Here is a 115,343-nt window from a genome sequence, read left to right as displayed (position 1 = left end):
GGCGGACACCCTATCTAGGTGCGTTGTCGCCGTGGTCAACGGAGGATGATGCCGTCGTTGACCAGGCGCTGGTCAATGTCGATATGGCTCATCTGGCAGACCGCTGCTGGCATACGCTTTCCGGCGGTGAACGGCAGCGTCTGCATATAGCCCGTGCCCTGGCGCAGGAACCGCAGATTTTGCTTCTGGACGAGCCAACCAATCATCTCGATATCGGACACCAGATCGGATTGCTCGATCTTGTCAGCCGCCAGAAGTTGACAGTCGTGGCTGCGTTGCATGACCTGAACCATGCCGCAATGTTCTGCGACCGCATTGCGGTGATGGATAAGGGGAACCTCGTTGCGCTCGGTACGCCACGCGATGTCTTGCGCGCAGAGCGTATTAACGAGGTTTTTGGTGTCGACGTTGATGTCGAATATCAGGGCATTGGCGGTTGTCACATCCGTTATCGTGCGCCGAGCCGCCGTTCTCTGGAACTCAGACATTCTGCATGATCGCTTATACGTAAGTCTCTGTCATGTTTGATTCAGTTCTTCTAATAAGCGGGAAATAAATGGGATTATACATTAGATATCTCTAATGTAGTTACTATGAAATCTTGGGTAACATCATGAAAATATGTCGTTCTTTCAAATTTTACTCACAGTAATTTGAGCCATTTTGTTGACAAACTGTTTCCATTGTGTTGACGATTGGGTTATATAGTCTTAGCGCATCAGGGCAATGTACTCATTTGCAAGGCCGTGGCTTTTCTTGTTGAGTGCAGGCTGATGGATAGAAGAGATCATAGTCTGATTTGTTCCGTCATTCACGGTCCTGATATGCGGGTCGTTCCGGTTTTGGGTCGGAAAGATCCGTTTTAAATAAAGAAACATTATTGGCATGTTCGCAAGAATGCGGCATGTGGCGAATGCATTTTTTATCAATGAGTTACTATATTTATAAAGAGCGGCGGCTTTTCGTTTTGGAAAGCCGCCGTTGTTTTATCAAGGGTACTGCGCGCCGGTCACGGCCAGATAGACCGCATAGAGCGACTTCGTCGCCGTGATGAACAGGCGGTTACGGCGTGGACCGCCGAAGGTCACATTGGCGACCGTCTGCGGCGTCTTGATCTTGCCGAGCAGCGTGCCTCCCGGCGAGAAGCAATGCACGCCGTCGCTCGCGCTGGTCCACAGATTGCCATCCGTATCGAAGCGGAAACCATCCGGCAGGCCCTTGTCGATGGTGCAGAACACACTGCCGCCCAACAGGCGCTTGCCGCCGTCCACAACGTCGAAAACGCGGATGTGGCGCGGCGCATTCTCGTCGTGGCTATAGGCGCTGTCGGCCACATAGAGCTTGGTTTCGTCCGGCGAGAAAGCCAAGCCATTCGGCTGGTGGAAATCGGTCACCATGGCATCGATCTCGCCGGTCTTCGGGTCGAGGCGATAGACATTGCGCGATGGCTGTTCAGGATCGGCCTTGTAGCCTTCATAATCCGCCAGAATGCCGTAGGTCGGATCGGTGAACCACACCGTTCCATCCGAGCGCACGACAACATCGTTCGGCGCATTGAGCTTTTTGCCCTGATAGCTGTCGGCCAGCACGGTGATGCTGCCATCCGGTTCCGTGCGGGTGACGCGACGGCCCCCATGTTCGCAGGTGACGAGGCGTCCTTCGCGGTCGCGCGTATTGCCGTTGGAGAAATTGGACGGGTTGCGGAACACCGAAACGCCGCCTTCCGGCACCCAGCGCAAGATGCGCTGGTTCGGGATATCGCTCCACAGAAGGCAGTTCAGGTCGTTGAACCAGACCGGGCCTTCCGCCCAACGGCAGCCGCTGTAAAGTTCGTCCAGATCGGCGCTTGGCACGATCATCTGCTTGAAACGTTCGTCGTGGATTTCGTAGATCGAAACAGTCTGAGACAAGGAATATACTCCGAAGAAATTTTATCGCTCAGCGCGTCGGCTGCTGGCGAGGAAGATCACCGCGATGATGGTGAGGCCAGTCAGCACGAGGCGAACACCGGCGCCGAAGCCGTAGGTGTTGAGCATCGAGACTATGAGGAACATGAAGAGCGCGGCACCCCAAATACCAGGGATATTGGAATCGCCGCCCGCAACCGCCGTGCCGCCGATGATGACGACTGCAATCGACATCAAGAGGTATTCCGCTCCCATGTTCAGCGCCGCACCGCCCGAGAAACAGGCGAGCAGGAAGCCGCAGAGCGATGCCAGCACCGCGCAGAGCAGATAGGTGACGAAGCGTGTGCCATCAACCGGAACGCCTGCCATGCGGGCTGCGAACGGGTTCTGACCGATTGCCGAAATCCAGCGCCCATAGATGCTCTTTTTCAGAAACACCCAGCCAATGACCGACAGGATCAGCGCCACGATGGCGACATTGGGAATGCCGAGCGTGGAGGCGGTGGTGAATTGTGCGAGGCTTTCCGGCGGCTTCACGCGCAGGCCGCGATTGCTCCAGATGGCGGTGGACTGGATCAGGAAGCTCATCGACAGGGTGGCGATGATGGGCGGAATGCGCAGGAGCTTGATCAGTGCATAATTGCAGATGCCGATGGCAAGGCCGATCAGCAGCGCTACGGCGAGGCCTGCCAGAATCATGCCGTCCTGCGTATCCATGAGTTTCAGTGCCAGGGTGGCGGCAAGCGTCATGTTGGCCGGGACCGACAGATCGATATTACCGGGGCCGAGCGTGATGACGAACATCTGGCCGAGCCCGACGATCACCGAAAAGGACGCGAAGGTGAAGGCCGCGTGGGAAAGCCCGTGCGCGCCCGCGCCACCGGTGAAGAGAATGGTGACAATCCAAACCGCTGCTGCCGCGATAAACGACCATATCCACGGGCGGCTGGCGAGGAAGGACATGGGGACGGATGGGGCGTTCATTGCTTTTTCTCCCTCTTTTCGAGGCGGTTGAGGAAGAGGCGCAAGGCCAGCACCACGATGAGAATGCCGCCCTGCGCGCCGATCTGCCAGTCCGGCGAAATGCGCATGAAGGAGAGGAACGAGCCCGCAAGGGTCAGTGTTAACGCGCCGATGACAGCGCCGATGGGCGAAACGCGTCCGCCGACGAATTCGCCGCCGCCCAGAATGACGCCCGCAATGGAAAGAAGCGTATAACGTAACGCGATATTGGCATCTGCCGAGGTGGTGAGGCCGACCAAGGCGATCCCGGCCAGCACGGCGAAAAAGGCGGCCAGCGCATAGGTCGCGGCGCGGATGGCCGTAACCGACCAGCCTGCGCGCTCGATGGAGCGGGTATTGCCGCCTGCACCGCGCATCAGTACGCCGAAGGTCGAGCGCATGACGATGAAATGCGCGGCGACGGCAATCACGATGCTGGCAACGATGGCCATCGGCATGAAAGGGGGCTTGGCCGTCATGATCCAGCGCGCCCAGCCCGGTGCCTGCCCGCCGGGCGAGGGTAGCAGCAGCACGGCGAGGCCGCCCCACACGAAACTCATGCCGAGCGTCACGACGATGGAAGGCAGATTGCGCAGATGGATGATCGCGCCGAGTGCCGCATAAGCGGCAATTGCGGCTGCGAGGATCAGCACACCGATAAGGGGAGCCGTGTTGAGCCAGGTCGCCGCAACGCAGACGACAAAGCTCACAAAGGTTCCCATCGAAAGATCGAGATCGTTGACGGCCATGATCAGCATCTGAGCGATGGTCGCGAGCGCGATGGGCACTGCCAGATTGAAAAGCAGGTTCAGCCCCGTATAGCTCATGGCGCGCGGCTGCATGTAGAAGACGGCAGCAAGGAGCAAAATCAGCGAGAATACCGGCGTCAGCAGGCGGATGGAGGAAGAGGAAAGGCGCATTATTCGTGACCTCCCTCAAAGGATGCTGCAAGCACGTTCTTTTCCGTAATGTCTTCGCCGGTCAGTTCCGCAACGATAGCGCCGTCGCGGAAAACATAGACGCGGTCACAAAGTTCGATTTCGTCCATTTCGGTGGAGTACCAGACGAAGGTGCGTCCGTTTTCGGCCTCGTGGCGCAGGATTTCATAGACTTCCTGCTTGGTGCCGACATCGACGCCGCGCATCGGATCGTCCATCAAAATGGCGTTGGCGCTGGTCGCCAGCGCGCGGGCAAAAAGCACCTTTTGCTGGTTGCCGCCCGATAAGGACAGGATACGATTTCTCATATCCGGCGTGCGGATTTGGATGCGGTCTTTCCACTGGCCGCCAAGCGCGTCTTCACGCTTCCGGTCAACGAGCTTTGCAGACGACAGCCGGTCCAGCGAGCCGATGGTAAGGTTGTGCAGAATGCTCCACAGCGGGAAAGTGCCGTTGAGGCTGCGGTCGCCCGCCACAAAAGCGATTTCGCAATTGCGGGCCGGAACCCAGTTGGGTCGCCGCGCATAGTAAAGATCGAGCAGCATCCTGGTCTGTCCGTGTCCGGCAAGACCAGCGAGGCCGATGACTTCCCCTTTGAACGCCTGAAACGGCTTGATGTCGCTGGCGCGCTTGGCGAATGACAGAATAGGCGTGCAGCTCGCATCGGTTTTTGCAACGCGGCGCGCCGTTTTCTCGCGCTCGACGCTGCCCATGGCTTCAACGAGGCTGCGGTTGGTGAAATCTTTGGCCGCGCGATTGGCGACGACCTTGCCGTCCTTCATCACCACGATGCGGTCGGAGGTGGAGAGAATTTCGCCCAGCATATGCGAAATGAGAATAACGGAGCCGCCCACGCCGACGAAACGGCGCACATAGGCCATCAGCTGCGCGGCAATGCCGGCGTCGAGCGAGGAGGTGGGCTCATCGAGAATGACAAGCTTTGGCGCAGTGCCGGGTGCGGTGAAGTTGATGGCGATTTCCACCATCTGCCGCTCGGCGATGGAAAGCTCGTCAATGGTGGCAGTACTGTCGATCTTGTGACCGGGGAAGATCTCGTCAAGCTTCTTGGCGATGAGTTCGACGGCCTTGCCGCGCCAGTTCGCGCCGGTGAGGTCGCGCTGCATGATGCGGACATTTTCCGCAATGGTGAGGTTTGGAAACAGCGACAATTCCTGAAACACGCAGCGCACGCCGTGCTTGCGCGCCATCGCCACGCCGTTTTCCCGGCCGGGCGCCGGTTCGCCATGATAGGAAATGCTGCCCTCATGCGGGGAAAGCCCGCCATTGATGACATTGACGATGGTGGATTTGCCAGCGCCATTATGGCCGACCAGCCCCACGCATTCGCCTTCGCGGATCACGAGTTCGGCGCCATCCAGTGCTTTTACCGCACCGAACTGCACGCGAATATTGCGCGCGGCGACGACCTCCTGTTTCTCAGCTGTTTCTGTCATACACTCAACTAACGATTGGACGTTTCCGGCGAGGCAAAGAGCCCGACCCCTGGAAAGGCGTCAAAGTAAAGGGACAAAGAAGGGGCGAGGATGAACTCGCCCCTCATGTTTTGGGCTGATCCGCTTAGAGCGCGTTTCGATCTGATAGGATCAGATCGGCGCTCTAAGCGTTTGTTATAACGCGCATCTTTTCCGAAAACCGTTTCACACTTTTCGGGATGCGCTTTATTTCGCGGCGTCGATAACCTTCTGCGCGTCTTCCAGCGAATATTCGACATTGGCGACGCCACCCTTCTGGGTGTTGGCCAGATCCTTGTCGAGCGATTCCTGGCTGACGCTGAGGAATGGAACGACGAGGTCCTTCTTTACGTCCTTGCCGTCGAGAATCTGCTGCGCGACCCAGAAAGCCAGCGTGGACACGCCCGGTGCAATCGAAACCGACATGGTTTCATAGCCGTTGGCGTCCTTCTGCTGCTTCCACCACTGCAGTTCGTCTTCACGGTTGCCCATGATGATGGTCGGCGTTTCGCGCTTGGCGGCAGCAAAGGCCTGTGCCGCGCCGTAGCCGTCGCCGCCCTGCGTCACTACAGCGTCGATCTTCGGCAGGCTTGGCAGGATGCCGGCAACAGCGCGCTGCGCAACGTCGGCGGCCCAGTCACCATTGACGGAACCGACGATCTTGAACTTCGGATGCTTCTTCACGCCTTCTTCGATACCGGCATGAATATTGTCATCGACCGAAACACCGGCGAGGCCGCGGATTTCCAGCAGGTTGCCGCCATCCGGGTAACGCTTTGCGAGATAGTCGATCTGGCCTTCGCCCATCGCCTTGAAATCGACCGCGATGCGCCATGCGCAAGGCTCGGTCACAATGCCGTCGAAGGAAACGACGGTGATGCCCGCATCGCAGGCTTCCTTCACCGCACCATTCAGGGCGGTCGGCGAAGCGGCGTTGATGACGATGGCGTCATAGCCCTGCAGGATCATGTTCTGGATCTGGGCGGCCTGTTCCGTCGCCTGATTTTCGGCGGTCGTGAACGGATCGGCGGCAGCCACCACGCCAGCCTTCACGGCTTCCTTGGTGATCTTGTCCCAGCTTTGCAGCATGGCCTGACGCCAGGAGTTACCGGCGTAATTGTTCGAGAATGCAATCTTCTTCGATGAAGTGTCGGCGAGTGCGCCGCCTGCCATAAGAACGCCTGCCAGCGCCGCAGACGCAAAAAGGATTTTCCCAAGCTTCATTTTTTCCTCCCGGTTGCTAATATTTCGCCCCGCCGCTCCTCAACGGCACCAATCGCAATTGACATGATTTCACTCTTGTCTTGCGGGCAATTTTCTGGTGAAGCGAGGATGAAAGAAGAGGAGCCTTCTGTGAAGGCCGAAAGAAGCAACTGAGCTGCGGGATCGCGCAGCAAAATTGCGGGAACCCGCAAGACGCACTGAGGATATCACGGCGTATTATAGCTTCATGAGCAATTTGCGTTTGGAGGAGAAACGCTTGGCCGAACTCGCGCCCCAACGGTTGCTCGACCACTATCTGAATATTTCCAGATTGCTGGCGGGACAACTCGACTTCGATTCCATTATTCAGGCGGTAGCGACCGAAATTGCCTGCATCCTGCCCTACGATCATCTCGACGTTTGCATCAAGATGCTCGATGGCAAGTTCCACATTGCCTATGAGGCCGGTATAGCAACTGCCTGGAGCCGCAATCCGCCAGCGCTTCTGTCCGGCAGTCCGATCCGCACCCTATTGTCAGGCGAAGCGGGTTATCTCCTGACCGACGATGCGCGCACCGATCCGCGCTTTCATTTCGAAGGCTCGTTTTCCAGCCCGATCATCGAGCATGATCTCAAGGGGCGCGTCCATGTTCCGCTCAAGGCACAGGGCGATATTATCGGAGCGCTGAGCTGTTCCAGCCTGATATCGGCCTGCTACACCATGCGGGACGTGCAAAACGCTCAGTCGATTGCAGATCTGCTTGCGCCTTATTTCTACGCAATTCGTGCTGCGGAGCAGGCCAAACGTTCTGCTATCGTGGAAACGGAAGCGCGTGCCCGCGAAGAAGGCTTGCGTTTCGGCGCTCTTAAACTGACCGAGGCGCTGGAAACGGAGCGCCATCGCATAGGCATGGATTTGCACGATCAGACGCTGGCCGACTTGACTCGCCTTGCGCGCCACGTGGAACGGCTTACGCATGCTCCCGACCTCTCAGGCGAGCAGCTTGAACCGCTGTTTCGCGGGCTCCAGCATTGCATGCACGATCTCAGGCAAATCATTGAAGAAGCTAAGCCTTCGATCCTTCAGTTATTCGGTTTTGTGCAGGCGACGGAAAATCATCTTGATCGTTCGGTGCGTGACAGCGGTTCGTCCATCGAATGGACGCTGGACGATCATAGCGACAGCATGGCTGACGGGCTGGAGGAAACGGTTGCGACCTCGCTGTTCCGCATTGTGCAGGAAGCAATCAATAATACAATCCGTCACGCCCACGCCAGCCGGTTGCGCGTAACGTTTCGCAACAAGGGCGGCCGACTGCATGTGGAGGTCGCAGACAATGGTATCGGCATGGATCGCCAGATGCAGCGTCCTAGCAGTGGGCATGGAATCGACAATATGCGTACGCGCGCGCGGTTGATTTCTGCAAGTTTCGCTATCAGGAAAAACGGGGAAGGTGGCGGCACCAGCGTGACGATCCATCTGCCTGCAGAGATGTGCCGGGAGGCCGGAGGGTAAAATGCATATTCTGATTGTGGAAGATGACCCGCTGCATCGCGCTTATCTTGGCGAGGCGGTGCGTGCAGCATTGCCTGAGTGCAGCGATGTTCTGGAAGCCGACAACGGCTCGGCAGGTGAGAAGCTGGCCCGTCAGCATCGTGCGGCTCATATCGTCATGGATCTGCAGATGAACGGGCGCAACGGCATCGAGGCGGCGCGCACCATCTGGAAGGAGAATCCTGAAACGCGCATTCTATTCTGGTCGAACTATGCCGATGAGGCCTATGTGCGTGGTGTGTCACGCATCGTGCCGGCAGGTGCGGCTTATGGCTATGTGTTGAAATCGGCGTCCGATGACAAGCTGCGGCTGGCATTGCGCAGCATCTTCGTTGAGGCGCAATGCGTCATTGATCGCGAAGTGCGCGGTCTGCAGCAAAAAAGTCTTGGGCATGCCAGTGGGTTCAGCGAAAGTGAATATGAAATTCTGGTCGATATCGCGCTGGGGCTGACGGATCGCGTTATTGCGCGCCGCCGCAATCTGTCGCTGAGAAGCGTTCAGAACAGATTGCAGCAACTCTATGAAAAGCTTGGTGTTTATCAGGAGAAGGGGGAGCCGGAGGAAGGGCGTTTCAACCTCCGGGCTCGTGCCGTGACGGTTGCGCTTTTGCGCAAGCTTTTGAACTACAGCGCGCTCGAACGCGCTGAAATAGAACTCAACGACTGGATCAGCCGACAGCCGCCTTCAGGCGACGCTGTTCCAGATCGAGGCCGAGTTCCGCCGCGCGGGCAATGACCGGCGCGAACCGGCGGCGCTTCTTTTCCTCGTGGTTCGAGGCAATGTCGGCGATGCGATGTTTGAGGAAAGGATTGAGGAACCGCTCCCGCACCGAAGCCACGTAAGCTTCGGCCTGTTCGCCAATGCCGTCCGCAATAAATACCGGCAGGACTTCCTCACGCCAGACCGCTTCCAGTTCGTTCCGGATCGTCTCGTCCTGCATGGCTTCCAGCACGATCTCATCTTTCGGGCGGCTGCCCTTGAGCCATTGTTCCGCGATGAATGTATGGCCGAGATTGAGCAGATAGAGCTTCAGGCGCTCATAGCGCGCAAGATCGTCGGTGACGACGATATCGTCGTGTTCACAAGGGAGCGTCAGACCGTCGGCCTTCTCGATTGCCCAGAGTGCGTAGGGCTCGGCAATGGCGCCGATCGGTTCGATGGGTTCGGAAACGATGCGGTCGACCAGGCTGTTGGCAAAGATGCACCGGGTTTCGAGCCATTGCACGAAACCGTCCGGCATTTTCCAGTCATGGGCCAAGCCGATAAGGATCGAGCGCAGCTTGTCGCCATTGCGCGAGATCAGCTCGCAGGGAAACAGCGACAATGGCGCATCGAAATTGTGCTGCCAGCGATGATGCAAAAGCACCAGAAGCTTGGCCGGAAAACTCTTCGGCAAAGCATCCGGATTGGCAAGAAGGGAGCTGTCATCGCTTCTGTCGAGTTCGTAGCCCTTGTCGCCGGTATTGGAGAGGATCACATCGACGCTGGCGCCAAGGTCGAGAATCGCCGCCCAGTCGTGATGCGCGGAATAGGCAACGGTAACGCCCTTCGCCTGATGTTCTGTCCCGGATGGCTTGCCGTCGACAAGCCCACGGATCATTACGGGATAGCTGCGGCTTTCGTTCAAAGCGGCAATGCGCTGGCTACTCTGCGGATTTGAAGTCGTTTGCACGACGGCAATTGTCCCAATGGCTTTGCCCTTGGAAAGCGCCTCCGAAACAAAGAAATCGGCATGAGCCAACAGAAAACGGCTGGTGCCGAACTGCAGGATCGCTGGCTTTTCGTGCATGACCTTCTCCCATAAATCGTTGGTTTTAACTAAGCGATGCACGGTAAATTGGTCAAGCCAGTAGGATTCTTTATCGAACGATTGGTTTGGTTCCACATGTTGAAATGCGCGATTTGCCGCAATTAACCGGGTTTTTAAGCATATTGCGCTTCTGTCCGGTTGGAAATATGGTAAGGCCAATTCGAGGAGAGGCGGATTTGGGAGTGCTATGAGCGATTTTACGGCAACTGCGGAACCGCGCAGGCTTTATCAGCAGATCGCAGATCGGGTGAGAAGCCTTATCCAGGACGGCCAGTTTCCTGCTGGCAGCAGGCTGCCAGCTGAACGCGAGCTGGCGCAGCAACTTGGCGTGTCGCGGCCTTCGCTACGCGAGGCGCTGATTGCTCTCGAAATCGCCGGCAATGTCGAAATCCGCATGGGTTCCGGCATCTACGTCACGGCAGAGTCGGAAAAGCGTTCGCTTTCGCATGGCGCTTCCATCGGCGAGAGCCCACTCGAAATCATGCAGGCACGCGAAATGGTCGAAGGCAGCGTGGTTGTCACGGCTTGTGCGCGCATGACGCCCGAGACGCTGGCCGAATTGCGCGCAACGATTGATGCAATGAAGGTGAATGTCGATGCTGGGCGCAAGGCGATTGAGCTCGACAGGCAGTTTCATCTGCTCATTGCCGAGCAATCGGGCAATTCCGTGCTGGTGCGCATCGTGCGCGACCTTTTTGACGAGCGGCATAGTCCGCTGACGTCGCATATCAGGACGCGCTTCGAGGATAACGATACATGGGCTCTGGCTCTGGCCGAGCACGAAGCGATCTATGCGGCGCTGGAAGCGAGGGATCCGCTTCAGGCGCAGGCAGCCATGCGAACGCATCTGGACCGATCCAAGCAGCGTTGGATGGATAACGAACCCAGCGAGTGATTAGCCGGGACGATTTGGGAGTGAGGTCAGACAAATGAATGAATCCGTTGATACAGCGGTTGCGCCGGTTATTCTGCTGCATCCGTCGGATGATGTTGCGGTTGCGCGCATTTCGGTTCGCGCCGGTGATCCGATCGGTCTTGACGGGATCAGGGCCAGCGAACTGATCGGACGCGGACACAAGGTTGCCATTCGCGATATTCCGGAAGGCAAGGAAGTCCTGAAATACGGTCAGGTGATCGGCGTAGCGACGAAGGACATTGCGCAAGGCGAGCATGTGCATTTGCAGAACCTCGCCATGCTGCCCTCCGAACACGAGCATCAGTTCTCCATCGATATCGATGAACGCGGTATGCTGCCGGAGGCGGAGCGTCGTCATTTCATGGGCTATGACCGGGGCGCTGGCGGTGTCGGCACACGCAATTTCATTGGCGTGATTTCGTCGGTCAATTGCTCGGCCACGGTGTCGCGTTACATCGCCGATTATTTCAACCGCATGGGCGGTCTCGATGGTTTCGACAATGTCGATGGCGTCGTGGCGCTGACGCATGGCAGCGGCTGTGCGCTCAACACCAAGTCGGAAGGCTATCGTCTTTTGACACGCACTATTCAGGGCTATGCCAAGCATCCGAATTTCGGCGGCATATTGCTGATCGGGCTTGGCTGCGAAACCAACCAGATTGCGCCGATCCTGGAACATTATCGCATGGAAGAAGGCTCACGCCTGCGCACTATGACGATCCAGCAGCATGGTGGCACGCGCAAAACCATCGATCATGCGATAGCCGAGATCAAGGAAATGCTGCCGCTGGTCAATTCGGCGGTGCGAACTAAGCAGCCCTTGTCGAAGTTGAAAGTGGCGCTGGAATGCGGTGGCTCGGATGGTTATTCCGGCATTTCGGCCAATCCGGCATTGGGCTATGCCTCGGACCTTATCGTGCGCAATGGCGGCACGACCGTTCTTTCGGAAACGCCGGAAATCTACGGTGCCGAACATCTTTTGACCCGTCGCGCAGTAACGCCTGCGGTGGCGGAGAAGCTGTTGCAGCGCATCGACTGGTGGCGTGATTACACGGCGCGCAATGGCGACGAGCTCAACAACAACCCATCGCATGGCAACAAGCTCGGCGGGCTGACCACCATTCTGGAAAAGTCGCTCGGTGCAGTTGCCAAGGGCGGCTCCATGCCGCTCAAGGCCGTCTATGAGTTTGCCGAATCCGTCACGGAACAAGGTTTCACTTTCATGGATACGCCGGGTTACGATCCCGTCGCGGTGACTGGACAGGTAGCCGGTGGCTGCAACGTGATCTGCTTCACCACTGGCCGTGGTTCGGTTTCCGGCTTTAAACCTTCGCCTTGCATCAAGATCGCCACGAATTCCGAAATGTACGAGCACATGAAGGAAGACATGGACATCAATTGCGGCGGTATCGTCACCGGCGACGAGACCATCGAACAGTCCGGCACCCGCATCTTCGAACATATCATCGCGGTCGCATCCGGCGAGAAGACGTTGAGCGAAGTCTACGACTATGGCGACAACGAATTCGTGCCTTGGCAGATCGGCGCCGTAACCTGATCCCTTTCTTTAATGACGACTGACAGGAATAATTCGATGGTCAAAGCTCTGCGTATCGAGAGCGAAAACGTCACACGTTTTGCAGAAATCGACGAAGCGCCGTTGCTGGCCGGTCAAGTCCGTGTGCGGGTTCGGCATGTGGGTCTGTGCGGCAGCGATCTGAACACCTTCAAGGGGCTTAATCCGCTGGTGCAACTGCCACGTATTCCGGGGCATGAAATCGGCGGCGAGATCATGGAAGCCGGAGAGGGCGTCAGTGCTGCCTACGCCAAAGGCAAGCGGGTCATCGTGCTACCCTATACGAATTGCGGTGAATGTTCGTCCTGTCGCAAAGGTCGGCTTAATGCGTGCCGATATAACAAGACGCTTGGCGTCCAGCAAAATGGCGGCCTGGCTGACCAGATCGTGCTGCCTGCCGAAAAGCTGATCCTGAACGATACGCTGGCACCTCGTCATCTGGCGCTGGTCGAGCCGCTTTCGGTTGGTTTCCATGCCGTCGAGCGCGGACGCGTTCAGGCAGGCGATACGGTTGCTGTTCTCGGTTGCGGCATGATTGGCATGGGCGTTCTCATCGGCGCGCTTGCGCGCGGTGCGAAGGTTGTCGCCATTGACCCAAGCGCTGAAAAGCGCGAACTGGCGCTGCAATTCGGAGCAACGCACGCACTGCCGGGCGGTGAGGATGTTGTCGCGAAGGTTCAGGAACTGACCAATGACGACGGTGTGGACGTTGCTTTTGAAGCGGTTGGCTTACCGATCACCTTCACGCAGGCTGTCGATCTTGCGGGCTTTGCGGGCCGGGTAGTTTATGTGGGCTATTCCAAGGCGCCCGTCACCTACCAGACGCAGTTCTTCAACCTGAAGGAACTCGACATCATGGGATCGCGCAATGCGACGCTCATCGATTTTGAGGCCGTCATTGCGCATCTGGAAAAGCTTGGGGCGGATGCCGACAAGCTGATCTCGAAGATATTTCCGTTCGACGAAGCTGAAGCGGCACTTCCCTATTGGGACGGTGATCGCAATGTTTTGAAGATCATCATCGAACGCGACTGAAATCGAAGCAAATGCTCCACGTCGGGAAGGAAGACGTGGGGCGCTAGTGGAGGAAACCGGCTCTAAGGCCAATTGTTTAATGACCCCATATGGGAGGACAAGGATGAAGAAACTCGTTACCGGCATGATCGCCGCCAGCATGTTGCTGGCAGGAAGCATGGCTGCCTATGCTGCCAATGTTTCGATCAAGGTTGCCTATGAAAACAACCCCGGCGAGCCTTTCGATGAGGTAATGCATTACTGGAAAGATGATCTCGCCAAGCGCAGCAACGGCGAAATCACGCTCGAACTCTACCCAAGCTCGCAGCTTGGCTCGAAGAAGGATGTGACCGAGCAGGCCATGATGGGCCTCAATGTCGTGACCATTTCCGACGTTGGCTTTCTGGCCGAATATGACCCGGACCTCGGCGTGCTTTATGGTCCGTTCCTGACTGACGATCCGGCGCAGCTGTTCAAGGTTTATGACGGTCCCTGGTTCAAGGAAAAGAGCGAAGAGCTGAAGAAGAAGGGCATTCACATCGTAATGCCGAACTATCTCTATGGCATTCGTCAGATCATTTCCAAGAAGCCGATCCGCACGCCGGAAGACCTGAAGGGCATGAAGATCCGCGTGCCGAACAACGTCATGCAGATCAAGACCTTCGAGGCCATGGGCGCGACGCCGACCCCGATGCCGCTGGGTGAAACCTTCCCGGCGCTGGCGCAGGGCGTGATCGATGGCGTTGAGAACCCGATTTCGGTTCTTTACGGCCAGAAGTTCCAGGAAGAAGCCAAATATCTGAGCAAGGTCGGCTATCTGACCAACGTGGCACTTATCGTCGGCGGTGAAGCCTTCTTCTCCACGCTGCCGGAAGATCAGCTCAAGATGATCCACGAGTCTGCCTATGATGCGGGCCTCTACAGCCAGAAGCTGACGATCGAAAAAGACAATGAAATGATCGAGAAGATGAAGGAAGCCGGTGTCGAGATCATCGACGTCGACCGTGCTCCTTTCAAGGCGCTTGCTGAAAAGGTCTACACCCAGTTCCCGGAATGGTCGCCAGGTCTTTACGACAAGATCAAGGCCGAACTGAACTGATTCATCCTTATTCGGATATTGCCATGTCGCGGCGTTGCTGCGGCATGGTTCGCTCATGGAATTCAATCCGATGAAACTGTTTGAAAAACTGATCGAATGGCTGGCTGCAGTGCCGCTGTTCATCCTGCTTGCGATGTTCAACATCGCCGTCGTCATGCGCTATTGGATGCATCAGCCATTGCAATGGACCGAGGAAATGGCCGGTCTGTTGATGATCTGGATCGTGATGCTCGGCAGTGTCGCCGCAGAACGCAGCAACCAGCATCTTGCCATTCCGATGCTCGTGGATCTGCTGTCGGAAAAGGTGCGCGATGTCGTCAACGCCATCGTCTCCATCCTGTCGGGGCTGTTTCTGCTTTACGTATCCTATGCCGGTTACAAGCTTGCGGTTGCTGCTCAGTTCAAGGTGACTGATGTGCTGCGGGTCTCCTATTACTGGATTGATATCGCTGTACCGGTCGGCTTCATCATTATCGCTCTTTATATGTTTGCAGGCGCATTCAAATCCTTGCGTGCCGCTTTTGCGGGAGGCAAGGCATGAACCTGACGACCATCGTTCTCATCATGCTAGCGCTGATCGCGCTTAATATGCGCCTCTACGTGGCCATTCTAATTGCGGTCTTCACCTATTTCACCTTCTTCAATCCGATGCCTATAGCGATCGCCGTACAGCGCTTTATCAGCCCCGCACAGAACACGTCTCTGCTCGCCATTCCGTTCTTCATCATGCTTGGCACAGTAATGTCGCATACTGGTATTGCAGAGCGTCTGATCAAGGTCGCGGAAATTCTGGTCGGTCGTATGCGCGGCGGCATGGCGCTCACCAACATCATGGTTTCAACCCTGATGGGCGGTGTCAGTGCTTCCAATCTGGCCGATAGCGCCATGCTCACACGCATGATGGTGCCGGAAATGGTCAAGCGTGGCTATGACAAGGCGTTTTCCTGCGCGGTGACGGCTGCAGGCTCGCTGATTACGCCGATCATTCCTCCGGGTATCGCGCTCATCATCTATGGCCTGATTGCAGATGTTTCCATCGGCAAAATGTTCATGGCGGGTGTGCTGCCAGGCATTCTGGGCGCTGTTATCCTGATGGTTGCGGCCTATGCGACATCGGTAAAGCGCGGCTACAAGCCGAGCCGCGAAAAGCGGATGAGCGGAGCCGAAGTTGTCTCGACGCTCGCTTCGGCATGGCCAGCGGTCCTGTTGCTGTTCGCGATCATTGGCGGCATCCGTATGAACATCTTCACGCCGACGGAAGCGGGTGCAGTTGCTGTTACGCTGGTTCTGATTATCGGCTTCGTGATCTATCGCGAAATGTGCATCTCGCATGTGGTGGATTCGCTGATCGAAACGGCGAAATCGACTGCGTCTGTCATGCTGGTCATCATGGCGTCGTCGGCGCTTGCCTGGGTGTTTTCGCTTGAACAGGCCGGCCAGTCGCTGATGCAGCTTATCTCGTCTTTCACCAGCAATCCTTATGCGTTCTTGCTGGCAGTCAACGTGATCCTGCTGATTCTCGGTGCGCTGATCGAGGGCACGGCCCTGATGATCGTTTTGGTGCCGCTTCTGATGCCGACGGTAAAGGCTCTGGGCATTGATCCTGTGCATTTCGGTATCATCGTGATTATCAACCTGTCGATTGGCACGCTGACACCGCCTGTCGGAACGGTCATGCTGATGGTCTGCAATATTGCGAAGGTGAGGGTGGGAGATTTCACCCGCCAGGCATTCAGCATGTATATGGCGCTGTTCATCCTGCTGGCGCTGGTCACTTACGTGCCGATTATCTCAACCTATCTGGCTCATTAATCAAAGGAAAGCGCGGGAAATTCCCGCGCTCAGATTGATTACAAACCCCTCGATTTTTGGAAGCAGTCAAAAACGAGGGGTTTTGATTCCGATTTGTTCACGTTCTGAATCTGGGACGTTCCGTGAATCTGAGGTCATTTTGACCCTGCCGGAGGTTTGTCAGCAGTCTGAGCGCGGGAAATTCCCGCGCTTTTTTTCGTTTGTTCACCACGGGTTTTCGACACGCGGCCAGATGGCACGGTTGAGCTTGCGGTAATCGGTAGTGCGTGGATTGCTCGGATAGGAGCTGGGCGCCGCGACATAGATAATCTCGGCAGCAATCGGCACGAAGCCTGCGTGGAAATGATTGGTGGATTTGACCACCAATATGTCCTTCTTCATCGGGTCGATGCCGATATTTGAGAAGATATCCGGCTCGAATGTCTGCGTCCGGTTGGTGTTGAGAATGATGTCGATCTCGGTGCCTTCAATTCGTACCACCGCCGAGGCTCCAAGCGTCACGCGGCTTGGGCCAAAACTCTGCCAGCCTTCGGCAAGGGTCTTCATGACCGTCACACGCGCATCAATGGGCTCGCCGCCAAGCGGGCCAGATTTGCCGCCGAAACGCAGGTCGATCACCGCACCTTCGCCCGCCGCATGACAGAAGGTCACTGCGATGGGGTCCCAGATCGTAGCAATGCCGATATTGTCGATGCCGCGTTCGATCAGGCGGTGAAGGACATAGGTTCCGTCGCCTGCAACCCCGCCGCCGGGATTGTCCCATACATCGGCGATCACCGCAGGTTTGGCAGGATTGGCTGCATGGGCAGTCAGCGCCCGGTCGATGCCCTGATCGGTGTCGAACATGGTCATCAATGTCTGCTCGCGCATGGCGATCAGTTCACGCCCGAGTTTTTCTGCAAGTGCTGCACCCTTGGCCGGATCGTTGTCGGTGACGACAAGAATGCGGGTTCCCATTTCCGGCACATCGGCAGCCATGAAACCATGAATGACGGAGATCGACAGAATCCCGTCCTTGCCGTGCATCGCCTTGATGCGGTCGATGAAGGAACGCATCGGTTCCCTGCTTGTGGGAAACACACTGATCATATGGCAGTCGAAAGTGGATATGACCGGCTTAATGCGACCTTTCAGGGTTTCCAGCGCAAGATCGACCACATGCTCGCCGCGTTCATAAAAATCCGTGTGAGGAAATTCGAGGAACGACGCGAAAATATTGAGGTTCTCGACCCGCTTCGGCGTCAGGTGGCTATGCGGATCGAACTCGCTGGCAACCAGAATATCCGGCCCGACAATGGCGCGCACGCGTTCCAGAAGATCGCCCTCGCAATCGTCATAGCCTTGGGCGACCATGGCACCGTGCAGGCCGAGAACGACCGCATCGACGGGCATTGCGGCCTTGAGCTGATCGAGGATTTCATCGCGCAATTCCTCGAAAGCCTGCCGCTGCAGCAAGCCGCCCGGCTCCGCCCAAGTGGCGGTGCCTTCAATGACGGTCAATCCTTCCGCCGCCGCACGCTTGCGCAGTGCCACAATGGGAGAAGAGCAAAGTGTCGGCGTTTCCGGATGCTTGCCCGGTGCGGCATAGAAGGCCATTTCGAAGGAGGCCCTGTCGGTTGGAACCGGCGAAAAAGTATTAGTTTCTGTTGCAAGCGATGCGGTGAAAATGCGCATGGAGATACTCTGTGCGGGGAGGTGACGTGCTTATTTCTGTGGTGCGTAGGCGATGGCCTCGACTTCGATCTTGATGTCGATCATCAGGCGGGATTCGACGGTGGTGCGCGCTGGAGGCTCTTTCGGAAAATAGGTGCCGTAAACGGCATTCATCCGCCCGAAATCCCGCGCATCTTCCAGCCAGACAGTGGTTTTGACCACGTCTTCCATTGTCGCGCCTGCAAGTGCGAGCGCAACCTTGATGTTTTCAAGCACCTGTTTCGTCTGCGCTTCAATGCCGCCTTCAACAATCTGGCCGTTTGCTCCGACTGGCACCTGACCGGAAATATAGACTGTGTCGCCTGCGCGAACGGCGGGGGAAAGAGGCACATGCGATGCGCCGAAGACCTGTTTTCTGGACATGTTTTTCTCCGGTTATTTAACGGCTCCAAGGGCCAGTCCCTTGATGAGATAGCGCTGGAGCCAGATGAAAAGGATGGCGACCGGCAGCGTGGCAAGGAAGGTTGCCGCCATGACATAATGCCATTCGACGGTGTAGCGTCCGGCCACCAGCGAGAAGACCTGAATGGGCAGCGTGTAGCTTTCCTGCCTGCGCAGCATGGTCAGTGCTACGACGAATTCGTTCCATGCATTGATGAAGGTGAAGATAGCCGTCACGGCGATGGCGGGCAGGCAGAGCGGCAGGAACACTTTTATCAGCGTCTTGCCACGCCCGGCGCCTTCCATCCACGAGGCTTCCTCCAGATCACGCGGTATCGTGTCGAAATAGCTCTGCAGCATCCATACGGTAAAGGCGATGTTAAAGGCCATATAGACTGCACCGACCGCAGAGACGCTTTCAATCAATCCATAGGCGGCGAGCAGCCGGAAAAGACCCAGCACCAGAACGATGGGCGAGATCATCTGCGAAATGAGCAGGAATTGCCGGAATGCACCATGGCCTGCAAAACGGAAGCGCGACATGGCATAGGCGGCGGGAATAGAGACAATGATGGCGCCGACGGAAGCAATGACGGAAACGTACAGCGAGTTCAAAAGTGCTTGCCCGAACTTGGTCTGAACCCACATTTCCGAAAAATTCTGCCAGCGGAAGCTGCTCGGCCACCACGTTGGCGACAAGACTTCCTGTGGCGGTTTGACGGCGGTGAGAAACATCACCGCAAAGGGAAACAGTGTCAGTACGATGAGCGGGGACAGGATGGTCCAGGCGATGATCGTGCGTTTCAGCTTTGAGCCCGTCATGCGCGTTCTCTCCGCATAGCAAGGCGAATATAGATTGCCGTAAAGACAAGGAGGATTGCCAGCATGATGAGCGATACTGCGGAGGCTTCCCCCAGCTTTCCCAGGCGGAAAGCGAGCTTGTAGAGATGTGTCACCAGAATATCGGTGGAATTCGCCGGTCCACCCTGTGTCATGACCCAGATGATCGGGAAAGAATTGAAGACATAAATTGTATTGAGCACGATGGCGATGTTCACGAAGGGCTTGAGCAGCGGAAAGGTGATTTCGCGGAACTGCTGCCACAGGCTGGCACCTTCCAGAGACGACGCTTCGTAGAGATCCTCCGGGATGGATGACAGTCCGCCGAGAAAGATCGTGGTCGTGAAGGGCACGGTGACCAGAATACCGACCAGTATCTGCATGGGAAAGGCGGTAGCTGCGCTCGCCAGCCATTGAATGTTGCTGTCGATGATACCGAGATTACGCAGTGCGGAATTGAGCATTCCGCTTTCGCCGTTGAGTGCCCAACGCCAGACAATGGCTGTCATGGTGAGCGAAACCGCCCAGGGTAGCATGACGATGACGCGCGCTACCGAGCGTCCATAGAAATCCATGTTGAGGATGATGGCAACTGGAATGGAGACGATCAGCGCGCCGCCAACCACGGCGACGGTCCAAAGTGCGGTGCGCCAGAGTGCATTTAGGAAGTCGGGCGCTGCAAAAAGCGCGGTGAAATTTGCGCCGTCGTTGAAATCGCGTAGCTGTCCGAAGCGGTTCACGTCATGGCTGGCAATTTCAATGAGATGCACCACAGGCCAGAAGATCACCACCGCAGCCAGAAGCAAGCTTGGCAGGATCAGGAGATAGGGCAGAGTGCGGCTTTGCATCGACAATCAAAATCCTGAAAAGGAAAAAGCCCGGCAGAGCGAAGGTACTGCCGGGCAGGTGGGGGAGTGTTACTTCTTCAGGATCGCGTCTGCCTTGGCAGCGGCTTCCTTCAGCACGGCATCAGGTTCGCCCTTACCGAGATAAATGCTCTGCATGGCATTGGACGTGATGTCGGCAATTTCCTCCCAACCCGGAATGATTGGCGCAAAGCGAGCATCCGGCAGCAGCGCGGTGAAGGCGGCGAGATCGGCATTGTTGACGTAATAATCCATCTTCGCTTCTTCCTTGTTGACCGGAAGGAAGCCTTCGCCCTGCGTGAACTTGGCGCGCCATTCGGTCTGGAACAGGAAGTCGAGCACCTTCCAGGCTTCCTCCTTGTTCTTGGAATTCTGGAACATGATGACGGAATCGGTCACGCCATAGGTACCGCGTGCACCGGTGGGCCCAGCTGGAATGGCCGCGACGCCATATTTGAGGTTCGGCGCTTCTTCCTTGATCTGGTTGGACAGGAACGGCGCAGTAATCATCATACCGACCTTGCCCTGTTTGAAGAGGTTCTGCACGTCTTCGCGGGCATAGGAGGTAACGCCCGGTTGCGTCAGCCCATCATCTATCATGGATTTGTAAAGCTTGGCCGCTTCCAGTGCGCCCGGAGTGCTGAGGCCGGACGTGCCATCCTTGTTCAGTATCTCTGTGCCATAGGACCACATGGCGTAGTAGTAATAAACGTCGGTTTCGATTTCCTTGCCTTGTAGGCCGAAACCGTAATTCTCTCCGCCGAGCGCCTTGATTTTGGTTGCATCGGCCTTGAGTTCGTCCCACGTTTTGGGCGGGTTTTCGATGCCCGCCTTGGCGAAAATATCCTTATTATAATACATGGCGCGCGCGGAAGCTGCCATAGGCAGCCCGTAAGTCTTGCCCTCGAGGATCGACGGAGACAGGAAGGTCTCGATGAATCTGCCTTTGAATTCATCGTTCATGTAACTGTCGAGCGGTTCTGCAATGCCCTGCTGCACGAAATCAATCAGCCAGCGTGTGCCGATGATCGAAAGGTCTGCATTGGTGCCTGCGGAAATGTCGGTAGTCAGCTTTTGCAGAAGCACATCCCACGGAACAATTTCGAAATTGAGCGTGATGCCGGGGTTCTCGGCCTCGAAGGCCTTCTTGACCTCCTCGAAATAGGGGCCGGTCTTGGAGCTGTACTCCGCAACCGTCATCCGCACTTCGCCCGCATTCGCAACCGATGACAGTGCCAGAATGCTCAATCCGGCCAGAAGGCCAGCCTTCCATTTATTGATAGACATCTTCCCGTTCCCTTGTTTTGCCCGCATTGGTGCGATGACGATCTATTTTTGTTATTTTCTTACATTATCGGCTTGACCAGCACTTTCAAGCAAAAAGTTTTGTTGCAAACTTACATTTTGACTTTTACGCTGATGGGAATAAACAGGTGCAGAAAGCTGCCGCATAAAAGGGGAATAGCGTGGAGCAAGCAGGCGAATTTGCCGGAAAGTCGGTGCTGGTTACCGGGGCCGGTGGTGGTGTTGGAAGCGCGCTGATCAAACTGTTCTCTGAGCGCGGCGCCCGTGTGATCGGTTGCGATATGTCACTGGAGGCAATGACCGGCGATGGTTTTTATGCGCGTCATGCTTTCGATCTACTGGACCGTGAGGGACTGGAGCCGGCTGCAAAGCGGATCATAGCGGAATCGGGCTTGCCCGATATTGTCATCAACAATGCGGGCTGGACCCGTGCCGAGACCTTCAATGGGCTGGATCAGGGCAATATCTATGCTGAGATCGACCTCAATCTGATTGCGGTTTCCGGATTTTCCAATGTCATGGCACAGGCCATGGCGGCGCGCGGACACGGCGTTTTTGTCTTCATTTCCTCGGTCAACGGTCTCCTGCATTTCGGAAACCCGGCTTATGCGGCTGCCAAAGCCGGAATCAATGCTTTTGCGCGCGGTATTGCGGTTGAGTTCGGAAGGAAGGGCGTCCGCGCCAATGTCGTCTGCCCGGGGTCGATACGAACACCGGCATGGGATCACCGTATCGCGCAGGATGCGAGCGTGCTGGACCGTCTGCAGCGCTTCTATCCGTTGGGACGTATCGTTGACACGCGTGAAGTGGCGGAAACAGTAGCATTTCTGGCGTCGGATCGTGCTTCGGGAATTACCGGCGCGATCCTTCCGGTCGATGCCGGACTGACTGCGGGCTGCCGTCCTTTCATCGAAGATATTCTTGGAGGGAACTGACCGATGAAAGAGGTTTCGCTGCGCGGCATCACCAAAACCTTCGGACAATTGACTGTTCTCGACCGTGTCGACCTCGATATTCAAAGCGGGGAATTCCTTGTGCTGGTCGGTCCTTCCGGTTGCGGAAAATCCACGCTTTTACGGATGGTGGCCGGGCTTGAACCCATCTCCGGCGGTGACCTTCTGATCGGCGGGGAGCGAGCTAACGAGTTGCCGCCGCAAAAGCGCAATATCGCGATGGTCTTTCAATCTTACGCGTTGTTCCCGCATATGACGGCGCGTGAAAACATTGGCTTTGGTCCACGCATTCGTGGGGAGAAGTCGGAAGAAGCAGCCGCGAAGGTGGACAGGGCGGCGTCCATCCTCAATCTCCATTCCTATCTTGATCGCTACCCGCGTCAGCTTTCGGGCGGCCAGCGCCAGCGCGTTGCCATGGGGCGCGCCATTGTGCGCGAACCATCGGTATTTCTATTCGACGAGCCGCTTTCCAATCTCGATGCGCAGTTGCGCGTGCAGATGCGCACTGAGATCAAGGCGCTGCATCAGCGCCTGAAATCGACGGTGATCTATGTCACTCATGACCAGATCGAGGCCATGACCATGGCAGACAGGATCGTGGTTATGAACCAAGGCAAGATCCAGCAGATCGGTACGCCGCTGGACCTTTACGATCGCCCCGCCAACAAGTTTGTCGCGAGCTTTATTGGTTCGCCGTCGATGAGTTTCATCCCGGGAACGGTGTCGAGAGGGATATTCAGCACCGATGAGGGCGAAGAAATCGCCGTTGGCGCAGGAACATCGGATACCCGACAGGTGGAAGCTGGTATTCGGCCTGAAAATTTTACGGTCGCGCCGGATGGCAAGGGGCTGACGCTCACTGTGGAGGTGATTGAGCCGACGGGGCCTGAAACCCATATTTATGGCCGGATTGCGGGACAACCCATAAGAGCTGTGTTTCGTGAGCGCATACATCTTGCGTCCGGTGAGCAAGTTTCGGTAACTGCAAAGAGCGAACACATACATTTTTTCGACAAGGATAGCGGTCTTCCGCTTTGAACCCCATGAGCAAGGTTGCCGACATTATCACGCGGCTGCATGTCGTGGCGCAGGGCGGGTCGAAATCCGACCGGCGGCTGGCGGCGCTTGTGCTGGCTGATCCCGATTACGCCTCCAAGGCGGCGATCTCGGAAATTGCGGCCAGAGCCGGTGTCAGCGAGCCTACGGTAACCCGCTTCTGCCGTGCGCTCGGCTGTGATGGGGTTCGCGATTTCAAGTTCTTTCTGGCGCAGGCGCTGGCCATTGGTGGCCAGTATCTGACGGCGGAAATACCCGCCCGCGATGTGCGTGAAAGCCGTATAGCCACGGCTGTGACCGATGCGGCGGTTGCCGCTATCCAGCGGGCCAGCGACGGGCTCGACATGGGCGTATTGATGAGAGTCGCCGAACGGCTTGCCGCCGGCGGTCCTGTGCTCTGTCTCGGATCCGGTGGCATCTCGTCCATGCTGGCAACAGAAATGCAGAACCGCTTGTTCAGGCTCGGCATTCCGGTCAACGCGCAAGTCGATGGGCAATTGCAGCGCATGTATGCAGCGGTCACCACCCATGAAACGACGGTGATTGCTTTCTCTGTTTCCGGCTTTGCACGGTCGGTGGTGGAAGCTGTACTTGTCGCACGGCAATATGGAGCGCAGACGGTGGCGATCACACCTGCCGGTTCCGATCTTGCCAAGGCGACAGATGTACTCATTCCTCATCAGGCTAATGAAGACGGCAATATTTACAAGCCGACGTCATCGCGCTTCGCGCTGCTCGCCATTCTCGATATGATCGCCACAGCTACGGCGGAAGCGCGTGGCCCGAAGGTGCTGGAAAGCCTGCGTCGCATCAAGCATAGCCTCAATACGCTCACCATAGACGATCCGCGCTTGCCGCTGGGAGACTGATTCATGACCAGACCGAAAACCGTTCACGAGGTGGATACGCCCGCGATCCTCATCGACATTGATCGCGTGAAAGCGAATATTGCCAAGGCGCAGGCCCATGCGGATGCGGTGGATGTGAAACTGCGCCCGCATATCAAGACTCACAAACTGCCCATGTTTGCAAAAATGCAGGTTGAGGCGGGAGCCGTGGGCATCACTTGCCAGAAGCTTGGCGAGGCAGAGGTCATGGCCGACGCTGGACTAACGGATATTTTCCTGCCCTATAATATTCTGGGGCAGGAAAAGCTTGATCGCCTTCACTCCCTGCATCGACGCATCACGCTGTCGGTGACGGTTGATAATTCAATCTCCCTGGCTGGTTTGGTAGTGCGTTTCACCGATAAAAAGTCTCCGTTGAAAGTGCTTGTCGAATGCGACACCGGCATGGGCCGCTGTGGTGTGCAGACGCCAGCCGAAGCGTTGGAACTGGCACGGATCATCGATCAAAGTGCAGGACTGCGTTTCGGCGGCCTGATGACTTATCCTGCAGCGGGAAAACCGGAAGAGGCCGAGCAATGGCTTTATTCGGCCCGCGAACTGCTGGAAGCAAATGGTCTTCCCTGCGAAACCATCTCAAGCGGCGGCACGCCCGATATGTGGCGTAAACCCAGTGATAGTGTGGTCACCGAATATCGCCCCGGCACCTATATCTATTTCGACCGTTATCAGGTTCAGAAGGGAGCGGCGACGGTGGATGACTGCGCCTTTACGGTGCTTTCAACGGTGGTCAGCCATCCAACCTCTGAACGTGTGATCATTGATGCCGGTTCCAAGGCCTTATCCAGCGACACGCTGGGATTGAGCGATTTTGGCGAAGTGATGGGGCGTCCCGATGCCTGTGTCATCGGCTTAAGTGAGGAGCACGGTAAACTGACCGGCGACGTCGCCGACCTGAAAGTTGGCGAGCGAGTCCGAATTATTCCAGATCATGTCTGCGTCGTTTCCAATCTCTTTGACGAGGTTCATCTTGTTTCGGGTGATGATGTCATTGATATCCTGCCGGTCGCTGCACGTGGAAAGTTAAGATAATAGGGAGGGTAACATGAAGGGTGCGGCCAATCCGTTTGCCGGCGACAAGGATCGTGAGCAGATTTGGGAGATGCTTGTACGGCGCGATATCGAGGCTTTCGTATCGCAGGACTGGTCCTTGGTGGCTGATGATTTCGATGAGGCGCGTTTCCTTGGCATTCATGCACATAATGATCGCGATCCCGACAAATGGGATGCGGGATTTCCGACGCTCGCAAGCTATCGCGATGAATGGTTGCGGCAAGCGGGGGAAAGTGCGGCGGTTGAGTATGCTGAACCTCTAGCAGACGGAATCTTCCGTGCCACGAATCTGAGTGTGATCGATATTACTGGCGACGTCGCTGTCGCCCGGAAAAAATTTGATGGAGCGATCGCAAAGAAGGATGGGACCGTCGATATCCTCAACTGGCAGACACTTTATTTTTGCTGTCGTGAAGGCGCGCGCTGGAAGATCACTGGCTTTGTCGGATATATGGCTTATCGCTGAAAAATCGAGGCGCCAAGCCTCATCCAACACGGGGCGGATTGCTCAATTCGCACCGTTTTTATGTATAGACTAGATAATTCTATCTCTACAGTATAATCATACTATTTTTCTGTAATTATAGCCATTTTAATTATGGATTATACTAATCTGGACAATGTCGCAGCTGATTACATATTTGTCGCAGGTCGTTCTGATAATCGACTGGAAGAGGACTACTATCGCCCTCAAGCTGGTCGATTGCCTCCTGCTTTGAGTTGCGGCGAACAGCCCTCGAAATTCGTCGTGTGACCCTTCAAAAAAATCATTCAAGGGGACGGTTGCTGGACGGAGCATTCAGATGAATTCACGGCTGTGGGTGGACATGTCGGAAAATGACCTATATAGAATCAAGCAATCTATCGATAATCATTCCATGCGGGCCGTTCGCGGAACGCAGATCGCGTGTGAGAAATTTGCGTTGGAATGAAGTTATGTCATTGTTGAAAAGGAGATTAAGTCCGCCAGCACAGCGGGGTTAAACTTAATGCATGGTATTTTATACAGGGAAGAAAGTATGAAGTCGCCGGCTGAGACGAAAATAAGCTTGAATGGCGTTTTTAAAGTCTTCGGCGATGATCCGGAGCGTGCAATGAAAGAATTGCGCGCAGGTAAATCAAAAACCCAGATTCACAGTGAACTCGGCGCTACAGTCGGCGTCGATGATGCGACCTTCGACATCTATGAAGGCGAAGTATTCGTTATTATGGGCCTCTCCGGCTCAGGCAAGTCCACGCTTTTGCGTTTGCTCAATCGCCTGATCGAACCGACGACCGGTTCCATCGAGGTTGATGGTCGCGATATCGTCAAGATGAGCAAGCGTGAGCTGATTGATCTCCGACGCCGTGACATGAGCATGGTGTTTCAGTCCTTCGCTCTCCTGCCCAATCGTTCGGTTCTGAACAATGCCTCATTCGGTCTTGAAGTGGCTGGAATGGGTGAGGCGGAACGTCACCAGAAGGCGCTGAAGGCACTCGCCGCCGTCGGTCTTGAACCGTATGCCCATAGTATGCCGGATCAGCTTTCCGGCGGCATGAAACAGCGTGTCGGACTGGCACGCGCTTTGGCAAGCGAACCGACCATTCTTCTGATGGACGAGGCCTTTTCCGCCCTCGATCCGTTGATCCGCACTGAAATGCAGGACGAATTGAAGCGGCTTCAGGCAGAACATAGCCGGACGATCATTTTCGTGAGCCACGATCTGGACGAAGCCATGCGCATCGGTGACCGTATCTGCATAATGCAGCACGGCAAGGTCGTGCAGGTGGGGACGCCGAATGAAATCGTTTCTGCACCGGCCAATGATTATGTCCGTTCCTTCTTCCGCAATGTTGATGTGTCGCGCGTTTTCAAGGCCGCCGATGTGGCGCGTGAGGACGAGTTGATCGTCTTCGAACCCGAACAGCTGGCAACAGCACTCGAACGTTTCGACGCGAGCGGGAAAACATTCGGTGTGTTGATCGACGCCGACCGTACATATCGCGGTATGGTCAGTCGTGACGCACTGGCAAAAGGTGCTGCAGTGCAAGGCGGTGAGAGATTGGATAGCGTCTCTGCTATTGAAGCCGAGGCGCCCCTTTCCGGATTGCTGACACAGGTGGCGGAAAGCCCTTGGCCGGTCCCGGTCACTGATCGCCAGAACCGTTATGTCGGTGCCATCAGCAAATCGGCATTGCTCGAAACGCTTGGCCGCGCGGGTTGACATCTGCGCGCCAACGGCCTTTTGCCTGATGAAGGCAGAATTGGTCCAATCCAGAAGAAATACGGAAATGGACGGTAAAACATGGATTTGAATTTCAGTGTCGGCGGCTGGGCGGATGTTGTGGTCAACTACATTCTCGATCACTTTACGCCTGCGCTCGATATGATTGCAGCCGCCATCGGCTTTGTGACGGACGGTATTCAAAACGCGCTTCTCGCAGTCCCGCCGATTGGCGGGGTTGCAATTCTCACAATACTCGCTTTGTGGCGTGTGGGATGGAAGTTCGCTATATTCACTGCGCTCGCATTGGGTCTCATCATCCACATGGCTTTGTGGACCGGTACGATGGAAAGCCTCTCTCTGGTGCTGGCATCGACGGTTATCGCTGTCGTGATCGGCATTCCGCTCGGCATCGCCATGGCCCGCAGTGATGCGGTCGCTTCGATCGTGCGCCCGGTGCTCGACCTCATGCAGACGATGCCTGCATTTGTCTATCTCATTCCGGCAGCTATGTTTTTTGGTCTTGGCGCCGTGCCCGGAACAATTGCGACGGTGATCTTTGCCATGCCACCGGTTGTACGTCTGACCAATCTCGGTATACGACAGGTGCATGCGGAATTCGTTGAAGCCGGGCTCGCCTTCGGCTGCACATCGCGGCAGCTTTTGTTCAAGGTGCAGCTTCCAAACGCCATGCCCTCGATCATGGCCGGCATCAATCAGACGATTATGCTTTCGCTGTCGATGGTGGTCATCGCATCAATGATCGGTGCGGGTGGCCTCGGCAATACGGTTCTGACTGGCATCCAGCGCCTCAATGTGGGGCTCGGTTTTGAGGGAGGCCTCGCAGTGGTCATTCTCGCGGTCATTCTCGACCGTATCACCCAGAGTTTTGGCAAGGGCGGAGCCGGATTTTTCAAGCGGCTCGCATCTTTAAGAAAGACGGCGGACGTTCAGTCCGCCTCATCCTTTCGCAAACAGGAAGCCTGACGAAAGCAAAAATTATAACCAAGAATAACAATGGGAACTGATACCAATCGAAAAGGAGAAATTATGTTAGGCAAACTAACCAAATTCGGTCTGGCGGCAGTTGTGGCGGGAACGATGACCATGGGCGCAGCATTTGCGCAGGACGGCAAGCCGGTTAAAATCGGCTGGGCACCTTGGTCTGATGCTGAATTTGTCACCAAACTTGCCAAGAAGCTGATTGAAGACAATCTCGGCCAGAAGGTCGAATTGGTTCAAACGGACGTGGCCCCACTCTACCAAGGTGTGAGCCGCGGCGATATCGATGCCATGATGATGGCTTGGTTGCCGGAAACGCACGCCGATTACTATGCGCGCGTGAAGGACAAGGTCGAAGACCTCGGCCCGCTCTATGAAGGCGCGAAGCTTGGCTGGATCGTTCCCGCTTACATTCCGGAAAGCGAGATCAGTTCTATCGAAGATCTGAAGAAGCCGGAAGTGCGCGAGAAGCTGAAGGGCGAAATCCAGGGCATCGATCCGGGCGCAGGCCTTACTCGCCTGTCGCAGGAAGCCATCAAGAAATACGGGCTGGACTACAAGCTCAATATTTCTAGTGAGGCAGCCATGCTGACGACTGTCGACCGTGCCACGCGTTCCGACGGCTGGTTCGTGGCAACTTCGTGGAGCCCGCACTGGATGTTCGGCAAATACAAGCTGCGTTACATTGCCGACCCTGAAGGTGCACTCGGCGGTGCAGAACATATTGATGCCATTGCACGCAAAGGTTTCAAGGAAGACAATCCGAAAGTTGCGAACTTGCTGACCAAGATGAACCTCCCAATCAGCGAACTTGAGGCCGCGATGTTCGATGCGCAGGAAACGTCCTATGAGAAGGCCGTCGATAAATATATCGCGGACCATCCGGACCGCATCAAAGAATGGCTGGCTGATTAATTAACCCCAGCAAAAAAGCCCCGGGAAATCGGGGCTTTTTCATGTCTTATCCCCGCCGTGCAATCAGAATTCCCGATATTACGATGATGCCGCCCAGAGCCTGCAGCATGCCAATGGGTTCCGACAGAATAGACCAGGCAAGAATTGCCGCGACGACCGGTTGCAGAAGCAGGGTGAGTGACGAGAACGACGCCGGAAGATAGGCAAGGGCATAAGCGATCATGCTTTGCCCTGCCGCATGGGTTACCCAGGCGAGGCCTGCGAGAATAAGCCAGCCATAGAGCGTGGCAGGCAGAATCTGACCTTCCATGAAATACGCGACCGGCAGCGAAAAGACGGCAGCAATTGCGCTGCTCCACAGCATGATGCGCATGGTGGAAAAGCGGCTGCGCAAGCGGCCAACCGAAAGAATGTATCCGGCATAGAAAACTGCAGCCAGAAGCGCCATGGCATCGCCGGACGATTGGGACTGGAGAAGCTTACCCGGTCCGCCCTTCAGCACAATGACACCGCTGACTGCGATGGCAAGACCAAGCATGAAGGAAGTACTCACGCGCGACTTGAAAAGCAGCCAAGCGCCGAGTGTCACAAAAATTGGCGCCATATTGGCAAGCAGTGTTGCATTGGCAACGGATGTCATGTGCAGCGACAGGTGCCACGCGCCCAGATCGAAAGCGATGAACAGACCTGGCAGGGCGAGGCGCAGACAATCGGAAAGAGTGAGAGGTGTCGCATCCTTTTCATCGCGACGCTCGTGACCGTCCACGAGCATAAGCGGCAATACTGCCAGTGCAAGACGCCAGAAGCCTGTTGCGAGCGGACCTACCTCGGAAAGCCGGACAAAGATCGGTGAACTGCCAATGGCGATGCCGCCAACGATCAGGGCGGTCATCGCTAGACGTTGCGCACTGGTGGGGGCGGGACTTGTGACGGTAGTATGCGACATTTTCAAACTCAAAGTTGCGCCGAAATCGTTCTTCTGCCCGCGTAATGCACGCAGCTAAAGAGCGATTGTCGGTTTTGGACTGAACTGGATATGGAGAAAGTCGAGCATATTTCTTCCACTATCCACGTTCTGAATGTTGTTCCTCATGTCGCAAAAGGTTGGGAAAGGAGAAAATTTTGCCCGCGACATTGATATGACTCAGGCTTGCTTATTCCTCTTTAAGGAAGGCGTCCAGATGTCCCTTGAAGCAGAAACCTGAAAATCCATCACGTTTCTGTTCAACACATCGCAAATTATATGAAAAAGCGCCCTCAAGGGGCGCTTCAGACTGCTGACAAACCTCCGGCAGGGTCAAAATGACCTCAGATTCACGGAACGTCCCAGATTCAGAACGTGAACAAATCGGAATCAAAACCCCTCGTTTTTGACTGCTTCCAAAAATCGAGGGGTTTGTAATCAATCTGAAGCGCCCTCAAGGGGCGCTTTTCCAATTATCAACGAGAATAGGGTGAATAGCATTGTCTACGAGGCCCATTATAGGGCTGGAATGTATTGTCAGACGAGCGATAGGACCGGTAGCGGTTATAGCACCACTGAACATGCGCATTTGACATTCGCGGCGCGCGATAAACGGGGCGAGGCTGGCTTATAGCACTGCCAATGATCGCGCCTGCGCCAAACGCCGCCAAGGGATACCACCATCCGTCGCTATGGCGACGATAGCCGTGGCGATAATGCCGATAGCCGCGATGACCATTCCAGTGTCCGGGCCGATTAGGTCGATGACCACGATAATGACGCGGTGCGCGGCGATGATCACGCACCTGCTCTACGTTGTGGTTGATGACAGGGCGTTCCAGATTTGTAGGTGCCGCCATGGTTGGCGCAACCGACGTCACACCAAAGATCATGGCCAAAGCCCCGACACAAGTCTGCTTGAAGATATTCACGTGCAACCTCCGTCTCAGATGATGGATGGTAAACGATTGAAATATAGAATTGTTCCGGCTGTTATTAGGGAGAAAGTGTCAGGTTTTCAAAGTTTCTTAAGGTCGGAAAAATGAAGAGGAGCGGGCTCCTCCCCAAGAACCCGCTCCCCTAATGCATCGCCCCCCGCCATAGGTGGTGCGATGCTTACCTCTTATGGCTCTTGCCAAGCCTGAACTCAGCTTGTCAGACCTTACCTTCGAGTGCAGCATTTAGCAACTTCAACGCGCGTTCTTTTGTCAATTCAATCGAGTTGCCGCCAGCGGTTGGATCGACGATGGCCATCTCTGCAATCAGGTCTTTCCGAGCATCGTCCATTTCAAGATCCGTGATGAATTCAGGCAGCGTATTGGGGACGCCGAGGTCGCTGCGCAATTTCATGACGGCCGCCAGAAATCCGTCAAACCCGCCCTTGATGCCTAGATAATCGGCAAGCCTTTCGATGCGCTTTTCGATGGCGGATCGGTTCTGAAGCAGGACATAGGGCATGAAAACCGCGTTCGTCATGCCATGATGGGTATCATAAAGGGCGCCGATCGGATGCGACAGCGAATGGATTGCGCCGAGTCCTTTCTGGAAGGCCGTAGCGCCCATGGCAGCCGCTGCCATCATGTTCGCCCGTGCCTCAATATTTTTTCCATCGACATAGGCTTTGGGGAGATTGTCAAAGACCAGACGAATGCCTTCGACTGCGATACCGTCAGCCATCGGATGGAAGCCGGGCGCGCAATAGGCTTCAAGGCAGTGTGCCAGCGCATCCATGCCTGTACCCGCCGTGATGAAAGGCGGCATTCCGGTCGAAAGTTCCGGGTCGGCAATGACTGTGACCGGCAGCATCTTCGGGTGGAATATGACCTTTTTGGTGTGGGTCGCTTCGTTGGTCAAAACGCCTGCGCGGCCAACTTCCGATCCGGTGCCAGCAGTGGTGGGCACGGCAATGATCGGCGCAATCGCTTTGCTATCGGCACGGGTCCACCAGTCGCCGATATCTTCAAAATCCCATACGGGTCGGGTCTGCCCGGCCTGAAAGGCTATGAGCTTACCAAGGTCCAGCGCCGAACCGCCGCCAAAGGCGATGACGCCGTCATGCTTGCCGCTTTTGAAGACCTCGACGCCTGCATAAAGATTGCTTTCAACCGGGTTCGGCTTCACGTCGGAGAAAACCCCGTATGCCACACCGGCTTCATCCAGGACAGCGAGTGTGGACGCCACCACGGGAAGCTTCGCCAGGCCGGGATCGGTCACGAAAAGCGGACGTTTAATGCCTGCGGCTTGCAGGACGGCTGGAAGCTCCTTGATGCGTCCCGGCCCGAAAAGCACGGTGGTCGGGAAGTTCCATTTCGCGGTCAGAGTGGTCATATCGATTGCTTTCCGAATGATGATAAGCGGTCAGATCTTTTCACGCAGATGGAAGGATTTTGGCCGCGTGAGATTGCCGTAGCCGATGGGTGACAGGGCAGCACCCTTGCCAGTCTCTTTCACTCCGGTCCAGACAAGTGCGGGATCGAGATAATCACAACGGTTCATGAAAACCGTGCCCGTTTCGATACGGTCGCCGAGAGTGGCGGAGTGGTCCGTGTCTGCCGTCCAGAGCGAAGCTGTCAGGCCATAGATACTGTCGTTCATCAATGTGAGGGCTTCCTCGTCGTTGCGCACTTTCATGATGCCAACGATGGGGCCGAAGCTTTCCTCGCGCATGACGCTCATCTGGTGATCGACATTGGTGAGCACTTCCGGGGCGACATAGGGAGAACCTGCACGGTCGTTCCCGACGCTCATATTCACATGCGCCTTTGCGCCCTTGCGCAGGGCTTCCGCTTTCTGCTCGCGGATAAGATCGGCAAAGCGCGCCTGTGCCATCGGGCCGAGCGTCGTTGAACTATCCAGCGGATTGCCGACCACATATTGCTTCGTCAGATTGATGAAGCCATCAACAAAGCGGTCATAGACTGCTTCATGAACATAAATGCGCTCGATCCCGCAGCAGCACTGGCCCGAATTGAAGAACGCGCCGTCCACCAGATTGGCGATGGCGTAATCCAGATCGGCATCGGGCAGAACATAGGCCGGGTCCTTGCCACCAAGCTCCAGCCCCAGCGTCATGAAGGTGCCTGCAGCAGCCTTTTCGATGGCGCGCCCCCCGCCAACCGAGCCGGTGAAATTCACGTGGTCAATTGTGCCGGATGCGAGCAGCTTTTCCGTCGATGCGTGATCGAGAACGATATTCTGGAATACACCCTTGGGCAGCCCGGCCTTCTCAAACGCTTTTGCAAAGCGTTCACCAGCCAGAAGCGTCTGCGTTGCATGTTTGAGGATCACAGTGTTCCCGGCCATAAGTGCGGGAATGATTGTGTTGACGGCGGTGAGATAGGGATAGTTCCATGGTGCAATCACCAGAACCACGCCGAGCGGCACATGCTTCACATACCGACGGAAGCCATCCTTCTGAGCGGGAACATAGGTTTTTAGCGCTTCTTCGGCGATATCGATCATATATTGGCCGCGCTCCTGCACGCCGCCATTCTCCCCGCCGTAACGGGTCGGGCGCCCCATCTGCCATGCGATTTCAGGGATAATCTCTTCCTGCATCCCGGCAAGCGCATCCAGTGCGGCCCGGCAATAGCGCGCGCGCTCAGCAATACTCAACTGAGCCCAGCCGGTTTGCGCATCACGGGCGGCGGCGGCGACCGAGGTGATTGCGGCCTCGTTCAAAAAAGGACGCTCGGCATAGACCGAGCCGTCGATGGGGGAGATGATCTTGGCTGTGCCGCTCATCTGCAATTTCCTTTGAAGTCTGGCATTGCGTTATTCATTTCGGGATCGGTCGCGCGGGTCAATAGCGCTCGAACCCGCGATGCAGTTCCCAGTCGGTTACGCGCCGATCATATTCGATCTGTTCCCAATGGGCAGTGTGGACGTAGTGGTTGACGACCGCTTCCCCGAGAGCCTCCTTGAGGAACTCGGAGTTTTTGAGCGCCTGTGCGGCCTCCCGGAGCGTGTAAGGAATTTCCTTGAGTTTGACCGCGCTGTAGGCATCACCGACGAAGGGCTCGTCGAGTTCCAGTTGTTCGTCGATTCCCTGCAGACCCGATGCGATGAGCGCTGCAAAAGCCAGATAGGGATTGAGGTCGGCGCCGCCGATGCGGCATTCGATACGAATGCTTTTTGTGCCTTCGCCGCACAGGCGGAAGCCAGCGGTGCGATTATCCTGGCTCCACATGATTTTCGTCGGCGCGAAGGTGCCTGCTTGAAAACGCTTGTAGGAATTGATGTAAGGCGCGAGGAAATAGGTGTAGTCGGTGGCATATTTGAGCTGCCCGGCCACCCAGGAACGCATCAGCGGCGTCATGGTATAGGGCGCTTTCGGATCGAAGAAGAGCGGCTCCTTGCCATCGGCGCTCCAGATGGAATTGTGCACGTGGCTCGAGCTTCCAGCTTTGCTGTAATCATACTTGGCCATGAAGGTGATGCACTTGCCATGCGCCTCGGCTATTTCCTTCATCGCGTTCTTCATGATGACATGACGGTCCGCCATTTCGAGCGCTTCGGCGTAACGCACATTCAGCTCTTCCTGCCCCGGCCCCCATTCGCCCTTTGAGTTTTCGACCGGGATACCGGCTGCCGCGAGCTGGTTGCGCATTGCGCGGAGGACTGGCTCCTCCTTGGTGGTCAGGTGGATGACATAATCCTGCACATAAGGTGAAGCCGTTTCCATGTCCTGCCAGTGCTTGGCGCGAGCTGTTTTGTAGGTCTCGTCGAAGAGATAGAATTCAAGCTCGGACGCGAAATAGGCGCGATAGCCGCGCTCATGCAGACGCGCCAGCTGCTTCTTGAGGATAGCACGCGGGGAATGCGCCAGATCCTGATGATCGTGGTGATCGAGCACGTCGCAAAGCACGATGGCAGTCTTTTCCAGCCATGTGGCGACACGCAGGGTCGAAAGATCCGGCTTGATGACAAAATCACCGTACCCCTTATCCCATCCAGCAGCCTCGTAGCCCGGCACCGGCTCCATATCGATATCGTCGGCAAGGAGATAGTTGCAGCCGTGGGTTTCGTCGTAACCAGATTCCACGAAGAACTGTCCGTAGAAGCGCTTGCCGATCAAACGTCCCTGCATGTCTACGAAACATGCGAGAATTGTATCGATTTCATTTTCCGCGACTGCCTTTTTCAATGCATCGAATGTCAATTGTCCGGCCATTTAATTTGCTGTGCTCCCACGGAATGAAATAAAAGGCGCCGCGCGAATGCACGGCGCTCTTGTTCGTCAGGCGTAGCGATAAGGTGCGCCCGCATCGCGCATGGTCTTCTGGTATTTCTTGAGGATTTCGACAACTTTTGCGTTCCTCTCGCTCTTAGCGGCGATTTCGTCCCAGAACTGTTCGGCGGCGTCCTCGATCTGCTTCCATTCCGATTCTGGAATGGTCGTCAGTTCCAGTTTTCCGCCGGTAGTGCGATAGTGAGCTTCGCCCCACCAGTACCAATGCTGGCGATAATAATGCGATGAATCCATTGCCAGCTTGAACAGTGTCTTCAGATGATCTGGCACCGCCTCCCATTTTTCCGTATTGGCGAAATAGGAACCAGCCCAGGCGCCGTTGATGTTGTTGGTCAGATAGTACTTGTTTATGTCGGCCCAGCCGACCGTATAGGCCTCAGTCGCGCCACACCACGCAACGCCATCGAGTTCGCCGGTCTGGATTGCGACTTCAATATCTTCCCATGGCAGCGTGACTGGCACGACGCCGAACTTGGTCAGGAAGCGCCCGCCGGTCGGGAAGGTGAAGACGCGCAGGCCCTGCAAGTCAGCAACGCTGCGGATCGGTTTGGTGGTCACGAAATTGCAGGGGTCCCAGGAACCGGCACTAAGCCAGGTAACACCCGGAATTTCTTTATAGGCTTCGTCCCATATTTCATTGAGCCCGTACCAGTTGAACAGGGCGGGCACATCGAGGCTGTAGCGCGATGCGAAGGGGAAATAAGCCCCGAAGACTGCGACATCGACCGGCGATGCCATGGAGTCGTCGTCGCTTTGTGCGGCATCGATTGTGCCTGATTGAACAGCACGGAACAGTTCACCCTGCGGTACAAGCTGGTCGGCAGTATAAAGTTCGATGACCATGTCGCCATTTGCGGCTTTGTTGAAAGCGTCAATCGACGGCTTGATGACGTGCTCGGCAAGCGCCGGGCCTGCATAGGTCTGAAGCCGCCACTTGATCGGACTTTGTGCCCTAACATAAGGTGTTGCAAGTGCGCTTGCACCCAACGCGCCAACGGTTGTCAGCCCGGCTTTCTTGAGAAAATCGCGTTTGTTAAGCTTGCTATTCTCACTCATGCCCATTCTCCCACTCTTGTTTGAGTTCACCCTTTATCTGTTCCGGTCTGGCCCTTCGGACTCTTGTCACCGGCTTATGCGCATTCTTCTGTCGCTATCGTCATCGTCCTGTGTACCAGTTGGGCAACCACATCGCGATTTGCGGAAAGATCATCAGAAGGATGATGGTCAGCACCATGAGAAAGAAGAACGGCACGATCGAACGATAGATATCTATCAGTGTGACTTCTTTTGGCGCCAAGGCCCGCATCATGAAGAGATTGTACCCGAAAGGCGGCGTGATATATGCGATCTGGCACGTAATCGTGTAGAGCACACCGAACCAGATGGCGTTGAAGCCGAGGCTCTTTACCAGCGGTATGTAGAGCGGTGCCACGATGACCAGCATTGCCGTGTCGTCAAGGAACATGCCCAATATAATGAACGAAAACAGCATCAGTATTAGGATTGTCCATGGTGACAGATCGAAGGTATTCAGCAACACGCTTTCGATGGCTTTCACCGCTCCGAGGCCATCATAGACCGACGAGAAACAAAGCGCCGCCAGAATGATCCAGAGGAACATGCAGGTGACGGTAAGGCTGTTCCGCGTTGTGGTTTCCCATACAGTCTTGTTGAGGCGTCCGGTGAAAAGCGCTGCAAGTGTTGCAAGCAAAGCACCGACGGCAGAGCTTTCGACAAGGCTGGTAACACCGGTGAGGAAAAGTCCCATCATTGCGCCGAAGACGACGAGCGGTAGAATGCCTGCGCGCAGTGCAACAAAACGATCATGCCACGTAATTCTGTCCAATTCATCCTGTGGCAATGTCGGTCCGAGCTCTGGTTGGATACGGCAGCGTATATAGATGTAGATGGCAAAGAGCGTGGCCATGAGAAGCCCGGGGCCTATGCCTGCGAGCCACAACTGCAAAACGGGCTGTCGGGCAATCATTGCATAAAGAACAAGCACTACGCTTGGCGGAATGAGGATGCCGAGCGAGCTGCCAGCCTGAATGACGCCCGTTACCATAACCTTGTTGTAGCCACGCTTGAGAAGCTCCGGCAGAGCTACGGTCGCGCCAATGGCCATGCCCGCAACACTCAGGCCGTTCATGCAGGAAATGATGACCATCAGGCCGATCGTGCCCAGTGCCAGACCGCCGCGAATGCCGCCGAACCACACGTGGAACATGCGGTAGAGATTGCTGGCAATCCCCGATTCCGAGAGCATGTAACCCATGAAGACAAAGAACGGCACTGTGATAAGCGGATACCAGTTCAACACCGCAAAGGTGGCATTGTACGGCATCTCGAACGAGCCTTTGCCCCAAAGCAGGAGCGCGGCGAGCGAGCCGACAAAACCGATCACGCCGAATACGCGCTGCCCGGTCATGAGCAGCACCATCATGGTTGCAAACATGAAGAGCGTTATGAATTCCGAACTCATATGTGATGCCCTTCCTCAATGGCGGGACCCGCAATGGTGCTGATTGGCTTTCCACGCAGGGAGGCCCAGTCCTTGAAGAAATTGGAGACGCATTGCAGCAGTAGCAGCAAAATACCGACGGTCATGATGAGCTTGATAGGCCAGAGAAGCGGCGCCCAGGCGGTGTAGTTCTTCTGATTGTAGACGATGGCGTAATTGGTCGATGAAATACCACCGGCGACCATCACGCCGAGATAGAAGATGATGAACAGGATGGTGATCATGTCGGTGATCATTTTCCTGCGCGGTGAAAGACGGTCGAAGAACAGGTCCATACGTACATGCGCGCCCTGCTGCATGGCGTAGGCGCCGCCGAGCAGATAATAGGCAGAGAGCAAAAACTGGGACATTTCCAAGACCCAGTTGACCGGCACGCCGAGAACCACGCGTGAAAAAGTCGAATATAGAAGGCAGGCACCAAGCACGAAGAAGAGATACATCGCAAAGCGCCCGACATAGTAATTCACTGCATCAACATATTTGACGAACAGTCTGATCGGCTTCGGCATTTCCGGCTCCTTCAGGCTTTCTGTTCCGTGTTGTGGGGGCCAATTGCTTTCGCAATGTCCTTTAATATCGTTGCGAGTTTTTCGCCCCAGTCGGCCTGCGCCGGACCATCGGCAATCTCATTGTTGCGAAGTTCGATCATCACGCAGGGAGCGTTGCGTGGGCGAGCGTGCCGTTCGAGTGTGTAGTAGACGCGGTCGGCAGGCGAATAAGGTTCATTCACGCCGACATCGAGGCTCTTATCCTGCCAGAGCGCGGCGATCAGTGGCCGGGCGATGCGGTCATCCTCGTCATGGATGATGCCGATCTGCCATGGTCGCGAGGCGCCGAGATAAACCGGCGTGAAGGAGTGGATCGTCACGATCCATGAGGGCAGGCCGCGCGCGGCGCGCATTGCGATTAAGCGTTCGATAGCGGCGTGAAACGGACGGTGCGAAAGATCGATACGCGCCAGACGTTCCATGGAATTGAGCGCGTGATTTCCGGGAACTACGGTCGTCTCGCTGATTTCCGGAATGAGGTCGTGGGCATCAAGCGGGCGGTTGCAATCGATCAACAGCCGCGAAAGCTGGCTTTCGACAAGAGGCGCATCAAGTGAAGTTGCGAGATGTCTTGCGACCTGCAACGCGCCAGGATCCCAGGCGATATGGGCCCGCAAAGCATCAACATTCAGTCCGAGCTCGTCGAAAGTCTTGGGAATGAAATTGGATGCGTGCTCGCAGACAAAGAGATAGGGGCTTTCCCCATCCTTGTTGAAGACAGAAACAGGCTCGCACGAAGCCGTGCGATATTCTCGCTCGTCCGTCATTCTGTTCGTTCCCCGCGCTGTAACTTATGTTACGTTTTTTCCAATTATGCGCTATTGCGGATTATTTGATACGTCCTATGATTATTTGTCAAACACAATTTCGCCCAAATTCAAAAAGGGCGTTCGGGAACGGAAAGTGCTGTGCCTGTGCATGCAAGCGTTGCGGAACTGATCAATGAGCGGATCGATACGATGCCGGCGGGCGAGCGAAGTGCAGCCCAAACGCTGATCGCCAATTACCCGATGCTAGGCTTGAAAACCGTTGCGGAATTTTCTGCATTGGCTGGTGTCAGCTCCCCGACTATCCTACGCTTCGTGAACAGGCTCGGGTTTCAGAGTTACCCCGATTTCCAGGCGCGATTGCAGGATGAGCTCGCAGCTCAGTTGCAGTCGCCGCACCATCGCAACGAACAGCCGGGGACCGGACCAGACACGGCCTATCCGGCTGTGGAGCACACGCTGGAAAATATCCGTGAAAGCTTTCGGCATCTCGGCGAAAAGCAGCTGCGGCAGGCCGTGTCAGCTTTGAGTGAGGCGAAAGGAAATGTCTATCTCATTGGTGGACGCTTCACCGATCCCATTGCGCAGTATATGGCGGCGCATATGACTGTCATTCGTCCGCATGTCTTTCATCTGGGTGGACAGGAAAGTGTATGGCGTGACCGTCTTCTCGATATGGGGAAGCGCGATGTTCTGGTGGTTCTCGATATTCGTCGTTATCAAGACAGCCTTTTGAAACTGGCTGAGAAAGCGCGAGCGAGAGGCGTGGAGGTTGTTCTTGTAACCGACCAGTGGCTTTCGCCGATTGCACGTGTGGCCCGACATGTTTTGGCAGGGCGTACAGCCGTGCCGTCAGCCTGGGATTCGTCGGCTGCACTTTTTGTTTTGGCTGAAACGGTCATTCGTGAAATGACGAGAATGCTGGAAAGGGATAGCGCAGCCCGCATTGCGGAACTTGAAGGGCTACGCTGACAAGGATTTCAGTACGTGTTTATTCCAGCCCACAGGCTCGCAGAAAAAGCGTCGAAACTTCTTTTTCGATCCGTTCAAGGTCGAGCGGTTCGTTCTTGCCGAGTTCCATCATGCTGCGGACCTGTGCTTCAAAATCAGCATAATGCTGGGTGACTGCCCATATATGCATCTGGAACAGCAATGGATCGACAGGCTTGATACGACCGTCATCCACCCAAGACTGGATGAGGCGGACGGCATTCTGGGTGGCAGATTGATGCTTGGTCCAGTGGCGTCCGAGATAGGGCGCACCATTGGCAATTTCGGTTGTGAAAAGGCGCGAGGCCTTGGGATTCTTCTGGCTGTATTCGAGCTTCGCGCGGATATACTGGCGGATCACCTTGGCGGGATCGTCCTCAGTATTGGCTCCGAGGAATATTTCTTCCCATTCGTCGAGGATATAGACGATGATGTCTTCGTAAAGCTCTTCCTTGCTCGAAATATAGTAGTGCAGTTGCGGCTTGGTGAGACCGGCGCGGTGCGCAATGCCTTGCGTTGATGCCCCCGCAAGGCCTTTTTCGGCAAATTCATCGATCGCGGCGGCCTGTATTGCGCCGAGAATGCGCCGCCTGCGTCCGAGAACCTTGTCCCGTCCGGTCAGCTCTGTGTCTTCATTCTCGTCGCCGTTGCTCATTCATACCCACCGCGATTGAGGAGGGGTTATTGGCCCAGCTTCTTCTTGATGTCGAGCCCCACGCCCTTGTTTACAAAGGTATCGGTCGCAACCTTGCTCATGTCGAGTTCGTCGCCGCTGACAATTCCTGCCTTGCGGGCGAGTTCGTAGAACGCCTTGACGCGATCCATCGAGATAGCGCCAATTCCCTTTTCAAGCGTATCGCCGCTATCGATAAGCTGAAGGTTTTTGATCCGCTCCAGTTCCGCATCGAGCGTTTCCTTGCTCATGTCCGGATTATCTTTCAAGATCAGTTCATAGGCTTTGCTGCGGTCGCCATAGAGGAAATTGGTCCAACCTTCGATGGAAGCGCTGACGAAGCGCTGTACCAGATCGGGGTTCTTTTCGATCAGATCCTGACGGGTTTCGATCGTGTTGCCGTAAGTGCTGTAGCCGTAGTCGGCGAGGAGATAGGTCGTAACCTTAGCGCCTTCCTTTTCTGCATAGATCGGCTCGGCGGTCGCATAGGCCTGCTGCACGGTCTTGTTGTCGTTGAGGAACTGGGCGAGGCTATAGCCATAAGGGCGCAGCTGTTCGTCTTTGAAGCCAAAGTCCTTGACGAGCCATGGCCAGAACGAGAACTGGCCGTCCTTCGAAATCAGGATCGTTTCGGCATTGGTGAGATCCTTGAAATCCTTGTACGCACCTTCATGCGCCATCAATGCCTGCGGGTCTTTCTGGTAGAACGCGGCAACAACCGTCGTCGGCACACCGTTGGCGACATTGTTGAACGACAGAAGCAGGTTTCCGGTCAGCAGGAAGTCGAGGCGGCCTGCCGCAAGCATCGGGCGATTGTTGACCTGCGGTCCACCCATTTCGATTTGTACGTCGAGGCCGTGTTTCTCATAGGTGCCGTCGGCAAGGGCTTGATAGAATCCGCCGTGACCGGCTTGAGCGAGCCAGTTGGTGCCGAGCGTCACCTTGTCGAGTGCATAGGCCATTTGTGCGGAAAGGCCCATGGAAAGTGCGGCCAGCGCCGCAACCAGTGTTTTTTTCATATTGGTTCCCCTTGTTTTAATCAGTCAAAGCCATGTCGGCGGTCCAGCCGCGCGTTTTACCCGGATTGAGCAGGCCATATGGGTCGGACAGTTTTTTGAATTCGATCTGGACGCTGTCGATTTCTTTCATGCCGCCGTCCTCGATGGTGTAGGCATGCGGATCGTAGATGTCGCAACCGTCAATCTGCTCCAGTTCCTTGATCAGACGGTACATCTCCTCACGGCCTTCAAAGCGGACGAGCGGAAGCGCGAAAATCTGCACTTCGCCTTTGAGGCGTGCCATTTCGTGATGCATATATTGCGTGTCGCCATAACGCTCGATCTGGCGATTGACCAATGCCGGGTCGAAGGGGCGAGGATAGGCAACCTGAAGATAGGTCCAGCCTTCCTCGGCTTTCAACGCCTGCAAGGTTGTGTGGTTCCAGCCGCACTCATAAGCAGGCTGCAAACCATTCTTGTGCAATTCATCCAGCGTCATGGCGAAGGAAATCTTGCCGCGAAATTCAGTGGCGAGCGCTTCGAAACGAACTATTTCTTCCGGGGCAATCATGGCAAAAACCGCATCCTTGTCGGATGGGAACAGATCGCCGAACTTGGTGTAAAAGCGTGCAAAACGGCGATCAACTGTGGTCAGAAGATAGCAGTCAAGATTGTCTTCCAGTGCCTTGAGGCAGAAGTTGAGCGTTGCCTCGTAACTATCGAACAAGGCAGCAGTATGTATCCAGTCGGTCGCCTTGGTAAGACCGATTTCCAACTCCAGAATGATGCCGTTGGTGCCATAGGCATGCTGGACTTTATGAATGTCGCGTCCGCTCAATTCGATAATTTTCGGCTCCGGTTCGACAGTCAGAACCTTGACCGAATAGACATTGCCATCGTCGCGCAACATGCCGTGACGCAGCGAGCCGATGCCGCCTGAACCGCCTGAGAAAAAGCCGCCAATCGTGGCGATGCGGCGGGTCGACGGATACATCAACAGTTCCTGACCGGTTTCGCGCACGGCATCGTCAAGGCGTGAAATGCGAGCACCGCCTTCGACACGAACCTTGCCGGGTTCGATAGAAACGATGCGGTCGATCTTGGTCATGTCCAGAATGATGCCGCCTTCAAGCGGAACGCATTGGCCGTAATTGCCTGTGCCGCCGCCGCGAACAGTGATCGGAATGCGCAGTTTCGCGGCGGCTGCCGCTACGCGACGCACTTCATCCTGATCTTTCGGGATGACGACGAGATCACCGACATAATGGCCGATATCTTCGGTCAGGATCGGGCTGTACCAGAAATAATCGCGGGAGCGCAGCTCGACCTGCTTGGGGTCGTCATAAATGCGGATGCCGTCGATTTCGGCGCGGAATGCGGCCCAGTCGTAGATGCGCTGTGGAGCGGCAGAATTCATGTGGCTCTCCTGGTGATTTGGCCCGTTGAGTTGGGTTCGGCAACGCCATTGCGCCAGACGACGCGGCGGGCCTGCGGGCGGCTGATGAGATCGTTCAGGTCTATTGCATCGTGCCAGACAAAACTGGCCACGCCACCAGCCTGTGGTTGCCGCACGTTTTCGCTGCCAATAAGGCGGGCGGGCAGGGTGGTGATGCTGTCGAGCCAGTCCTGCGGCTCGACGTGGCAGACCGGCGCTGCGAGACGAAGAATGGCGAGTGGGTCATAATCGCCATAAGGGTAGAATGCATCACGGACATTGTCGGAACCGAGCATGACATCCATGCCTGCCGCGCGTGCTTCCTTGAGCGGTGCAACGCCGCGCAGGCGCGGAGATTTCCCGCCGATCCGATTCTGCAGATAGAGATTGGTGGTGGGCAGCGAGACAAGCGCGACGCCAGCTTTTGCGGCGGCTTCGAAAATGCGCGTGAGTTCTTCCGCTGTTCGCAGCGAAAGCGAGCAGGCATGGCCGCACAGTACACGTCCCGCCATGCGATGGCGACGGGTGGCATCGATGATCAGCGAAAAGCCGTCGGCTTCAATATCCAGCCCTTCATCGACATGAAAGTCGAGATCGAGATCGTTTTCGACGGCGAAACGGAACATTGCCTCGATCTTGGCGGCAAGATCGGCATTGCGATAGAAAAACGCGCCGAGCACGCCGCCATCGGCTTTGACCCGGTCCGCGATATCACGGCCGGCTTCCAGCACCAGATCGCCGTGGATGAGGGCCGCGAGTTGAAGGTCGATGCGGTCTTTCCACTCATGACGCAGTTCGTTGAGAACCGGCCATGCGGTCGGAACTTCGGGCTTGGTCCAATCCACATGGCTGCGAATAGCGCCGACGCCCTGCGCTAAAGCCGCCTCAAGGCCGCGTGTGGCGCGGGCGCGAATGTCTTCGGCGCTCCAGTTCTGGCGGTCGGTGTTCATCAGGTCGATGGCGTCGAACAGGCATTCGACTTTCGTGTCGCCATTTTGCGCAATGCGCTGGATGGTGAATGTCTTGTCGAGATGCACATGCACATCAGCCAGCAGCGGCGTGATCAAGCCGCCGCCGGTCGCCTGCGACGGCGTGATCGCGGCAATGCGGCCATGCTCGATCTGCATGTCGTATCGGCCCGGATGGCCCGCGATGGCAACGCCTTTCAACATGTCAGCGCTCTCTACGGATTTCGCTTTCGTGCCAGCGTCCGAGGACAAGGCGCGACAGCCAGCTGGTGATCAGGAAGATCACGATGCCGAGCAGCGAAACAAGGAAGAGCGCTGCGAACATGCGCGGGATTTCATTGCGGAAGCTCGATTCGAGAATACGCGATGCAAGACCGGTGCTCTGGCCTGCGGTGCCCGCGACGAATTCAGCCACCACGGCGCCGATCAGCGACAGGCCACCGGCGATTTTCAGGGCCGCCATGAAATAGGGCAGAGCGCTTGGTGCCAGCAGATAGCGCAGACGCTGCCACGGCGAGGCGCGGTAGAGCTTGAACAGATCGCGCAGATTGTGGTCGGCGCTGCGCAGTCCGATCACCGTATTGGACAGGATCGGGAAGAAAGCGACAATCCATGCGCAGATGAGCAGGGCCGAGAAAGTATCGCGCACATAGATCAGGATCAGCGGTGCGATGGCGATCACCGGCGTCACCTGAAGGATGACAGCGAAGGGGAAGAACGCCATTTCAACCGGACGCGATAGCGCAAACACCATGCCGAGCAGAACGCCCCCAATGATGGCGCAGGCCAGCGAGATCAGCGTCAATTTGACGGTGAACCACATGGAGGCCATCAGCGACGGGCCGTCCTTGAAAAGCGTTTCGGCAATCAGCGATGGGGCCGGGATCAGGTAATGCGGCACTTCATAAATGCGCACCAGACCTTCCCAGATGCCGAGCGCTATGATGATCGCCAGCGTCGGCATGAGAATGCGCAGCGTGCGTTCGCGTCGTGCGAGACGATCCTGTTCGGAATTGAGGACTGGCAGTTCGTTTTGCATCTGGTTCATTTGCATGTCCTCAGTGATCGATGTCTTCAGAGGAAAGCGTCGCGGTCAGCGCGTCGGAAACCTTGGCGCAATATTTCGCATATGCGTCTGTCGTGCGGTAATTTTCGGCACGAGGGTAGGAGCCAATGATTGGTATATCGGCAACCACTCGGCCCGGTCTTGCCGCCATGACGATAACGCGGTTGGACAGGTAGACCGACTCGTAAACGCTGTGGGTGACGAAGATTACCGTCAGGCCATGTTCCTGCCAAAGACGCAGCACGTCATTGTTGAGCTTGAAACGCGTCATTTCATCGAGCGCTGCAAAAGGCTCATCCATCAAAAGCAGGCGCGGGCGCGTGACCAGAGCGCGCGCAATGGAAACGCGCATTTTCATGCCGCCGGAAAGTTCGCGCGGAAAGGCATTGGCAAAGCGCGACAGGCCAACCTGTGTCAGCACTTCTTCAATGCGGGGCTTGGCTTCCTTGCGCGAAATACCGGAAAGCCGCAGCGGCAGATAGACATTGTCATAGACGCTGGCCCAGGGCATCAGCGTCGGCTCCTGAAACACAAAGCCGATATCCTGTGCACCGGAAGAGCCCTTGCCCGGGGCGTGGCCATTGACGCGAATTTCGCCAGCCGAGACCGATTCCAGCCCGGCGATCATGCGCAGCGCCGTGCTTTTGCCGCAGCCCGAAGGTCCGAGGAAGCTCACGAACTGGCCTTGCTCGATCTTGAGCGACATGTCGTTCACGGCCATGACGCCGGTGCCATACTGTTTGTAGACACCGTTGATGTCGATCAGGGGCGACTGGTTCTGCGAGTTGGGGGCCACGCTCATCGTCCTTACCAAGCGGTATTGTTGTCGAGCCAGGAGAGCGGCGCGCGCTCGATCTCGCCCAGCGCTTCAATCAGCCGATCAGCGGCGAAATCAATGGTCTTGCGGCCCTTTTCAGCGGTTGCAATTGATGCATTGCCGGCTGCACCATAGGCATTGATGTCCTGCATCTGCCATGCAGGCTTTGCGCCGCCGCCAAGGCTGATATGCTTGTATTCCTGGGCGAAAACCTCGGTCAGCGTGCGGAAATCCTGCGCCTTTTCCATCACCACCAGATCGGGATGCATTTCCAGCATCACCGATGTTTCCATGTCTCCGGCGTGGATTCCATGCTTGAAGTCATGTTCGCTGTAAACGCCATCGGGCATGCCAAGGCCGAACCAGTTGAGGCAGAAGACCATCATATTGTGCTGCACGCGCAATTCGCGGGCGACAATGTCCATCACGGGAATATTCCCGCCATGGCTGTTGAACAGCACCATCTTGCGCACGCCGCTTGCCGCCACGCAGGCACCGATCTCACACCACATGCGGATGACCGTCTCGACCGAAAAAGTCAGCGTGCCGGGATAGCGCTTGTGTTCATTGCTCTTGGCTATGGCCTGTGTCGGCAGGAACAGAACATTGCTTGTGTCGGGCAGCCGCTTGATCAGTTCCGCCACCATGCCGTCCGCGACGGCGGCATCCACACACATCGGCAGATGGGGTCCGTGCTGCTCGATTGCGCCAACGGGCAGTACCGCCACGAGCTTGTCACGCTCGAGACGCGAAAACGCCTCGCTCGTGTAATCGGACCAATATCGTTTCAAGGCGGCGCTCCAAGTTTGTTCTGGCGTATTGAAGCAGGAACCTTACTAAACAATCTGACCGATTGGTCAAACTAAATGTTTAAAAATTGCAGGCGGCATGCAATTAAGATGTGAATCCGTGGTAGATGCGCCACGCGACAGACCAGCACATGACTATGATGCGCGGAAATTTCCGGAGGTCCTATGGACGAGAGATGCATTATTATAGGTGCGGGCCATGCGGGTTCGCAGGCCGCAATCAGTCTTCGTCAGGAAGGCTATGCCGGAGACATCGTCCTCATCAACGATGAGGCGGATATTCCCTATCATAAGCCGCCGCTTTCCAAATCCTATCTCAAAGCCCCGGAACATGGCGGCTTGGTGCTGCGTCCGGAAAGCGCCTACCGCGATAATAATATCGAGATGCTGTTCGGGCATCGGGTCGAGGGCGTATCGCTGACGGAGCGCATGGTGACCCTCGATGACGGTCGCGTGCTCAACTGGTCTGATCTGGTCTTTGCAACGGGTGCCCGCGCGCGCATTCCCGACATGCCGGGCGTCGATCTTGACGGCGTGGTCACGCTGCGCCGGATGGAAGATGCGCGCCGCATCGCCGATCTGATGCCGACGATTGCAAATGTGGTGATCATCGGTGGCGGATTTATCGGGCTTGAAATAGCGCATAGCGCGCTGGCGCTCGGCAAAAACACAGTATTGATCGAAGTAGCGCCGCGTGTTCTGGGCCGCTCGGTTGCAACGCAAATTTCTGCACATGTTGAAACGCGCAGCCGCGCAGCCGGTATCACGTTGCTGACCGGGCTTGGCGTGATGGCGATTGAGGGCGAAAACGGTCGAGTGAAAGGCGTGAAGACCACCGATGGAGCCGTTTACCCGGCGGATATTGTGGTGATCGGCACCGGTGCGCTGCCGAATGTGGAGCTTGCCACTGGCGCGGGGCTCGTGATCGACAACGGCATTGTCGTGGACGAGCACATGCGCACATCTGTGGATCATGTTTACGCCATCGGCGATTGCGCGAGCTACGATCATTTCCATGCCGGACGTCGCGTTCGGCTGGAGTCGGTACAGAATGCGACCGATCAGGCCAAGCATGTGGCCCGCAGCATTGTCGGTCGCGCCACGCCGTTCCGTGAAGTGGCATGGTTCTGGTCCGATCAGGGCGACATGAAGCTCCAGACGGCGGGTCTGTCGTTTGAAGCCGACCGTCATATTCTGTCGGGCAATCCCGATGATAATGCCTTTTCGGTTTTCCACTTCGCCGGTGACAAGCTGGTAGCGGTCGATTCCATTAATCGCCCGGCGGATCACATGATCGCCCGTCGTCTGCTGGCAGCCGGTATCAACCCCACGGAAGCCGATATTGCAGCGGGTGTGCCGCGTTTGAAGGAACTTCTGGCCAGCGCCCCCAAATCATAAGGATTATTCGATGAGTACATTGCAACATTTGCTGCCCGCCGACATGGCCGCGCCCTTTGCCGCCTATAGTCATGGCGTGAAGGTGAAAGCCGGTGCCGAACTGGTGTTCTGCTCCGGTCAGCTTGGTATCGCGCCGGACGGAAGTGTGCCGGAAGATGCGGGCGCACAGGCCGAGCTTTGCTTCGAGAATATTCGTCGCATTTTGCGCGATGGCGGCATGGATATTTCCAATGTCGTGCGTATCAACGCCTATGTGACGGATCGCGCCTATATGCGCCCCTATATGGACGTGCGCGACAGGCTGTTTTCGCAGCCAGCGCCTGCCTCAACATTGATGATCGTTTCCGGTTTCACACGTGAGGAGTTCAAAGTCGAGATCGAGGTAGTCGCGGCGAAATAGTCACTTGCTTTTGCACCGTCAAAGCGCCGCAACAATGCGTATCGCCTTTGCCCGAAAGGAGTGGTAGGGATGCTCTACATCCTCCATTCCCCCCAGGCCTATCCATGTCCAAAATTCAGCCTTCGGCTTCATCGCCGAAAACTTCGCCACGTTCGTCTGCACGATTGGCGGAACTCGCGCTTGCCATCGGCGGCTTCGGTATCGGCACCGGTGAATTCGCCATTATGGCGTTGCTGCCTGATATCGCCCGCGATCTGAACGTGACTATACCGCAGGGCGGCCATCTCATCAGCTCCTATGCGCTTGGTGTTCTGATTGGCGCGCCGGTCCTGGCGGTGATTGGTGCAAGGCTTGATCGCCGCAAACTCCTCTTCCTGCTTATGGGGCTGTTCGCGTTCGGTAATCTTGCAAGCGCATTCATGCAGGATTATGCGGATCTTTACATGATGCGGTTCGTTGCTGGTTTTCCGCACGGAGCCTATTTCGGCGTGGCTTCGCTTGTCGCTGCATCATTGGCGGAACTGGGCAAGCGTGCTCAGGCCGTAGGCCGTGTCATGATGGGACTGACTATTGCCACGTTGTGCGGGACACCGCTTGCGACCTCTCTCGGTCAGATTTGCCGGATGGCGCGCAATGTTTGCATCAGTTGGCTTGATTGCAATCCTGACTATGGTGCTGGTTGCGATCTATGTGCCTAAACAGCCAGCGGAGGAAGGGGCATCACCCTTGCGCGAATTGGGAGCGTTCCGCCGCAAGCAGGTCTGGCTGACGCTCGGGATTGGTGCAATTGGTACGGGTGGCCTGTTCTCAGTTTTTACCTACGTTGCGGCAACGGTCACCAAGGTTTCGTATGTCGACGTGAAGTGGATGCCTTTCGTTTTCGCCATGTTCGGCTTGGGCATGGTGCTTGGAAATATAGTTGGATCGCGACTGACAGATCGTTCGGTCATGGGAACGGTTGGTCTGGTACTGCTCTATGATATGGCCGTCATGCTGGCATTCCCCGTCCTCATGCAGCATCCGGCGACCGCGTTCTTGAACGTGCTTCTGGTTGGTGGTGGCTTTGCGCTCGTCCCCGCATTGCAAACGCGCCTGATGGACGTAGCGGCGGATGCGCAGACGCTTGCCGCAGCCCTCAACCATTCTGCGCTCAATCTCGCCAACGCGCTCGGTGCATGGCTCGGCGGTTTGGCGGTTGCATGGGGCTATGGCTGGACGTCGACGGGAACAGTCGGAGCATTGCTCGCTTTGTCTGGTCTGGCGGTCTTTGCAATCTCGATTGCGTTCGACAGACGCGGGGCGGCAAGCCCTGTCTCACAGGAGGCTTAATTATTTAAGCCCATAAACAAAAACACCCGTCGCGGGAGGAGGCGACGGGTGTTTTATGGGGAAGACCGGACTTAGGAGGAGGATATCCGGTCTTGAATCACCGAGGGAATGGGAGGAGGAGAAAACACCCCGGTGATATTGGAAAAACTGTAGGACCGCGCGGTTATAGGGATCGCGATCCTTGAAGAAGGCCGATGCCTTCCGATGGCGCTATTAGCGAGCAGCGGCCTTGCGCGCAACGAACGGGATTTCCGAAGGCAGAATGCCAAGGTCGTTCAGTTCACGTGGGCTCAGGCGGCTCAGTTCGTTTACGGTGTTACGGTAACGGCGCCAGTTGTTGTACGAGCGGATCAGGTTCATTTCTCTCACCTAGTAAAATCTTATCTCTTTGTTGCAAACGGCATATAGGCTCGAAGCATTTCGAATTGGAGAGACAGATTTGCATAGCTGCAATGCGTTAAAGCTTGTCAGTTGCACGGCTTTTACGCAGCTTGGTCATCATGCGATCACAATCATCTGTCCAAGTGGGGAAATCGCCAGAATTCAGTTGCTTGGGCGGCTAACTGGTTAAATCTTCCTTAAAAATTTGCCGGTCGGAAAAATGCTCCACAAAATGTGGTGGAGAGCGGTACGGCCAACGGCTTCGGTTGCCGGTAAATGCGACGTCTCGGCTAAGCGGCAATATGCATGTATAATAGAGTATAAATCTGAACCTCCCGTCTGCTTTGAATTTTGTCGCAAAAGTCCGGGAAATCGTCGGTTAGAGACAACAATTCTACATGACTTGCGCGCCGGATTGGGTTAAGGGAGTTTCGTCGGGTGTCGGGATGCCATATCATATGACGTTCTTACACTGTCTGTCTGCGGGAGAGCGCCACTGGCCGCCGAAGGGGAAATCGCCCGAAATCTCTCAGGTACAAGGAACCGCAGACGGGTAAGACAACTCTGGAAAGTCAGGGGAAACCCTGCGCCGAAGGTGTAAGTATGGCTTTCTATATAGCCATGCGAGTCTCTCAGGCCTGAGACAGAGGGGCACGAAGCAGCCGCATTTTGCGGAGGCACACGTGCGACTCTGGAGTTGTTATGGGCGATACCGCACATCTGAATATACTGCCTTTACAGGATTTACATGAACAGGCTGGCGCGCGCTTCGGTGGCTTTGCCGGCTGGAACATGCCGATCACCTATCCGCTGGGCGTCATGAAGGAGCACCTTCATACGCGTGAACATGCGGGCCTTTTCGATATTTCTCATATGAAGCTGATTGAAGTTTCAGGTGAGGATGCTGCTGCGCTTCTCGCCGAAACCTGTCCGCTTGACCCGACTGTGCTGAAGGAAGGCCAGTCGAAATACACTTTCTTCCTCAACGACAATGGCGGTGTTCTGGACGATCTAATCGTCACGCGCCTTGGCGATGACCGTTTCATGGTTGTGGCCAATGCTGGCAATGCTGATGCCGATATCGAGCATCTGAATGAAGCTGCATCGGGCAAGGACGTCAAAGTCAATCCGCTCGACCGCGTGTTCCTCGCACTCCAGGGGCCGGAAGCGGAAGCCGTCATCAATGATGCTGGTCTGGCCGGTGCCGAGCTTGCTTTCATGAGCGGTTTTGAACCCAAAACTGGCTGGTTCATGACCCGTTCGGGCTATACCGGCGAAGACGGTTTCGAGATCGGCCTGCCAGCCGATGAAGCGCGTGTGCTGGCAACGAAACTGCTTGCCGACGAGCGCGTCGAATGGATTGGTCTTGCCGCTCGCGACAGTCTGCGCCTTGAAGCCGGTCTCTGCCTGCATGGTCAGGACATCACGCCGGAAACCGATCCTGTTTCGGCGGGTCTCACTTGGGCAATCGCCAAGCCAGTGCGCGAAAAGGCTGCGTTCAACGGCGCAAAGGCTGTGCTGGACGCGATCGCCAAGGGCGCATCTGCCAAGCGCGTCGGCCTGAAGCCGGAAGGCCGCCAGCCGGTTCGCGGCGGAGCCGACCTTTTTGATGAATCCGGTCGCCAGATCGGTACTGTTACTTCCGGTGGTTTTGGTCCATCGGCAGGCTTTCCAGTCGCCATGGGTTATGTCGAGGCAAGTCTCGCCACCCCCGGCACACGTGTTTTCGCTGACGTTCGCGGCAACAAGGTTCCCGTTGACGTTTCGGCGCTTCCCTTCACTCCGCATCGCTATCGCAAAGGATGATTTCCATGGCCAATATCCTGTTCACCGAAGATCACGAGTGGATCAGCGTCGAAAACGGCGTTGCCACTGTTGGCATTACGATCCACGCACAGGAACAACTGGGTGACCTCGTTTTCGTCGAGCTGCCGGACGTCGGCCGTACGGCAACGAAAGGCGAAGGCATCGTGGTTGTGGAATCGGTCAAGGCCGCTTCCGACGTTTACGCGCCGGTTGATGGCGAAGTGGTCGAAGTCAACGAAGCCGTTGCAAGCGATCCGGCTCTTATCAATCAGGCCGCAGAAGGCGAAGGTTGGCTTTTCAAGCTGAAGCTTTCCGACGAAGGCCAGCTCTCCGGCCTGCTCGACAAGGCCGGTTATGACAAACTGGTAGGGTAAACAAATGACGCAGCAGGTTCTTCCCTTTGTTGCCCGTCATATCGGGCCAAGATTGGAAGACGAGCGCGCCATGCTGGCCGCGCTCGGTCTTCCTTCCATGGAAACCCTTATCACCCAGGCGGTTCCCGCATCTATTCGTTTGAATCGCGCGCTCGATTTGCCAGCCGCTTTGAGCGAACATGCGGCGCTTGCGGAGCTCAATGAAATCATGGGCCGCAATGTGGTGAAGAAGAGCTTCATCGGTGCGGGCTATCACGGTGCCCATACGCCGCCGGTGATCCAGCGCAACCTGTTTGAAAATCCGGCCTGGTACACAGCTTATACGCCGTACCAGTCGGAAATTAGCCAGGGTCGCCTCGAACTTCTTTTCCACTTCCAGACGCTGGTTGCCGAACTGACCGGTCTGCCGGTTGCCTGCGCCTCGCTGCTCGATGAAGCGACCGCAGTTGCCGAAGCAATCGGTGTTGCCTGCCGTCATCACCGCGACAAGCGCAGCCGGGTACTTCTGGCGGGCGAACTGCATCCGCAGACGGTTGATGTGGTCAACACCCGAGCTGAACCGCTTGGCTGGCAGATCGAAACCGGCAGCGATGTCGATGACAATACCGCCGCGATCATCGTGCCATGGCCGGATACGCGTGGTGTTTACGGCGATTTCAGCAAGGTCATCGCGGATGCGAAGGCGAAGGGTGCACTTGTCGTTGCGGTTGCTGATCCGCTGGCGCTGACGATTATGGAAGCGCCCGCGAGTTGGGGTGCCGACATGGCTGTCGGTTCCATGCAACGTTATGGTGTGCCGATGGGCTTTGGCGGTCCGCATGCTGCTTATCTCGCAGTGTCCGAGCCGCTTACCCGCATCATTCCGGGCCGCATCGTCGGCCAGTCGGTCGATGCGCATGGCCGCGCGGCCTATCGACTGGCGCTCCAGACCCGCGAACAGCACATCCGCCGCGACAAGGCGACATCGAACATCTGCACCGCGCAGGCGCTGCTCGCCAATATGGCGGCATCCTATGCCATCTGGCACGGTCCGGCTGGCTTGCAGGCAATCGCAACGCGCGTTGCCGGTCTTGCTGCACGTTTTGCAACGGGCCTCAAGGCTGCTGGTGTTGAGATCGCAGGCGATAGCCTGTTCGATACGGTTTCTGTGAAAGTGGCTGGCAAGGCTGCGAAGATCGCCGACGACGCCGACAAGGGCGGTCGTCTGCTGCGTATCATCGATGCCGACACGGTTGGCGTGACTTTCGACGAAACCTCGACCGAAGATGATCTCGCGGCACTCGCCGTTCTGTTCGGCGCGAAAGTGGTCGAAGGCGACGCGATTCTCGTTCCGGGCAAGGGACGGGGTGAGGGCTTCCTGACACAGGATGTATTCCATTCGCACCGTTCGGAAACGGAGATGATGCGCTTCCTGCGTCGTCTGGCCGACAAGGATCTGGCGCTTGATCGCGCGATGATCCCGCTTGGTTCCTGCACCATGAAGCTCAATGCGGCCGCAGAAATGATGCCGGTGAGCTGGAACACGGTTGCCAATCTGCATCCTTTCGCGCCTGCGGCCCAGACCGAAGGCTACGCGAAGATGACGGCTGACGTTGAAGCATGGCTTTGCGAAGTCACCGGCTTTGCGGGCGTTTCGCTGCAGCCGAATGCGGGCAGCCAGGGCGAATATGCCGGTCTTCTGGCCATCCGCCACTATCACCAGTCGCGTGGCGAAAGTCATCGCAATATCTGCCTGATCCCGTCGTCTGCGCATGGCACCAATCCGGCCAGCGCCTCCATGGCAGGCATGAGCGTTGTCGTGGTCAATTGCCGCCCGGATGGCGATATCGATATCGATGATCTCAAGGCCAAGGCCGAGAAACATCGCGATAATCTCGCCGCCTTCATGATCACCTATCCGTCGACCTATGGCGTGTTCGAAGAAGGCATCAAGGCTTTCTGTGAAATCGTCCATGACAATGGCGGTCAGGTCTATTTCGACGGCGCAAACCTCAATGCGCTCGTCGGCCTTGCGCGCCCATGCGACATCGGAGCCGATGTCTGCCACATGAACCTGCACAAGACCTTCTGCATTCCGCATGGCGGCGGTGGTCCGGGTGTTGGTCCTATCGGTGTTGCCAAGCATCTGGTGCCTTATCTGCCGGGCCATGTTGATCTCGGTTCCAAGCACGCCGTTTCGGCAGCTCCCTTCGGCAGTGCGTCCATTCTGGTCATCACGTGGATGTATATCCGCATGATGGGTGGCGCGGGTCTGAAAAAGGCAACCGAAGCTGCGATCCTCAACGCCAACTATATCGCGCATCGTTTGAAGGACGCCTATCCGATCCTTTACACGGGCGCGCATGATCGCGTGGCGCATGAGTGCATCGTGGACACGCGTGTTCTCAAGGATAGCGCGGGCGTGACCGTGGAAGACGTGGCCAAGCGCCTCATCGACTATGGTTTCCACGCGCCGACCATGTCGTGGCCAGTTGCCGGTACGCTGATGATCGAGCCGACGGAATCCGAGCCGAAGTCGGAAATCGACCGTCTTTGCGACGCGATGATCGCCATTGCGGGTGAAGCAAAGAAGATCGCCGATGGTGTCTGGCCAAAGGATGACAATCCGCTCGCCAATGCGCCGCACACGGCAGGCGATACGCTGGCCAGCGACTGGACGCATCCTTACACCCGTGAGGAAGCGGTTTTCCCGGCCATGGCCCTTGGCAGCGAATTCGACGCGACGGCAAAATACTGGCCGCCGGTCAGCCGTGTAGACAATGTGGGCGGCGACAGAAATCTTATCTGCTCGTGTCCGCCGGTCGCAGCCTACGGCTGAGATAAAATGCAGGTCTATCGATGAAAAGCGCCGCGGAAACGCGGCGTTTTTTGTATTATGATCGAGGTGAAATTTCCAGTTAACTGAAAATAAGTTAACTAGCGAAGAGACTATTACTCTGAAGCTAAAATTCTGAATTAATATTTTTAAAACAGAATGTTGTGCTAATTTTCATTTTAGTTGAAGCAGGGAAAATCAGAAATTTGAACAAAAAAAGAGCCGGACTAAGAAGTCCGGCTTAGTTATGAAGGTGCCACTTGGGCAAACCTCCAGAGGGGAACACTTACCGCGCGCAATGGGAGGAGGCACAGCGGTAAGTGACTGTGATATGTATCAGCTTGTCCCAATCTTCAACCCCTAAACTGCAAAAAATTTTGACCATTTCGGAAAATTTTGAAATTTCGCTTAAATTAGAGGAAAGAGGCGCAAGGGTCGCAGAATATCCGGCCCATTTTGGGAGCCTATATTGGAAAAATTTCCCGAGTTATATCAGGTAGATAAGCTGCAAAATTGAATTATGTGGGTCGGCTGGTTGTGGTTGTGATCGGATGGCTCTGATCTAAATAGCTGAAATCATTAGAACAATTCTAAAACATTCCAATGAATGTCAAGCTCATTTGGCTTGCAGCACTGGCTGCGTGGATATAAAAGATGACTAAATGACGAAGGCTTCATGCTGAATTTGAAGAGAAGCGACCGAGGCGCAGGCCGATTTCTCTGTCTTTTGGATAGTTGGAATGCTCGTACCTTTTCTAATCATGTTTCGCGAGGGCGTGGAAGCAGCGCTGATCGTTGGCATTATTGCCAGTTATCTCCATCAGACTGGCCGCAGTGCCTGGATGCCAGTGGTCTGGATTGGCATATTGCTGGCATTGGCCATGTCGTTGGCGGTCGGCGCTATCCTGCAGCTTCTGAGTGCAGAATTCCCACAGAAAGCGCAGGAACTGTTTGAAGCCATTATTGGTCTGATTGCCGTTTTTGTGTTGACCTCGATGGTGTTCTGGATGCGCAAGGCGGCCCGTTCTATCAAGTCGGAACTGCATCATTCCATCGATGCAGCTTTTCAGACACCGACACATAAAGGTTTCGGCCTCATTCTGATGGTGTTCTTTGCTGTCGCACGCGAGGGGCTTGAATCAGTCTTCTTTCTGCTGGCGGCTTTCCAGCAGAGCGAAGGGGCGGCAGCACCGCTTGGCGCGCTTCTTGGCGTGTTGCTAGCCGCGGCAGTTGGCTACGGCATCTTTAAAGGCGGCTTGAAGCTGAACCTTCGTCGTTTCTTCCGCTGGACCGGTGTTTTCATTCTGATCATCGCGGCAGGCATTCTCGCCAATTCGGTCATGGCGCTGCACGAAGCTGGCATCTGGAACCATTTCCAGACGGTCGTTTTCGATATGAGCGATATTCTCCCGCTCGACAGCACGCTTGGCTCGGTTCTGGCGGGTGTTTTCGGTTACATCGCGACGCCGACAGTCAGTGAAGTGGTCGCCTATGTATCCTTCCTCGTTCCGGCGCTTATTCTGTTCCTGATGCCTGCAAGCGCACCGGGAACGGCAAGCCAGGCCAAAACAAGCGCACAGTAAAAAGAGATTTCAATGACGAATCCGAAATCCCCTGACCCGATGTCGAGTAATCTGGTCCGCATAGGACTGGCTTTCGCCGCGTTGCTGCTGCTCGCCGCTGGTGCTGCGTTTTATTATGCATCCCGCGTGTCGGACAAAGCCCGCCATGCAGAAGTCGGTGACAAAGTACAGGTCGCGATCAACGCGAAAAGTTGCGAGCCGAACGAACTGACTGTTCCGGCCGGGCGCTCGGTATTCGAAATCGTCAATAAGTCGAATCGTACGGTCGAATGGGAGATCCTCGATGGCGTTATGGTTCTGGAAGAACGCGAAAATATCGCGCCTGGCTTCAAACAGACCATAACCGCCAAGCTTACACCTGGCGAATACCAGATTACCTGCGGGCTCCTTTCCAATCCGCGCGGCAAGCTGATCGTAACTGCGACCGCCGCCAGTGAAGCGGAAAAAGGCAAGCTTCCGCTTACCGCTTTCATCGGAGCGCTGGCCGAATATCAGATTTATCTGACCACGCAGGTCACTGAATTCCAGAAAGCTGTTGTGGCGCTTTCCACGGCAATAGCGAGTGGCAATTTTGAGGCTGCACAAGCAGCTTACGGTCCGGCGCGTGAAGCCTATGCGCGCATTGCTCCTGTCTCGGAGGCGTTCTCCGATCTTGATACAGCTATCAATGCTCGCGCGGATTATTTTGAAAAGCGTGAGCAGGATCCTGGATTTGGTGGTTTGCACCGTATCGAATACGGTTTGTTCGAACAGAAATCCGTCGATGGATTGGCACCTGTTACTGGCAAGCTTGAGCAAGATGCCACCGCATTGAAAGAACGCATTCGCGGTCTGCGCATTTCACCAGATCGCATGATGGCGGGCACTGCTTCCGCATTGAACCGTTTTGCTTCGACCGCGTCGGATGCCGGTGAAGATCGTTATGCCCACACCGATCTGCAGGCTTTGTCTGGCCTTCTCGAAGGCTCTGGCAAGGCTGCCGATGTCCTACGCCCTATCGTTGTAAAGACCGATCCTAACGCCTTTGAAGGCATCGACAAGGATGCGGCTTCGATCAAGAAGCTGCTTGGTACGGGTTCTGAAGGCAATGGCTACAAGGCATATGATGCTCTGTCGTCTGATGAAAAGACGAAAATTAAGGAAGGTGCAGCTCAACTCGCCGCACAGTTTACGAAACTCCGCGATCAGCTTGGGGTAGATTGATGACCAGAAAATTTTTCAAAACCAATAAGATTACCACAGAAGAGCCTGTTTCCGCCGGTCGCCGTGCACTGCTCCTCGGGGCTAGTGCAACCGGGGTTGCTGGAGCAGTTGCAGGCGTGCTTGCCCCGCAGGCAGCTCATGCTCTTTCTTCGGAAAGCGTGACCAATGCGCCGGAAAGCGACAAGATTCACGAAAGTCAGCCTCTTTATGGGAAGCACCAGCCCGGTATCGTCACGCCGCGCCCTGCTGCAGGTCTCGTCGCTTCCTTTGATGTGTTGGCACGTGACCGCGCCGAACTGGAACGCATGTTCAAACTGCTCACCGAGCGGGCCGAATTTTTGATGAAGGGCGGAGAACCACCGGAGCTTGATGCGAAGTTTCCGCCATCGGATTCCGGTATTCTTGGACCTGTCGTCACGCCGGATAACCTCACGGTTACTGTGGCGCTCGGCTCATCATTGTTCGATGATCGTTTCGGTTTGAAGCCGTTGAAGCCGAAACTTCTGCAGCGCATGACCGGTTTCCCCAACGACGCCCTGCAGAAGGACATCTGCCACGGAGACCTCGTCATTCAGTTCTGTTCGAATACGCCGGACACGAACATCCATGCGCTGCGCGACATCATGAAGAACATGCCTGATCTTTTGATGGTTCGGTGGAAACAGGAAGGCACGGTTCCGGTGCAGCCGCCACATTCGCCCCGGGCGAAGGAGAGTGCGCGGAACTTCCTCGGTTTCCGCGATGGGTCCGCCAATCCGGATTCCGCCGATGATGCGCTAATGAATCGTATCGTCTGGGTGCAGAAGCAAAATGACGAGCCAGATTGGGCTACTAATGGCAGTTATATGGCTGTACGCATTATTCGCAATTTTGTCGAACGCTGGGACCGCACGCCGCTTCAGGAGCAGGAAGCCATTTTCGGACGCCGCAAGGATAGCGGTGCGCCGTTTGACGGTAAAACCGAAGCCGATGTTCCCGATTATGCGAAGGATGCGGATGGCAAGGTCACACGGCTCGACTCGCATATCCGACTGGCAAATCCGCGGGATGCCAATGCTGAGCAACACCTTATTCTGCGTCGGCCATTCAACTATTCAAACGGCGTCAGCAAGTCGGGCCAGCTTGATATGGGCCTGCTCTTCATCGCCTATCAGGCCGATCTGGAAAAGGGCTTCATCACTGTTCAGAACCGGCTCAACGGCGAGCCGTTGGAAGAATACCTGAAACCAATTGGGGGCGGGTATTTCTTCGCGCTGCCGGGTGTTCAGGATCATAAGGACTACTACGCGCGCGCACTTTTGGAGGCAAGCGGTCCGCAAAATGCCCGTAGGTAAGGATCGCATCTCAAGTTTTTGATTTAACACGCATTTTTCGTAATGTGCTTAATCTGGAGAGGCTAAATATGAAATCTCGTCTGCCATTGCTCGCATCGGCATGTGCCGTTGCCCTCACGCTCAGCTTCGGCGCAGCCAAGGCCGAAGTTTCGCCGCTGGACCTTGTTCAGCCGATTGCTGACTACAAAGTCTATGTGCAGGAAAACCTCGACGTTCTAGTAAAGGACACCAAGGCTTTCACCGACGCGGTCAAGGTAGGCGATTTGGAAAAGGCCAAGGAGCTTTATCCTTCATCGCGCGTTTCCTACGAAAAGATCGAGCCGATTGCCGAGCTTTTCGCCGATCTTGACGCTTCGATCGACAGCCGCGCCGATGACCATGAAAACGGCGAGAAGTCGGAAGACTTTATCGGGTTCCATCGCATCGAGTATGGCCTGTTTGCGCAGAATTCAACCGAAGGACTCGCTCCGGTTGCCGACAAGCTCTACGCAGATGTGCTGGAACTTCAGAAGCGTGTAAAAGACCTCACCGTCCCACCGGAAAAGGTCGTCGGTGGCGCCGCTGCTTTGCTTGAGGAAGTTGCTGCAACCAAGATTTCCGGTGAGGAAGATCGTTACAGTCACACCGATCTTTGGGATTTCAAAGCCAATGTCGATGGCGCGCAGAAGATCGTTGAACTGTTCAAGCCGCTGCTTGAAAAGGAAAATCCAGATCTCGTGAAGAAGGTGGAAGCCAATTTTAAGACGGTCGACGATATTCTTGAAAAATACAAGAAAGGTGACGGTTACGAATCCTACGACAAGCTGTCGGATGATGATCGCAAAGCACTTGCCGGTCCGGTGACCACGCTTGCCGAAGATCTTTCTACTCTGCGCGGGACGCTCGGTCTGAACTAAAAAAGAAAATTAAAATGGCGGGTTAACCCGCCATTTTCATGCGCTCATGCGCAGCTTGATTTCTGCATTGAGCAGAATGCGTTGCGTTTCCGGCAATTCCAGTCGGTCGTCCGTTGTTTCCCCCAATGTTCGAAACAAGAGCTCAATCGCCAGTCGCCCGATTTCATTATAATCCTGCGCCACTGTGGTGAGTGGCGGACAGGTATATTCCGATAGCGGATTGTTGTCGTGTCCGGCGACACGAACGTCGCAATCCTTGAGCCTGCCGATTTTCAAACCAGCCTGCCAGAGTGCACCGGCTACGCCGAAGGCGATGCGGTCGTTGGAGCACAGAACAGTGCTTGTTGGAAGGTGCCCCTTTTCACGCAAAATGCGCGCGGTTTGCTCGAAGGCGTAATGTTCGAAATCCCAGCTGCGACTCTGTTCGAGATCGACGATGCGCGGCTCATAACCCAGCTTTTCCATGGCCTGTCGATAGGCATCTTGTCGTTTGATCGCGTTGTTATTGACCATCGGCATCGAAAAATAACAGGGCTCGCTGCCTGAGCGGCACAGATAATCGACAATCAGATGGAAGGACTTGAGATTGTCGGTGCCGACGAAGGGCGAGGTGTTGTCGAGCGGGGAGTCGACATAGATAATCGGGACGTCTTCGGCGAGACGCGCCAGTGTCGAATGTTGTGACTCTTCGCCGAGCGGTGCAATGATAGCGCCAGCAACATTGAGCGAACGCAGAGTTTCGATGGCCTGTTTTTCCAGCTCAGGCTTGCCATCGGATGACAAAACAATCGCAAGATAACCGCGTTGCTCCGCGAGCGTCTGCAACCGCTTCGTCATAGCCATGTAGAAATGATCAAGCTGGTTGGGGATAATTATACCTAGAATTGTCGTACGACGTCGATTGAGATTTACCGCGAAAAGATTGGGCCGAAAGCCGGATTGCTTGATCGCGGCTTCGATCAGTTCGCGGGTCTTGGGACGGACGGACGACGGATCGCTGAAATATTTCGAAACCGTCGGGCGGGAAAGCCCAACAAACTCCGAAAAATCCTCCATGGTGCGTATTGTCTTTCGCACGTCTTTACGTCCTGTTCGTCAGTTGTCGCGGCCTAGGTGCACACGACGATGCTGTTTTCTGCGAAGCCGCCGCGTAAACTGGAATGTGCTGATTTCTCAGGACAAAGTCTGGCCCCGGTTGCCGCTTCTTCAACGATTTCAGGATGTTCCTCCAGCTCCGCTCGCCTTGGTTCTTCTCTAGGCGAAGTCCAGCCAAACTGTCAAAGGCGGGGCAAAACGTCAAGCAGACAAATGTGTTCGCAGAGAATGATGCGGTGAATACCCATACGTGCTAAAACATCGGTTCGTGAATTTGGCAGGTGGAAATGTCCGCGATTTCGGCCCCCAGCACTGGTCATAAAAGCGGTCGTTTCTCTTCGCAACGCAAAATTGAAAACCGTGCTTGACAAGCTACGGAAGCTCGCGCCATAAATTTTACATATGTAAGAATTTTGCTATGCATTCGTAAAGGAGGAGACGAAATGCGGACCAAGTCTTATGTTGCAGCGCTTATTGCGTCTGCTGCAGGTGTTGCAGTTATGTCGGGGGCTGCGTGGGCGGAAGAGCTCACCATTGCGACGGTCAATAATGGTGACATGATCATCATGCAGAAGCTGTCGCCGGAATGGGAAAAAGCCACCGGCAATAAAATCAACTGGGTTGTACTTGAAGAAAACGTGCTGCGTCAGCGCGTCACGACCGATATTGCCACCAAGAGCGGCCAGTTCGATATCTTGACCATTGGCGGTTACGAAACGCCGATCTGGGGCAAAGCTGGCTGGCTTCTGTCGGTTGATGATCTTGGTGATGATTACGGCTATGACGATCTCATCAAGCCGGTTCGCGCCGGTCTGACGGTCGATGGCAAGCTTTACGCCGTGCCATTCTATGCCGAAAGCTCGTTTACACTTTATCGCAAGGACTTGTTTGACGCGGCGGGCCTTAAAATGCCCGATGCGCCAACCTATGCAGAAATCAAGGATTTTGCGACCAAGCTGACCGACAAGTCCAAAGAACAATATGGTCTCTGCCTGCGCGGAAAGCCGGGCTGGGGCGAAAACATGGCTTACCTCGGTACGCTGATCAATACGTTCGGTGGCAGATGGTTCGATGAAAACTGGAAGCCCCAGATCAATTCAGACCAATGGAAGAAGGCGATCAACTTCTACGTCGATCTGATGAAGGAAGCAGGTCCTCCCGGAATTACCTCGAACGGATTCAACGAAAATCAAGCTCTGTTCTCGACCGGCCATTGCGCCATGTGGATCGATGCTACCTCGGCGGCTGGGCGTATCTATGATCCAAAGCAGAGTCAGGTTGCCGACAAGGTTGCCTTTACCAAAGCACCGGTCGAGGTGACGCCAAACGGTTCCTCATGGGCGTGGTCATGGAACCTCGCAATTCCGGCATCGAGCAAGAAGGCGGAAGCCGCGAAGTCGTTCCTGAAATGGGCGACCTCGAAGGAATATGTCGAGCTCGTCGGCAAGTCTGAGGGTTGGGTTGCCGTTCCTCCGGGCACACGCCAGTCCACCTATGCCAATGAGGAATACAAGAAGGCAGCTCCGTTTGCGGATACGGTGCTGAAAGCCATCGAATCTGCCGACCCGACCAAGCCGACCAAGGACCCGGTCCCTTATACCGGCATCCAGTTTGTCGCCATTCCTGAATTCCAGGCCATAGGCACGCTGGTTGGGCAGGCAATTTCGTCGGCTGTTGCCGGTCAGCAGAGTGTCGATGCGGCGCTTGATGGTGCACAGCGTCAGGTCGAACAGATCATGACTCAGGCCGGTTACATCAAGTAGCCTTGAAAATAAAGTTCTGCCGCCTTTGGTAGGAGGAGGGCGGCAGATCTGATTTTCGTAGAGGTTCGCTAAGGCGAATCCGAAACGGGAATGGGAGGATACGTCCGGATGCCAGCAAACCATGCATTGGCCACAGGCACAAAGTCACGTCGCAGTGTCCGCACCGGGCCGCTGCTCGCTCCAGCAGTCATTCTGCTTCTGCTATGGATGATCGTTCCACTGGCGATGACCTTGTGGTTTTCGTTTCAATATTACAATCTCATCAATCCGTTCGTTACCGGTTTTGCCGGATTCTCGAATTATTCCTTCCTTTTATCCGATCCTACATTATGGTCGGCAATCGCCAAGACACTGATCCTTGTCGTGTCGGTTCTGGTGACATCGGTCGTCCTCGGCGTGCTCTTTGCCGTCGTCTTCGATCAGGATTTCTGGGGCAAGAACATTGCGCGGCTTTTGGTCATTGCGCCGTTCTTCGTCATGCCGACAGTGTCGGCGCTGATCTGGAAAAACCTTTTGATGCACCCGGTCAACGGGCTGTTTGCCTTCATTTCACGCAGTTTTGGATTGCCGGTCATCGACTGGTTCTCACAGTTTCCTATGGCTTCCGTCATCATAATTGTGTCCTGGCAATGGGTGCCGTTTGCGACGTTGATCCTGATGACGGCAATGCAGTCTCTGGATCGGGAACAGATGGAAGCGGCGCGCCTTGACGGGGCCAAAGGCCCGGTAATGTTCTATTATATCGTGCTGCCGCATCTACTGCGCCCGATCTCGGTCGTCATCATGATCGAGACGATCTTTCTTCTGTCGGTGTTTGCCGAAATTCTTGTCACCACTTCGGGTGGACCGGGTATTGCGACGACGACACTTACCTATTTCATCTATCTGAAAGCGCTCCTGCAATGGGATATAGGCGGCGCTTCCGCAGCTGGCGTTATCGCCATTATCCTCGCCAACATCGTTGCGGCGTTCCTAATCCGGACTGTCGCACGAAATCTGGATAATTAGGGGGGCTGACCGATGGCTGCAAAACGCAAGATCAACAAGGCCGCCGTCTCGGCCGGAATCATTGGCTGGGTCGTGGCGCTGCTGATGTTCTTTCCAATCCTATGGATGCTGCTTGCCGCATTCAAGACGGAAATCGACGCAGTGGCGCCGCCAAAACTGTTCTTTGAGCCGACGCTGGAGAATTTTGCCGCGGTCAATCAGCGCGCTGATTATTTCCGCTATGCTATGAATAGCATCATTGAAAGCCTGGGCGCGACTATTCTCTCGCTCATCATCGCGGTGCCAGCGGCTTATGCGGCGGCGTTCTTCCCTGGAAAGCGCACCAAGGATCTGCTGTTGTGGATGCTCTCCACCAAGATGCTGCCAGCGGTAGGTGTTCTGGTGCCGATCTATCTTTTGGCCCGCGACACCGGGCTTCTCGATACGCGCACGGGGCTGATCATCATCTTCACCCTTTCCAATCTGCCGATTGTGGTCTGGATGCTCTACTCCTTCTTCAAGGAAGTGCCGCATGAAATCCTTGAGGCGAGCCGCATGGACGGGGCGAAGGTCGGCCAGCAGATACGCTATCTGCTCCTGCCGTTGAGCCTACCGGGCATCGCGTCGACGGCGCTTCTTTCGATCATCCTGTGCTGGAATGAAGCCTTCTGGAGCCTCAATCTCACGGCCTCGCAGGCCGGGCCTCTCACCGCATTCATCGCGTCCTTCTCGTCACCGGAAGGGCTTTTCTGGGCAAAACTCTCGGCAGCTTCGACGCTCGCCATCGCGCCGATCCTCGTCTTCGGTTGGGTTACGCAGCGCCAGCTGGTGCGCGGTCTCACCTTCGGTGCCGTGAAATAAAGGGAACCCCATGGCTACGCTTTCTTTTCATAACGCCACCAAGTCTTTCGGCAATATCGACGTCATCAAGGGTGTGGACCTTAATATCGAAGACCGCGAATTCGTGGTCTTCGTCGGGCCGTCCGGTTCGGGAAAATCCACGCTTTTGCGGATGATTGCGGGGCTGGAAGAAATCACCAGCGGTGATCTTTTGATCGATGGGCAGAAATGCAACGATACACCGCCGGATGAGCGTGGTCTTGCAATGGTATTCCAGACATATGCGCTCTACCCTCATATGAACGTGCGCGACAATATGGGTTTCGCGCTCAAGCTTGCAGGTGTTGGCAAAGCCGAGCGTGACCGCAAGGTGGAAGAGGTCGCAAAAACTCTGCAACTCGATCAACTGCTTGACCGTAAGCCGAAGCAGCTTTCTGGCGGCCAGCGACAGCGCGTTGCCATTGGACGCGCTATGGTGCGCGAACCGAAGATTTTCCTGTTCGATGAACCGCTGTCCAATCTCGATGCGGCGCTGCGTGTGCAAATGCGTATCGAGTTGGCGCGTCTGCATGACCGACTGAATGCAACGATGATCTATGTCACGCATGATCAGGTGGAAGCGATGACGCTCGCACACAAGATCGTGGTTCTTCGAGACGGGAAGGTAGAGCAGGTGGGGTCGCCGCTGGAGCTTTACCACCATCCGGTCAATCGTTTTGTGGCTGGCTTTATCGGTTCACCGACCATGAACTTCATCGAGGTCAAGGCCAGTGCCGTCGATGCAGACGGGGTGACGGTTGAGCTCACAAATGGACGTTCTGTCAAAGCGCCCGTCAAAAGCGAAGGCGTAAGCACTGGTGCGCCGTTGGTTCTCGGTATTCGTCCGGAACACCTTCATCCGACAGCGGATGGTATCCTCGAAGGCGAGATCATGGTTGTCGAACGCCTTGGCGGTGAGACTTATCTCTATGTGCAAAATGAAAGCGCAACCGGACTGATTGTTGCGGAGGCAGGCGGTGGCAGCACGGCGCGTGCACACGAAACGGCTAAGCTGGGTTTTGACCCGACAGACGCGCATTTGTTTAGTCCCGACGGCAGGGCTTTGGAGCGCTTTGAACAGCATCCATTATTGCTGACGGAAAAGAAAACTCACCTGTGAGTGCAGGCTGCAATATCCCGGAGTATCCCCATGAGACTGAAAGACAAGGTGGCCCTCATCACTGGTGCCGCGCGCGGTATCGGACTTGGCTTTGCTGAAGCCTATGCACGCGAGGGCGCGAAGGTTATTATTGCCGATATTAATATTGAGCGGGCAGAAGAGGCCGCACGCGGTATTGGCCCATCGGTCAAGGCGGTAAAGCTTGACGTGACCGACCTCAATCAGATCGACAAAGTAGTGGCGGAGATCGATGCGGAATATGGCGGCATTGATATTCTGGTCAATAATGCCGCGATCTTCGATATGGCCCCTATCAACGAATTGACCGAGGACAGCTATGAGCGTGTGCTCGGCATCAACCTGAAGGGGCCGCTCTTCATGATGAAGGCGGTTTCGAACGTGATGATCAAGCGCGGACGCGGCGGCAAGATCATTAATATGGCGAGCCAGGCCGGTCGTCGCGGCGAGGCGCTGGTGACCCTCTATTGCGCGTCTAAGGCTGCCATCATCTCTGCTACGCAGTCGGCAGCTCTCGCGCTCGTCAAGCACGGCATCAATGTCAATGCGATTGCGCCGGGTGTGGTCGATGGCGAACATTGGGACGTAGTGGATGCGAATTTCGCCAAATGGGAAGGTTTGAAGCCGGGTGAGAAAAAGGCTGCCGTGGCGAAATCGGTGCCGATCGGTCGCTTCGCGACGCCGGAGGATATTACCGGCATGGCCGTGTTCCTCGCTTCTTCGGACAGCGACTATATCCTTGCCCAGACCTTCGGTGTCGATGGCGGCAATTGGATGGCGTGAAACAAGGTTGGAATTGAAACTTTGGATACCCGGCCGATTGAAAGTTCAGTTCGTACCCGATTGAATAGAGGATACCGTCATGACCAAGCTATCGCGCGCAACGCTTCAAAGTTTCGATAAGGTGCACAAGCCCGGCTACGACCCTGCTGGGCTGAAGCCAGGTATCGTGCATTTTGGCGTCGGCAATTTTCACCGCGCGCATCAGGCGGTCTATCTGGACGATCTGTTCGCGAGCGGCGAGGGGCATGACTGGGCGCTGGTGGGTGCTGGCGTGCGCGCGAGCGATGATGCCATGCGTGATACGCTCAAGGCACAGGACTGGCTGACGACTGTTGTGGAACAGGAGGCCGATCATGCGGGCGCGCGCATCACCGCGTCGATGGTCGATTATGTGACCATTTCGACAGAGGAAGGGCGCAAGGTCCTGATGGCTTATCTCACATCAGCGGATACGCGCATCGTTTCGATGACCATCACCGAGGGCGGCTATTATATCGATCCGGCGAGCCAGACTTTCGATCCTGCCCATCCGGATATTGTAGCGGATGCCGCGCATCCAGACCGTCCCAAGACCGTGTTCGGCCTGATCGTGCAGGCGCTGAAACTGCGTAAGGCGGCAGGCGTTCAGCCTTTCACGGTCATGTCCTGTGATAACATTCCGGGTAACGGGCATGTGACGGAAGACGCCGTGACGGGGCTTGCCAAGCTGAGCGACCCGACCTTTGCCGACTGGATTTCCGCCAATGTCGCTTTCCCGAATTCGATGGTGGATCGCATCACGCCCGCCACCGGCGCGCGCGAGCGTGAAATCGCTGCGAAGGATTTCGGGGTTGAAGACGGGTGGCCGGTTTTCTGTGAAGTGTTCAAGCAATGGGTGATGGAGGACAATTTCCCCACTGGGCGTCCTGCATTGGAAAAAGTCGGTGTCACGTTCACTGATCAGGTTGCTGCTTATGAACTGATGAAAATCCGCATTCTGAATGGCGGTCACGCGGCCATTGCCTATCCCGGCGGATTGCTCGACATACATTTCGTGCATGAAGCGATGGAGCATTCGCTGATCCGGCGCTATCTGGAAAAACTTACCAAAGATGAGATCATTCCAGAAGTGCCACCGGTACCGGATACCAATCTCGAAGACTATCGTATCCTCATTGACGAACGTTTCGCCAATCCAAGCATCGGCGATACGATCCGTCGCCTGTGTCTTGATGGTTCCAACCGTCAGCCGAAATTCATTCTGCCAACTGCTTCTGATCGGGTAGCAAAAGGCAAATCCGTGACAGGGCTGGCGCTCGTTTCCGCGTTCTGGTGCCGCTACTGCTACGGTACGAGCGATAGCGGCTCGATTATTGAACCGAACGATCCGTCATGGGATCGCCTGACCAAGCAGGCGGCTCTTGCAAAAAGCAATCCGGCGGCATGGCTCGCGATGGATGATATCTTTGGTTCGCTTGCTTCAAATCCAGCTTATGTGGCGGCTTTTTCATCCGCGCTTTTGCGCATCTGGCAGGATGGGACTGTCAAAACGCTCGAGCGTTATCTGGCAGGTGAGCCATTATAACTGAAAATTACAGGGCGCCCGGATATACCCTTACCGGACGGTTGTCCTTGACCGACTCCATCACAACAAAAGTGGAGGTGCTTGCCACATTGGGCAGGCTCGAAATCTTTTCGCCCAGCACCTCGCGGTAACGCCGGATGTTGGGCGTTCGTACTTTCAGAAGATAGTCGAAGGAGCTTGCGATCATGTGGCACTCTTCGACTTCACGTATCTTGCGCACGGCCATGTTGAAGGCTTCAAGCGCGGCTTCACGTGTGTCGGATAGCTTGACCGTCGTAAAGGCGATATGATCAAGGCCGAGTTTCTCGGGATCAATGGCGGCGCGAAAACCGACAATATAACCTTCATTGACCAGTCTTTTCAGCCTCGCCTGACATGGAGTCTTGGAAAGGCCGACTTTTTTAGAGAGTTCTGTTACGGAAATGCGTCCGTCTTCGCTCAGTACTTCCAAAATACGCCTGTCGAACTGATCCAAATCGTCCACAGAATCTATCTTGCGCATCCGTTTAGCCTATTTTTTAGCTGATAATAAGATCGATATTCCCTCATATGGCGTGAAACAAGGCAGAACGCAATCTGTACAAATGGTAGTGTGCTCCCACATAAAGCAGAGCTAAACTGAGCACAAACGCTCTAGGTTGTTATTACTTGCGAGCATTAAATCATGACCGATACCCTATCCGCTCCCGTCAATCCGGTTTTCCAGAATTTTGCACCGCCGATCCGCGAGCAGAGCGCGTTGAGGCAGGCGATTACCGTCGCTTATCGCCGCCCGGAGACCGAATGCGTTTCGGCGTTGGCGGCGCAGGCCGCTCTGCCGGAAGAAACGGCGAAGCAAATCCGCTCCACTGCTCGCAAGCTGATTGAAGCGCTGCGTGCCAAGCATAAGGGGACGGGCGTCGAAGGCCTAGTGCATGAATATTCGCTGTCGAGCCAGGAAGGTGTGGCGCTTATGTGCCTTGCCGAGGCGCTGCTGCGCATTCCAGACATGGCGACGCGAGACGCGCTCATCCGGGACAAGATTTCGAATGGTGACTGGAAGTCTCACATCGGCGGCGGGCGCTCGCTCTTCGTCAATGCTGCGACCTGGGGACTTGTCGTCACGGGCAAGCTGACAAATACGGTCAATGATCGCGGTCTGTCGGCTGCCCTGACACGCCTGATCGCCCGTTGCGGTGAACCCGTCATTCGTCGCGGTGTCGACATGGCCATGCGGATGATGGGTGAGCAGTTTGTCACCGGAGAAACCATCGATGAAGCGCTGAAGCGCGCCAAGCTGCTGGAAGAACGTGGCTTCCGCTATTCCTACGATATGCTGGGTGAGGCTGCGACCACCGCTGCCGACGCTGAGCGTTATTACAAGGATTACGAAACTGCCATTCACGCCATTGGTCGCGCCTCCGCCGGTCGCGGCATCTATGACGGTCCCGGCATTTCCATCAAGTTGTCCGCTTTGCATCCGCGCTATGTCCGTTCGCAGAGTGAACGCGTCATGGGAGAGTTGTTGCCGAAGGTGAAGGCCCTCGCTGCTATCGCCAAGTCCTATAATATCGGCCTGAACATCGATGCCGAGGAAGCTGACCGTCTGGAGCTGTCGCTTGATCTGCTGCAAAGCCTGATCGAAGATCCGGATCTGGCAGATTGGGAAGGCATCGGCTTCGTGGTGCAGGCCTATGGCAAGCGTTGCCCGTTCGTACTTGATTTCATCATCGACCTGGCCCGTCAGAACAAGCGCCGCGTCATGGTTCGTCTGGTGAAAGGCGCCTATTGGGACGCCGAAATCAAGCGCGCACAGGTTGACGGTCTGGAAGACTTTCCGGTTTATACCCGCAAGGTACATACTGACGTTTCCTACATTGCATGTGCACGCAAGCTCCTTGCGGCAACAGATGCCGTTTTCCCGCAATTCGCAACGCACAATGCTCAGACGCTGGCCACAATCTATCATCTGGCTGGTCCGGATTTCAAAACCGGAAAGTTCGAGTTCCAGTGCCTGCATGGCATGGGTGAACCGCTTTATGATGAAGTTGTCGGTGCTGAAAAACTTGGCCGTCCAGCTCGTATTTATGCGCCGGTCGGCACACATGAAACGCTTCTCGCCTACCTTGTTCGCCGACTTCTCGAGAATGGCGCGAACTCGTCCTTCGTCAATCGCATCGGCGACGAAAGTGTTTCCGTCGATGAACTGATCGCCGACCCGGTAGAAGTCGTTCGCTCAATGGCTGTCGTCGGTGCGCGCCATGACCAGATTGCCCTGCCGGAAAATCTCTATGGCGCTCGCAAGAACTCTGACGGTTTCGACCTGTCGAATGAAGTCACGCTCGCTGAACTCAGCACGATTTTGAAGGACAGTGCCAGCCGCGTGTGGACATCGGAACCTCAGGTTGTCGGAGCCAAGGTTAAGGGAACCAGCCGCTCGGTTCTCAACCCTGGAGACCGGAACGATGTTGTCGGTACGGTGACGGAGATCGCCGAAGCTGGCTTAGCGAAAGCCATGAAGGCGGCACAGAAGGCCACGGCAAGCTGGTCTGCAGTTGCGCCAGCCGAACGTGCGGCTTGTCTTGAGCGCGCAGCGGATATCATGCAGTGCGATATGCCGGTTCTGCTCGGCCTCATCATGCGTGAAGCTGGTAAATCCATGCCGAACGCGATTGCAGAAGTACGCGAAGCCATAGATTTCCTGCGTTATTATGCAGAGCAGACTCGTCGCACGTTGGGCGTTGGTCACCAGGCGCTGGGACCCGTGGTCTGCATCAGCCCGTGGAACTTTCCGTTGGCGATCTTTACCGGCCAGATTGCCGCAGCACTTGTGGCTGGTAATCCGGTCTTGGCAAAGCCTGCCGAAGAGACCCCGCTTATTGCAGCGCAAGGTGTTCGTATCCTGCATGAGGCTGGCATTCCGGCCGATGCGCTGCAGCTTCTTCCGGGTGATGGTCGGATCGGAGCGGCACTGGTTGCAGCGCCGGAAACCTGTGGTGTGATGTTCACCGGCTCGACCGAAGTTGCCCGTCTCATTCAGGCCCAGCTTGCCTCACGTCTGCTGCCGAATGGCAAGCCGATCCCGCTGATCGCTGAGACGGGCGGTCAGAATGCAATGATAGTGGATTCATCCGCGCTGGCTGAACAGGTCGTGTTTGACGTAATTGCATCCGCATTCGATAGTGCTGGTCAGCGTTGTTCAGCACTGCGGGTTCTCTGCCTGCAGGAAGATGTCGCAGACCGTATCCTGGCGATGCTCAAGGGTGCCCTGAAAGAACTGACCATTGGTCGCACCGACAAGCTGAAGGTCGATATCGGTCCAGTTATCACCGATGAAGCCAAGAATATCATTGAAAAGCACGTTCAGGGAATGCGTGATCTCGGTCGCAAGGTGGAACAGCTTCCGCTCGGTTCTGAAACGGAGAACGGAACTTTCGTTGCACCAACCATCGTTGAAATCAATTCGCTGCGCGATCTGAAGCGGGAAGTCTTTGGCCCGGTTCTGCATGTGGTCCGTTACAAGCGCGACGACATGGAGCGCCTGATCGACGATATCAACGCGACGGGCTATGGCCTGACCTTCGGTCTGCATACGCGTCTTGACGAAACCATCGCCAATGTCGCCGACCGTATTCGCGTCGGTAACGTCTATATCAACCGCAACGTCATCGGTGCGATTGTCGGCGTGCAACCATTTGGCGGTCGTGGCCTGTCCGGTACCGGTCCGAAGGCAGGGGGCCCACTTTATCTCGGACGACTGGTCGATACAGCGCCGATCCCGCCGCGCCATAGCTCGGTTCACACCGATCCAGCGCTCAAGGATTTTGCCAAATGGCTTGGCCAACGCGGGATGAACGATCTGGCGCAAGCTGCACGTGATACCGGCAGTGCTTCGGCCCTCGGCCTTGATCTTGAACTGCCGGGCCCGGTCGGCGAGCGCAATCTTTATGCGTTGCATCCGCGCGGAAACATCCTGCTGGTTCCGCAGACGGAAACAGGCCTTTATCGACAGATGACTGCCGCACTAGCCACGGGCAATACTGCTTACATCGATGAAGCTTCGGGATTGCGGGATGTGCTGAAAGATATTCCCACTTCGGTGGCAGCGCGCACAATCTGGACGAATAACTGGGAATCCGATGCACCGTTTGCTGGTGCGCTGGTCGAAGGAGATGTTGAACGCATCGTTGAGATCAACAAGAAGCTTGCAACGCTTCCCGGACCGTTGGTCCTGACACAGGCTGCTCCCACGGAAGAATTGGCAAGCAACCCGGACGCCTATTGTCTCAACTGGCTGTTGGAAGAAGTTTCGACCTCCATTAATACGACTGCTGCCGGTGGCAATGCTAGCCTGATGGCCATCGGCTGATCGAAAGTGAAATAGAAAACAATGAGAAGGGCGGCTTTGGCCGCCTCAGATTGATTACAAACCCCTCGATTTTTGGAAGCAGTCAAAAACGAGGGGTTTTGATTCCGATTTGTTCACGTTCTGAATCTGGGACGTTCCGTGAATCTGAGGTCATTTTGACCCTGCCGGAGGTTTGTCAGCAGCCTGGGGCGGCTTTGGCCGCCTTTTTCTTTTGTCGATAAAGCTTGCATGGCTGTGCAACTGATAACCAAAAACAGAATGATTGAATTATTTTTTGTAATTTCAGAATAAAATTTACAAAGGCATTGACAGGCTTTCATAAAAGGCAAAGACTGTGCACACGCTTGCAAAAGCGTCGGCGTGGAGGCGTCGTATAAAGGGAGGAAAACAATGCGTTCGGCATTTCTGATTGCGGCGCTGGCCGCGGGCGTATCTTCATTTGCTTTTTCTGCGCAGGCCGCAGGTAATCTCAATCTCATCTGTTCCGCGGACGTAGTCATCTGTGAGCAGATGAAGAACATGTTCGAGAAGGATACCGGCATCAAGGTCAACATGGTGCGACTTTCTTCGGGCGAAACCTATGCCAAGGTACGGGCCGAAGCGCGCAATCCGAAGACAGATATCTGGTGGGCCGGCACAGGTGATCCACATCTTCAGGCCGCGGCTGAGGGGCTGACGCTCGAATACAAATCCCCGATGCTCGACCAGTTGAATGATTGGGCCAAGAAGCAGGCCGAAAGCTCTGGCTTTCGTACGGTTGGTGTTTACGCCGGTGCGCTCGGTTGGGGTTACAACACCGATATTCTTGCCAAGAAGAACCTGAAAGAGCCGAAATGCTGGGCCGATCTGCTCGATGCGTCTTATAAGGGCGAAATCCAGATGGCCAATCCGAACTCTTCCGGTACTGCCTATACAGCGCTGGCGACTCTGGTGCAGATCATGGGCGAGGAAAAAGCCTATGATTATCTGAAGAAGCTCAACGATAATGTATCGCAGTACACCAAATCCGGCTCGGCTCCCGTCAAATCTGCGGCGCGTGGTGAAACGGGTATCGGTATTGTCTTCATGCATGATGCGGTGTCGATGACGGCAGAGGGCTTCCCAATCAAATCGGTCGCTCCATGTGAAGGCACTGGCTACGAGATCGGCTCCATGTCGATCATCAAGGGCGCCAAGAATCTCGAGAACGCCAAGAAGTGGTATGACTGGGCGCTGACGGCAGAAGTGCAGTCGCATATGAAAGATGCGAAATCCTTCCAGTTGCCTTCGAACAAATCAGCTGAGGTTCCAGAGGAATCCCCGCGCTTCGAGGATATCAAGCTTATTGATTACGATTTCAAGACCTATGGCGAGCCAGCGAAGCGCAAGGAATTGCTCGAGCGCTGGGATAAGGAAATCGGCGCGCACGCCAACTGATCTGTCATTGGCTTGAAATTCGGGTGCGTCGCTCACGTTGTTCGACGCAGCTGTCCCGAATGGTGGAACAAGGTCATGGCATTGCTGAAATATGCAGGGCCGAAGCCCCAGTCATTCCTCAGAAATCCTGATCTGGAGGGACGCAGACATCCATGAAACAGCATAATCGCAGACTGGATATCGTTCTGGCGCTGGCGTTCGCGGCATTTGTCTTGTTGCCGTGGTATCGCATAGAAGACGGCTTTCTGAGTTTCGTCTGGCTAGACGGAATGTTCGGCGATGGTGCGACGGCACCCGGCCTGTGGCAGATCATCTTCTTCGGGCGCCCTTGGCTTGGCGCTGTCGCTGTGTTCATGCTGCTTTGTGCTGCCGCCCGCTTCCTATTGCCTGTTGAACGTCGGAGCAGCGTTTTGATATGGGCGAGCCTTCTTGGCGTGATTTTCCTGGCGCTGCAAGGCTTGGCCATCGGCTTTTCCGGCTGGAACTGGACAATCAGTGAAAACCTGTTCGGTGCACTTTCTGATGGCCAGCCGGCCTTCGGTGCCGGAGCAATCCTGACGGGCTTCTGCTTTCTGCTGATTTTCTCGTTTGGTCTCGCAGAACGCGGCGTAATGAAGGGAGACGCATTCGTCGTCTCTTCCATTACCCTGCTTGTCGCATTGGTTGCTGTATTCGTCTTCTATCCTGTTATCAGCATGTTTGCCGGATCGGTGCAGGATTTCGACGGCTCATTCAAGCCTGATGGTTTCATAGGGAACATTCAGAATTCCTCCATCTGGAGTCTGGCCTGCGTTATCGATGAGGGGCGATGTGGTGTCGCGTGGCGCACATTGTGGCTGGCGCTGATGACAGCAACGGGATCCACGGTAATGGGTCTTGCCTTTGCACTTGTTGCGACCCGTACAGGCTTCCCTTTCAAGAAAGGTCTCCGGCTTCTCACCATATTGCCGATCATCACACCGCCTTTCGTTGTCGGCCTTGCATTGACATTGCTTTTTGGTCGCGCAGGTGTAGTGACGGAGCAGATCTCCAATATATTTGGTGTCGAGCCCGGCCGGTGGCTTTATGGCCTCATCGGCATTTGGATCGCACAGGTCCTGTCTTTCACGCCGATTTCCTTCCTCGTGCTTATCGGTGTTGTAGAAGGTGTGTCGCCGTCTATGGAAGAGGCGTCGCAAACCTTGCGCGCCGATCGCTGGCGTACTTTTCGCAGGGTTTCACTACCACTGATGGCTCCGGGGCTTGCCAATGCATTCCTCATCGCATTCATCGAAAGCATGGCAGATTTTGGCAATCCGATGGTACTCGGGGGCAGCAATGGCGTACTTTCGACCGAAATATTCTTCGCCGTGGTGGGCGCGCAGAACGATCCATCCCGCGCGGCGGTTCTCGCCATCGTGCTACTCTGCTTTACATTGACCGCATTTCTTATCCAGCGCGTCTGGCTCTCGGGCAAGAATTTCGCGACGGTGACCGGCAAGGGCGATTCCGGCATGCATGCCGGGTTGCCGCGCGGGCTAAAGATCGGCGTTTATGCTCTTGTCATTCCGTGGATGATTTTCACTGTCGTTGTATATGCTATGATCCTTATCGGCGGCTTCGTACGGCAATGGGGGCTCGACAATACACTGACCATTGAACACTACGCGCGCGCGTTTTCTATCAATTGGACCGAAAACGGTATCGGGTGGACCGGTGTAGCTTGGAATTCGTTCTGGACGACCATGGAAATTTCGCTGCTCTCGGCACCGCTGACTGCGGCAGTCGGTTTGCTAACGGCCTATCTGATCGTTCGCCAGCGTTTCGTGGGGCGAAATATATTCGAATTTGCCTTGATGTTGAGCTTCGCCATTCCGGGTACTGTTATCGGCGTCAGCTACATTATGGCTTTCAATCTGCCACCGCTTGAAATGACCGGTACTGCATTGATCCTGATTGCATGTTTCGTCTTCCGCAACATGCCGGTTGGCGTACGCGGCGGGATCGCCGCCATGAGCCAGCTCGACAAGAGTCTCGATGAAGCTTCCCTGACGCTGCGGGCAAACAGTTTCCGCACGATCCGAAAGATCATTCTGCCACTGCTGCGTCCAGCAATCACAGCTGCACTGGTCTATTCCTTCGTGCGCGCCATTACATCCATTAGCGCGGTCATTTTCCTCGTTTCTGCCCAATACAACATGGCGACATCCTATATCGTTGGCCTCGTTGAAAACGGGGAGTTCGGTGTCGCGATTGCGTATTCCTCAATGCTGATCGTGGTGATGATCGTGGTCATTACAGGCTTTCAGCTTCTCGTGGGTGAACGCAAACTTAGGCGCGAGAACCGCGTTGCCGCAGTCCCTCCCGTTAACACTGTTCGTCAGGAGAAAACCGCATGACTGCGATCCGTCCCGGCTCCGTTACATTCGAAAATGTCACCAAGAAATTTGGTAACTTCACCGCCTTGCCCGATCTATCCCTGACTGTCGAGCCGGGAACTCTGGTGACGCTCCTTGGACCGTCCGGTTGCGGCAAGACGACGACATTGCGGTTGTTGGCGGGGCTTGAACACCCGACGTCGGGCCGCATCCTGATTGGCGGCAAGGACGTGACCAATCTGCCAGCCAATGAGCGCGATGTGTCGATGGTCTTTCAGTCTTATGCGCTCTTTCCGCATATGAGTTCGCTGGACAATGTGGCTTACGGTCTGGAATCTTCGGGCTTGAAAAAAGCGGAAGCGCGCGAACGTGCGGAAGAGGGGTTGAAGCTCGTCGGTCTCGCAGGAATGGGGCATCGCCTTCCGGCAGAACTGTCGGGTGGCCAGCAACAACGCGTGGCGGTGGCCCGTGCTCTGGTGCTGGAGCCCCAGGTTCTGCTTCTGGACGAGCCACTTTCGAATCTCGACGCGCGCCTACGTCGCCGGGTGCGCACTGAAATTCGCGAGCTCCAGCAACGGCTCGGGTTTACCGCCGTATATGTCACGCACGATCAGGACGAGGCGCTCGCTGTATCCGACACAATCATCGTCATGAAGGAGGGCAATATCGCACAGAAGGGAAGCCCGCGTGATCTCTATGAGACACCGGCCTCCGCCTTTATCGCGGATTTCATGGGAGAGGCTAATGTTGTGCCGTGTGAGGTGATGACAGCAGACGAAGGCAAAGCTGTCATTCGTGTGGGTAGCCTGACCCACCGGATTACCGCGCGCAACGCCCGGCCGGGTCCGGCGCAGCTTGCGATCCGTCCAAATGCGGTGACTTTGCAGCCAAAGGCTGGCGGCGGCTTCCCCGGTCGTGTTGCCCATTCGGCCTATCTCGGCGATCATATCGAGTATGAAATTGAGACCGAACACGGCAAGCTTTTCATTGTCGATTCGGAGGTCGAAGAGGCTCTGCCGCCGCAAACCGATGTCTCTATCGAGTTCAAAACGCGCGGGCTTGCCATTATCAATCAATAGGCGCAGAAACGTCGCGCCTTTCTTTATCTCTCATCGGAAAATCATTATGACTTCCCATCCCCGACAGGAATTAGAAGCGCGGCTGGCGCTTGCCGAAAAGATCGCGCGCGAGGCGGGTGCCAAGGCTCTCAACTATTTCATGCGGCGTGAAACGCTGATTATCGAGACCAAGCGTGATCCGCAGGATGTGGTATCGATTGCGGACAGGGACGTCGAACAGCTTATCCGTGCCCGTGTGTCGGAAACCTTTTCTCAGGACGGCTTTCTGGGAGAGGAATACGGGCTGAATGAAGGCACTTCGGGCTACACCTGGGTTGTGGATCCCATCGATGGCACCAGTCCTTTCGTCAATGGCATGCCGAACTGGTGTGTTTCTATTGCCATTCTGAAAGACGGTGAGCCTGTCATCGGCGTTATCCAGGCCCCGTGTTTCGACGAACTTTATGCCTCGGCCAAAGGCCTGGGCGCTACACTTGATGGCAAGAAGCTGGTTCTTGATCCGAGCCGCACGATCCGCAATTCTGTAACGGGCATTGGTGCTAACAACTACGTTACGCCGCAGGTCGTGGCGAAAGTCGTGGAAGACCTGCTTGAGGCGGGCGGAACGTTTATTCGCAATGGTTCCGGCGCGCTGATGATTGCTTATGTCGCGGCTGGCAGGCTGGTCGGATATTATGAGCCTTATATGCATGCCTGGGATTGCATGGCGGGCTTTTGCCTCGTGCGTGAAGCGGGCGGTTATGCGCATCCTTTCCCTGTCGACGGAGAAAAGCTCACCAAGGGCAACAAAGTTTTCGTAGCCGGGCCCGGTGCGATCGATGATCTCAAGAAGGTTGCCCGTCTATAGAAGAGGATATGATCTTTCCGGAATTTCAATTCCAGCCATATTCTGAATAGGGCTCGTTGCCAGCGGCGTAGAGGAGTGCCTGCCGGACGTAGGGAATCGTATTATCCGGCAGATTGTCCAGCCGTCTCCATTGCAGATCGGCATGCTTGTCTGGCTCACATAGGGTAGGCGTGCCGGTCCATTCATCTGCGCGGAAGAAATGACCAAGCCATTGATTGCCAGTCGTCAAGCTGTGCAAGGTGTGGACTGGCTTTAGAGCTTCCGGTGCTATGACTACACCAGTCTCTTCGAAAGCTTCACGTGCCGCTGCTGCCCGGATTGTTTCGCCCGCCTCCAGCCCTCCGGCTGGAATGCTGAACCAGCCGTCCATCCATCCGGTTGCCTTCCGCTGCAACATGCAGATTTCTGGTCCGCGTGCCAGCATGACAAAGACTGCGGACGAAAGCTGGAAGCGTACACGCTCGTTCAATTGACTCTCCCAAAAAGCAAATCGGCAAGTCTTCTACAGACTTGCCGATAGCTTACACGAGTCGGCCTCGCTCTGAAGTCAGATCTGGGCCAGGTCAGGGATTATCGCGCTTGAAAATCCAGTCGTGATCGGGGTGGTTCTTGAACCGCCATTTGCGCAAGGGGCCAGCCATCACGTTGAGATAATACATCTCGTACCCATAAGGTGCGCCACATGGATGATGCCCCTTTGGTACGAGCACGACATCTCCGTCAGAGACCGCCATCGTTTCATCAAGGCTTCCATCTTCGGTGAAAACACGCTGGAAGCCGAAGCCCTGCGCCGGATTGAGGCGGTGATAATATGTCTCTTCCAGATAGGTCATGTCCGGAAAATTGTCTTCGTCGTGCCTATGGGGTGGATAGGACGACCAGTTTCCCTGCGGTGTGAATACCTCGGTAACAAGAAGGCTATCGGCAACATCCCGGCCTTCCATCGCAATATTGTGGATGAAACGGGTGTTGGCGCCTTTTCCGCGCTGCTCCAGTGTCAGACTTTCCGGCCCAAGCTTTTGTGCCTTGCGACCCGGTTTGCCCGGCGCGGTGCAGACAGCCAGAACGCAATCTGTCGTGGCAGTCGCGCGCCAGTCGCTTTCAGCAGGCACGTAGAGGCAGTGCGGCGGCAGTTTCTCGAACACGTTCATGCGTTCGCCTATCTCGCCGAAATCCTCATCGGAGGCGGAAATCTTCGCTTTGCCTTCCACAAGGACGAGAATCACTTCGGTCGATCCAGTCTTTTCGGAAACGCTCTCACCGGGGTTGAGACGATAGAGTCCGAAGCCGACATACTCCCATTCGGCGCTTTCGGGGGTGATGTCGTGGACCTTTCCATGCGTGCCCTTGGGCTTGCGCAACAAATTGGCCATGTCTCAGTCTCCTTTGTCGAGTCCTGCTTCACGTGCGAATGATTTCAGTGATTTCAACCCGAGTGACTGATACTGGTACGGATTGCGAACTTCCGGGTCCTGTTCGGCTTCGATCACCAGCCAGCCCTGATAGGCTTTGTCAGCCGCGACTTTCAGCACAGGCGTGAAGGCGACGCCGCCCTCTGCATCGCCGGGAACAGTGAATACACCGCGACGAACCCCCTCCAGGAAAGACAGGCTCTGGTCTCGTACCTCGGTAGCTATCGCCGGACGAACGTTCTTGGTGTGGATATGACCCACGCGGCCCATATGCTTTTTGGCAACCCGTTCCGGATCACCGCCGCCGAACAGGCAATGGCCGGTATCGAGAAGAAGCTTCGTGTGCGGCCCGGTATGCTGCATCAGAAGATCAATTTCGTCTTCACTTTGCACCACCGTTCCCATGTGATGATGGTAGACAAGCGCGATACCTTGGGCCGCGGCATATTCCGCCAGTGCTTCGACGCCCGCCCCAAATTCTTCCCAGCGCGCTTCTTCCAGCACCGGACGCTCGGATAACGGCTTGTCGTTGTCACCATGAATGGCGTTCGAGGTTTCGCAAACGATGATGACCTTCGAACCCATCGCTTTCAGAAGATCGAGCGCAGGCTGCATCGCCTTCTTTTCTTCTTCAACGGAATTCACCAACAGATTGAGTGAATGCCAGCCCGATACATAGCGAAGCTTGCGGGGCTCGAGTACGGCTTTAAGAGCGGCGGCTTCCTGCGGAAACTTATGACCTTTCTCGATCCCGTCGAATCCGATTTCGGCGGTTTCATCGAGGCATTGATCCAGGGTGATGTGCGCGCCGAGGCTGCGATCATCGTCGTTCGACCAGGCAATAGGATTGGTGCCATAGAGGATCATCGGTCAGTTTCTTTCTTTGAGCTTAGCGTCATAATCTTTACGTGCGGCACGCACCTGTTCGCGCTCCGAGACTTCCGGCACAGCGACATCCCACCACCAACCGCCAGTTTCAGGGGTAGGGTAAGGATCGGTGTCGATAATGACGACAGTGGTGCGTGGGCTGTTGCGGGCTTCCGCCAGTGCTTCTTCCAGCTCACGGATCGATCCTGCTTTCTTCGTATCCGCGCCCATCGCTCCGGCGTGGGCAGCGAAATTGATCTTCGATGGATTCACATGGGTGGCATGGTCGAGCAGGTTGTTGAACTCGGCGCCGCCGGTCGCCATCTGAAGCCGGTTGATGCAGCCGAAACCGCGATTGTCAGTAACAACAACTGTAATTTTCTGCCCCATCATGACAGCAGTGGCGAGTTCGGAATTGGCCATCATGTAGGAACCGTCGCCGACCATCACGATGACATCTCGATCCGGTTCGGCCATCTTGATGCCAAGGCCACCGGCGATTTCATACCCCATGCACGAAAAGCCATATTCCATGTGATAGGACATGGGACGATCGGCCTTCCAGAGTTGGTGTAACTCTCCCGGCATCGTTCCTGCAGCGCACATGACAACGGTGTTCTCTCGTGCCTGACGCTGCACTGCGCCGATTACCTGCATATCAGTCGGCAAGGTATTGCCATCGCCGGGGGCAGCGGTAAATCGGTCTGCTGCCGCAAACCATTTCTCTTTCAACGTCGTGTCCGCGGGTTGGCGTTTATAGCCGCCAATCGCTTTCGAGAGCGCTTCAAGAGCAATCTTTGCATCGGCAACCAATGGAAGCGAACCGTGCTTTGAGCCATCGTAGGGTTGGACGTTTAGCGAGAGAAGCTTGCGTCCAGGGTGTTTGAACAGCGCCCATGATCCGGTCGTGAAATCCTGAAAGCGCGTGCCAACACCGATCACCAGATCGGCTTCCGCCGCGATGGCATTGGCGCTGTCTGCCCCAGTTACGCCAACCGGGCCGAAATTGAGTGGGTGATCCCACGGCAGAGCTGATTTACCGGCCTGTGTTTCGATGATCGGAACGCCATGTGTTTCTGCAAAATTGCGCAAGGCTCCGTGAGCACCGGAGTAATGCACTCCGCCACCAGCAACGATAACGGGCTTAAGTGCTGCCCTGATTGCTGCCACTGCGGTATTCAGTTCATTCTCATCCGGCGGCGGGCGGCGCCAGTGCCAGACTTTTTGTTCAAAGAACTCTTCAGGCCAGTCATAGGCCTCAGTTTGCACGTCCTGGCAAAAGGCCAGCGTTACCGGTCCGCAATCAGCAGGATCGGTCATGGTGCGGAAGGCGCGAGGCAGGGCGGTGAGAAGCTGTTCAGGCCGGCTGATTCTGTCGAAATAGCGGCTGACTGGACGAAAACAGTCATTCACGGTCATAGTGCCGTCATTGAAGTCTTCGATCTGCTGTAAGACGGGATCAGGTCCACGATTGGCAAAGACATCGCCGGGAATGAGAAGGATGGGTAGACGGTTTACATGGGCAAGGGCTGCTGCCGTGACCATATTTGTTGCGCCGGGGCCGATGGAGGAGGTGACGGCGCAAGTGCGCTTGCGACCAAGTTGTTTGGTATAAGCAATGGCTGCATGGGCCATGGTCTGTTCATTATGGCCGCGCCATGTAGGTAGCTCTTCACGAATGCCATGAAGAGCCTCGCCAAGTCCGGCCACATTCCCGTGGCCGAATATAGCCCAAACGCCTGCGATAAAAGTCTCACCATCCGGCGTCATCTGATTGGTGAGGTAGCGCACCAATGCCTGCGCGGCGGTCAATCGAACGGTTTTCATAGCTCCTCCAGCTTCCTCCCGGCAGAACGAATTCAAAATGTACGCACGCCATCCCAGACATTGCAAAGGCCACGATAGCGCGTCACCATGTCGGCGACTGCTTCTTCGTCGCTAATCAGGCCGTTCAGCCATTTGCGTGCCGCGTCACCAAAGATCGTACGTCCCACTGCAAAGCCTTTGACGAGGTCGAATTCGGCAGCAATTGCAAGACTGGCTTTCAGTTCTTCGGCAGGTGCGTCCAGCCCTAGAACAACGATGCCGCGTGTGTGTGCATCATTGCGTATGATCGCATTACAGGCATTGGCCCATGCCGCCCTGGTTTTCATGGGCTCGAGCTTCCACCAGTCGGGATAGACGCCGATCTCATAAAACCGCTCAATCACACGTGCTGTCGTATTGTCATCGACTGGTCCAGCTTTGGACGGGATGATTTCAAATAGGAATTCCAGCCTGTTACGTCGGGCTGCTGCGAAAAGACGTGAAACAGTTTCTTCCTGTTCTGCCTTGAACTCGGCTGTATCATCTGGGTGGTAGAAGCATAGCAACTTCACGACATTCTCTACAGGCCACTCGACCAGTCCACCGCAGTCTGGTCCGAGTTCCGGTTCCAGCTTGAGCGGACGCGAACCGGGCCATTCGGTCGGACGCCCGATCCACAAGCCCGTGCCAGCAGCCCGGTAAAGAGCATCGCGGCCCAGTCGACCATCACACAATATGCCGTAACCTTCAGCGCCGTTCGCCACTTGCAAGGCTGCATTCAGGCAAAGCTGCTTGAATTCACCGATCTTGTCGGTCGAAACGCCCGCCTCAGCGGCCATTTCTTCCAACTGGACGCGGTGGTCAAAGGCGAAAACGCGCATATGTGGCCAGTGACCGTTGCGATTGGTAGACCAATGGATCTGCTCCAGAGCGGTGTCCTTGCGCATAGCCTTGTTGCGAATGCCGGTACGGAAAAAATACTGAAGCTCTTCCCAACTCGGATAGGCTGGCGTGCATCCATGCCGCGAGACTGCAAAAGCTCCACAGGCATTGGCAAATTTGAGGCTGGTAGGCCAGTCTTCACCCTTCAGCCAGCCTCGCAAAAGTCCAGACATGAACCCGTCGCCTGCACCGAGCACGTTGAAAACGTCAATCGGGAACCCTTCGCCGCTCTGCCCTTCGTCGAGACTATCAGGAATTGGGCCTTCGAAAACCACTGCTCCCATGGGGCCACGTTTACAGACCAGCGCAGCACTCGTTACTGCGCGCACGGCTTTCAGAGCCTGAAGCGTATCAGTTGAGCCACCAGCGATATGAAACTCTTCCTCTGTTCCAACAACAAGATCGAACAAGTGGAGTGTCGATTGCAGTTTGGTCGTGACGGCTGCAGATTCGATGAAACGGTTTTCACCATCACCGTGGCCCGAAAGCCCCCAGAGATTGGGGCGATAGTCTATATCGAGCGCTGTCCGGCTTCCTTTTTCACGGGCAAGACGGAGTGCTTTCAAGACAGCGGCTTCCGTCTTTGGATGAGACAGATGTGTGCCTGTAGCCAGAACACAGCCAGCTTCGGCGATGAAAGCCGGATCGATATCGTCTTCGCACAAAGCCATGTCGGCACAGTTTTCGCGATAGAATATCAGTGGAAAATGTTGCTGGTCGCGAATACCGAGAATGACGAGGGCGGTCAGGCGTTCCGGATCTGTGACTATGCCACGTGTATCCACGCCTTCGCGTTCGAGCTCGCGCAGCAGGAAACGCCCCATATGCTCGTCGCCGACACGCGTGATCAACGCCGATTTGAGACCCAACCGTGCAGTCCCGGTTGCGATATTGGTGGGAGAGCCGCCCACATATTTGTTGAAGGAGGCCATATCTTCCAGAAGGCCGCCAACCTGCGCGCCATACAGGTCAACCGAAGATCGGCCAATCGTGATCAAGTCCAGCCGCTTCACTACAATCCTCCCTCGCTACTTTCTTATTGCTGCAAGGCTGTGCATGATTCATGCGCACATAGCAGTTATTCCATTTTTGATTAAAATGGATTTATTATTCTATTTCAACTGAAAAATGGAATATGCACGGAAGGGTTAGTCGCTTTGGCGCACTGTCCCTACAGCGACAGCAAGTGCTATGGCGAGGCAAAGGGTTGCGGAGAGTGAACGGAACGCACCGAAATCTACCTCTGAAACGAGCAATGTCTGTTTGGCGGATTTGCTCATCGGGCTGACAAATGTGTCGGTGATGCCGACGACGTCGATGCCACGCGCGGCGACTGTTTCGGCCATTGCGATCGTTTCTGGCGAATAGGGAGAGAAGGTAATCGCCAGAAGTACATCACCTTCGCGAATAGCATGCAGGTTCTCCAGTTTGCCGACAGCGCTGTGCAGCATAGCGGGCACTTGCATCTTCTCCAGCGCATAAGCCAGATAGCTTGCGACTGGAAAAGCACGACGGATGCCGACAATGTGGATTGTCTGCGCTTCGGCCAAAAGCTGAACAGCCTTTTCGAGTGCTTCCGGATCAATGGTTTTGAGCAAACCTTCAAGGGAAGTGCGCCCTGCTTCGGCAAATTCGGCGAGGAGGGCAGGAGCGCTGCCCGTTGCGGTCTCGCGCAAATGCTGCAATCTGGTTGAATAGTCAGGCCAGCCGCCGGCATAGGAATCCCGGAACAGCTTCTGCATTTCCGAAAAGCCAGAGAAACCCATGATCTGGCAGAAGCGCATGAAGGCGGAACTCTGCACACCTGCACCTTCAGCCATCTCAGCCACGGTCGACACAGCGATACGGTCTTGGTTGGCAGCAACGAAATCGGCGCACTGTTTCAGTCTCTTCGGTAAACGGTCGGAAACCTCTAGCAGTTTTGTTTCGAATTCCTTGATATTCGCCGGGACACTGATCGATGACGGTGTAGGGGAACCCATCCTTGGCCTTTCAATATGATCTCTTGACAATCTTTATGTCACATTCTAGCAAAATAGAATAAATATTCTATAGCATATCTTCGATGTCCGAAGAGGGCTGTTTTCTGGGAGGATGAGGCAATGGTGACACGTCTGGCACTGCTCGGAGCGGGCCGTATCGGCAAGGTTCATGCAGGCGCAATCGCAGCGGACAAGCGTGCCAAACTGGTCGCCGTCGCAGATGCGAATGAGGCGGCGGCGAGAGCAATTGCCGATTCTGTCGGTGCAGACGTTCGAACCGTCGACGAAATCGAGAAATCAGACGATATAGATGCAGTGCTGATATGCACACCGACCAATACGCACGCTGATCTTATTGAACGGTTTTCGCGGGCCGGTAAGGCCGCTTTCTGTGAAAAGCCTATTGATCTCGATATTGCACGTGTTCGAGCTTGTCTCGCTGTCATTCGTGATACCGGCGCGAAGGTGATGTTGGGTTTCAATCGCCGTTTCGATCCGCATTTTGCGGCAGTCCACAAGGCCATCGAAGATGGACGCATCGGCAATGTTGAAATGGTGACGATCACCAGCCGCGATCCGGGTGCGCCGCCCGCTGAATATATCAAAGTATCTGGCGGTATTTTCCGCGACATGACGATCCATGATTTTGATATGGCGCGGTTCCTTCTTGGTGAGGAAATCGAGAGTGTATCGGCCTCGGCTGCAGTGCTTGTCGATCCAAAGATCGAAGAACTCGGCGATTTCGATAGTGCAAGCGTCATCCTGACGACCCCTTCAGGCCGTCAATGCGTTATTTCAAATTCGCGACGCGCTTCCTACGGTTATGATCAGCGTATCGAAGTCCACGGATCTCTTGGTGCTGTTTCGGCGGAAAACCAACGCCCAGTCTCAATAGAAATAGCATCTAAAGACGGCTATAACCGCCCGCCATTGCACGATTTTTTCATGACGCGCTATACGGCTGCTTATGCGGCGGAAATCAACTCGTTTATCGATGCGCTGGATACCGGCAAAGCACCGCATCCTTCAGCAGAAGATGGATTGCAAGCTTTGGCTTTGGCTGAGGCGGCACTTCGTTCGGTCAGGGAAGGTCGCACTGTCAAAGTTGCGGAAGTTCTCGGATAAGGCGGTAATTTTGTTTGCCTTTTTCCGCAATCGATTGCGATATGCGGAGTATGGCTTACAAGATTGATGATTTGCCTTTCGAAGAATTTTTCGTACCCGTGAGCAAGGCTACGGCGGCTCTGGTGCGGCTGGACGAGCGGCTTTCACGCTCGCCCATTCGTGGAGGTATGGTCGAGCGCATGCACATGCATGATGCAATCGCTTCGATGTGGCTTGAAGGCGAACTTGTGCATATGGAAGACTTGGTACTGCACGACGCTTTGATGGACAGCCGGATGCCAAGCCATGCTCTGACCATCGCCCATGCAGTATTACGTATGCGCCGACAGATTGCCGGAAGATCTCCAGATTGGGCGCTTGGTCCGACCGGTATTCAGCGACTGCTCGGACGTGCAGTCGATACAACGTCATTGACAGAGATTGAACCGTCCAGGGCAATAGATGATGATGTTGATCCATTGCTCAACGATATTGATGGCTTGCTTGCGCGGACCGACGCACTTTTGAAAGGTGCAGTTCCTGACAAGGCCAAATTGAACACTACCGCACGCGATGCGCTGCTTTATGATAATGACTGGGATGAGGACGCGCGCTTGCAGGAATGGCGGGATTGTTTTGCGACCACGAGACATTTGCCGCCGCTTATGCGAGCGGCGTTGATCCATGATGCCTGGTTCTTTCTGGAAGTTGTGCAGCGATCATCGTGGATTGGACGGCTGCTGACGGCAGCCTTCCTCCGACAAAGCGGCCTTGCAACGGGCCATTTACCGGTAATCAGCCTCGGTCTTCGCGCAAAACGACCGGATGAACGGCGTTCGCCTAACCGGCTTATCCGTCTCAGGGCGTTTTTTGAAAGCATAGAGGATGCAGCCGATATGGCCGTGAAGGAGCATGACCGGTTGCTTCTGGCGCGCGAGCAGATGCAGCGTAAGCTCAAAGGACGCCGGTCCAATTCGCGATTGCCGCAACTGATGGAGATGGTTCTACGCAGCCCCGTTATTTCCAGCCAGATGGTGGAGAAGGAGCTGCAGGTTACGCAGCAAGGGGCTTTGAAGCTGATTTCCGAACTCAATCTGAGAGAAATCACCGGGCGTGGACGTTTTCGGGCCTGGGGAGTTTTTTAGTCAGTTTTCATACACATGTTGCGAAGGTGGTCAGCGAAGAGCTGAAATTCGTTGCGGCGAGCGGCGTTGGATCGCCAAGCCAGAACCAGCGACCGGTAATTGTTTTTGCCCTCATAGCGAACGATGCTCAGTTCCGTTCCACGTGTGACCCCAGCCTTGACAGCCACTTCGGGCAGCAGTGTAACTCCCATTCCGAAATCGACGAATTGCACCAATGTCATGATGGATGTGGCGTGAACATCACCGCTTGCTTGCGCTGGGGTGGATCCTATAGCAGCCAGGACGTGTTCACGAAGGCAATGCCCAGTTTCCAGCAGAAGAAATGGCTGGCCCTGCAAATCATCTGCATCAACCCGGTCGCGATTGGCCAATGCATGATCGCGTCGCACCGCCAGATAGAAGATATCCCGAGCAATCTCTGCTGCCGCGAATTCATCGAGTTCATAGGGGTGGGCAACGAGTGCGACATCCAGCGACCCGGAACGCAAGCTGTCGAGCAGCGAGCGCGTAAGGCCTTCGCGAATGGTCAATTGCAGCTCGGGAAAGGCTTTAACAGTCGCAGGCAGAACTTTAGGTAGCAAAAAAGGCGCGATTGACGGGATAACGCCTAACCGTAGTCTGGTGGTAAGCGGGCGCTCGGCCTGCCGTGCATGTTCAGGTAGTTCCTCAATGAGGGCGACAATATTGCGAGCACGTACCAGAAAATCTTCGCCTGCAGGCAAAAGCTGCATTCTTCGGCTCGATCGATCGATCAGTGTTACGTCAAGTTCAATCTCAAGCGCCTGAATAGCCGCACTCAATGTCGATTGGGTCACGCCTACGGCTTCAGCAGCTCGCGAAAAAGAGCCAGCTTTGACAAGGGCCATGAAGTAATGGAGCTGGCGGACGCTGATATTGAGCATTGAATCTTCTATGTCTGTGCCATCGTTAAAATCGATGGATTTGATCGTTATAATCGCTTTGACCGATTTAACAAGAAGCCCTATATATGACTCGTAGACAGAAAGTTCTGAAAGTTCAGAAATTTCCGCATAACAATGGGATTTACAGGTAGGTATAAGATGCTCGGTATTGGCGACAAGCTCCCCTCCTTCAAGGTAACCGGCGTAAAGCCCGGTTTTAACCATCATGAAGAAAACGGCGTTTCGGCATTTGAAGACATTACCGAAGCGAGCTTCACGGGCAAGTGGAAGGTTATCTTCTTTTACCCGAAGGATTTCACCTTCGTCTGTCCGACCGAAATCGCAGAATTTGCGCGCCTTGCATCGGATTTCGAAGACCGGGACGCAGTCGTTCTCGGCGGTTCGACCGACAATGAATTCGTGAAGCTTGCATGGCGTCGCGATCACAAAGACCTCGACAAGCTGCCGATCTGGTCGTTTGCCGACACTAACGGTTCGCTGGTCGATGGCCTCGGTGTGCGTTCACCGGATGGCGTGGCATATCGCTACACTTTCGTTGTCGATCCAGACAACACGATCCAGCACGTTTATGCAACCAACCTCAACGTTGGTCGCGCTCCGAAGGATACGCTGCGCGTTCTCGATGCACTGCAGACCGATGAGCTCTGCCCATGCAATCGCGAAGTCGGTGGCGAGACGCTCAAGGCTGCCTGATAGGTCCTGATTTGTTGCAGAAAGGCGGGTCGAGGCCCGCCTTTCTTTTATCTAATATCCAAATGACAGATAAAGAGGGTTCCATGTCCATTGATGATCTGAAGTCAAAAATCCCGGATTTCGCCAAGGACGTTCGTCTCAATCTTTCGTCTATGGCAAGCGACGAAACTCTGACATCGCAACAGAAATACGGTCTGTTTGTCGCCTGCGGCATTGCCTCTCGAAATGCCGATGTGCGCAAGGCGCTTGTTGCCGAAGCAGCTGCCAAGGTCGATGCTTCCGTCATTCAGGCGGCAAAGTCGGCTGCGTCGATCATGGGCATGAACAATGTCTATTACCGCTTCATGCATCTTGCAACCAACAAGGATTACCGCACCATGCCAGCGAAGCTGCGTATGAATGTGATCGGTAATCCGGGTGTCGATAAGGTCGATTTCGAACTCTGGTCGCTGGCTGTATCTGCGATCAACGGCTGTGGCATGTGCATTGATGCGCATGAGGATGTCCTGCGCAAAGCAAATGTACCGTCGGAAACAATCCATACTGCGGTGCGTTTTGCATCAATCATCCAGTCGGTGGCTATCGCGCTGGAAGCTGCTGACACTGAATAAGAGGCTCAGGCTCTCTAAAAGAAAGCCCGCGTGGAATAGTCTACGCGGGCTTTTTTTGATTCAGCGCATTGTTTTTATTCGTCTCGCTTGAACGAAATGAATGCAAAGCCGATCAGCGAGATGATCGCGGCAACAGACATGTAATAGCCGACATAGTCGAAGCTATAATGCGTTGCGAGCCAGGTTGCGATGTAAGGCGCAACCGATGCGCCGAGAATGCCCGCCAGATTGAATGTTAGCGAAGCGCCGGTATAGCGGACCGAGGTTGGGAATGGCTCTGCCAGAGCAGCGCCAATCGGACCGTAGGTCAAGCCCATCAAGCCGAAGCCAATAATGAGGAATGTGAGAACACCAGCCGTACCAGCCATGAACAACGGCGCCATGATGAAGCCGTAGAGGCCGATCAGGACGGTAACGATAATCATGACTGGACGCATGCCAAAGCGGTCGGAAAGCAGCGCTGCCACTGGAATCATGAGCCCGAAGAAGATTACGCCGACCATCTGAAGGATAAGGAATTCCTCTCGGCTGTAACCAAGTGCTCGCGTGCCCCAGCCGAGCGAGAATACCGTCATCAGATAGAACAGGACAAAGGTTGCGATAGCGCCGATGGTGCCGAGGAACAGGCTCATCTTGTGCCGCTTGAACAGGGTTGCGACCGGAACCTCAACGCGCTCAGCCTTATCGATTGCCTTCTGGAATTCTGGCGTTTCAGCAATTTTCAGGCGAATGAAAAGGCCAACACCGACCAGAAGAGCACTGGCAATGAAAGGAATACGCCAGCCAAAAGCAAAAAATTGTTCTTCAGTGAGAACTTCAGCCAGAACGAGGAATATGCCTGTTGCCAGAATGAAGCCGACCGGAGCGCCAAGCTGCGGGAACATTCCATACCAGGTACGCTTGCCTTCTGGTGCATTTTCAGTTGCAAGCAGCACTGCACCGCCCCATTCGCCACCAAGACCGAGCCCTTGCCCCAGACGGCAGAGGGCGAGCAAAAGGGCTGCCCATACGCCGATCGAATCATAGGTTGGCAGGAAACCGATGGCGACTGTGGAAATCCCCATCGTCATGAGTGCTGCAACCAGCGTCGCCTTACGTCCGACCTTATCGCCAAAATGACCGAAAAGAGCGCCGCCGATTGGACGTGCGAAGAAGGCGATCGCAAAGGTCGCGAGAGACTGCAGAAGCGCGGAGTTGCCGTCGCTCGCTGGGAAGAACAGATGGGGGAATACGATCACCGCAGCGGTCGCATAAATATAGAAGTCAAAGAACTCGATCGTGGTGCCGATCATGCTCGCGGCCAGAACACGGCGTGCGGAATTTTTCTGCGGAGCAACCGCTACAGCGACAGTCATTGTTTCAGATCCAATATTTTGCGGGCCGTCAAAATTGGGGGAGGAGCCCAAGATGTGGCACCTTTAAAACCGCTGAATATGGAATCGCAAGCGGAAAAGGGCTTTTGAGTAATTTTGTGATTTCGAATAGGCAGTTTTGGAAAGAAAAGTGAAAATGGGTAAAATTTTCGTCAGCGCTTCGGTTGGTCTTTTATTTGCCATAGCGGATGATTAGATTTCAGGTGTCGTCCGTTTGGAAGCGAAGATGTATCGAGTACAGTACGATGTCGGCTTGAGGAATACAGCGCGAAGCCATGCGGTCTTGCGTTTGCCGTCCCGTGTGCTCATGACGGCGTTATCGCTTTTGTTTCTTGTTTCGGTGCAGCTCTGTTATGCAATGGCACATGATGCGCCCTCTGTGCAGGTGCTTTCTGATTTTGATGCAAATCCGCCACATCACAGGGGCAGTGCTGAGGTGTCGTCGGATATAGGTAAAACTGCGCCGATGGATCACGGCGTCAAAACACCAAATGCTTGTATCATGATGACGTGTGGCTGTTTGTTCCAAATTGACACGGATTTGCATTCCTTTGTTCCCGCACAGGAATTTGGCTTACCCCCACTTGTGGCGGCGCTAAGCGGAAAGTCTCCCGCTGGTGATTTGCGACCTCCAATATCGCTTCAGACCTGATCTAGAAATCGCCGCAAGTTTTGGCGGCTATTATGATTATTGTCTGGAGACTTACCATGTCTGGAATTACACGCCGCCGCCTGCTGGCCCTTGGAGCAGGGGCCGCCTTTGTTACGGCCATTCGCCCTTTTGACAGCCTGGCCCAGGATGCACATCAGCAAATGGGCCATGGTGCAACTGCCTCATCAACCGCTCGAGCCGGTCAGCCTTTGCCTGTGCCGCCATTGGTCGAACCCGATACGTCAGGTATCGTTAAACTGAAAGTACAGACGGGCCGACACAGCTTTGAAGAAGGAAGCGAAGCGGCATCGGCTGGTATCAATGGTGCTTATCTTGGTCCGCTGGTGCGATTGAAGAACGGGGAAACGGTCACTCTTTCCGTCGAAAATGGCATGGATGAAGAGACTACGCTTCATTGGCATGGGCTTTTTGTGCCATCCATACTAGACGGAGGACCCCATAATGTGATTGCGGCGGGTAAGGAGTGGAAGCCGAAAGTCAAAGTTGAGCAGCCTGCTTCGTTTAACTGGTTCCATCCGCATTTGCATGGAAACACCGCCCGCCAGGCACATATGGGTATTGCCGGTCTCATGGTTGTGACTGACGGCAAGGATGCTGAAAGAGGACTGCCTGAAGATTACGGTGTGGACGATATTCCACTGGTACTTCAGGATCGCCGGGTAATTGAGGGCGACCAGGTTTACCAGCCCGATATCATGGATTTGATGCACGGCTTCCGCGGCGGCAAGCTTATTGTGAATGGTGTCGTTTCACCGGAAGCACGTGTCCCGGCCTCCATCATTCGTCTGCGTATCCTGAATGGTGCTAATGCGCGAAATTTTCATGTTCGTTTGAGTGATAATCAGCCTTTGTTCGTTGTGGCATCGGATGGCGGATTTATTGGAAAGCCTGACCTGGTTGAAAGGCTGACGATCAGCCCCGGGGAACGTTATGAAGTTCTTGTTGATTTCTCCAAAGGCGAGGCGGCTGACTTGTTGACCTACGGTGACGACAGTGGCGGCGACGATCTTCACTTGATGCGGTTTGTTGTAGACAGCGCCTTGCAAGGGAAGATCACGAAATTTCCAGATAATCTCGATGGTCCTGATGCACCGGATGAAAAACTTTCTGTAAAGCGCCGTTCATTTTTCTTCGACGAACGTATGGCAGAAAATATGAAGCTGATGATGGCGAAGCCGTCAGCCAGCCCTCATGCCGGTCATAACATGGGCAACGTGGGTATGAGTTCGATGCAATCCGGCGCCATGGATCATGATATGCATGGCGCCAGAAGTTCCGCCGACACAGGACTCGCGGTTGAAGCTTTGACCTCTGGCGTGGAAATGGCGATTGCAGGTAAGCCGTTTGATATGGGTCGCATTGATGTCGAAGTTAAACTTGGTACCTGGGAAATTTGGGAACTCAAAACGAAAGAGATGCCGCATCCATTCCATATCCATGGCGCGTCATTTCGCATCCTTTCGCTGAACGGAAAAGCTCCGCCTGCTCACCAAGCCGGCTGGAAGGACACCGCATTGATCGATGGTACAGCCGAATTGCTCCTGCACTTCGATCGGGAAGCGGCACGCAATCATCCTTTTATGTTTCATTGCCATGTGCTTGAACACGAAGATGTGGGTATGATGGCACAGTTCGTAGCTGTATAATGTAGTTGCATCCGTGGGCGGCGGGGTTGCCGCCAGCCCACGGAGAGTTGATGTATAATTTTGAACATATTTCGCTGCGGCATATTTGCCGTTTGTCGCACATCTAGTTTTAGTTGGGAAAAACGATGCGCCCCTTATTTACAGTGATAATTGTCAGCCTCATGGCTGCGCCCGCATTTGCGAATGGATTGGATGTCAAAATGTATAAAGCCTTGCCGACGGGACAGGGGCAGGAGCTTGGTACAATCCAGATTTCCAAGACCGATGGTGGTTTAAAATTCACACCGCATTTGAAGGGGTTACCGACTGGAGATCATGGTTTTCATGTTCATGAAAATGCAAGCTGTGCACCTGGTCAGCAAGACGGAAAGCCTGTTCCGGCTCTCGCCGCAGGAGGACATTATGATCCTGGCCATACGGGACATCATATGGGGCCTTACGGTAACGGCCATCTGGGTGATTTGCCAGTATTGAAAGTTAATGAGCGGGGGGGTGCAACCGAAAGCGTTATCGCGCCGCATCTCAAGTCACTCAATGAGGTCAAGAACCATGCGCTGATGATCCATGTTGGCGGCGACAACTATTCCGATAACCCCAAGCCGCTCGGCGGCGGCGGAGCTCGCTTCGCCTGTGGAGTGATCAAATAACCCCAGAATGGTTCCGGTGATTTAGTTCTAACTCGAACTGCTTTAGCTGTTTACCCCCAGTTCTCAATGCGAATTTTGGAACCATCTGAAAAACGCGATATATGAAACGCCGAAGGATCAACGATCGGCGTTTCATTCGTAACCATGTCTGCAACAAGCTTACCGGCACCTGGGCCAATCCCGAATCCATGCCCTGAAAAACCCGTAGCAACGATCAACCCTTCGACGTGTGGAACGGGTGAAATAACCGGGATGACATCCGGCATCGTATCGATGAGCCCGGCCCATTCCTGCGCTATAGTTGCGGACGAGAAAGACGGGATAGCTTGTTTCAGCTTTGCAAGTACCTGTGCATTGGCAGCCTTATGTGGAGCGGGATCGAGCGTGCGGATTTTCTCGAAGATAGAGATTTGATCAGCAGGACGAAGCTTCCATTGGAATGCTTCTTCAAAGAAGCGTTCGCCAAACCGGAATCGCAACGACCGCCATTCTGTAGAAAGCGAGGGTAAAAAATCGCGGAAGAACCGAAAGCTGTCAGGTACGATATCAGCGATGGAGCCACCGAGGCTCGCGACCGTATAGCCGCCGTCCAACCTTTTGCGTAGCGCAAAATCTGAAAATGCAATTGCGGACTCTACCCCGGCATCAATCGGCGCTGTACGGAACACGGACGAGCGAACTTTCAATTGCGGCAGATGTACATCAAAGGCAGAGACGATAAGTCTGGACCAGGCACCACCCGCGACAACCACCGCTTCGCATGGCAAGCGACCTTTTTCGGTGATGACGGCGGTGACCCGACCATTCGTGGTTTCGATACCGCGCACAGCACAGTTTTGTATAATCACAGCACCATTTTCTTGTGCTTTCGCAGCAAATGCCGGAACGGCTTTCTGCGGTTCCGCGCGGCCGTCTAAGGGAGTAATCATGCCGCCCGCGAGGTGCCTATTGACACTTGGGGCAAGTTCCGTAGCCTGCTGGGCATTAAGAAGTTCTGTTGCGATACCGTGTTCGCGGGCTATCTTGATCCACTCGACATAAAGAGCCATTTGCTCTTCTTTTTCAGCCGTATAGGCAATTCCGGTAACGCGGAAGCCGGTTTCACGTCCTGTGCGTTTGTTCATGTCTTCCCAAAGTCGCATACTTTCGACAATGAGTGGCATTTCGCGGCTGTCACGACCTGTACGACGACACCAGCCCCAGTTACGGCTCGATTGTTCGCCTGCGATTTCTCCCTTCTCGAGAAGGGTAACAGGAATGCCACGCTCGGCCAGGAACAGAGCGGTAGAAACACCGACGACGCCGCCGCCAACAATGGCGATTTTAGTTTCCCGCGGCAAGCTTTCGGCTGTCGCCACCTTATCCGTGACTGGCCCCATTCCGATATTCTCCTGCAACGCAATTGGGTGATTTGAGTATGTGGAAGCACGGCGAACATGACCCGCTTTTTGTCCGCAATCAACCAGATAACCCAATCAAGATATGCTTAATTATGATATTCCTGAGATATTCGATCCTGTTTTGGTAGCTTTCCGGAGAATGTGTCTCTATATCCGCATGAACTGCAATCTAGAAACGCGATCTGGCTCATGGACGCACGCAACCCGCACGACGAAAAACAGGTTCCGGGTAAATCCGGCCCGGCGCTAACTTTGTCTGATATCAGCCGCCAGTTTGGCGCAGTTCGCGCCCTCAACGACATCTCTCTCGATGTTCATGCGGGCGAGATCATCTGCCTGGTTGGCCATTCCGGCTGTGGCAAGACTTCGTTGCTGCGCATTATTGCCGGTATTGATGCCCCGGACAGCGGAACGCTCACGTTGGGAGGTAAGACATTTGTCGGCCCTTCGGTTTTTATTGAGCCGGAAAAGCGAAACGTAGGTGTCGTCTTCCAGGATTACGCTTTGTTTCCGCATCTGACGGTCAAAGAAAATATCCTGTTCGGTTTGCGAAAAATTTCCCGCGACGAAGCGAACAGGCGGGCAAAGGAACTCCTCGAACTGGTGTCGCTGTCACACATGGCCGGTCGCTATCCGCACATGTTGTCAGGTGGTGAGCAGCAACGTGTTGCTCTTATCCGTGCCCTCGCTCCGAAACCGCACCTGCTGTTGATGGACGAGCCTTTTTCCAATCTCGATAGAGGTCTGCGTGCCAGGGTTCGTCGCGAAACGGTCGCCTTGTTGAGAGAACTCGGCACAACGGCGATTATCGTAACCCACGAGGCTGAAGAAGCATTGTCGACTGGGGATCGAGTGGTGCTGATGCGCTCCGGCGAAATAGTTCAGAGTGGCCGCGCATGCGAACTGCATGACCAGCCGGTGAACCGCTATGCGGCGGATTTTTTCTGTGACTGCAATATGATACCGGGAAAAGTCGAAGGCGATAAATTGGCCACTCCCTTCGGGTTGCTTTCCACGGCTGAAAAACTTGAACCAAATACTGAAGCGCTTGTTTATTTGCGTCCGCGCGATTTTACGATCCTGACCAACGGCGAGACCCGCGAAGCTTCGTTGCGCGGTCGTATTGAATCCCGTACTTTTCTCGGTGAAGTCGAGGAACTGGTCGTACAGGTGACCGGCGCAGTTCCTCGTTTGCGCGTGCGTACGGAACTGCGGCTTCCGTCAGCAGCTACCGATATCGTTCTGTGCCCGCACTGGGACAAAGCGCTCATTTTCCCCAAGTGACCAAAAATATACGCTGTTAAAGCATTGGGGCAATTGACCGTCAGTTGGCCTCGTCGTATAAGTTGATTACTTAGCTCATAATTTAAAATGAAACAGGTTCATCTGGAGGTAAAATGTCCAAATTTGCGCGTTCTGGTTTAGCTTTCGCTGCAGCAACGCTGCTCGCAGGAGCTGCCCACGCAGATGAAGTGAACATTTACACGACACGCGAGCCGGGCCTCATTCAGCCCTTGCTCGATGCTTTCAAATCGTCCACGGGAATTACAGTCAATACGGTATTTCTGAAGGACGGTCTGGCAGAGCGCGTGGCTTCTGAAGGTGCGAATTCGCCTGCTGATATTCTTATGACTGTGGATGCCGGTAACTTGGTCGATCTCGTAGACAAGGGGCTTACCCAGTCTGTCGATTCCAAGGTGCTGAAAGATGCTGTACCGGAGCAGCTTCGCGATGCGAAGGACAATTGGTTCGCGCTGTCGATGCGTGCCCGTGTTGTCTATGCAGCCAAGGACCTCGACCTTGACAAGATTGGTTATGAAGACCTCTCCGATCCGAAGTGGAAGGGTAAAGTGTGCATTCGTGCAGGGCAGCATCCTTACAATACTGCTCTCTTCGCGGACTATATCGCGCATTATGGTGTGGAAAAGACCGAAGAATGGCTCAAGGGCCTCAAGGACAACCTCGCACGCAAGGCCGCTGGTGGGGATCGTGATGGAGCCAAGGATATCGTCGGCGGTATCTGCGATATCGCAGTCGCGAATTCTTATTATGTCGGTCTGATGCGTTCGGGTAAGGGCGGTGATGAGCAAAAGGCATGGGGGGAAGGCATCAAGGTCTTGCTGCCTACCTTCAAGGATGGCGGAACTCAGGTGAACATTAGTGGTGCAGCCATTGCAAAGAATGCACCAAACAAGGATGCGGCAGTCAAGCTGCTTGAATACCTAGTGTCTGATGAGGCCCAGCAGATCTACGCCAAGGCCAATTTCGAGTATCCGGTAAAGTCGGGTGCGCCGCTCGATCCAATTGTGGAATCGTTTGGTGAGCTGAAGATCGACAGCGTTCCGCTGTCTGAAATTGTCAGCTATCGCAAGCAGGCAAGCGAACTGGTCGACAAAGTCGGTTTTGATAATTAAAAGCCGAGTGAAACAAGCAGACCAACGCCGGCACAATTTATGTGCCGGCGTTGCACTATAGAGAGACCAATGGAAGCCTTAGCAGCCATGCGGAAACAAGTTTTGCAACCTGCAAGGGCAGGGCGCAACTGGCTATGGCTCTCAGCATTGGTTGCAATTCTGGTTCTGCTGCCGGTTCTCGCCCTCGCCATGGAAGCTATTCAGGGCTCGGCAGGGCTTTGGGGGCATCTACTAACCACCAATTTGCCAACGGCTTTTCTCGAAACGGTAGTTCTGCTCGTAGGTGTCGGCATTATCGCCGCTGTTATTGGAACATCGACGGCATGGCTGGTGACAGCTTATGATTTTCGCGGGCGGGGTATACTCGAATGGGCGCTTTTGCTGCCGCTGGCTGTCCCGACCTACATAGTTGCTTATGCCTATCTCGATATCCTGCATCCTATCGGTCCGGTACAAGGCGCGGTACGCTTCATCCTAGGATACGAAAGCCCGCGTCAGTTTCGATTGCCTGATATCCGTTCGATGACCGGTTGCATCGTTCTTCTGGGCTTCGTTCTGTACCCCTATGTCTATATTCCTACACGGGCCATGTTTCTCACCCAATCCGCAAGCCTTATTGAGGCGGCACGAACTCTGGGAGTAAGCCGCAAGGGTATTTTCTGGCGGGTTGCATTGCCACTTGCACGGCCTGCTGTAGCGGTCGGGGTTAGCCTGGCGCTGATGGAAACGCTGAATGATGTGGGAGCTGCCGAGTTTTTGGGTGTTCGCACATTGACTGTATCGATTTACACAACCTGGATAACGCGTTCTGATTTGCCAGGCGCGGCCCAATTGGCGCTCGCTCTCCTGCTTCTGGTGGTTACTCTCGTTTCAATCGAACGCTGGGCTCGGCGTAAGCAGCGCTTTGCTTCCAATATTCGTCATTCACGCGGTTTTGAACCGTTGAAGGTTAAGCGAGGGCAGGCGGCCTGGTTGTTTTGTCTCTGCTCACTGCCTGTCGTCATAGGATTCGTCCTACCGGCTATCTATCTAGTCGTGGAGGCCATAAAGCGGATTCGATTTGCCGGTATATCCCCGAGGCTGGTCGATGAAGCTTTCAATACAATTTTCCTGGCTTCAATTGCGACGGTTTTGGTGTTGATTTGTGGAATGCTTGTGGCGTATGCGGTTCGGCTTTTCCCAAGTGCGGTTTCACGCTGGTCTTATCGCTTTTCGACGATGGGTTATGCTGCGCCTGGAACCGTGATCGCCATAGGGATTCTGGTGGTCGCGGGAGGCTTTGATCGGCTCTTCAATCAGTTCACATCGCATATATTCGGGTTCTCCGCAGGACTGGTGCTGATAGGAACAGGTGCAGCGGTGATCTATGCCTATGTCGTCCGATTTCTCGCCATTTCGGCAGGCGGTATTGATTCCGGGCTGGCGCGCATTCCGTTGTCTCTGGATTATGCATCACGCACGTTGGGACGTGGTGTGACGCAGACATTTTATGCAGTTCATCTGCCTCTATCCAGAACAGCTATCGTGGCGGCAGGCCTGCTCGTATTCGTTGACTGTGTGAAAGAGCTACCGGCAACACTTTTGCTGCGTCCACTCAATATCGAAACTTTTGCAACGCATCTCTATGGTGAAGCTGCGCGTGGCACTTATGAAGAGGCATCCATAGCAGCACTTGCCATCGTGGTGGTTGGAATTTTGCCGGTGATATTGCTTGCCCGTGTCGGGAAGCGTTTTGGCAAGCGTACTTAACAGGCTGTCGTAGCATCAGCAGGTGCGAACCTCGTATTCTATAATTCAGAAATACTTAAATAGTTATTGGTATTCTTGGAAGGAAACAAAGCGCAATCTGGATGATGCTTGCGGTTGAACTGGTATTGGAATTGCAATCCAGAAAGATGCAGGGGGCGGCATGTTTAAAGTCCTGGAATGCGTTACGGACCAGCACGATCAGTCTTTTGTAGTCCTGGCTGCATCCATTTCATTCGCTAGCATGTTTGCTTTTTTTCTGTTGTTCGCTCGTGCCCGGGAGTGCACTGAGAATCGTCGCGATAACTGGCTGGTAATAAGCGCTTTTGCAGGTGGGCTGGGTGTTTGGGCAACCCATTTCGTGGCCATGCTTGCCTATAGCGGTACAGTTGCGATCGAGTTTGACTTCACAATCACAGTTCTTTCCGCAGTGATCGCTGTTCTTGGCTTTTGGTTGAGTTTGCGCCTTCTCAAAGGACCGGCGTTCAAATACACTTTGATCACCGCCGTTTCAGCGACGCTGTCAATTGCAGCGATGCATTTCACGGGTATGAGCGCAATCAAAGCGGCAGCCGATGTCCACTATGATCTCCCGCCAATCGTGGTGGGCAGCATAGTGTCAATTCTGTTTCTACTGGCGGCTTTCTGGTTGGTGATGAATGCTTCTGGCTGGCCGCGTATTCTACTTCCGACCGTGGGAGGTATACTGGCTGTCTGTACACTTCATTTCACAGCGGTCGCGTCCACTGAACTGGTTCCGAACCCAAGCCTCCCTGTAGCCGATCCGCTCGGTATCGGCCGTATCTGGTTGATCGGGGCTATCGCCGCTGTAGTTTGTATCGTAGCGTTGATGACGATTGTTGCCGTATTCGTGGACCGTTATATGACGGACCTAAAGGGATTTGTGAACGCTACATTGGACGGGCTGGCTGTTATCCGTGACGGCGGAATCGTTGAAATGAATGCTCGGTTTTCTGAACTTATGCGGAGAGGCGAAAAGGCGCTTGTCGGTGTTGCACCGGATACTCTATTGTTGGCGGCCGATGGTCTTCCCGTCTGTGCGCCTCGTTTGGAGGCAATTGAAGCTGCCCCGCGGTTTCCAAATGATGAACGTATTTTTGAACTAGCAGTTCACACGATCGAGTATCAGGGGCGTCCCTGTGAGGTGCTGGCCGTCCGTGATCTTACTGAAAAACGAACGGCCCAGCGCCAAATCGAACATATGGCAAGGCATGACGCACTTACCGATTTGCCCAATCGCATGTTTTTCGAGGAACGTCTTTCGAATGCTGTAGCGCGCCGCAACCGTGAACCTTTTGCTGTACTGGCGCTCGATCTGGACCGCTTCAAGGCTGTGAACGATATTTTCGGCCATGCCGAAGGTGATCGCGTATTGAAAACGGTTTCCAGTATTCTGAAACGCTCCATCAACGGTATAGATACGGCTGCACGTATCGGTGGCGACGAGTTTATTATTCTGCAAGTGGGGGTGCCACAGCCAAAGGGTGCGCGGAAACTGTCCGAGAAGATTCTAGACACGTTCCGGTCAGAACTGAATACAGCGCTCGATCCAACCGCTGTCGGTGTCAGCATTGGCGTGGCCATATATCCGAATGACGGCAAAGACGCCGAAGCAATTCGTCATGCGGCAGACATTGCTCTTTATCGGGCGAAGACGGAAGGACGAGGTACGGTTGCATTCTATTCATCTGAAATGGACCGTGAAATAAGAGAACGCCGCCAGATGGAGGCGGATCTTCGTCATGCGATGGTGCGCGACCAGATCAGTATTGCTTATCAACCCTTGTTTGCGACTGCCGATGGAAGTTGCACGGGTTATGAGGCGCTGGTTCGTTGGAACCATCCGGAACGCGGGCAGATACCGCCGGAAGTCTTCATTCCAATCGCCGAGGAAACGGGAGCAATCGTAGCTTTGGGCGAGTGGATTCTGCGCGAAGCTTGTCGCACTGCTGCCGGATGGGAAAAAAACCTGAATATAGCGGTAAACCTCTCGCCGGTACAATTTCGGCTGGTTAACCTCCCGGACACGGTCAGTTCGGTTCTTGCAGAGACCGGTCTTGATCCCGCAAGGTTAGAGTTGGAGGTAACAGAATCCGTCTTGATGAAGGATCGGCTAACGACACTTGAACTGTTGCGTCGCATGAAAAAGTTGGGTGTTCGCATCGTTATGGACGATTTTGGTACCGGTTATTCCTCACTCAGTAATCTTCAAAGCTTTCCATTCGATAAGATCAAGATCGACCGCAGCTTCATCACCAGTATGGAAACCGATGTCAGTGCAAGGGCCATTGTACGAGCCATTGTTGGGCTAGGCCGAAGCCTCGATCTGCCTGTGGTGGCCGAGGGTATAGAAACCTTTGACCAACACCGTATGGTGATCGAAGAGGGCTGCGAACAGGTTCAGGGGTTCCTTTTCGGACGACCGGCCAATGCACCAGCGTCGATAGACCCGTCTTCTCGGTTCCCCAGCAAAAAGGGTGGCGGGCAAGTAAAAGCCACCTAATCAACTGCAGGCTTGTGAATAACTGTAGGGTCTCGGTGTTTCTGGACCCTCTTTGCTGTGCCGAATTGTTACAAAGCTGTTATCTGATGCGATTGTGAATGAAATATTGCAGCGATATTTCCTGAGGGTGGAACCGCAATTTTCTCAATCAGTGGAAGGGGTTGCACCGCATCGGGTACGGCAGAACACTACAAATAACCTAGCGTTTTCAACACGATATTTCGCGTGATCGCAATAATAAGTGAATTTATCTGATGGAGCTTTCCATGCTTGTAACACGTTGCGGCCACAAAGCGAAAGCTGAATAGGACGAACAGTAACAGTACTTGCGATCGTAAAGACAAATCCTCTAATGGATTCCCTCGATACGCATCTTGGTTAAGTGGATGATGGAAACGATGCTTACTTCGCAACAATGGCTTCCGGTCGAGTTGCTCAATATCGGTCTGGCCGCTGCCCTTTTCTTTGCCTGCCTTGTTCACTCGCTGTGGAAGGCCGTCTTTGATGAGCTCAACCCGGTATTCTGGCGCCGTACCGCGGCTCTGCTCTGGGCGGGTATCTTTATTGTCGCACTGAGTGGTGGGATCGAAAGCTTCAACTGGCCGCAGGCTATTGGCTGGCTTCTCGTTCTTGGCGGCGTGGTTGCGACTGTCACGCGTACCGGTATGAGCTATTATCGCCAATATTGCGCCCATACATCACGCGGTGTCCATTCGGGCCGCACCCGATTGTCGGGACGGTGATCGCCATGTTTGCAAAGACTGTCGAAATGCCTTTGCGGCTTCACCGCCCACATAGCTTGCGTTCGTTCTTTATCCGCGCTTTTGCTGCTGCACGATCCCGTAAATATTCGTAGAGCGGGCACCTGATCGGCAATAACTAAGGACAGGACCCTCGGCTTCGTCAAGCGCTGCTGCCATCGCGTCTACATCTTCTTGCGTCAATTGTCCGCCAACGACCGGAATGTAATAGGTTGCAAGCCCGGCTCTTTCTGCCACACGTGCAATCTCGTTGAACTCGGGTTGCTCGGGGCCACCTTCGCCATCGGGCCGATTGCAGATAACCGTGCGAAATCCTTCTGCAGCAATGTCGCGCACATCGTCGGGTTCGATTTGACCCGAAACCGAATAATTGTTGTCTATCTGGCGAATATCCATCTTTTCCTCACTTGCCATCCAAATTGCGATGGCTTGTGGTGGCACCTTACATAAAAGTTGTTTTCGTGCCACATGAAAGTGTTGGGAGGACGGATGCGATGGCAGGTGAGCAGGTAAGATGACAATCCACAAGACAAGTCAAAGTGCTACGCGCTTCGCACACCGTATGTCGAGCTTCCAGGAAGGCGAGCGGATAGTTCCCGAAGAAGTACCGGTGGCTTTAAGCTATAACGGCTCAACGCAAGCTGTGATGATGGCTACTCCTGATAATCTTGAGGACTTCGCGATCGGTTTCACTCTCACCGAGAACATCGTTGATCATGTTTCGGAGATAGAAGCGATTGAGGTGGTGGCCTTCGAAAAAGGCATCGACGTTCAGATTAGACTGTCCGAGCGCCCCGAGCAGAGACTTGCTGCACGACGCAGATTTATGGCCGGCCCGGTCGGTTGTGGTCTCTGCGGCATTGATTCCATCGAACACGCTCTGCGGTCGCTAGGTCCGCTCAGTGAGAACAGCCGAAGATTTGCTTCTCGCGATATTTCGATGGCTGTCTCGTTGCTTACGGAAGGACAACAGCTGAATGCCCAAACCCACGCGGTTCATGCTGCGGGTTTCTATGTTCCGGGCGAGGGGCTCATAGCTGTACGCGAAGATGTTGGACGTCACAATGCATTGGATAAGCTCGTCGGCGCCGTTTCTCGCATCGGTTCCTCGCCGGGAAGCGGGATTGTTGCGATCACTAGTCGCGTATCGGTCGAAATGGTCCAGAAGGCAGTCATGTTCGGCGCACCGGTTCTGGCGGCGATCTCCGCTCCGACAGCACTTGCTATTCGGACGGCTCTGGAATCGAACCTGACACTTGTTGCGTTAGTGCGAGGTGATGAGTTCGACGTTTATGCTCACGGAGGGCGCATCGCCGAAGAATGACCGGCCTCTAAAACAGGGCCGGTCTGAACATCCTTATGCAAGGGCCGCTATACGGCTGCGTTCGCTAACGATCTGCAATGCCGCTTTGGCTGCTTCCACGCCTTTGATCTTGAAGTGGGCATGGAAAAAGTCATGGTGCTCCTTGCTTTCATGGAAAAGATGCGGCGTCAGAACAACGCTGAGTACCGGAACTTCAGTCTCAAGACCGACCTGCATCATGCCGTTGATAACGGCAGTTGCCACGAAATCATGTCGATAAATACCGCCATCCACCACGAAAGCTGCGCCGACGATAGCCGCATACTGGCCGGTCTTGGCCAGGGTTTTGGCATGAAGGGGGATTTCATAGGCACCAGGAACGTCGAAGATTTCGACTTCTACATTGGCGCCGGTCGTCGCGGATAGTTCCGCGATAAAGCTTTTGCGGGCTTCGTCGACAATATTGGCGTGCCAGCGGGCCTGGATGAATGCAATCTTGAAGGAAGTCTTGTTCGGATAGCTCTGGTTCATAGGTTCCTCACGAAACTAGAATCAGGGCGCACAAAAGAGCGCATATACAATGCCCAAGGGCATGATCCTGACGCTCAATTGCTCTCTTCCATCCGGACTTTAACCGTCGGCTCCGGCATCTCACCGGATCTGCTGACCCTGGAACAGAAACCGAATCGGCATCCGTTCAGGCGCTCGCGGGCTCGAAACTTTCGCTTCATACCGCCGGTGGGGAGTTTCACCCCGCCCCGAGAACAAACCCGCACACCATTGTGCGAGCGCACGAAAATTATGCCCTCGCCGCAGGCTTGTCTAGCGAAATAAGGGAAAAATTTCTCCTTCCGATTTTTCGGGGTGGAAAGAGGAGTTAAGGGTACGACGCAATAGGAATTATGATACAGAAGATTTGGCTGATTTGGTAAGTTATTGAGTTATAATGATTTTTACGGACTAAAGTTCAATCGTCGGTTTCAATCGATTAAATTTCGCTGATTTTATCTATATGGGGATATTGACACCCTGGCAGGGTTTGAGCCTATCCTATGATCACATCTTGTCTTGCCGATGTTTCACATCCATGAAAGACAACGTTGTCAATTGGGCTGAAGCGGCGTATGAGTGGGATGGAGGATTTCAGGAAAAACGTCGTGAGGAATAGCCGGGCACAAGTGAAGGCGGAAGCTTTCGCATCGTATTGCGGCAGTGAATAGGAGGGGTCGGCTGTATGGAGCAGCCGGTTTCTGGGTCTGTGCCGAGAAGGTGCGGATGGGAATGACGAGACGGATTACCGTACAGAAGCAATGACTTGTCCGGATATCCGAAAGTTCTGTTTTCGTTTGTTTCTACGGGAGGTAGACATGTATAAATTTTTGAAGCTCGCTGCGATGGGTACGGTCGCTTGTGCTGTGCTCGCCGGAATGGCCCCTGTTGCCAATGCGCAGGACAAGCAGAATGTTGAAGTTCTGCACTGGTGGACTGCTGGCGGTGAAGCCGCTGCACTCGACGTTCTCAAGAAGGATCTTGAAAAGAAGGGCATCAGTTGGACCGATATGCCGGTTGCCGGCGGCGGCGGTACGGAAGCCATGACGGTGCTGCGCGCACGTGTCACGGCTGGCAATGCGCCGACGGCTGTGCAGATGCTTGGCTTTGATATTCGCGATTGGGCGGAGCAGGGTGCTCTTGGCAACCTTGATGAGGTCGCTAATAAGGAAGGTTGGGACAAAGTTATCCCGGCTCCTTTGCAGGAATTTGCCAAGTATGACGGTCATTGGATCGCAGCTCCCGTCAATGTTCACTCCACAAACTGGATGTGGATCAATAAGGCCGCGCTCGATAAGGCTGGCGGTAAGGAACCGACTAACTGGGATGAACTGATCGCTCTTCTCGACAAGTTCAAGGAACAGGGCATCACTCCGGTTGCTCATGGTGGTCAGCCGTGGCAGGACGCGACAATCTTTGACGCTGTTGTGCTTTCGTTCGGTACTGACTTCTACAAAAAAGCTTTCATCGATCTGGACCCCGAAACTCTGGGAAGCGATACGATGAAGCAGGCTTTTGACCGTATGACGAAGCTGCGGTCCTATGTGGATGACAACTTCTCCGGTCGTGACTGGAATCTTGCTTCGGCTATGGTCATTGAAGGTAAAGCTGGTCTCCAGTTCATGGGCGACTGGGCAAAAGGCGAGTTTATCAAGGCTGGCAAGAAGCCCGGCGAAGATTTTGTCTGCATGCGTTATCCGGGTACGCAGGGCGCCATCACTTTCAATTCCGATATGTTCGCGATGTTCAAGGTTTCGGAAGACAAGATTCCGGCCCAGCTTGAAATGGCATCGGCAATTGAAAGCCCGACTTTCCAGTCCGCATTCAATGTGGTGAAGGGTTCTGCTCCGGCTCGTACCGACGTTCCGGACACTGACTTCGATGCTTGCGGCAAGAAGGCCATCGCTGACGAAAAGGAAGCAAGCGAGAAGGGAACGATGCTGGGCTCCATGGCCCATGGTTATGCCAACCCGGCTGCAGTCAAAAACGCGATCTACGACGTTGTAACACGTCAGTTCAACGGTCAGCTTTCTTCGGAAGACGCTGTCAAGGAACTCGTGTCGGCTGTTGAAGCCGCGAAGTAACGGCCAAAAAGTGCCTGGGATGACTCCCGGGCGCTTTTACCCCGCGTCTTGGGTGAGAGTGACGCATTTGAAATGTGCTGACAGCAATGATCAGAAATCAAAACAACAATTGCATGATTTAGGTCTACATGTTTCCATCGGAAACTGCAGTAGGCCGAATTTATGAAGTGCATTCGGTTAAGCGTAATACAGTAGCACCGGATTGCCAATCAAACCGATGTCCGGACCCTTCGCTTGATAATCGGCGTAGTTACCGGCGGCGTGAATAGGGTGACGCAAATATGCAGCGTAGCAGCCGATTACAGGAACTGGTGCCAAAGCTGGTTCTGGGACCGAGTTTTCTGATAGTGCTCGTGTTCGTCTATGGATTCATCATCTATACAGGTGTTTTATCGTTAACCAATAGTCGAATGCTACCGTCTTATGGTTTTGTCGGACTCACGAACTACACCAAACTTTGGGCTTTGCCGCACTGGTGGCGTGCGATCACCAATCTGGCAATCTTTGCGTCACTCTACATCATTATCTGTTCGGTTATCGGGCTGTTTCTCGCAATCCTTCTTGACCAGAAGATTCGTGGCGAGGGCGTTCTACGTCCCATCTATCTCTATCCAATGGCGTTGTCTTTCATCGTCACCGGGACGGCGTGGAAGTGGTTTTTGGATCCGGGCATTGGTCTGGAAAACACAATGCACTTATGGGGTTGGGAGAGTTTCTCCTTTAATTGGATCAAGAGCAATACAATGGCAATCTACTGTCTGGTTATTGCTGCCGTATGGCAATCATCCGGATTTGTGATGGCAATGTTCCTCGCAGGATTGCGCGGCGTGGATAATGAAATCATCAAGGCTGCCCAGATTGATGGAGCATCCGCAGGGACCATTTATCGACGCATCATCATTCCGTTGATGCGTCCAGTGTTCCTGTCTGCCTTCGTGGTTCTCGCTCATCTTGCGATCAAGGCATATGATCTTGTTATCGCGCTGACCGGCGGTGGCCCGGGCCAGGCCACGGAATTGCCTGCGACATTTATGTATTCCTACACCTTCACACGAAACCAGATGGGTATCGGTGCGTCATCGGCAATCATCATGCTGGCAATGATCTTCTCAATCATTATCCCTTATCTTTACTCTGAAATTCGCGGAGGCGCGCGGTCATGAGCGCCCAGTCGCAGGACAATGCCATCAACAGCGGAAAGCTGACACGAGCGCTGATCTACACCGCGCTACTGCTCTTTGCATTCTACTATCTGCTGCCGCTTTATGTGATGCTGGTCAATTCCTTTAAGCCGCTTGAAGAAATTCGCCAGGGCGGCATGTTGAACCTGCCACAGCAGTGGACCATCGAACCGTGGTTGTCCGCATGGTCTACGGCACAGATCGGAGTGCAGCCAACCGGGCTGAAGCCGTTCTTCATTAACTCAATCCTGATGGTCGTTCCAGCCGTTGCGATCTCGACTATTGTTGGCGCGTTAAACGGCTACGTGCTGACCAAATGGCAATTCCGTGGGTCGAATATCTTTTTCGGCCTGCTGCTTCTGTCGTGCTTTATTCCGTTCCAGATTGTGCTCATCCCGATGGCGCGCGTTCTTGGCTTCCTGGGGATCGCTGGCACGATCTGGGGGCTGATCCTCGTGCATGTGGTCTACGGTATCGGTTTCACGACGCTCTATTTCCGCAATTATTACGAGGCTTTTCCAACGGAACTGGTTCGGGCAGCGCAGATCGACGGGGCGAGTTTCTTTCAGATATTCTGGCGTATCTTGCTGCCTTCATCGGGGCCCATCATTGTTGTGTCCGTGATCTGGCAGTTCACCAATATCTGGAACGACTTTCTGTTCGGTGCTTCGTTCTCGGGTGCGAATTCCACGCCGATGACGGTCGCGCTCAATAATCTGGTTTCCTCCTCCACTGGCGTCAAAGAATACAATGTCCATTTCGCGGGAGCCATTCTGGCGGCTCTGCCGACGCTGATCGTTTATATCGTTTCTGGCCGCTATTTCGTACGTGGTCTGATGTCCGGAGCCGTTAAGGGATAAGTTGCAAATGTCTTTTCTAAAAATAACCGATCTCTACAAATCCTACGGCAATGTTTCGGTTTTGAAGGATATCAATATCGAGATCGATGAGGGGGGCTTTCTCGTCTTGGTCGGCCCGTCTGGTTGCGGCAAGTCTACGTTGCTGAACACCATCGCGGGGCTTGAGCCGATCACGTCTGGTGATATTGCCATCAATGGGAAATCTGTTTCCGGCTTGCATCCATCCCAGCGCGATATTGCAATGGTCTTTCAATCCTATGCGCTTTATCCGAATATGACGGTTGCTGGAAATATCGCTTTCGGTATGGAAATTCGTAAGGTTCCAAAGGCCGAACGCGACAAGGCGATTCAGGAAGTCGCCGATATCCTGCAGATCGGTCATCTGTTGGATCGCAAGCCGAGCCAGCTTTCAGGTGGTCAACGGCAGCGTGTAGCCATGGGGCGCGCTCTGGTGCGTAATCCTCAGGTCTTCTTGTTCGATGAGCCGCTTTCCAATCTTGATGCCAAACTGCGCGTCGATATGCGCACCGAGATTAAACGGCTGCACAGCCGGATGAAAACCACGATTGTCTATGTAACCCATGATCAGATCGAGGCAATGACGTTGGCAACCAAGATCGCTGTTCTAAAGGACGGGATTTTGCAGCAATTCGGAACTCCAGCCGAGATCTATAATAATCCGGCCAATATGTTCGTTGCCGATTTCATGGGGTCGCCAGCAATGAATCTGCTGACTGTTCGGGTCGAAAAGAATGGGTCGGGGTATGCAATCAATCTTGGACGCGGTGAGGATGAGCCGCTAAAGCTGTCATTGAAGGCAGCGCCCCAAGGGCTCAATGCTTATGAAGGTAGGGATATTGTTTTCGGTATTCGCCCCGAAGCGCTCACCGATCCAGATGGGGCTGATCGTAATGCAGATGCGATAGTGGAAGGGGATTGCCTGATCGACGTTGTTGAGCCGGCAGGATCGGATACGTTTGCTGTCACACGTCTGGGCGGCAAGCATGTCGTGGCACGGCTGCGGGCAGATGCTCGCATCACTGCGGGGCAATCGGCTCGACTCGCATTCAACCTGGATAAGTCAGTCTTCTTCGATCCAACCAGTCAGGGTCGAATTCTCTGACCCCGACGCATAGCGAAGTCTCTGCTGCCACATGGGGAGACTACATGAAACGAAAAGAGCGCTTCCAGTGAACTGGAAACGCTCCTTTTCATATGTGCCTGGAGGGCAAAAACTTTGTTTAGGGGCGCAGCTTAACGCAAGAAATCTAGCCCAAGAAGGCCGACTGCTAGCGCAGTGTTGAGTGAAATGATCATCATTCCGTAGATGATGGCGGTTCTTGTAATATCGTTCATTTCCTACCTCCTTGAACCGGAGCGGCCCCCCACCCGGTTCGAAGCCTCGTGAAACTGTAACGAAATGTAACAAGCTGTTACGGGAAGCGCAAGCCCGTTTTACGCAAATGTGAACGACTGAAATCTGGCGTGAGATACTCGGCATGTTATGCCTGGAGGTAGATATCTCGATCCAAAATCGTGATAAATTACTGATTTTATCGCACATTCACTGCAATGTGACGCCGTTTTGACTAGCAATAATCAGCTTGGCGCTACATAGGATTGTCGGCTCGTTCATATCCGTTATTTCGGAATATTATCGTGAATCGCATCATTCCCCTCGTGCTGGCCATAGCCCTGTTCATGGAACAGATGGATTCGAACGTCATCTCGACCTCGCTTCCTGCTATCGCCGCTGATATCGGCACAAGCCCCATTGCACTCAAGCTGGCGCTAACGGCCTACCTTGTTGCGCTCGCGATTTTCATTCCTGTCAGCGGTTGGATGGCGGATCGCTTCGGCGCCAAGAACGTCTTCCGGGCGGCAATAGCAGTATTCATGGTTGGCTCTATTGCCTGTGCGGCATCGAATTCATTGACTGCTTTCGTTGTTGCGCGGTTTTTGCAGGGCATGGGCGGTGCCATGATGACGCCGGTTGGCCGTCTTGTGCTTATTCGTTCGACCCCGCGTAGTGAACTTGTGTCGGCCATGGCTTGGCTTACAATCCCAGCGATGGTCGGGCCTCTGGTAGGGCCGCCTGTGGGTGGCTTCATCACCACCTTTTTGACTTGGCACTGGATTTTTCTGGTTAACGTGCCGATTGGTTTCGTCGGCATCTGGTTCGCCACACGGTTTCTGCCCGACACAGAAGAGCGTATCGTAAAGCGCCTTGATTGGATGGGCTTCTTTCTTTCAGGGATAGCAATGTCGGGCGTTGTGTTCGGGTTGTCGGTCGTCAGCCTGCCAGCCCTACCGCCGGTGGTTGGCTTTACAACCCTTGCAATTGGTGTTGTCTGTACGGTTCTCTATCTTCAGCATGCGAAGAGGGTCGATGATCCTCTACTAAATCTTAAGCTTTTCGATAACCAGGTATTTCGTTCTGCAGTTATCGGTGGCAGTGTCTTCCGGTTCGGGATTGGCGCGATTCCGTTCCTGTTGCCTTTGATGTTCCAGCTTGGTTTCGGTCTGACGCCGTTTCAGTCCGGTATGATGACCTTTGTTTCGGCGATTGGCGCTATCAGCATGAAATTTGGTGCGAAGCGTATCTTTGTTCGTGTTGGTTTCCGCCGAGCGCTGATGACAGGGTCTCTGATTTCGGCTTGTTTCATTGCCGTCAATGGCTTGTTCACGCCGACAACGCCATATTGGATTATCATTGGTTTTCTGCTGGTGGGAGGCTTTGCACGTTCGCTGTTTTTTACTGGTGTCAACGCGCTAGCCTTTGCCGAAATACCCGATGAAAAGACCAGTCAAGCGACGCCTATTACTGCTGTTGCCCAGCAGGTTTCTATTGCTATTGGTGTGGCTCTGGCGGGCGGCATTCTGGAAATCAGCACGTCGCTACGTGGAGCCCATCTTGAACTGGTGGACTTCCACATCGGTTTCTTTGTGGTTGCTGCCGTTTCAGCCCTGGCGTTCCTTTGGTTTGCTCGGCTCGCACCGGATGCTGGCAAGGAACTTGCCGCACCGACTGTCGTGAAACATCACAGCAAAGAACGCGCAACCGTAGAAGCTGCGAGCACCTCTGCTGGAAAATAAGCCTTAGCCCCTGAAGTCGCGGGCAAGCAGATAAAGCTCGACGGATTCGGCGCGGGATGCCGGCGGCTTTACATGATGCACGGAGCGAAATTTCTGCTTGAGTAGTGCAAGGAGTTCGTTTTCCGTGCCGCCCTGAAATGTCTTGGTAAGAAAATGTCCGCCTGGCTTCAGAACCGAAATAGCAAAATCAGCAGCGACTTCGCACAAATGCACTGTACGCAAATGGTCAGTCCTGCGGTGGCCGGTGGTTGGTGCAGCCATATCTGAAATGACGAGATCTGGTTTGTCGCCGAGCGCGTCCATCAGCTTCTGCGGGGCCTCATCATCAAGGAAATCCATTTCCAGCAGCACAACTCCGGGCAGGGGATCGACATGTAGATAGTCGATGCCCACAACATGCGGGTTCTCGTCGGTTGAACCTACGATCTTGGCGGCGATCTGTGACCAGCCGCCCGGCGCAGCGCCGAGATCGATGATTTTCTGACCCTTCTTGAGCAGATCATAACGATCATTGATTTCAATGAGCTTGTAGGCCGCGCGCGACCTATATCCATCCTGCTTGGATTTGTGTACATAGGGGTCGTTCAGGTGGCGCTGCAGCCAGCGGCGCGACGATTCCTTGATCGTGCCCGCCTTTTTCTTCACACGTACCTGCAGATTGCTGGAACCCGCGCCGCCGCGACCGCCAGTTTTCACTCCACCTTTGTTTCCGCCTGCCTTGCTCATTATCAGTGCCTGTTTCTAGCGCCTGTCGCGCGATTGTGTCGCCATGCGCCATCGCGCGACATCAGTTCGGTCAAAATGCCTTCACGCAGACCACGATCGGCAACAAGTAGTTTTTCACTGGGCCACACTTTGCGTATCGCATCAAGAATAGCACAGCCTGCCAATACCAGATCGGCGCGATCCGCGCCAATACACGGGTTGGCGACACGAGCTTCAAAATCCCACGACAGAAGGCGATTAGTCATTTCTGTCACATCTTCGGCGCCCATCCACATCCCGTCAACCCGACGGCGGTCGTAACGATCAAGACCGAGATGAATTCCTGCCAGCGTGGTTACGGTTCCAGATGTACCCAACAGGTGGAAGCGTGGGCTTGCAGTCAGATTTCCGAGACACTGGCGCTCGGCAAATTGCGCAAGCAGATCGGTTACATGGGAAACCATGGAATCGAAGCTTTCCTGCGTGACATTGCGCCCACCGAACCGCTCCGCCAATGTCACGACACCGACCGGAAGGGACGTCCAGGCCATGATATGTTCCGCAAGACGCGGCGACCGTCGGCGGGAAACATCAATCAGTGCGATTTCCGAAGAGCCACCACCAATATCGAATAGCACGACGGCGTCTGTTTCACGGGTAACCAGTGTACCGCAGCCGGAGACAGCCAGCCTAGCTTCGGTTTGGCGGTCTACAATCTCCAGTTCAAGCCCGGTTTCCGTACGGACTCGTGTCAGAAACTCTTCGCCATTTGAAGCTGAACGACAGGCCTCGGTCGCGATTAGCCTTGACCGTCTGATTTTCTTCCCTGCCAGCTTGTCGCGGCAAATCTTCAGTGCTTCGACGGCGCGGTCCATCGCACTGGTGCTCAGCTCGCCAGTGGCGCTCAAGCCTTCTCCCAACCGTACGATGCGCGAAAAGGCATCGACTACGCGAAACTGACCCGGTCTGGTCGGCGAAGCTACCAGCAACCGACAATTGTTGGTGCCGAGGTCCAGAGCTGCATAAAGCGGAGCATCGCTCTTTTCGTGATGCGATCCATTAGCTGTCCGGGGTGTTTGGCTATTACCGCTCTTCCACTTGCTTTGCATTGAAGCGTGTGGGTAATCCGCCCGCACGGTATTCTGTGGAGTCTTGACTGTTGATTCAGCCGTCAGAGGCATCTGCCCGCCTTGCTGCCGTGCCTGCTTCTTCTTGCGAGCTCGGCGGCGGCGATTCGAGATTTTACCGGAGGGTCGCTGTTGGTTGTTTTCTGCTTCAGTCGTGGTTGGCTTTTGTGCAAAAGCTTCAACACTGGATACAGACTTACCACGCCGACGCCGACGCGCACGTTTACGCTGGCTCTGCGAGCCGGGATTGTCGGCCTTGTCCTGTGATTTTGGGCGTCCTGAATCGGATGCACTACGGGCATTACCGATATCTGTAACGGCTTTTTTCCGCGGTCTGCGCTTGCCGTTATCGGACGGACTCCGAGCTTGTGAATTGCCCGATTGTCCGCTGGACGCCCCTTGATGCACCATTTCGGCGGTGCGCTCGTCGGGGTTTTTCAAGGTTCATGTCCTTATGGCGCCGCGCGAACCGATAAGGACGCAAGCAAGGCGCTTCAATTTCTACGTTGTGCATAATGTAACAGTGGTTTTCTATTTTACCAAGGGGCAGGCTGTCGGGAGCCGCCGGAAATTTTGAAAGCACGTACTAAATTTGAGTCAACGGCGTGCCGGAGGGCTTTCGCTGGTGGCGAAAGCCCCTTGCTTATGGCTTGAATATTCCTGCAGTCTAGATGTCGTAGGTATGGGCT

At 54.9% G+C, this 115,343-nt stretch carries 102 protein-coding genes and 2 riboswitches (2 of these 104 only partly in view); of the genes, 58 read left to right on the top strand and 44 right to left on the bottom strand.

What is annotated here, in order from left to right; all coding sequences use genetic code 11:
• On the top strand, window positions 1-497 hold the 3' portion of the coding sequence (locus JNC70_RS01575) for an ABC transporter ATP-binding protein (protein WP_104756767.1). 298 nt of this gene lie to the left of the window's left edge; the window shows 497 of its 795 coding nt (coding positions 299-795); its start codon lies beyond the left edge, outside the window; its stop codon occupies window positions 495-497.
• Window positions 498-989: 492 nt separating this feature from the next.
• Here the strand turns inward: JNC70_RS01575 and JNC70_RS01570 are convergent, their stop codons facing one another.
• From JNC70_RS01570 to JNC70_RS01550, 5 genes are all read right to left on the bottom strand, one after another.
• On the bottom strand, window positions 990-1,859 hold the full coding sequence (locus JNC70_RS01570; protein ID WP_104756810.1) for an SMP-30/gluconolactonase/LRE family protein: 870 nt from the start codon (window positions 1,857-1,859) through the stop codon (window positions 990-992).
• A 72-nt stretch (window positions 1,860-1,931) separates the two neighbouring features.
• The gene (locus tag JNC70_RS01565; protein ID WP_245414786.1) at window positions 1,932-2,891 is read right to left on the bottom strand and encodes an ABC transporter permease; all 960 of its coding nucleotides are present in this window, start codon (window positions 2,889-2,891) and stop codon (window positions 1,932-1,934) included.
• Window positions 2,888-3,829 carry an ABC transporter permease gene (locus JNC70_RS01560; RefSeq protein WP_104756765.1) on the bottom strand — a complete coding sequence of 314 codons (942 nt, stop codon included), beginning with the start codon at window positions 3,827-3,829 and terminating at the stop codon, window positions 2,888-2,890. The genes JNC70_RS01565 and JNC70_RS01560 overlap by 4 nt, the downstream gene beginning before the upstream one ends.
• Entirely contained in the window at window positions 3,829-5,301 is a 1,473-nt protein-coding gene (locus JNC70_RS01555) for a sugar ABC transporter ATP-binding protein (RefSeq protein ID WP_104756764.1), read from the bottom strand. Before JNC70_RS01555 ends, JNC70_RS01560 begins: the two co-directional genes overlap by 1 nt.
• 225 nt (window positions 5,302-5,526) lie before the next feature.
• Window positions 5,527-6,543 carry an ABC transporter substrate-binding protein gene (locus tag JNC70_RS01550; RefSeq protein ID WP_104756763.1) on the bottom strand — a complete coding sequence of 339 codons (1,017 nt, stop codon included), beginning with the start codon at window positions 6,541-6,543 and terminating at the stop codon, window positions 5,527-5,529.
• 256 nt (window positions 6,544-6,799) lie between these two features.
• On the opposite strand from JNC70_RS01550, the gene JNC70_RS01545 reads away from it, so the two are divergent.
• Together JNC70_RS01545 and JNC70_RS01540 are read left to right on the top strand one after the other, a co-directional pair.
• On the top strand, window positions 6,800-8,038 hold the full coding sequence (locus JNC70_RS01545; protein ID WP_104756809.1) for a GAF domain-containing sensor histidine kinase: 1,239 nt from the start codon (window positions 6,800-6,802) through the stop codon (window positions 8,036-8,038).
• A gap of 1 nt (window position 8,039) precedes the next feature.
• Window positions 8,040-8,813: a response regulator transcription factor gene (locus JNC70_RS01540; RefSeq protein WP_104756762.1), complete on the top strand. Its 774-nt coding sequence runs from the start codon at window positions 8,040-8,042 to the stop codon at window positions 8,811-8,813.
• Here the strand turns inward: JNC70_RS01540 and JNC70_RS01535 are convergent.
• Window positions 8,746-9,867, bottom strand: coding sequence for a mannitol dehydrogenase family protein (locus JNC70_RS01535; protein ID WP_104756761.1), 1,122 nt, complete (start codon window positions 9,865-9,867; stop codon window positions 8,746-8,748). The two genes, JNC70_RS01540 and JNC70_RS01535, sit on opposite strands and share 68 nt — an antisense overlap.
• Before the next feature lie 208 nt (window positions 9,868-10,075).
• Here JNC70_RS01535 and JNC70_RS01530 point away from each other — a divergent pair, with 208 nt between their 5' ends.
• From JNC70_RS01530 to JNC70_RS01505, 6 genes are all read left to right on the top strand, one after another.
• A complete protein-coding gene (locus tag JNC70_RS01530; RefSeq protein ID WP_061346972.1) occupies window positions 10,076-10,783 on the top strand; it encodes a FadR/GntR family transcriptional regulator in 708 nt (235 codons plus the stop codon).
• A 34-nt stretch (window positions 10,784-10,817) separates the two neighbouring features.
• Window positions 10,818-12,362 (top strand): D-arabinonate dehydratase, encoded by a 1,545-nt coding sequence (locus JNC70_RS01525; protein WP_104756760.1) that lies wholly within the window; start codon window positions 10,818-10,820, stop codon window positions 12,360-12,362.
• Between the two features lie 36 nt (window positions 12,363-12,398).
• Window positions 12,399-13,415: a zinc-binding alcohol dehydrogenase family protein gene (locus JNC70_RS01520; protein ID WP_104756759.1), complete on the top strand. Its 1,017-nt coding sequence runs from the start codon at window positions 12,399-12,401 to the stop codon at window positions 13,413-13,415.
• Between the two features lie 103 nt (window positions 13,416-13,518).
• Entirely contained in the window at window positions 13,519-14,493 is a 975-nt protein-coding gene (locus tag JNC70_RS01515; protein ID WP_012093254.1) for a C4-dicarboxylate TRAP transporter substrate-binding protein, read from the top strand.
• A 70-nt stretch (window positions 14,494-14,563) separates the two neighbouring features.
• A complete protein-coding gene (locus JNC70_RS01510; RefSeq protein ID WP_245414785.1) occupies window positions 14,564-15,034 on the top strand; it encodes a TRAP transporter small permease in 471 nt (156 codons plus the stop codon).
• On the top strand, window positions 15,031-16,305 hold the full coding sequence (locus tag JNC70_RS01505) for a TRAP transporter large permease (protein ID WP_374788532.1): 1,275 nt from the start codon (window positions 15,031-15,033) through the stop codon (window positions 16,303-16,305). Before JNC70_RS01510 ends, JNC70_RS01505 begins: the two co-directional genes overlap by 4 nt.
• Window positions 16,306-16,509: 204 nt before the next feature.
• On the opposite strand, the gene JNC70_RS01500 is transcribed toward JNC70_RS01505, so the two are convergent.
• The 5 genes from JNC70_RS01500 to JNC70_RS01480 all read right to left on the bottom strand — a co-directional run bounded on the left by JNC70_RS01500 (window position 16,510) and on the right by JNC70_RS01480 (window position 21,392).
• Window positions 16,510-17,979, bottom strand: coding sequence for a M81 family metallopeptidase (locus JNC70_RS01500; RefSeq protein WP_374788531.1), 1,470 nt, complete (start codon window positions 17,977-17,979; stop codon window positions 16,510-16,512).
• Window positions 17,980-18,009: 30 nt separating this feature from the next.
• On the bottom strand, window positions 18,010-18,381 hold the full coding sequence (locus JNC70_RS01495) for a RidA family protein (protein WP_104757586.1): 372 nt from the start codon (window positions 18,379-18,381) through the stop codon (window positions 18,010-18,012).
• A gap of 12 nt (window positions 18,382-18,393) precedes the next feature.
• The gene (locus JNC70_RS01490; protein WP_374788530.1) at window positions 18,394-19,221 is read right to left on the bottom strand and encodes a carbohydrate ABC transporter permease; all 828 of its coding nucleotides are present in this window, start codon (window positions 19,219-19,221) and stop codon (window positions 18,394-18,396) included.
• Window positions 19,218-20,087: a carbohydrate ABC transporter permease gene (locus tag JNC70_RS01485; protein ID WP_374788529.1), complete on the bottom strand. Its 870-nt coding sequence runs from the start codon at window positions 20,085-20,087 to the stop codon at window positions 19,218-19,220. The genes JNC70_RS01490 and JNC70_RS01485 overlap by 4 nt, the downstream gene beginning before the upstream one ends.
• 69 nt (window positions 20,088-20,156) lie before the next feature.
• Entirely contained in the window at window positions 20,157-21,392 is a 1,236-nt protein-coding gene (locus JNC70_RS01480) for an ABC transporter substrate-binding protein (protein ID WP_211693132.1), read from the bottom strand.
• Window positions 21,393-21,571: 179 nt separating this feature from the next.
• Between JNC70_RS01480 and JNC70_RS01475 the strand changes: the two genes are divergently transcribed.
• The 8 genes from JNC70_RS01475 (at window position 21,572) to JNC70_RS01440 (ending at window position 29,498) form a co-directional block, all read left to right on the top strand.
• Window positions 21,572-22,345, top strand: coding sequence for an SDR family oxidoreductase (locus JNC70_RS01475; protein ID WP_374788528.1), 774 nt, complete (start codon window positions 21,572-21,574; stop codon window positions 22,343-22,345).
• 3 nt (window positions 22,346-22,348) lie between these two features.
• Window positions 22,349-23,401 (top strand): ABC transporter ATP-binding protein, encoded by a 1,053-nt coding sequence (locus JNC70_RS01470; RefSeq protein ID WP_374788527.1) that lies wholly within the window; start codon window positions 22,349-22,351, stop codon window positions 23,399-23,401.
• 5 nt (window positions 23,402-23,406) lie between these two features.
• Window positions 23,407-24,288: a MurR/RpiR family transcriptional regulator gene (locus tag JNC70_RS01465; protein ID WP_211693135.1), complete on the top strand. Its 882-nt coding sequence runs from the start codon at window positions 23,407-23,409 to the stop codon at window positions 24,286-24,288.
• Window positions 24,289-24,291: 3 nt separating this feature from the next.
• Window positions 24,292-25,356, top strand: coding sequence for a D-TA family PLP-dependent enzyme (locus JNC70_RS01460; protein WP_374788526.1), 1,065 nt, complete (start codon window positions 24,292-24,294; stop codon window positions 25,354-25,356).
• A gap of 13 nt (window positions 25,357-25,369) precedes the next feature.
• Window positions 25,370-25,843: a hypothetical protein gene (locus JNC70_RS01455; protein WP_374788525.1), complete on the top strand. Its 474-nt coding sequence runs from the start codon at window positions 25,370-25,372 to the stop codon at window positions 25,841-25,843.
• Window positions 25,844-26,396: 553 nt separating this feature from the next.
• Window positions 26,397-27,581: a glycine betaine/L-proline ABC transporter ATP-binding protein ProV gene (proV, locus tag JNC70_RS01450; protein ID WP_374788524.1), complete on the top strand. Its 1,185-nt coding sequence runs from the start codon at window positions 26,397-26,399 to the stop codon at window positions 27,579-27,581.
• Between the two features lie 81 nt (window positions 27,582-27,662).
• On the top strand, window positions 27,663-28,568 hold the full coding sequence (locus JNC70_RS01445; protein ID WP_211693139.1) for an ABC transporter permease: 906 nt from the start codon (window positions 27,663-27,665) through the stop codon (window positions 28,566-28,568).
• A gap of 63 nt (window positions 28,569-28,631) precedes the next feature.
• Window positions 28,632-29,498 carry a glycine betaine ABC transporter substrate-binding protein gene (locus tag JNC70_RS01440; RefSeq protein WP_211693140.1) on the top strand — a complete coding sequence of 289 codons (867 nt, stop codon included), beginning with the start codon at window positions 28,632-28,634 and terminating at the stop codon, window positions 29,496-29,498.
• A gap of 46 nt (window positions 29,499-29,544) precedes the next feature.
• On the opposite strand, the gene JNC70_RS01435 is transcribed toward JNC70_RS01440, so the two are convergent.
• The 9 genes from JNC70_RS01435 to JNC70_RS01395 all read right to left on the bottom strand — a co-directional run bounded on the left by JNC70_RS01435 (window position 29,545) and on the right by JNC70_RS01395 (window position 39,549).
• Window positions 29,545-30,444, bottom strand: coding sequence for a DMT family transporter (locus JNC70_RS01435; RefSeq protein WP_374788523.1), 900 nt, complete (start codon window positions 30,442-30,444; stop codon window positions 29,545-29,547).
• 494 nt (window positions 30,445-30,938) lie between these two features.
• The gene (locus JNC70_RS01430) at window positions 30,939-31,394 is read right to left on the bottom strand and encodes a BA14K family protein (protein ID WP_104754788.1); all 456 of its coding nucleotides are present in this window, start codon (window positions 31,392-31,394) and stop codon (window positions 30,939-30,941) included.
• Window positions 31,395-31,617: 223 nt separating this feature from the next.
• Window positions 31,618-32,790 carry an iron-containing alcohol dehydrogenase gene (locus JNC70_RS01425; RefSeq protein WP_104754789.1) on the bottom strand — a complete coding sequence of 391 codons (1,173 nt, stop codon included), beginning with the start codon at window positions 32,788-32,790 and terminating at the stop codon, window positions 31,618-31,620.
• 30 nt (window positions 32,791-32,820) lie between these two features.
• Window positions 32,821-34,206 carry an aldehyde dehydrogenase family protein gene (locus tag JNC70_RS01420; protein ID WP_104754790.1) on the bottom strand — a complete coding sequence of 462 codons (1,386 nt, stop codon included), beginning with the start codon at window positions 34,204-34,206 and terminating at the stop codon, window positions 32,821-32,823.
• Between the two features lie 58 nt (window positions 34,207-34,264).
• Window positions 34,265-35,635 carry a glutamine synthetase family protein gene (locus JNC70_RS01415; protein ID WP_374788522.1) on the bottom strand — a complete coding sequence of 457 codons (1,371 nt, stop codon included), beginning with the start codon at window positions 35,633-35,635 and terminating at the stop codon, window positions 34,265-34,267.
• A 66-nt stretch (window positions 35,636-35,701) separates the two neighbouring features.
• On the bottom strand, window positions 35,702-36,769 hold the full coding sequence (locus tag JNC70_RS01410) for a TRAP transporter substrate-binding protein (RefSeq protein WP_104754792.1): 1,068 nt from the start codon (window positions 36,767-36,769) through the stop codon (window positions 35,702-35,704).
• Between the two features lie 100 nt (window positions 36,770-36,869).
• Window positions 36,870-38,195, bottom strand: coding sequence for a TRAP transporter large permease (locus JNC70_RS01405; protein ID WP_104754793.1), 1,326 nt, complete (start codon window positions 38,193-38,195; stop codon window positions 36,870-36,872).
• Window positions 38,192-38,743, bottom strand: a complete 552-nt coding sequence (locus JNC70_RS01400; RefSeq protein ID WP_061346995.1) for a TRAP transporter small permease subunit — start codon at window positions 38,741-38,743, stop codon at window positions 38,192-38,194. The genes JNC70_RS01405 and JNC70_RS01400 overlap by 4 nt, the downstream gene beginning before the upstream one ends.
• An 11-nt stretch (window positions 38,744-38,754) precedes the next feature.
• Window positions 38,755-39,549 carry an N-formylglutamate amidohydrolase gene (locus JNC70_RS01395; protein WP_104754794.1) on the bottom strand — a complete coding sequence of 265 codons (795 nt, stop codon included), beginning with the start codon at window positions 39,547-39,549 and terminating at the stop codon, window positions 38,755-38,757.
• A gap of 192 nt (window positions 39,550-39,741) precedes the next feature.
• On the opposite strand from JNC70_RS01395, the gene JNC70_RS01390 reads away from it, so the two are divergent.
• A complete protein-coding gene (locus JNC70_RS01390; RefSeq protein ID WP_245414726.1) occupies window positions 39,742-40,521 on the top strand; it encodes a MurR/RpiR family transcriptional regulator in 780 nt (259 codons plus the stop codon).
• Between the two features lie 19 nt (window positions 40,522-40,540).
• Here JNC70_RS01390 and JNC70_RS01385 read toward each other — a convergent pair whose 3' ends face one another.
• Genes JNC70_RS01385 through JNC70_RS01355 form a run of 7 tightly spaced genes read right to left on the bottom strand, consistent with a single transcriptional unit; the run spans window position 40,541 to window position 47,287 of the window.
• Complete coding sequence (locus JNC70_RS01385) at window positions 40,541-41,194, bottom strand: TetR family transcriptional regulator C-terminal domain-containing protein (RefSeq protein WP_104754795.1); 654 nt, start codon at window positions 41,192-41,194, stop codon at window positions 40,541-40,543.
• 26 nt (window positions 41,195-41,220) lie between these two features.
• Entirely contained in the window at window positions 41,221-42,231 is a 1,011-nt protein-coding gene (locus JNC70_RS01380; RefSeq protein WP_104754796.1) for an ABC transporter substrate-binding protein, read from the bottom strand.
• 16 nt (window positions 42,232-42,247) lie between these two features.
• A complete protein-coding gene (locus JNC70_RS01375) occupies window positions 42,248-43,627 on the bottom strand; it encodes an FAD-binding oxidoreductase (protein WP_104754797.1) in 1,380 nt (459 codons plus the stop codon).
• A complete protein-coding gene (locus JNC70_RS01370; protein WP_104754798.1) occupies window positions 43,624-44,817 on the bottom strand; it encodes an amidohydrolase family protein in 1,194 nt (397 codons plus the stop codon). Before JNC70_RS01370 ends, JNC70_RS01375 begins: the two co-directional genes overlap by 4 nt.
• 1 nt (window position 44,818) lies before the next feature.
• Window positions 44,819-45,661 carry an ABC transporter permease gene (locus JNC70_RS01365; RefSeq protein WP_208623434.1) on the bottom strand — a complete coding sequence of 281 codons (843 nt, stop codon included), beginning with the start codon at window positions 45,659-45,661 and terminating at the stop codon, window positions 44,819-44,821.
• Window positions 45,662-45,671: 10 nt separating this feature from the next.
• Window positions 45,672-46,481: an ABC transporter ATP-binding protein gene (locus JNC70_RS01360; RefSeq protein WP_104754799.1), complete on the bottom strand. Its 810-nt coding sequence runs from the start codon at window positions 46,479-46,481 to the stop codon at window positions 45,672-45,674.
• Window positions 46,482-46,486: 5 nt separating this feature from the next.
• Window positions 46,487-47,287, bottom strand: a complete 801-nt coding sequence (locus JNC70_RS01355; protein ID WP_104754800.1) for a creatininase family protein — start codon at window positions 47,285-47,287, stop codon at window positions 46,487-46,489.
• A 183-nt stretch (window positions 47,288-47,470) separates the two neighbouring features.
• Between JNC70_RS01355 and JNC70_RS01350 the strand changes: the two genes are divergently transcribed.
• From JNC70_RS01350 to JNC70_RS01335, 4 genes are all read left to right on the top strand, one after another.
• Complete coding sequence (locus JNC70_RS01350; RefSeq protein WP_104754801.1) at window positions 47,471-48,703, top strand: NAD(P)/FAD-dependent oxidoreductase; 1,233 nt, start codon at window positions 47,471-47,473, stop codon at window positions 48,701-48,703.
• A gap of 10 nt (window positions 48,704-48,713) precedes the next feature.
• The gene (locus JNC70_RS01345; protein WP_104754802.1) at window positions 48,714-49,103 is read left to right on the top strand and encodes a RidA family protein; all 390 of its coding nucleotides are present in this window, start codon (window positions 48,714-48,716) and stop codon (window positions 49,101-49,103) included.
• Between the two features lie 104 nt (window positions 49,104-49,207).
• Complete coding sequence (locus JNC70_RS01340; RefSeq protein ID WP_374788521.1) at window positions 49,208-49,801, top strand: MFS transporter; 594 nt, start codon at window positions 49,208-49,210, stop codon at window positions 49,799-49,801.
• A complete protein-coding gene (locus JNC70_RS01335; protein WP_374788520.1) occupies window positions 49,737-50,432 on the top strand; it encodes an MFS transporter in 696 nt (231 codons plus the stop codon). The genes JNC70_RS01340 and JNC70_RS01335 overlap by 65 nt, the downstream gene beginning before the upstream one ends.
• Window positions 50,433-50,645: 213 nt before the next feature.
• On the opposite strand, the gene JNC70_RS01330 is transcribed toward JNC70_RS01335, so the two are convergent.
• Complete coding sequence (locus JNC70_RS01330; RefSeq protein WP_002965914.1) at window positions 50,646-50,792, bottom strand: DUF1127 domain-containing protein; 147 nt, start codon at window positions 50,790-50,792, stop codon at window positions 50,646-50,648.
• A gap of 494 nt (window positions 50,793-51,286) precedes the next feature.
• Window positions 51,287-51,369, top strand: a riboswitch (glycine riboswitch).
• A gap of 146 nt (window positions 51,370-51,515) precedes the next feature.
• Here JNC70_RS01330 and gcvT point away from each other — a divergent pair.
• The 7 genes from gcvT (at window position 51,516) to efeO (JNC70_RS01295) (ending at window position 60,824) form a co-directional block, all read left to right on the top strand.
• Entirely contained in the window at window positions 51,516-52,619 is a 1,104-nt protein-coding gene (gene gcvT / locus JNC70_RS01325) for a glycine cleavage system aminomethyltransferase GcvT (RefSeq protein WP_104754803.1), read from the top strand.
• Window positions 52,620-52,624: 5 nt separating this feature from the next.
• The gene (gene gcvH, locus JNC70_RS01320) at window positions 52,625-52,993 is read left to right on the top strand and encodes a glycine cleavage system protein GcvH (RefSeq protein WP_010659049.1); all 369 of its coding nucleotides are present in this window, start codon (window positions 52,625-52,627) and stop codon (window positions 52,991-52,993) included.
• Between the two features lie 4 nt (window positions 52,994-52,997).
• The gene (gene gcvP, locus JNC70_RS01315; protein ID WP_104754804.1) at window positions 52,998-55,811 is read left to right on the top strand and encodes an aminomethyl-transferring glycine dehydrogenase; all 2,814 of its coding nucleotides are present in this window, start codon (window positions 52,998-53,000) and stop codon (window positions 55,809-55,811) included.
• A gap of 737 nt (window positions 55,812-56,548) precedes the next feature.
• The gene (gene efeU / locus JNC70_RS01310; RefSeq protein WP_104754805.1) at window positions 56,549-57,391 is read left to right on the top strand and encodes an iron uptake transporter permease EfeU; all 843 of its coding nucleotides are present in this window, start codon (window positions 56,549-56,551) and stop codon (window positions 57,389-57,391) included.
• Window positions 57,392-57,403: 12 nt separating this feature from the next.
• Window positions 57,404-58,594: an iron uptake system protein EfeO gene (gene efeO, locus JNC70_RS01305; RefSeq protein WP_104754806.1), complete on the top strand. Its 1,191-nt coding sequence runs from the start codon at window positions 57,404-57,406 to the stop codon at window positions 58,592-58,594.
• Window positions 58,594-59,928: an iron uptake transporter deferrochelatase/peroxidase subunit gene (gene efeB, locus JNC70_RS01300; RefSeq protein ID WP_104754807.1), complete on the top strand. Its 1,335-nt coding sequence runs from the start codon at window positions 58,594-58,596 to the stop codon at window positions 59,926-59,928. The genes efeO (JNC70_RS01305) and efeB overlap by 1 nt, the downstream gene beginning before the upstream one ends.
• Before the next feature lie 68 nt (window positions 59,929-59,996).
• Complete coding sequence (gene efeO, locus JNC70_RS01295) at window positions 59,997-60,824, top strand: iron uptake system protein EfeO (protein ID WP_104754808.1); 828 nt, start codon at window positions 59,997-59,999, stop codon at window positions 60,822-60,824.
• A gap of 36 nt (window positions 60,825-60,860) precedes the next feature.
• On the opposite strand, the gene JNC70_RS01290 is transcribed toward efeO (JNC70_RS01295), so the two are convergent.
• Window positions 60,861-61,880 carry a LacI family DNA-binding transcriptional regulator gene (locus JNC70_RS01290; RefSeq protein ID WP_104754809.1) on the bottom strand — a complete coding sequence of 340 codons (1,020 nt, stop codon included), beginning with the start codon at window positions 61,878-61,880 and terminating at the stop codon, window positions 60,861-60,863.
• A 482-nt stretch (window positions 61,881-62,362) separates the two neighbouring features.
• On the opposite strand from JNC70_RS01290, the gene JNC70_RS01285 reads away from it, so the two are divergent.
• From JNC70_RS01285 to JNC70_RS01260, 6 genes are all read left to right on the top strand, one after another.
• Entirely contained in the window at window positions 62,363-63,682 is a 1,320-nt protein-coding gene (locus JNC70_RS01285) for an ABC transporter substrate-binding protein (protein WP_167394033.1), read from the top strand.
• A gap of 108 nt (window positions 63,683-63,790) precedes the next feature.
• On the top strand, window positions 63,791-64,690 hold the full coding sequence (locus tag JNC70_RS01280; protein WP_104754810.1) for a carbohydrate ABC transporter permease: 900 nt from the start codon (window positions 63,791-63,793) through the stop codon (window positions 64,688-64,690).
• 12 nt (window positions 64,691-64,702) lie between these two features.
• Complete coding sequence (locus tag JNC70_RS01275; protein ID WP_104754811.1) at window positions 64,703-65,530, top strand: carbohydrate ABC transporter permease; 828 nt, start codon at window positions 64,703-64,705, stop codon at window positions 65,528-65,530.
• A gap of 10 nt (window positions 65,531-65,540) precedes the next feature.
• The gene (locus tag JNC70_RS01270) at window positions 65,541-66,668 is read left to right on the top strand and encodes an ABC transporter ATP-binding protein (RefSeq protein WP_104754812.1); all 1,128 of its coding nucleotides are present in this window, start codon (window positions 65,541-65,543) and stop codon (window positions 66,666-66,668) included.
• Window positions 66,669-66,698: 30 nt separating this feature from the next.
• The gene (locus JNC70_RS01265) at window positions 66,699-67,469 is read left to right on the top strand and encodes an L-iditol 2-dehydrogenase (protein ID WP_104754813.1); all 771 of its coding nucleotides are present in this window, start codon (window positions 66,699-66,701) and stop codon (window positions 67,467-67,469) included.
• 79 nt (window positions 67,470-67,548) lie between these two features.
• Entirely contained in the window at window positions 67,549-69,033 is a 1,485-nt protein-coding gene (locus JNC70_RS01260; protein ID WP_104754814.1) for a mannitol dehydrogenase family protein, read from the top strand.
• 7 nt (window positions 69,034-69,040) lie between these two features.
• Here JNC70_RS01260 and JNC70_RS01255 read toward each other — a convergent pair whose 3' ends face one another.
• Window positions 69,041-69,535 (bottom strand): Lrp/AsnC family transcriptional regulator, encoded by a 495-nt coding sequence (locus JNC70_RS01255; protein WP_104754815.1) that lies wholly within the window; start codon window positions 69,533-69,535, stop codon window positions 69,041-69,043.
• A 162-nt stretch (window positions 69,536-69,697) separates the two neighbouring features.
• Here JNC70_RS01255 and putA point away from each other — a divergent pair, with 162 nt between their 5' ends.
• From putA to JNC70_RS01230, 5 genes are all read left to right on the top strand, one after another.
• Window positions 69,698-73,381, top strand: a complete 3,684-nt coding sequence (gene putA / locus JNC70_RS01250; RefSeq protein WP_104754816.1) for a trifunctional transcriptional regulator/proline dehydrogenase/L-glutamate gamma-semialdehyde dehydrogenase — start codon at window positions 69,698-69,700, stop codon at window positions 73,379-73,381.
• 390 nt (window positions 73,382-73,771) lie between these two features.
• Window positions 73,772-74,797, top strand: a complete 1,026-nt coding sequence (locus tag JNC70_RS01245) for an ABC transporter substrate-binding protein (protein ID WP_104754817.1) — start codon at window positions 73,772-73,774, stop codon at window positions 74,795-74,797.
• Between the two features lie 152 nt (window positions 74,798-74,949).
• Window positions 74,950-77,175, top strand: a complete 2,226-nt coding sequence (locus JNC70_RS01240) for an ABC transporter permease (protein ID WP_104754818.1) — start codon at window positions 74,950-74,952, stop codon at window positions 77,173-77,175.
• Window positions 77,172-78,233 (top strand): ABC transporter ATP-binding protein, encoded by a 1,062-nt coding sequence (locus JNC70_RS01235; RefSeq protein WP_104754819.1) that lies wholly within the window; start codon window positions 77,172-77,174, stop codon window positions 78,231-78,233. Before JNC70_RS01240 ends, JNC70_RS01235 begins: the two co-directional genes overlap by 4 nt.
• A gap of 46 nt (window positions 78,234-78,279) precedes the next feature.
• Window positions 78,280-79,080 carry an inositol monophosphatase family protein gene (locus JNC70_RS01230; protein ID WP_104754820.1) on the top strand — a complete coding sequence of 267 codons (801 nt, stop codon included), beginning with the start codon at window positions 78,280-78,282 and terminating at the stop codon, window positions 79,078-79,080.
• A gap of 25 nt (window positions 79,081-79,105) precedes the next feature.
• Here JNC70_RS01230 and JNC70_RS01225 read toward each other — a convergent pair whose 3' ends face one another.
• The 6 genes from JNC70_RS01225 to JNC70_RS01200 all read right to left on the bottom strand — a co-directional run bounded on the left by JNC70_RS01225 (window position 79,106) and on the right by JNC70_RS01200 (window position 86,089).
• Window positions 79,106-79,549: an NUDIX hydrolase gene (locus tag JNC70_RS01225; protein ID WP_208623435.1), complete on the bottom strand. Its 444-nt coding sequence runs from the start codon at window positions 79,547-79,549 to the stop codon at window positions 79,106-79,108.
• Between the two features lie 94 nt (window positions 79,550-79,643).
• Window positions 79,644-80,453, bottom strand: coding sequence for a 5-deoxy-glucuronate isomerase (iolB, locus tag JNC70_RS01220; protein WP_104754821.1), 810 nt, complete (start codon window positions 80,451-80,453; stop codon window positions 79,644-79,646).
• A gap of 3 nt (window positions 80,454-80,456) precedes the next feature.
• Entirely contained in the window at window positions 80,457-81,359 is a 903-nt protein-coding gene (gene iolE / locus JNC70_RS01215) for a myo-inosose-2 dehydratase (RefSeq protein ID WP_104754822.1), read from the bottom strand.
• Between the two features lie 3 nt (window positions 81,360-81,362).
• A complete protein-coding gene (iolD, locus tag JNC70_RS01210; protein ID WP_104754823.1) occupies window positions 81,363-83,186 on the bottom strand; it encodes a 3D-(3,5/4)-trihydroxycyclohexane-1,2-dione acylhydrolase (decyclizing) in 1,824 nt (607 codons plus the stop codon).
• Window positions 83,187-83,218: 32 nt separating this feature from the next.
• Entirely contained in the window at window positions 83,219-85,120 is a 1,902-nt protein-coding gene (locus JNC70_RS01205; RefSeq protein ID WP_104754824.1) for a bifunctional 5-dehydro-2-deoxygluconokinase/5-dehydro-2-deoxyphosphogluconate aldolase, read from the bottom strand.
• A 135-nt stretch (window positions 85,121-85,255) separates the two neighbouring features.
• A complete protein-coding gene (locus tag JNC70_RS01200) occupies window positions 85,256-86,089 on the bottom strand; it encodes a MurR/RpiR family transcriptional regulator (protein ID WP_104754825.1) in 834 nt (277 codons plus the stop codon).
• Between the two features lie 120 nt (window positions 86,090-86,209).
• On the opposite strand from JNC70_RS01200, the gene iolG reads away from it, so the two are divergent.
• Both iolG and JNC70_RS01190 read left to right on the top strand, forming a co-directional pair.
• Window positions 86,210-87,214, top strand: a complete 1,005-nt coding sequence (iolG, locus tag JNC70_RS01195; protein WP_104754826.1) for an inositol 2-dehydrogenase — start codon at window positions 86,210-86,212, stop codon at window positions 87,212-87,214.
• A gap of 50 nt (window positions 87,215-87,264) precedes the next feature.
• Entirely contained in the window at window positions 87,265-88,338 is a 1,074-nt protein-coding gene (locus JNC70_RS01190; RefSeq protein ID WP_104754827.1) for an RHE_PE00001 family protein, read from the top strand.
• Here the strand turns inward: JNC70_RS01190 and JNC70_RS01185 are convergent.
• Complete coding sequence (locus JNC70_RS01185; RefSeq protein ID WP_104754828.1) at window positions 88,335-89,240, bottom strand: hydrogen peroxide-inducible genes activator; 906 nt, start codon at window positions 89,238-89,240, stop codon at window positions 88,335-88,337. The genes JNC70_RS01190 and JNC70_RS01185 overlap by 4 nt on opposite strands.
• Before the next feature lie 159 nt (window positions 89,241-89,399).
• On the opposite strand from JNC70_RS01185, the gene JNC70_RS01180 reads away from it, so the two are divergent.
• Both JNC70_RS01180 and ahpD read left to right on the top strand, forming a co-directional pair.
• Window positions 89,400-89,954 (top strand): peroxiredoxin, encoded by a 555-nt coding sequence (locus JNC70_RS01180; protein ID WP_104754829.1) that lies wholly within the window; start codon window positions 89,400-89,402, stop codon window positions 89,952-89,954.
• An 83-nt stretch (window positions 89,955-90,037) separates the two neighbouring features.
• Window positions 90,038-90,565 (top strand): alkylhydroperoxidase, AhpD family, encoded by a 528-nt coding sequence (gene ahpD / locus JNC70_RS01175; protein WP_104754830.1) that lies wholly within the window; start codon window positions 90,038-90,040, stop codon window positions 90,563-90,565.
• 74 nt (window positions 90,566-90,639) lie between these two features.
• On the opposite strand, the gene JNC70_RS01170 is transcribed toward ahpD, so the two are convergent.
• On the bottom strand, window positions 90,640-91,920 hold the full coding sequence (locus JNC70_RS01170) for an MFS transporter (RefSeq protein WP_104754831.1): 1,281 nt from the start codon (window positions 91,918-91,920) through the stop codon (window positions 90,640-90,642).
• Window positions 91,921-92,164: 244 nt separating this feature from the next.
• Here JNC70_RS01170 and JNC70_RS01165 point away from each other — a divergent pair, with 244 nt between their 5' ends.
• From JNC70_RS01165 to sodC, 3 genes are all read left to right on the top strand, one after another.
• Complete coding sequence (locus tag JNC70_RS01165) at window positions 92,165-92,590, top strand: hypothetical protein (RefSeq protein WP_104754832.1); 426 nt, start codon at window positions 92,165-92,167, stop codon at window positions 92,588-92,590.
• Between the two features lie 56 nt (window positions 92,591-92,646).
• Window positions 92,647-94,257: a multicopper oxidase CueO gene (gene cueO / locus JNC70_RS01160; protein WP_104754833.1), complete on the top strand. Its 1,611-nt coding sequence runs from the start codon at window positions 92,647-92,649 to the stop codon at window positions 94,255-94,257.
• 125 nt (window positions 94,258-94,382) lie between these two features.
• Window positions 94,383-94,904 carry a superoxide dismutase family protein gene (gene sodC, locus JNC70_RS01155; protein ID WP_104754834.1) on the top strand — a complete coding sequence of 174 codons (522 nt, stop codon included), beginning with the start codon at window positions 94,383-94,385 and terminating at the stop codon, window positions 94,902-94,904.
• A 50-nt stretch (window positions 94,905-94,954) separates the two neighbouring features.
• Here the strand turns inward: sodC and JNC70_RS01150 are convergent, their stop codons facing one another.
• Window positions 94,955-96,283: an NAD(P)/FAD-dependent oxidoreductase gene (locus tag JNC70_RS01150; RefSeq protein WP_104754835.1), complete on the bottom strand. Its 1,329-nt coding sequence runs from the start codon at window positions 96,281-96,283 to the stop codon at window positions 94,955-94,957.
• A 210-nt stretch (window positions 96,284-96,493) separates the two neighbouring features.
• Here JNC70_RS01150 and JNC70_RS01145 point away from each other — a divergent pair, with 210 nt between their 5' ends.
• From JNC70_RS01145 to JNC70_RS01125, 5 genes are all read left to right on the top strand, one after another.
• Window positions 96,494-97,588, top strand: coding sequence for an ABC transporter ATP-binding protein (locus tag JNC70_RS01145; RefSeq protein WP_104754836.1), 1,095 nt, complete (start codon window positions 96,494-96,496; stop codon window positions 97,586-97,588).
• A 113-nt stretch (window positions 97,589-97,701) separates the two neighbouring features.
• Entirely contained in the window at window positions 97,702-98,718 is a 1,017-nt protein-coding gene (locus JNC70_RS01140) for a Fe(3+) ABC transporter substrate-binding protein (RefSeq protein ID WP_104754837.1), read from the top strand.
• 69 nt (window positions 98,719-98,787) lie between these two features.
• Complete coding sequence (locus JNC70_RS01135; RefSeq protein ID WP_104754838.1) at window positions 98,788-100,467, top strand: ABC transporter permease; 1,680 nt, start codon at window positions 98,788-98,790, stop codon at window positions 100,465-100,467.
• 160 nt (window positions 100,468-100,627) lie between these two features.
• A complete protein-coding gene (locus JNC70_RS01130) occupies window positions 100,628-102,988 on the top strand; it encodes a bifunctional diguanylate cyclase/phosphodiesterase (protein WP_104754839.1) in 2,361 nt (786 codons plus the stop codon).
• 398 nt (window positions 102,989-103,386) lie between these two features.
• A complete protein-coding gene (locus JNC70_RS01125) occupies window positions 103,387-103,731 on the top strand; it encodes a hypothetical protein (RefSeq protein WP_010659008.1) in 345 nt (114 codons plus the stop codon).
• Between the two features lie 69 nt (window positions 103,732-103,800).
• On the opposite strand, the gene JNC70_RS01120 is transcribed toward JNC70_RS01125, so the two are convergent.
• Window positions 103,801-104,145, bottom strand: a complete 345-nt coding sequence (locus JNC70_RS01120) for a protein tyrosine phosphatase family protein (protein ID WP_104754840.1) — start codon at window positions 104,143-104,145, stop codon at window positions 103,801-103,803.
• A gap of 118 nt (window positions 104,146-104,263) precedes the next feature.
• Between JNC70_RS01120 and fdhD the strand changes: the two genes are divergently transcribed.
• On the top strand, window positions 104,264-105,073 hold the full coding sequence (fdhD, locus tag JNC70_RS01115; protein WP_104754841.1) for a formate dehydrogenase accessory sulfurtransferase FdhD: 810 nt from the start codon (window positions 104,264-104,266) through the stop codon (window positions 105,071-105,073).
• A gap of 33 nt (window positions 105,074-105,106) precedes the next feature.
• On the opposite strand, the gene JNC70_RS01110 is transcribed toward fdhD, so the two are convergent.
• Window positions 105,107-105,583 carry a 6,7-dimethyl-8-ribityllumazine synthase gene (locus tag JNC70_RS01110; RefSeq protein WP_104754842.1) on the bottom strand — a complete coding sequence of 159 codons (477 nt, stop codon included), beginning with the start codon at window positions 105,581-105,583 and terminating at the stop codon, window positions 105,107-105,109.
• Between the two features lie 76 nt (window positions 105,584-105,659).
• Window positions 105,660-105,822: riboswitch (FMN riboswitch) on the bottom strand.
• A gap of 597 nt (window positions 105,823-106,419) precedes the next feature.
• On the opposite strand from JNC70_RS01110, the gene JNC70_RS01105 reads away from it, so the two are divergent.
• The 5 genes from JNC70_RS01105 to JNC70_RS01085 all read left to right on the top strand — a co-directional run bounded on the left by JNC70_RS01105 (window position 106,420) and on the right by JNC70_RS01085 (window position 112,822).
• The gene (locus JNC70_RS01105) at window positions 106,420-107,685 is read left to right on the top strand and encodes an ABC transporter substrate-binding protein (protein WP_104754843.1); all 1,266 of its coding nucleotides are present in this window, start codon (window positions 106,420-106,422) and stop codon (window positions 107,683-107,685) included.
• A 281-nt stretch (window positions 107,686-107,966) separates the two neighbouring features.
• On the top strand, window positions 107,967-108,848 hold the full coding sequence (locus tag JNC70_RS01100) for a carbohydrate ABC transporter permease (protein ID WP_104754844.1): 882 nt from the start codon (window positions 107,967-107,969) through the stop codon (window positions 108,846-108,848).
• Window positions 108,845-109,726 carry a carbohydrate ABC transporter permease gene (locus JNC70_RS01095; RefSeq protein WP_061347051.1) on the top strand — a complete coding sequence of 294 codons (882 nt, stop codon included), beginning with the start codon at window positions 108,845-108,847 and terminating at the stop codon, window positions 109,724-109,726. The genes JNC70_RS01100 and JNC70_RS01095 overlap by 4 nt, the downstream gene beginning before the upstream one ends.
• Window positions 109,727-109,733: 7 nt before the next feature.
• Window positions 109,734-110,849, top strand: coding sequence for an ABC transporter ATP-binding protein (locus JNC70_RS01090; protein ID WP_104754845.1), 1,116 nt, complete (start codon window positions 109,734-109,736; stop codon window positions 110,847-110,849).
• 536 nt (window positions 110,850-111,385) lie between these two features.
• Window positions 111,386-112,822, top strand: coding sequence for a DHA2 family efflux MFS transporter permease subunit (locus tag JNC70_RS01085; protein WP_104754846.1), 1,437 nt, complete (start codon window positions 111,386-111,388; stop codon window positions 112,820-112,822).
• 3 nt (window positions 112,823-112,825) lie between these two features.
• Here the strand turns inward: JNC70_RS01085 and JNC70_RS01080 are convergent, their stop codons facing one another.
• From JNC70_RS01080 to JNC70_RS01070, 3 genes are all read right to left on the bottom strand, one after another.
• Entirely contained in the window at window positions 112,826-113,548 is a 723-nt protein-coding gene (locus JNC70_RS01080; RefSeq protein ID WP_104754847.1) for an RlmE family RNA methyltransferase, read from the bottom strand.
• Window positions 113,549-113,550: 2 nt separating this feature from the next.
• Window positions 113,551-115,095, bottom strand: a complete 1,545-nt coding sequence (locus JNC70_RS01075; RefSeq protein ID WP_104754848.1) for a Ppx/GppA phosphatase family protein — start codon at window positions 115,093-115,095, stop codon at window positions 113,551-113,553.
• Between the two features lie 226 nt (window positions 115,096-115,321).
• Window positions 115,322-115,343, bottom strand: the final stretch of a protein-coding gene (locus JNC70_RS01070; protein WP_104754849.1) for an amino acid ABC transporter ATP-binding protein. Its footprint extends 740 nt past the window's final position; only the last 22 of its 762 coding nucleotides appear in the window; its start codon lies off the right edge, out of view — the gene reads right to left on this strand; its stop codon occupies window positions 115,322-115,324.

This window comes from Brucella oryzae (assembly GCF_041929965.1).
Taxonomy (GTDB): domain Bacteria; phylum Pseudomonadota; class Alphaproteobacteria; order Rhizobiales; family Rhizobiaceae; genus Brucella; species Brucella oryzae.
The sequence above is the reverse complement of the archived record's forward strand: the minus strand, read 5'-3'. Positions and strand labels throughout refer to the sequence as shown.

What these genes read in the sequence shown, in the direction of transcription:
- JNC70_RS01570 (WP_104756810.1), bottom strand. Translation starts at nt 1,859, where the DNA reads ATGATCGTGCCAAGCGCCGATCTGGACGAACTTTACAGCGGCTGCCGT.
- JNC70_RS01565 (WP_245414786.1), bottom strand. Translation starts at nt 2,891, where the DNA reads ATGAACGCCCCATCCGTCCCCATGTCCTTCCTCGCCAGCCGCCCGTGG.
- JNC70_RS01560 (WP_104756765.1), bottom strand. Translation starts at nt 3,829, where the DNA reads ATGCGCCTTTCCTCTTCCTCCATCCGCCTGCTGACGCCGGTATTCTCG.
- JNC70_RS01555 (WP_104756764.1), bottom strand. Translation starts at nt 5,301, where the DNA reads ATGACAGAAACAGCTGAGAAACAGGAGGTCGTCGCCGCGCGCAATATT.
- JNC70_RS01550 (WP_104756763.1), bottom strand. Translation starts at nt 6,543, where the DNA reads ATGAAGCTTGGGAAAATCCTTTTTGCGTCTGCGGCGCTGGCAGGCGTT.
- JNC70_RS01540 (WP_104756762.1), top strand. Translation starts at nt 8,040, where the DNA reads ATGCATATTCTGATTGTGGAAGATGACCCGCTGCATCGCGCTTATCTT.
- JNC70_RS01535 (WP_104756761.1), bottom strand. Translation starts at nt 9,867, where the DNA reads ATGCACGAAAAGCCAGCGATCCTGCAGTTCGGCACCAGCCGTTTTCTG.
- JNC70_RS01530 (WP_061346972.1), top strand. Translation starts at nt 10,076, where the DNA reads ATGAGCGATTTTACGGCAACTGCGGAACCGCGCAGGCTTTATCAGCAG.
- JNC70_RS01525 (WP_104756760.1), top strand. Translation starts at nt 10,818, where the DNA reads ATGAATGAATCCGTTGATACAGCGGTTGCGCCGGTTATTCTGCTGCAT.
- JNC70_RS01520 (WP_104756759.1), top strand. Translation starts at nt 12,399, where the DNA reads ATGGTCAAAGCTCTGCGTATCGAGAGCGAAAACGTCACACGTTTTGCA.
- JNC70_RS01515 (WP_012093254.1), top strand. Translation starts at nt 13,519, where the DNA reads ATGAAGAAACTCGTTACCGGCATGATCGCCGCCAGCATGTTGCTGGCA.
- JNC70_RS01510 (WP_245414785.1), top strand. Translation starts at nt 14,564, where the DNA reads ATGAAACTGTTTGAAAAACTGATCGAATGGCTGGCTGCAGTGCCGCTG.
- JNC70_RS01505 (WP_374788532.1), top strand. Translation starts at nt 15,031, where the DNA reads ATGAACCTGACGACCATCGTTCTCATCATGCTAGCGCTGATCGCGCTT.
- JNC70_RS01500 (WP_374788531.1), bottom strand. Translation starts at nt 17,979, where the DNA reads ATGCGCATTTTCACCGCATCGCTTGCAACAGAAACTAATACTTTTTCG.
- JNC70_RS01495 (WP_104757586.1), bottom strand. Translation starts at nt 18,381, where the DNA reads ATGTCCAGAAAACAGGTCTTCGGCGCATCGCATGTGCCTCTTTCCCCC.
- JNC70_RS01490 (WP_374788530.1), bottom strand. Translation starts at nt 19,221, where the DNA reads ATGACGGGCTCAAAGCTGAAACGCACGATCATCGCCTGGACCATCCTG.
- JNC70_RS01485 (WP_374788529.1), bottom strand. Translation starts at nt 20,087, where the DNA reads ATGCAAAGCCGCACTCTGCCCTATCTCCTGATCCTGCCAAGCTTGCTT.
- JNC70_RS01480 (WP_211693132.1), bottom strand. Translation starts at nt 21,392, where the DNA reads ATGTCTATCAATAAATGGAAGGCTGGCCTTCTGGCCGGATTGAGCATT.
- JNC70_RS01470 (WP_374788527.1), top strand. Translation starts at nt 22,349, where the DNA reads ATGAAAGAGGTTTCGCTGCGCGGCATCACCAAAACCTTCGGACAATTG.
- JNC70_RS01465 (WP_211693135.1), top strand. Translation starts at nt 23,407, where the DNA reads ATGAGCAAGGTTGCCGACATTATCACGCGGCTGCATGTCGTGGCGCAG.
- JNC70_RS01460 (WP_374788526.1), top strand. Translation starts at nt 24,292, where the DNA reads ATGACCAGACCGAAAACCGTTCACGAGGTGGATACGCCCGCGATCCTC.
- JNC70_RS01455 (WP_374788525.1), top strand. Translation starts at nt 25,370, where the DNA reads ATGAAGGGTGCGGCCAATCCGTTTGCCGGCGACAAGGATCGTGAGCAG.
- proV (WP_374788524.1), top strand. Translation starts at nt 26,397, where the DNA reads ATGAAGTCGCCGGCTGAGACGAAAATAAGCTTGAATGGCGTTTTTAAA.
- JNC70_RS01445 (WP_211693139.1), top strand. Translation starts at nt 27,663, where the DNA reads ATGGATTTGAATTTCAGTGTCGGCGGCTGGGCGGATGTTGTGGTCAAC.
- JNC70_RS01440 (WP_211693140.1), top strand. Translation starts at nt 28,632, where the DNA reads ATGTTAGGCAAACTAACCAAATTCGGTCTGGCGGCAGTTGTGGCGGGA.
- JNC70_RS01435 (WP_374788523.1), bottom strand. Translation starts at nt 30,444, where the DNA reads ATGTCGCATACTACCGTCACAAGTCCCGCCCCCACCAGTGCGCAACGT.
- JNC70_RS01425 (WP_104754789.1), bottom strand. Translation starts at nt 32,790, where the DNA reads ATGACCACTCTGACCGCGAAATGGAACTTCCCGACCACCGTGCTTTTC.
- JNC70_RS01420 (WP_104754790.1), bottom strand. Translation starts at nt 34,206, where the DNA reads ATGAGCGGCACAGCCAAGATCATCTCCCCCATCGACGGCTCGGTCTAT.
- JNC70_RS01415 (WP_374788522.1), bottom strand. Translation starts at nt 35,635, where the DNA reads ATGGCCGGACAATTGACATTCGATGCATTGAAAAAGGCAGTCGCGGAA.
- JNC70_RS01410 (WP_104754792.1), bottom strand. Translation starts at nt 36,769, where the DNA reads ATGAGTGAGAATAGCAAGCTTAACAAACGCGATTTTCTCAAGAAAGCC.
- JNC70_RS01405 (WP_104754793.1), bottom strand. Translation starts at nt 38,195, where the DNA reads ATGAGTTCGGAATTCATAACGCTCTTCATGTTTGCAACCATGATGGTG.
- JNC70_RS01400 (WP_061346995.1), bottom strand. Translation starts at nt 38,743, where the DNA reads ATGCCGAAGCCGATCAGACTGTTCGTCAAATATGTTGATGCAGTGAAT.
- JNC70_RS01395 (WP_104754794.1), bottom strand. Translation starts at nt 39,549, where the DNA reads ATGACGGACGAGCGAGAATATCGCACGGCTTCGTGCGAGCCTGTTTCT.
- JNC70_RS01390 (WP_245414726.1), top strand. Translation starts at nt 39,742, where the DNA reads ATGCCGGCGGGCGAGCGAAGTGCAGCCCAAACGCTGATCGCCAATTAC.
- JNC70_RS01385 (WP_104754795.1), bottom strand. Translation starts at nt 41,194, where the DNA reads ATGAGCAACGGCGACGAGAATGAAGACACAGAGCTGACCGGACGGGAC.
- JNC70_RS01380 (WP_104754796.1), bottom strand. Translation starts at nt 42,231, where the DNA reads ATGAAAAAAACACTGGTTGCGGCGCTGGCCGCACTTTCCATGGGCCTT.
- JNC70_RS01375 (WP_104754797.1), bottom strand. Translation starts at nt 43,627, where the DNA reads ATGAATTCTGCCGCTCCACAGCGCATCTACGACTGGGCCGCATTCCGC.
- JNC70_RS01370 (WP_104754798.1), bottom strand. Translation starts at nt 44,817, where the DNA reads ATGTTGAAAGGCGTTGCCATCGCGGGCCATCCGGGCCGATACGACATG.
- JNC70_RS01365 (WP_208623434.1), bottom strand. Translation starts at nt 45,661, where the DNA reads ATGAACCAGATGCAAAACGAACTGCCAGTCCTCAATTCCGAACAGGAT.
- JNC70_RS01360 (WP_104754799.1), bottom strand. Translation starts at nt 46,481, where the DNA reads ATGAGCGTGGCCCCCAACTCGCAGAACCAGTCGCCCCTGATCGACATC.
- JNC70_RS01350 (WP_104754801.1), top strand. Translation starts at nt 47,471, where the DNA reads ATGGACGAGAGATGCATTATTATAGGTGCGGGCCATGCGGGTTCGCAG.
- JNC70_RS01345 (WP_104754802.1), top strand. Translation starts at nt 48,714, where the DNA reads ATGAGTACATTGCAACATTTGCTGCCCGCCGACATGGCCGCGCCCTTT.
- JNC70_RS01340 (WP_374788521.1), top strand. Translation starts at nt 49,208, where the DNA reads ATGTCCAAAATTCAGCCTTCGGCTTCATCGCCGAAAACTTCGCCACGT.
- JNC70_RS01335 (WP_374788520.1), top strand. Translation starts at nt 49,737, where the DNA reads ATGTTTGCATCAGTTGGCTTGATTGCAATCCTGACTATGGTGCTGGTT.
- JNC70_RS01330 (WP_002965914.1), bottom strand. Translation starts at nt 50,792, where the DNA reads ATGAACCTGATCCGCTCGTACAACAACTGGCGCCGTTACCGTAACACC.
- gcvT (WP_104754803.1), top strand. Translation starts at nt 51,516, where the DNA reads ATGGGCGATACCGCACATCTGAATATACTGCCTTTACAGGATTTACAT.
- gcvH (WP_010659049.1), top strand. Translation starts at nt 52,625, where the DNA reads ATGGCCAATATCCTGTTCACCGAAGATCACGAGTGGATCAGCGTCGAA.
- gcvP (WP_104754804.1), top strand. Translation starts at nt 52,998, where the DNA reads ATGACGCAGCAGGTTCTTCCCTTTGTTGCCCGTCATATCGGGCCAAGA.
- efeU (WP_104754805.1), top strand. Translation starts at nt 56,549, where the DNA reads ATGCTCGTACCTTTTCTAATCATGTTTCGCGAGGGCGTGGAAGCAGCG.
- efeO (WP_104754806.1), top strand. Translation starts at nt 57,404, where the DNA reads ATGACGAATCCGAAATCCCCTGACCCGATGTCGAGTAATCTGGTCCGC.
- efeB (WP_104754807.1), top strand. Translation starts at nt 58,594, where the DNA reads ATGACCAGAAAATTTTTCAAAACCAATAAGATTACCACAGAAGAGCCT.
- efeO (WP_104754808.1), top strand. Translation starts at nt 59,997, where the DNA reads ATGAAATCTCGTCTGCCATTGCTCGCATCGGCATGTGCCGTTGCCCTC.
- JNC70_RS01290 (WP_104754809.1), bottom strand. Translation starts at nt 61,880, where the DNA reads ATGGAGGATTTTTCGGAGTTTGTTGGGCTTTCCCGCCCGACGGTTTCG.
- JNC70_RS01285 (WP_167394033.1), top strand. Translation starts at nt 62,363, where the DNA reads ATGCGGACCAAGTCTTATGTTGCAGCGCTTATTGCGTCTGCTGCAGGT.
- JNC70_RS01280 (WP_104754810.1), top strand. Translation starts at nt 63,791, where the DNA reads ATGCCAGCAAACCATGCATTGGCCACAGGCACAAAGTCACGTCGCAGT.
- JNC70_RS01275 (WP_104754811.1), top strand. Translation starts at nt 64,703, where the DNA reads ATGGCTGCAAAACGCAAGATCAACAAGGCCGCCGTCTCGGCCGGAATC.
- JNC70_RS01270 (WP_104754812.1), top strand. Translation starts at nt 65,541, where the DNA reads ATGGCTACGCTTTCTTTTCATAACGCCACCAAGTCTTTCGGCAATATC.
- JNC70_RS01265 (WP_104754813.1), top strand. Translation starts at nt 66,699, where the DNA reads ATGAGACTGAAAGACAAGGTGGCCCTCATCACTGGTGCCGCGCGCGGT.
- JNC70_RS01260 (WP_104754814.1), top strand. Translation starts at nt 67,549, where the DNA reads ATGACCAAGCTATCGCGCGCAACGCTTCAAAGTTTCGATAAGGTGCAC.
- JNC70_RS01255 (WP_104754815.1), bottom strand. Translation starts at nt 69,535, where the DNA reads ATGCGCAAGATAGATTCTGTGGACGATTTGGATCAGTTCGACAGGCGT.
- putA (WP_104754816.1), top strand. Translation starts at nt 69,698, where the DNA reads ATGACCGATACCCTATCCGCTCCCGTCAATCCGGTTTTCCAGAATTTT.
- JNC70_RS01245 (WP_104754817.1), top strand. Translation starts at nt 73,772, where the DNA reads ATGCGTTCGGCATTTCTGATTGCGGCGCTGGCCGCGGGCGTATCTTCA.
- JNC70_RS01240 (WP_104754818.1), top strand. Translation starts at nt 74,950, where the DNA reads ATGAAACAGCATAATCGCAGACTGGATATCGTTCTGGCGCTGGCGTTC.
- JNC70_RS01235 (WP_104754819.1), top strand. Translation starts at nt 77,172, where the DNA reads ATGACTGCGATCCGTCCCGGCTCCGTTACATTCGAAAATGTCACCAAG.
- JNC70_RS01230 (WP_104754820.1), top strand. Translation starts at nt 78,280, where the DNA reads ATGACTTCCCATCCCCGACAGGAATTAGAAGCGCGGCTGGCGCTTGCC.
- iolB (WP_104754821.1), bottom strand. Translation starts at nt 80,453, where the DNA reads ATGGCCAATTTGTTGCGCAAGCCCAAGGGCACGCATGGAAAGGTCCAC.
- iolE (WP_104754822.1), bottom strand. Translation starts at nt 81,359, where the DNA reads ATGATCCTCTATGGCACCAATCCTATTGCCTGGTCGAACGACGATGAT.
- iolD (WP_104754823.1), bottom strand. Translation starts at nt 83,186, where the DNA reads ATGAAAACCGTTCGATTGACCGCCGCGCAGGCATTGGTGCGCTACCTC.
- JNC70_RS01200 (WP_104754825.1), bottom strand. Translation starts at nt 86,089, where the DNA reads ATGGGTTCCCCTACACCGTCATCGATCAGTGTCCCGGCGAATATCAAG.
- iolG (WP_104754826.1), top strand. Translation starts at nt 86,210, where the DNA reads ATGGTGACACGTCTGGCACTGCTCGGAGCGGGCCGTATCGGCAAGGTT.
- JNC70_RS01190 (WP_104754827.1), top strand. Translation starts at nt 87,265, where the DNA reads ATGGCTTACAAGATTGATGATTTGCCTTTCGAAGAATTTTTCGTACCC.
- JNC70_RS01185 (WP_104754828.1), bottom strand. Translation starts at nt 89,240, where the DNA reads ATGCTCAATATCAGCGTCCGCCAGCTCCATTACTTCATGGCCCTTGTC.
- JNC70_RS01180 (WP_104754829.1), top strand. Translation starts at nt 89,400, where the DNA reads ATGCTCGGTATTGGCGACAAGCTCCCCTCCTTCAAGGTAACCGGCGTA.
- ahpD (WP_104754830.1), top strand. Translation starts at nt 90,038, where the DNA reads ATGTCCATTGATGATCTGAAGTCAAAAATCCCGGATTTCGCCAAGGAC.
- JNC70_RS01170 (WP_104754831.1), bottom strand. Translation starts at nt 91,920, where the DNA reads ATGACTGTCGCTGTAGCGGTTGCTCCGCAGAAAAATTCCGCACGCCGT.
- JNC70_RS01165 (WP_104754832.1), top strand. Translation starts at nt 92,165, where the DNA reads ATGTATCGAGTACAGTACGATGTCGGCTTGAGGAATACAGCGCGAAGC.
- cueO (WP_104754833.1), top strand. Translation starts at nt 92,647, where the DNA reads ATGTCTGGAATTACACGCCGCCGCCTGCTGGCCCTTGGAGCAGGGGCC.
- sodC (WP_104754834.1), top strand. Translation starts at nt 94,383, where the DNA reads ATGCGCCCCTTATTTACAGTGATAATTGTCAGCCTCATGGCTGCGCCC.
- JNC70_RS01150 (WP_104754835.1), bottom strand. Translation starts at nt 96,283, where the DNA reads ATGGGGCCAGTCACGGATAAGGTGGCGACAGCCGAAAGCTTGCCGCGG.
- JNC70_RS01145 (WP_104754836.1), top strand. Translation starts at nt 96,494, where the DNA reads ATGGACGCACGCAACCCGCACGACGAAAAACAGGTTCCGGGTAAATCC.
- JNC70_RS01140 (WP_104754837.1), top strand. Translation starts at nt 97,702, where the DNA reads ATGTCCAAATTTGCGCGTTCTGGTTTAGCTTTCGCTGCAGCAACGCTG.
- JNC70_RS01135 (WP_104754838.1), top strand. Translation starts at nt 98,788, where the DNA reads ATGGAAGCCTTAGCAGCCATGCGGAAACAAGTTTTGCAACCTGCAAGG.
- JNC70_RS01130 (WP_104754839.1), top strand. Translation starts at nt 100,628, where the DNA reads ATGTTTAAAGTCCTGGAATGCGTTACGGACCAGCACGATCAGTCTTTT.
- JNC70_RS01125 (WP_010659008.1), top strand. Translation starts at nt 103,387, where the DNA reads ATGCTTACTTCGCAACAATGGCTTCCGGTCGAGTTGCTCAATATCGGT.
- JNC70_RS01120 (WP_104754840.1), bottom strand. Translation starts at nt 104,145, where the DNA reads ATGGATATTCGCCAGATAGACAACAATTATTCGGTTTCGGGTCAAATC.
- fdhD (WP_104754841.1), top strand. Translation starts at nt 104,264, where the DNA reads ATGACAATCCACAAGACAAGTCAAAGTGCTACGCGCTTCGCACACCGT.
- JNC70_RS01110 (WP_104754842.1), bottom strand. Translation starts at nt 105,583, where the DNA reads ATGAACCAGAGCTATCCGAACAAGACTTCCTTCAAGATTGCATTCATC.
- JNC70_RS01105 (WP_104754843.1), top strand. Translation starts at nt 106,420, where the DNA reads ATGTATAAATTTTTGAAGCTCGCTGCGATGGGTACGGTCGCTTGTGCT.
- JNC70_RS01100 (WP_104754844.1), top strand. Translation starts at nt 107,967, where the DNA reads ATGCAGCGTAGCAGCCGATTACAGGAACTGGTGCCAAAGCTGGTTCTG.
- JNC70_RS01095 (WP_061347051.1), top strand. Translation starts at nt 108,845, where the DNA reads ATGAGCGCCCAGTCGCAGGACAATGCCATCAACAGCGGAAAGCTGACA.
- JNC70_RS01090 (WP_104754845.1), top strand. Translation starts at nt 109,734, where the DNA reads ATGTCTTTTCTAAAAATAACCGATCTCTACAAATCCTACGGCAATGTT.
- JNC70_RS01080 (WP_104754847.1), bottom strand. Translation starts at nt 113,548, where the DNA reads ATGAGCAAGGCAGGCGGAAACAAAGGTGGAGTGAAAACTGGCGGTCGC.